Genomic DNA, 114987 nt, shown 5'->3' on the forward strand with positions numbered 1-114987 from the left:
CCGCCTTCGCGACCGGCGCGCAGCTCTGGGTCTCGCTCCCCGAAATCGGCGGCGGCCCGGCAAACGTGATCGAGATCGCGCACAACCGCATCCTCTGCGAGTTCCGTCTGCCGCTGCGTCCGCGCGATCTGACTCTCGTCACCGGCGGCAAGCCCTCGAGCTGAAGCCGCAGGCGAGCAGAGGCGATGCTGCTTTCGACCCAGTAGCGGTCCCAAACCGCAAGATCGGTCGAGCGCTTCACTGTCCGGAGCGACTAGCTGGTGTCGCCACGGAGGACGGGACGATGAAGGCGCTTCGAAACTATCATGCCCGAATGCAGCGGGCGCTGGACTATATAGACCAGCATCTGGACGGTGATCTCGACCTGGAAACGGTGAGCCGCGTTGCGGCCTTCTCCAAATTCCATTTCCACCGGCAGTTCACGGCGACCTTCGAGTTGTCCGTGCATCGCTATGTCCAGCTTGCCCGCATGAAGCGCGCTTCGAACCAGCTGGCTTCCAGGGACGCTGCGAGCGTCACGGAGATCGCGATGGATGCCGGCTATGATTCGCCGGATGCCTTCGCCCGCGCCTTCCGGCGAAGGTTCGGGCAATCGCCTTCGTCGTTCCGGAAATCGCCCGATTGGGCGCCGTGGCTTGCGGCCTTCGGGCCTCTGGAAATTGCGAGGAGCAAGCTCATGCAGACGACCTATACCCAAGAAAACGTGACGATCCGCGAAGTGCTTCCGACGCCGGTGGCGATCCTGGAGCATCGCGGCGACCGGGCGATGCTCGGCGATACCATCGAGCAGTTCATCCGCTGGCGAAAGGCGGCCGGCCTGTCCCCCGAGACGAGCCCGACCTTCAACATCTTCCGCTCCGAGCGGACTCCCCAGAATCCGGCCGATTACAGCATGGACCTGTGCGTCGGGACGGACCGGCCGATCGATGCGAACGACGAGGTGATGAAGGCCGGTGTGATCCCCGGCGGGCGCTGCGCGGTGCTGCGGGTCGACGGCGCTTCCCACAATCTGGAACCCGCAGCGCTCTATTTGTATCGGGACTGGCTTCCGGCCAGCGGCGAGGAAGCGCGTGATTTTCCGATCTATTGCCAGCGATACCTCACCTTCCCGCCCGGGCAGGCGGCGCACGAAGTGGTAGCGGAACTGTTTCTGCCGCTGAAATAGCGCGCTCGGATGGCGGCCTGTCCCTTCTGATCGCAAGAAGTGGCAGGCCGCCATCCACCGGTCCGGCATCGCCTCCGCGCCAGCACCAAAGCTCGGGCTTGCGCGGTGATGGCTTCCCGGCACATGGCTATGTCGATGCCCGCACTTCTTTCCATTGCCGAAGCCCGGACGCGTCTGTTCGCGCTGGCCTCGCCCGTAGCGATCGAGCGCGTGCCCCTCGCGGCGGCCGCCGGCCGCTGGGCGGCAAGCGACGTCCACGCGCTGCGTACCCAGCCAAGCGCCGATCTCTCGGCGATGGACGGTTACGCCATCCGCTTCGCCGATCTCCCGGGCCCCTGGCACGTGATCGGCGAGAGCGCCGCCGGCTGCGCCTTTGCCGGCGCCGTCGAGCCCGGCCAGGCCGTGCGCATCTTCACCGGCGCGTCGCTTCCATCCGGCGCCGACACCGTAATGGTGCAGGAAGAGGCTGCGCGCGACGGCGCGGCACTGATCCTCACCGGCGAAGGCCCCGGCACGCAGGCGCGCAACGTCCGCCGCCGCGGGCTCGATTTCACCGAGGGCGATCTCCTCCTTCGCAGCGGCGACCGTCTCACGCCGGCCCGCCTCGCCCTTACCGGCACCGCGGGGCACGGCGCGCTCGACGTTCGCCGGAAAATCCGTGTCGCGATCGCCGCGACCGGTGACGAGCTCGTGCCCCCCGGCACTCCGGTCGGCGAGGCACAGCTTCCCGAGACCAATCGGCTGATGCTCGCGGCCCAGCTCGCCGATCTCCCCGTCGAGCTGATCGATCTCGGCATCCTCCCCGATCGCCAGCAGGTTCTCGAAGCCGCCTTTCGAAGCCTCGACGCGGATCTGCTGGTCACCAGCGGCGGCGCGTCGGTGGGCGATCACGATCTCGTCCGGCCCGCGCTCGAGGCCGCCGGCGCGACGATCGATTTCTGGAAGATCGCGCTTCGCCCGGGCAAGCCGATGATGGCCGGCAGGCTCGGTGGCGCAATGGTCCTCGGCCTGCCCGGCAATCCGGTTTCGGCCTTCGTCACGGCCATGCTGTTCGTTCGCCCGCTCATCGCTTTCCTGTCGGGAGCCCGCGATCCCCTGCCCGTCACTCGCGCCGCGATCCTCGGCGAACCGCTCGCCGCGAACGGCGAACGCACCGATTATCTCCGCGCCGAGATGAGCGACGGCCGGGCGCGCGCATCGACGATCCAGGACAGCTCGATGCTCGGCACCCTCGCCCGCGCCGGCTGCCTGATCGTCCGCGAACCCCATGCGCCCGCGGCCGAGGCGGGCGACTCGGTGGAAATCCTCGACATCGCTTGACAAGCTTGCGGAACATTGCGTAAACGTTCCCAGTCTGTTCTGGACAGGAGGATTGCATGCTCACGCGCAAGCAGCACGAGCTCATCTGCTTCATTGCCGATCGTTTGGCCGAGACCGGCGTTTCGCCGTCGTTCGAGGAAATGAAGGAGGCGCTCGATCTCAAGTCCAAGTCGGGCGTGCATCGCCTGATCAGCGCGCTCGAGGAGCGCGAGTTCATCCGCAGGCTGCCCAATCGCGCCCGCGCGCTCGAAGTATTGCGCATGCCCGAACGCGGCGGCGACACCAAGAAGCCCGTCGCGGCCAAAGTTGACAAATCGAGCTCGACTCCCGCAACTTTGCCGAGGCCGGCCAACGACGTGGTCGAGATCCCGCTCCACGGCCGCATCGCCGCGGGTACCCCGATCGAGGCGCTCGAAGGCGCGACGATGCTTCCCGTCCCCGCCGCGTTGCTCGGCTCGGGCGAGCATTATGCGCTTGAGGTTGCGGGTGATTCGATGGTCGAGGCCGGCATTCTCGACGGCGATTATGCGCTGATCCGCCGTACCGAAGTCGCGCGCGACGGCGAGATCGTGGTCGCCTTGATCGACGATGCCGAGGCGACGCTCAAATATTTCCGCAAGGAAGGCGCGATGATCCGCCTCGATCCAGCCAATCGCGATTACAGCGCCCAGCGTTACCGCCCGGATCAGGTGCGCGTGCAGGGCCGGCTGGCGGGGCTGCTGCGGCGCTATTGATCCGCGGGCGGCCTTCGGTTTCATCCGCGGGCGATCACAATAGGGCGGGCACGAATTTACTGCTACGGTAACGAACCGGTGAGCCGGAGCGATACTGTCCATGCCGAACCCGAGCGAAGCGGCCATCTTGCCTGTGATCGACGGCATCTATGCCGCCGCGTGCGACTTCGCCGCTTGGCCAGCCTTGCTGGAACGGCTTGCCGACCTGCTCGGCGCGCGTGACGCAGCTTTCGGCACGATGAGCCCGACGGGAATTGCCTGGCTGGAGGCGCCGCGCACCGACCCGGCCTTTCTCGGTCGCTACGCGGACTATCATGCCGAAGATCTGGTCTGGCACGCCATTGCCGCGTCCGGGGTGGGCAGCGTGGTAACCGACGAAATGGTCGGCGATGCAGCGGATCTCCGCATCGGCGCCTATTACAATGAGTGGTCGCTGCCGCAGGGATATCGCACCAAGCTGGGCGGGCTGGTGCTGGACGAGGAGGGCTGGCAGACGATGATCGTGCTGCCCGGGAACGATCGCTATACGGCAGCGCAGGTCCAGCTGCTGAAGCTCCTTTCACCGCATCTTCGCCGTGCGATGCAGATCCATATGCGCCTGACCGAGAGCCGGCTCGATGACGAAGTCTCGACGCGCGTCCTCGACCGGCTGGCAAGCGGAGCCCTGCTGGTGGACGGAAACCGGCGGCTGCTGTTCGCCAATCGCGCGGCCGAGGCACTGTTCCAGCCAGGCGGCGGCCTCGCGTTGTCGGGCGGACAATTGACGGCGACCGGCCGCACCGAGCAGGCGGCGCTTGACGCAGCGATCGCGCGGTGCGCCCGCCAGGCGCCTGCCGATAGCGGCGCCGATCTCGATTTGCGTTGCGAAGGTGCGCCCCGACAGCTCCGCGTGATCCCGCTGCGGCGATCGGTGCCGCTGGTTTCACCGGGTGTACCGGTGGCGTTGCTGATCGAGGCGGCCGACCGATCGGACGAGGCGGTCACGACCCGGCTGCGCCTGCACTACGGCCTTACGCCCGCCGAAGCCGCCTTTGCAGTCGAGATCGCCAAGGGAGACGGCAAACGCGCGGCGGCGGCACGGCGCGGCATCTCTTATACTACGGCACGAACCCATCTTTCGCGCGTCTTCGACAAGACGGGGGTCAGGCGGCAAGGCGAGCTGGTCCGCCTCATTCTCGGCCGCGACCCATCCGATTCCTGACCAGGGCTCGATCCCCCACATCGGACGATCGTCCGATGCGAGACGCCTTGCCTAACGATAAGCCGGATCGGCAAAGCCGCAGGAGCATGACTGGATGAGCGTATCCGTTGTCGAGGGGACAGTGACCGAAGCGGTCAAGACCCGGACCAAGCCCTTCACCCGATATCGCGTGCTCACCATCGCTCGCCGCGACGGAGGCGTGGAACAGATCAAGGGGCCCGTGGCGGCAAGCGCGATCAGTGAACGCCTGGTTCCGGGCGCCGAAGGCCGCTTCTATCTGTTCAAGGCGATCGACCATGGCGGCGTCCACGGTATCCGTCTTGGCGACGGCACCGAAATCTACGCCTATCCGGGCAACAACATCCGGCTCTTCGTCCTGGTGATCGTCATCGCAATCGCCTGGATCGCAGTCAGCGTGCTGAACGACAAGCTGCCATTGCTCGCCGTGGGGATGATCGTGTTGGGTGCCGTCGGCGTCATCCTCACCAGCAAGAGCAAGAGCGAGACCAGGCGGCAGTTCGAATCCGACCGATCCTGAACGGATCGGGTTCCGGGTTCGACGCGGCCCGGCATGTTCAGATCGCACGCTTGCAATGTAGGATTTCGTCTGCTTGCCTCAGCAAGCCGGAACCCCGGCCGCTCTTTGACCTGATCGACCCTGCAGCTTCGAAAACCCACGCAAGAAAGTTGCGAGACTGAGCGAGTTTCCGCCAACTGAGTCAATTTAAGCCCCAGCCGCCTTCGCAGGGCCGGGGCTTAACGAGTCGCTCGCCCGCCGCCTTCCGGACGGGCCGCAAATGGCGGCTGCACCGTCAGCGGGGTTAGCCAGGGATGCGATCCCCCGCCACGAACCGCGCGTATTCTCGCGTCGGCGAAGGTGATCGCCACGCCGCCGGTCTTCGCCAGCGTATCGCGGTCGAGCCTTAGCCAGCGCGGTATGCAACCCGGCGGCAGCCGTCGGTCGCTCACCACGACGTCCGTCGCCTTGCACAAGGCGATCATCTCGGCCCACGGCACCATATAGCCGCTCCGCGTCGCGAGCACGCGCCAGCGCCGCGCCCCCGAACGCACCTCGACGAGGCAGAGATCGGGGCTGCACCGCGCGTCGGGCGCTTCGGAGAGCAAAGCGAGCTCCTCCTCCGCGCCGCTATTCTCGCCGAGCATCGAGCGCGTGTAATCTCCGGCACGATCGCGCAGCAGCGCCATCGCACCGTCCGCCGTCCGGATCGCGAGGTGCCGGCCGTCGCCTGTGACGAGCAGGTCCGGCGCCGGCGTCACCAGCGCCCAGCCCAGCCCGACCGCGAACGGGGCCAGCCCTCCCCAGCGCACCCGCGTCCGCCACAAGGCTACCCACAAGCCGCCCGCGACGATCAGCGCATAGGCTCCGCCCGGCATCGCCGGCAGCGCGGCAACCGCTCCGGGCGCCGAGGCAGTGATATGCGCCAGCCACAGCAACAGATCGAGCGCCCGCGCGGTGAGCCACCAGACGGGCGCGCCGATCCCCACCATGTCGAGCGCCAGCGCCAGCGCCTCGAGCGGCATGATGACGAAGGTGGTCAGCGGGATCGCGACGATATTGGCGAGCGCGCCATAGATGCCGGCTTTGTGGAAATGGAACAGCCCGATCGGCATCAGCGCGAGCTCGACGGCGATACCTGTGAGCAGCAGCGAGCCGAGCCCGCGCAGCAACCGCCGCCCTCTTCCTTCCTCGCGCCGCCGGAACCAGCCGCGCACCCGCGGGCTCTCGTGGAGCGCGACGATCGCAGTCACCGCCGCGAAGCTGAGCTGGAAGCTGGGGCCTGCGAGCGACTCCGGCCATAGCAGCAGCACGATGAAGGCGCCCGCCGCCACCAGCCGCAGCGTGATCGCCTCTCGCCCCAGGCTCAAGGCTAGCAGGACCAGCAACGCCGCCACGCACGACCGGATCGTCGGCACCTCGGCGCCGGTGAGCAGGGTATAGCCGACCGCTGCCAGTGCCCCCGCCCCTGCCGCGGCCAGCGGCAACCGCCAGCGCAGCGCGAGAGTCGGGCTGAGCGCCAGCAGCCGCAGCACCAGCAGCATCGCCGCCGCCGTCACCGCAGTGACGTGCAGCCCGCTCACCGAAAGCAGGTGCGCAAGCCCGGAGCGCCGTATCGCCTCCGAATCCTCTTCGGTGATCGCGCCCTGATCCCCGGTCGCCAGCGCACTCGCGATCCCGCCTCCGCTCCCCGCAATACGCGACTGGATATGGCCCGATAGCCGTGCGCGCAGATCGGCACCCGGCGCGACGCCGGGCATTACCACCTCGACCGGCGCAAACCCCTTCCCTGTAGCGCCCAGCCTGCTGAACCAGGCGACACGTGCGAAATCATAGGCTCCCGGCACCGCCGCGGCCGGCGGCGGCATCAGCCGCGCGCGCAATTTGATGACCGCACCCCGCGTGAGACCTGCCGGTGCGTCGGCCCTGGCGAGATTGACGCGCACCCTGGGCGGCAGGTCGGCATGCCCGATCGGCGACAGCGTCACCCTGACCATATCGCGCGCGGGCAGTTGCTCGACACGCTCGACGCGCCCCGCGAACACCGCCAGCGCAGGCCGCGCCAGCACCGGCGCCGCGACCCGCTCCGCCCGCCACCAGATCAGCGCACAGCCGGCCGCAAGCGCGAGTCCGGCGATCGCGAGCGCCCGAGGCGCCCTGCCCCCGCCCGGCAACACCATTGCCGCGAGGGCCAACGCGAGGCTGCCGAGGACGAAACCGATCCAGCGGGCCGCGTCGGGAAGCACGAACCAGGCAGTGATCCCCGCCCCCAGCATCACCGGCAGCCAGAGCACGAGCTGCTCGCGCTCGATCTCGAGCCAGCGCTCGATGCGGGCAGCGCCATGGCGAAGCGCCGCCCTCGCCCCCATTTGAAGGGCGGGCAACCCCGTGCTAGGGGCCTCGGCGGCTGAGCTGGCCATCGATTTTCATGTCTGGGAGCACGCGCGGTTGAGCGCAACATCTGATACCGGCAGCAAGCCTGTCGTCACCCGTTTCGCGCCGTCGCCCACCGGGTTCCTCCATATCGGCGGCGCCCGTACGGCGCTGTTCAACCTGCTGTTCGCCCGCCATCACGGCGGCAAGTTCCTGCTGCGCATCGAGGATACCGATCGCGCGCGCTCGACCGAGCCAGCGATCGCCGCGATCCTCGACGGAATGCGCTGGCTCGACCTCGATTGGGACGGCGAGGAGGTCTATCAATTCTCGCGGGCAGCCCGCCACGCCGAAGTCGCGCATGAAATGCTCGCGGGTGGCCACGCCTACAAATGCTTCGCCACCGCCGAGGAGCTGGAGGCGATGCGCGCCGTGCAGCGCGCCAACAAGCAGCCTTTGCGCTATGACGGCCGCTGGCGCGATCGCGACGCGAACGAGGCTCCCGAGGGCGCGCCCTTCGTGATCCGCCTCAAGGCGCCGCGCGAAGGCAGCGTCACGATCGACGACCGGGTCCAGGGTTCGGTCACCGTCAACAATAGCGAGCTCGACGACATGGTCCTGCTCCGCTCGGACGGCACGCCGACCTATATGCTCGCGGTGGTGGTCGACGATCACGACATGGGCGTCACCCACATCATCCGCGGCGACGACCATCTCAACAACGCCTTCCGCCAATTGCCGATCTATCGGGCGATGGGCTGGGAAGAACCGACCTACGCGCACATCCCGCTGATCCACGGTGCCGACGGCGCCAAGCTCTCGAAGCGCCACGGTGCGCTGGGCGTCGACGCCTATCGCGACGAGCTCGGCCTGCTTCCCGAGGCGGTGTCCAACTATCTTCTCCGTCTCGGCTGGGGTCATGGCGATGACGAGATCATCAGCCGCGATCAGGCGATCGAGTGGTTCGATCTCGCCGGAGTCGGCAAAAGCCCCTCGCGCTTCGACCTCAAGAAGCTCGAGAACCTCAACGGCCATTATATCCGCGCATCGGACGACGCCCGTCTCGCCGATCTGGTCGCGAAGCGGCTGCCGTTCGAAATCACCGAAGCGCAATCGACGCTCCTCACGGCGGCGATGCCTTCGCTCAAGCCGCGCGCCGCGAATCTAAATGAGATCGCCGAGGGTGCGATGTTCCTTTTCCGGACACGTCCGCTCGATCTCGACGAGGGCGCGGCTGCACTGCTGGAGGGCGAGGCTCCTGCGCTCCTCGCTGCAGTGCACACTTCGCTTGACGCGGCCGGAAGCTGGGATACGGAGGCGCTCGAAGCGGCGGTACGGACCGTCGCCGACGATGCGGGGGTCAAGCTCGGCGCCGTCGCGCAGCCTCTGCGCGCCGCACTCACCGGGCGACGAACCTCTCCGGGCATCTTCGACGTTCTGGCATTGCTGGGGCGGGAGGAAAGCCTGGCCCGCATCGCCGATCAAATGACCAAGCCCGCCTGATCCGGGCCAGACAAGGACGACGTGTATGAGCGATACCGCGAAGCTTCAGGTTCCGGGTAAAGACGTTGAATACCCGATCCTCACGGGCAGCGTCGGCCCGGACGTCGTCGACATCCGCAAGCTCTATGCCCAGACGGGCATGTTCACCTATGATCCCGGGTTCACGTCGACCGCCTCGTGCGAATCGGGCCTGACCTATATCGACGGCGATGAAGGCGTATTGCTCCATCGCGGCTATCCGATCGGCCAGCTCGCCGAGCATTCGAGCTTCATGGAAGTGGCCTATCTGCTGCTGAACGGCGAATTGCCGGGCAAGGACGAGCTCGCCGGCTTCAACAACACGATCACCCGCCACACGATGCTGCACGAGCAGCTCGCGACCTTCTATCGCGGCTTCCGTCGCGATGCGCACCCGATGGCGGTGATGTGCGGCGTCGCCGGCGCGCTGTCGGCTTTCTATCACGACTCGACCGACATCACCGATCCCAAGCAACGCATGATCGCGTCGCACCGGCTGATCGCCAAGATGCCGACGATCGCGGCGATGGCGTACAAGTACAGCGTCGGCCAGCCGTTCCTCTACCCGGACAACTCGTTGTCCTACACGGGCAATTTCCTGCGCATGACCTTCGGCGTCCCCGCCGAGGAATATGTCGTGAACCCGGTGGTCGAGAAGGCGCTCGACCGCATCTTCATCCTGCACGCCGATCACGAGCAGAACGCCTCGACCTCAACCGTGCGTCTCGCCGGTTCGTCGGGCGCCAATCCGTTCGCCTGCATCGCGGCGGGCATCGCCTGCCTGTGGGGCCCGGCGCATGGCGGCGCCAACGAGGCCGCACTCAACATGCTCCATGAGATCGGCCGCCCCGAACGCATTCCCGAGTTCATCGCGCGCGCCAAGGACAAGAACGATCCGTTCCGCCTGATGGGCTTCGGCCACCGCGTCTACAAGAATTACGATCCCCGCGCGACGGTGATGCAGAAGACGGTGCGCGAGGTGTTCAAGGAGCTGAACGTCTCCGATCCCGTGTTCGAGGTCGCGCTCCAGCTCGAGGAAATGGCACTCAAGGATTCGTACTTCATCGAGAAGAAGCTGTTCCCGAACGTCGATTTCTATTCGGGCGTGATCCTGTCGGCGATCGGATTCCCGACGACGATGTTCACGGCTTTGTTCGCGCTTGCCCGCACCGTCGGCTGGGTCGCGCAGTGGAACGAGATGATCTCGGACCCCGAGCAGAAGATCGGCCGTCCGCGCCAGCTCTACACCGGCCCCGTCCAGCGCGACTACGTCCCCGTCGACAAGCGCTGACCTTCAATTCCCCTCCCTCCCGGGGAGGGGAATTTGCTCGCTTATCCAGTCGCGAAACGCCGTCATCGCCAGAGTCGGCGTTCGTGATTTGAGCCAGGTCAGCCAATAGCGCCCCGTCGCCACTTCCAGCGCAAACGGCCGCACGAGCGCGCCGTCGTCGACGAGCCGCCCCAGCATCGAGGCCGGCGCCAGCGCCACCCCGGCACCCTGCATCGCCGCCTCGACCATCGCGAGCGACGAATCGAACACCGGCCCCTTGAGCGTGGGCGCGGCGATCTCCGCCGCCTCGAGCCAGCGCGCCCATTCATCGGCACGATACGAGCGCAACAGCGGCATTCCCAACAGGTCGCGCGGTTCGCCCAGCTCCCGCGCCATCGCCGGGGTGCATAAAGGCGTCAGCGGCGCCTGCATAAGCGGCACCGCCTCGGTTGCGTGCCACGCCCCGTCGCCAAAACGGATCGCGAAATCGAGCCCCTCGCCGGCCAGATCGACTCGGTTGTTGTTGGTGAACAGCCGCAAGTCGATCCGCGGATGCGCTGCGCGGAACGCGGGCAGGCGCGGCAGCAGCCAGCCGGTCGCGAAGGTCCCCACCGCCGCCACCGACAGCAACTGCGTGGCCTCGCCGCTGGCGATCCCCTCGACCAGTTCGGCCATGCGGTCGAAGCTCTCGGCGAGCACCGGCAGCAGCGCTGCGCCCTCATCGGTAAGCGCCAGCCCGCGCGGCAGCCGTCGAAACAATTGCACGCCCAGCCGCGTCTCCAGCGCCTTCACCTGATGGCTCACCGCGGCCTGCGTCACGCACAATTCGATCGCCGCACGCGTGAAGGAGAGGTGCCGCGCCGAGGCCTCGAACGCGCGCAGGGCATTGAGCGGCAAATGCGGGCGGACCATCGCATTCGCATAAGCTTTCCTAATGGCGGAAGCCAGTTCCGGGTGGAGAACCTCGAATCTGTACCGGAGACTACAAAGTGATTCAGCAAAGCGAAGCTTGGCGAATCCTATTCTGCCGTCACTGCGGGAGAATTGACAGGAGAGCATGATGAAGATTGTCAGGATCATCGCCGCCGCCGCGCTTGCGTTCACGGGCGTCGCCGGTGCCACCACAGCCGCCAGTGCGGCACCCGTTACCTTGGTCGCCGCCAGCGCCGCCGTGCAGGATTATGGCTATGGTTACGGCTATCGCGACGACCGACGCTATCGCGATGACCGCCGTTATCGCGGCGATCGTAATCGCTGGGATCGGGGCCGTGGTTATGACCGCGGACGCTATTATCGCGGGCACCGCTCGCATCGCGTCTGCTGGACCGAATGGCGGCGCTATCAGGGGCGTGTGACGGTCTGCCGCCGCCGCTGACCTCGAACGGGGCGTCTGCCGGACCGGCGGGCGCCCCGTTTACGTTCGCAAAGGAAGCCTGAATACGAAACGCGCGCCCATTCCCGGTGCGCTGTCGACGACAATGTCGCCGCCCATCGCTCGGGCGAGTCGCCGGGCGATATAGAGGCCGAGGCCAGATCCGCCCGGCTCGCTGTCGTCGACGCGGCCGAATTTCTCGAAGATCCGCGCGTGATCCTCCGACGCGATGCCCTTGCCCTGATCGGCGACGATCACGCAGCCCATATTGCCTTCACGCTCGAGGCGGATCCACACCATCGCGCCCGGCGGCGAATAGCGTACCGCGTTGCCGATCAGATTGACCATCACCTGCAATGCGCGGCGGAACTCGCCGGTCACCGGCAACGCATCGTCCATCGCCGGCTTGTCGATCCGCACTTCGGATTGCGCTGCGCGCACGGCGAGCAGCCCGGCCGCACGCCGAGCGACATCCGCAAGGTCGATCGGCTCGATCAGGATCGCGAAATCCTCGCGTTCGATCGCTTGTAAATCGACCAGATCCTCGACCAATCCCAACAGATGCCGCCCGGCATTGGCGATGTCACTGGCATATTCGGCATAATCGGGCTTGAGCGGTCCATCCAGCTGCGCACTGATGCTGTCGGCGTTGGCGATGATCTTGCCGAGCGGTCCGCGCAGCGCGCGATCGAGCCGCTGGCTGAACGAATCGGGAAAGCCCCCGAATGCCGCCGCCGGCGCCGGCAAAGGCGTATCGGGTCCCGGCTCGGGCGGGAGAGGCATCTCGAGCATGTGCGCCGCGCCGACGAATCCTGCGAAACGCCCGCCGGGGTCGCTACGCGGAGCGGCCGCGAGTCGCACCATCCGCCCGGTCCCGCGAATCTCCGCCTTCTGTCCGTCGAACTGCGCCTGCGCCGCCACGGCGTCGAGAATCGGCAAATTGCCGCTTTCGTCCTGCTCCAGATGAAACAGACGAGTCAGCGGCTGGCCGAGCATCTCGCTCGATTCGAAGCCATAACGCTCGCCCGCCTCGATCGAGAGGAAGGTGATGCGCAGCGATGCGTCAGTCTCCCACAGCCAGTCGGCAGCCGATCGGAAAAAGTCGCCGTCGCGTTCGAGCTCGCTGCCGATCGCACGCCAGGCCGGCCGCTGGCGCCATCCGCTCACTTCGAGCCGGACGCCGCCGTCCTCGGGCTCGGCGCGGACCCACAAGTCGAGATCGTCCTCGCCGTCCGCGGCGACGACATTGCGCGAGATCGCGATACCGAGCCGCTGCGAAAGCCGCGCGAGCGTGGCGATCTGCGGCACTGCGAGCGGCGCGCCCCGCTCGCCACCGGCACGCAGATTGAGTTCGGCCAGCCGCGCCTCGGCGTCGATCAGCCGTCCCTCGCGGTCGAGCCGTCCGTATGAGACGGGGATCGAGCGATCGATCGCGTTCATGCCGCGCCCCCGGTGCGGGCCAATGCCAGCAGCGCCGTGCGATAGTCCGGATCGAGCCGCAGCGGCGCGATCGCATTGCGCGCATCGTCGCTCGATATGGCAAGGATTGCGTCGAGCCGATCGGCAAAGCGCTCGACGTCGCGGCGCGGATCGGCCTCGCACAAGGCGAAGCCGATATGGGCGATCGCCTCGCGCCCCAGATCGAGCGCGCGGAGCGCCAACCAGAGTCGCTCGGCACCTGATTCGAGCACGATCTCGCGGGCGAGCGAATAGCTCACTCCCAATGCATGGGCGAGCAATGCGATGAACAGCACGATGCGGCGGTCGCCCAGAGCCTCGACCAGCATCCGCGGCAGTTCGTCGGGCTGGGCGTCGATCGCCGCGGCAAAGCGCATCGCCGCGCCCTCCAGCCGATCGCCTTCGTCATAAGCGGCGAGGCTGCGTTGCGCCGCGTCGGACAGTGCTCGGTCGAGCAGCGGCAGCGCGCCGTCGGCGGCTTCCCCCACACGCTCGCGCAACGCCGCTGCCACCCACCAGACCAGCCGACAGTGCAGCTCGGCAGGCAGGTCGGTCTGGGTCAAATGTTCCGCATCGGGGTCGCCGCGCCGCCGGCTTTCGGCGATCAGCACCGCCATCGCACCGCTGGCGAGCGCGCGATCGGGGTGCTGGACGAATCGATTGACCAGGCTGGGACGCTCGGGATTGTCCGGTGCGTTGAGCGGCAGTGCCGCTGCGATCGCGTCCTGGCGCACCCGTGCGATCAGTTCGGTCATCAGCGCTGGATCGCGCAACAGACCGGAATCGAACAGACGATTGCAGACGCTCGCCTCGGTCCGCAGAATCGCCGTGGAGAGCCGCGCCTCGCCGCGCTCGCTAAGCAACCGCGCGCCATTCTCGCGAATCTCGGCCTCCACGGTCTCCACCAACGCGCGCAGCAGCAGCGACAGCGACGCCCGCGTGCGCTCGTCGAGCCGTGCCTCGTCGGGCAGGAAGAAGTCGTCGATCGCCACTGCCAACCCATCATGGGCGCGCGTCTCCGCAGCCGCCGCGCGCGCGAGCAGCTCGGGAGCGCCGCTGGTGGCGCCGTGGGTTATGTCGACGGAGTTATCCGACATCGACCTCTGACTAGCGGAATGTGATTAAAGCGAAGCTAAGCTTTTTCGCGCGTGCCCTCAACCGCCGCCGCCAGCGTCATGAAAGCATAAAGCGCCGCCGCGCCGAGCCCGAACTGGATCAGCCCGGCCAACGCGAACGGCGTCAGCGACAGCAAGTGCGCCGACGGGCTTGCCCACCAGCGCCGGTGCCGCGAAGGTGCGCGCTCGATCAAGAACTGTGTCGCGAGCGCCACTGCCGCCAGCACCAGCGGCGTGGTCGTATCGAGCCGCACGCGCTCCATCCAGCCGCAGCCGAGCGCGACACCGCCGAACAGGGCCAGCAGCGTCCATTCGATCGCCCTCGCCCGCCGTTCTTCCCCGCGCAGCGCCGCCATCGCGCCGCTCGTCGCAAAGGTGGCCGCCGAGAGCAGCGAGACGATCAGTCCCGTGCCTTCCCAATCATACGCGATCGCCGTGAAGCTCAGCAAAGCGAGCACGCCCGCCACGCCGATCAGCGCCCAACCGGGTACGTTGCGCGAGACCAGTTCGGGCAGCACCATCCGCGCGATGCGCGTGAACACCCAGCGATCGGCCCAGTCGGTCCGCCGCTCGGTCAATGCCGCCATGATCCCGGTATTGCGCGCGGCAAGGCCCTCGGCGCTATGCTCGACGGCATGACCGCTGCGCAGCCAGCTCGCGGTCAGCGGCACGTGATCGGCGCCCGATTGCGCCGCGACGCGCAGCAACGCCGACTGGAAGTCGTAATCGTCGGGCATCTGCGCGATCTGCCTGAGCTGTCCGATCGAGATCCGCGCCACTCCCGCCCAGCAATCGCGCATGTCGAGCCGCTCGATCGCGGCGGGCGAATCGGCATCATCGGTGACGAGCAATGCCTCGGGACCCTCATGGCCCATCCGATCCATCACCGGATCGGTAGTGACCAGCCCGTCGGCCATCACCAGCACCCGCGCCTCTTCGCCGATCTTTTCGGCGGCTTCCTCGGCCGACCGGACGATCTCGACGAAGAGATCGCGCCGGCTCGCGCGGCTCACTGCGGAGAGCAAGGCCGGGGTCATCTTGCCGACCGCCACCAGAACATGCTGCGCGCCCGCGCCCGAGAGCAGCCGCACCTGATATTCGAGCAAAGTCATGCCGCCGAAAGGCAGCGTCGCAACGAGCGTCCCCGGCCGGTCGCTCGCCTCCTCGATCGCAAAAATCAGCCCCGCCAGCATGGTGCGGTCGTTAAGCCCTCGTCCTGCCTTACGCAATCAATACAGCAGGAACGGCCGCCGCGCTTCGGCCCAGGCCGCCTCGTCGGGCAGCGTGATCGCGTCGAGATCGCCCGCCGCGGCGCCGGCATCGTCGACCCATTCGCGCAAGGCGGGGCCGCCGTTGATCACGTCGATCGCCAGCTTGTCGAAGACATATTCGTACGGGAAATCGCGCCACAGGTCGTAGTCCGGATAAAGCGCCCGGATCGCCTTGAATCCCAGCGCCTGCACACGCCAGGGCTGGAATCGTGCATGGTCATAGGCCGGCCCCTCGGCATGGATGAACACGCCGGAGCACAATTGGCCTACATGCTTGTGAAAAGTGGGCTGGAACCAGATGTCGCGGAGCGTGCATCCCGCCAGCCAATCCGGCGCAAGTCGACGCATTTCAGCGACAATCGCGCGCGATTCCACGTCGGGAGCGCCGAACAGCTCCAACGGCCGCGTCGTCCCCCGCCCCTCGGACAAATTGGTGCCCTCGAGCATCACCGTGCCGGCATAGGCCCGCGCCATGTTCACGTTGGCGGCATTGGGACTCGGATTGATCCACGGCCTCTCCGGCGGCCAGCCGAACCCCGGCTCCACCTCAGGCTGCCACCCCTCCATCCCGATCACGGTATAGTCCACATCGAGACCGAATTGCCGGATGAACCACGCCCCCATCTCGCCCAGCGTCATCCCGTGCCGCATCGGCATCGGTCCCGCGCCCACAAAGCTTTCCCAGCCGGGCAGCAGGGTCAGCCCCTCGATCGGCCGCCCCGCGGGATTGGGCCTATCGAGCACCCACACTTCCTTGCCGTGCTGCGCCGCGGCCTCGAGCACGTAGAGCAACGTCGTCACGAACGTGTAGATTCGACAGCCGACATCCTGCAGATCGATCAGGATGACGTCGAACGTCCCCATCGACTGGCCCGTCGGCCGCCGCACTTCGCCGTAGAGGCTGAACACGGGCACACCGTAGGTCGGATCGGTATAATCCGGCGATTCCATCATATTGTCCTGGAGATCCCCGCGCACGCCATGCTGCGGCCCGAACACCGCCGAGACGTTGAGTCCCGTCGCCACCAGTGCGTCGAGCGAATGCGTCAGGTCCGCGGTGACCGAAGCCGGATGCGCGAGCAATGCGACGCGCTTGCCTTCAAGGGGTTTGCGGAGTTCAGGGTCGGCGAGCAGCCGATCGATGCCGAATTTCATGCGCGCATCGCTGCCGGGACTTCGAAGGCGAAGCAAGCCTCATGGTGGAAATCGGGCTTTCCCGGCGGATGGGCGAGCGACCAGAAGGAACGCTTGCCGCCCGCTTCCTCGATCACTGCGGTGACGCCGACGCACCAGTCGCCGTCGGGCAGGCCGGACAGGTCCACCGCTGCGCGCATCTCGCCGCCCCACCATTCGATCGCCGGAGTGATCAACGGCATATCGGTCATGAATGCGCGATATGCCTTGAAGCGATACGCTGCCCATTCTCCCGAGGGGGAGAAATTGAACTCGTAATAGCCGTCGCCTTCTTCTGGCCGAATGAACAGCTCGAAGCAGGTGTGCTTCCAGAGTTCCTCGGTGCGGCGCGCCTGGGCCGGCTCGGGTGTGATCAGATCGTCGGTCCCATCCACGCGATATTCGATCAGCCATCGTCCGTCGCCGCCGCACGCGAGCATCACGTCGATGCCGCGCACCGAAACCGGTTCGAAATCGGGATGCGGCACCAGCGTCCCATTGCCCAATCCTCTCCCCAAGGCACTTCCTCCATGCTAGGCGGCGCGGCATCATGACCGAATACCAGTCCGATCTGCTCCGCCTGCTCTCTTCGCGCGGCTATATCCACCAGGTCACCGACCCTCAGGGGCTGGATGCCCTTGCCGCGCGCCAGGTCGTTCCCGGCTATATCGGCTTCGACCCCACCGCGCCGTCGCTCCATGTCGGCAGCCTCGTCCAGATCATGCTGCTCCGCCGGCTCCAGCAGGCGGGCCACAAACCCATCGTCCTCATGGGCGGCGGCACCGGCAAGGTCGGCGATCCCAGCTTCAAGGACGAAGCCCGCAAGCTGATGACGGTCGATACCATCGCCAGCAACATAGCCTCGATCAAGACGGTGTTCGAGAACTTCCTGACGTTCGGCCACGGCCCCACCGACGCAGTGATGGTCGACAATGCCGAATGGCTCGACGCGCTCGAATATTTGCCTTTCCTGCGCGATTACGGCCAGCATTTCTCGGTCAATCGGATGCTGAGCTTCGACTCGGTCAAGCTTCGGCTGGATCGCGAGCAGTCGCTGTCGTTCCTCGAATTCAACTACATGATCCTGCAGGCCTACGACTTCCTCGAGCTGTCGCGCCGTTCCGCCTGCCGCCTGCAGATGGGCGGCTCGGACCAATGGGGGAATATCGTCAACGGCATCGAGCTGTCGCGCCGAGTCGACGGCACCGAAGTGTACGGCGTCACTACGCCGCTGATCACCACGGCGGACGGCGGCAAGATGGGCAAGACCATGTCGGGCGCCGTTTGGCTCAACCCCGATCAACTCTCGCATTACGATTACTGGCAGTTCTGGCGGAACACCGACGATCGCGACGTCGGCCGGTTCCTGCGCCTGTTCACCGATCTGCCGCTCGACGAAATCGTCCGGCTGGAGGCGCTGGAAGGTGCCGAGATCAACGAGGCCAAGAAGATCCTCGCCAACGAAGCGACGGCGATGTGCCGCGGACCCGCTGCGGCGCAGGAAGCTGCCGAAACGGCCCGCCGCACCTTCGAGGAAGGCACCGCCGGCGAAGCGCTGCCGAGCTTCGCTGTGCCCGAGGGCAGCATCAATATCGTCGACGCGCTGATCGGCCTCGGGCTATGCCCCTCCAAGGGCGAAGCCCGCCGGAAAATCGCCGAGGGCGCGATCAAGATCGACGACCAGCAGGTCGGCGATCCGACAGCGATGGTCATGGTGACCGGGCAAGTGAAAGTCAGCTTCGGCAGGAAGCGCCACGGGCTTCTCGTGCCGGCCTGAAATCGGCGCGTAAGCCAATGTTAAGCAGCTTCGTTTGAACGGAATTCACGCGAACGAGATATCAGGGAAGCCGTACCTCAAGGTTTGAGCGAGGCGCCCGTGAGTTTTAGCATCGGCAATCTGGCCATCGCCGACGACCGGCAGACGATGCGCGACGACGTGCATTATCGTGCACGGGCGTTCGGCCCCGATGCGCGCCAGCTCACGTTCCTGATCGTAAACATCTCGCCGCACGGGCTGATGGCGCGTTGCGACACGCCATTCGAGACCGGAGACCGCCTTCGCGTGGTCTTGCCGGGCGCGGGAACCGTCGCCGCCGAAGTCCGCTGGTGGTTGGGCGGACGGCTCGGCTGCCAGTTCGATCCGGCAATCGATCTCGCAAGCTATTACGAGCTCATCGCCACCATGGTGAAGGGCAAATAGCCTAACCCGCGCGCAGCAGCGCCACCGCGGCATCGCGCTCGAACAGATAGAGCGCCGTCCGCGCCGCCTCGCCCCGCACGGTCTTGAGCCCGCGATCCTGATCGACCAGCAGCCGGGCGTCGGCATTGGCCGCGACCATGAGCATTTGCATCATCTCGGGCGTCGCCAGCCGGAATTGCGCCTCGCCGGACTGCCGCGTGCCGAGCAATTCGCCGCCGCCGCGCAACTCGAGATCGCGCTCGGCGATCAGGAAGCCGTCATTGGTGTCGCGCATCAGCGCCAGCCGGGCACGCGAGGTCTCGCTAAGCCCGGCCCCGCGGAGCAACACGCAATGCGATTTGCCTCCGCCGCGCCCCACCCGCCCGCGCAATTGATGGAGCTGCGCCAGTCCGAATCGGTCGGCATGCTCGATCACGATCAGCGTGGCATTGGGAACGTCGACGCCGACCTCGATCACCGTCGTCGCGACCAGCACACCGATCGCGCCGCTGGCGAAGCGCGCCATGACGGCATCCTTCTCAGGCCCCTTCATCCGCCCGTGGACCAGCCCGACCTTGTCGCCGAACCGCATTTGCAGCTCCGCCGCGCGCTGCTCCGCGGCGGCGAGATCGACTTTCTCACTTTCCTCGACCAGCGGGCACACCCAATAGGCCTGCTTGCCCGAGCCGAGATGCCGCCCCAGCGCCTCGACGATCTCGGCCAGTCGATCCTCGGAGATCACGCTGGTCTCGATCGGCTCGCGGCCAGGCGGCATCTCGTCGAGCCGGCTGACGTCCATCTCGCCATGCGTCGCCAGCTGGAGCGTGCGCGGGATCGGCGTCGCAGTCATGACGAGGAGATGCGGCGGCACCTGCGCCTTGGACTGGAGCATCAGCCGCTCGGCGACTCCGAAGCGATGCTGCTCGTCGACCACCACGAGCCCGAGATCCTTGTAGCGAACCCCCTCCTGGAAGATCGCATGCGTGCCGACGAGAATGTCGATCGATCCGTCGGCGAGCCCCATCAAGGTCGCCTCGCGCGCCTTGCCCTTGTCGCGACCGGTGAGGATTGCCACTCTTACATCCAACCCTGAGAGCATGCGCATAAGTGTTTCGAAATGCTGGCGTGCCAGAATTTCGGTCGGCGCCAGCATCGCGCCCTGCGCGCCTGCCTCGGCGGCGATCAGCAGCGCCATCGTGGCGACCAGGGTCTTGCCCGAACCGACATCGCCCTGGAGCAGCCGCAGCATCGGCTGGCTCTGCGCCATGTCGCCTTCGATCTCACGGATCGTCCGCGATTGCGCCCCCGTCGGCGTGTAGGGGAGTTGCAGACGGTCGCGGAGCCGCCCGTCGCCCGCCAACGGACTCCCGCGCTTCGCTCGCGCCTCACCGCGTACCAGCATCAATGCGAGCTGGTTGGCGAAGATCTCGTCATAAGCGAGCCGCTCGCGCGCCTTGGCCTCAGAGGGATCGGCATGGATCGCAGCCAGCGCCTCACGCCAGCCCGGCCAGCCCTTCTGCGCCTTGAGGCTCGGCTCGATCCATTCGGGTAATTCGGGAGCGCGCTCGATCGCCTGCGCCGCCAGCGCCGCTATCCGGCGCGATGTGATGCCCTCGGAGCATGGATAGATCGCCTCGCGCCCGCCCGCCTCATCCTTCTGGTCGAGCGGGAGCACGTAATCCGGGTGCACGATCTGCAGGTCCTGCCCATATTGCTCGAGCCTGCCCGACACCCAACGCGGCTCGTTCAAGGGCAACAGCTTCTTCACCCAGCCCGAATTGCCGCCGAAATAGACGAGACTGACATAATTGCCGTGCACGTCGATCGCGTGCACCCGCGCCGGCGCCCGCGCGCTGCCGCCCATCTTATAGTTCACCGGCGTCAGCTGGATCGCGATCACGCGCCCCGCGTCTGCGGCCATCAGTTCGTCGCGCTCGACGCGATCGATGAACCCGGTCGGCAGATGAAAGGCGACGTCCACCGCGCGCGCCAGCCCGAGCCGCTCCAACGGCTTGGCCAGCCCCGGGCCGATGCCCTTCAGCGCGGTGACTTCCGCGAACAGTGGATTGAGAATGTCGGGCCGCATGTCTATCTCCGCCCTACACCGAAGCCGACGGTCGCTCAAAGCGCCGCCGGCCGATTTGCGTTGGAGATCCTGTGGACCGCGAACACCGCCTCAAGCGCCTGCGCTTCCGTGCCTGGCATCGCGGCGTCAAGGAAGCCGATCTGCTGATCGGCGGCTTCTTCGACGCGCATGCCGAAAGCTGGGACGATGCCGAGATCGAGCTGTTCGAAATCCTGCTGGAAGAACAGGACGTCGATATCATGGCCTGGGCGATGGGAACTGCCATTGTCCCCGCGCGCTACGAGGGAACGATAATGAACGCCCTCAAGACACTGAACTACGTACCGATTTCCCGTTAGCCGTCACCTCGGCGAAAGCCGGGGCCCAGAGTCTCGAGCGACGACCGCCGTGGCTCTGGATCCCGGCTTCCGCCGGGATGACGAAGAAGAAGAACGAATGCCCGACCTCAAGAAGATTCTCTCCGCCACCCGCCCGCTCACGCTTTCGGGCACCCCTACCGGCTTCCTCCCCTGGATGCTGGCTGATCTCGCGCGCGCCGGCGGTACCGCGGTGTTCATCGCCCCTGACGAGGCGGCGATGCGCGCGATTGCCTCGACCGCACCCTGGTTCGCGCCGGAGCTCGACATCCTCAGCTATCCGGCGTGGGACTGCCTCCCCTATGACCGCGCCAGCCCGACCCTGCGCGTCATGTCGGAGCGGCTCGCGACGCTCCACGCGCTGCAGACCAAATCCGAAAAGCCGCGGCTGATCGTCACCACGGTCAACGCCGCCACCCAGCGCACGCTGACCCCCTTCCGCATCCGCCAGCTCGTCGCACGCCTCGCTCCGGGAGAGCGGATCGGGCTCGATAAGCTCGCCGCCCTGCTCCAGGCCAATGGCTATGTCCGTGTCGACACGGTCAACGATTCCGGTGAATTCGCAGTCCGCGGCGGTCTGGTCGACCTGTTCCCCAGTGGCGCCGAACAGGCGCTCCGCCTCGATTTCTTCGGCGACGAGATCGAGTCGGTCCGCACCTTCTCGCCCGAGGACCAGCGCACCACCGGCCGCGTCGATGGCTTCGTCCTGCTCCCCGCCTCCGAAGCCCTGCTCGACGAGGAATCGATCAAGCGCTTCCGTACCCGCTATCGCGAGAAGTTCGGCGCCACGGCCACCGGCGATCCGCTCTATCAAGCGATCAGCGACGGCCGCCGCCTAGCGGGCATGGAACATTGGCTGCCCCTGTTCGAAGAGCGGCTCCAGACGCTGTTCGATCATTTGCCCGACGAGGCCGTGCTCGTGCGCGACTCGGCCACCGGTGGCGCCGGCGAGCAGCGCTTCGAAGCGATCGCCGATTATCAGGAGAACCGCGTTCGCGCCGAAAGCTCCGCCCCCGGCAGCTATCGTCCGCTCGCTGCCGATGCGCTCTATCTCTCGCCCGACGAATGGGCGAAAGCGCTCGATCACGGGCCGGTTCATATCGCCACACCGTTCCACGAGCCCGAATCCACCACCGTGCTGGACTTCGATGTGGATGGTCCCCGTGACTTCGCGCCCGAGCGCGCCGCAGGCGCGAACGTCTATGAAGCAGTAGTCGCCCACCTCGCCAAGGTCCGCAAAGACGGCAGGAAGCCGATTCTCGCCAGCTATTCGAACGGCGCGCGCGAGCGGCTGTCGGGACTGCTGGGCGATCACGGCCTCAAGGGCGCCCGCACCGCCGCCAGCTGGCAGGAGGCCCTCGGCATCGCCGACATGGGCATCGCGCTCATCGTCCTGCCGCTGGATCACGGCTTCACTGCGCCCGACGTCGCCGTGCTCACCGAGCAGGACATGCTCGGCGATCGCCTCGTCCGCCGTTCGAAGCGGCGCAAGAATACGGATGCGTTTCTCCAGGAACTCGCCACACTGTCGCCGGGCGATCTCGTCGTGCATATCGAGCACGGCATCGGCCGCTACGAGGGACTGACCCAGATCCCGGTCCAGAAGGCGCCGCACGACTGCGTCGCGCTCTCTTATGCCGGCGGCGACAAGCTCTACGTCCCCGTCGAGAATCTCGAAGTCCTGACCCGCTATGGCGCAGGCGAGGAAGGCGCGACGCTCGACCGCCTCGGCGGCGAGGCATGGCAGCGCCGCAAGAGCCGCATGAAGGAGCGGATCCGCGAGATCGCGGGCGAGCTCATCGCCACCGCCGCCAAGCGCGCCACACGTCCTGCCGAAGTCGCCGAGCCCGATCATGGCGGCTATCCCGCTTTCGTCGATCGCTTCCCTTATGAGGAAACCGACGACCAGGACCGCGCGATCAACGACGTGCTCGAGGACCTCGCCGCGGGCCGCCCGATGGACCGGCTCATCGTCGGCGATGTCGGCTTCGGCAAGACCGAGGTCGCGCTGCGTGCCGCCTTCGTGGCGGCGATGGCGGGAATGCAGGTGGCGGTGGTCTGCCCCACCACCCTCCTCGCCCGCCAGCACCACCGCAATTTCGTCGAGCGCTTCCAGGGGTTCCCGATCGAGATCGGCCGCCTTTCGCGCCTCGTCCCCGCCGCCGAGGCAAAGGCCGTCAAGGAAGGCATCACCGAGGGCAAGATCGACGTGGTGATCGGCACGCACGCGATTCTCGCCAAGGGAATCGACTTCAAGCGTCTCGGCCTCGTCATCGTCGACGAGGAGCAGCGCTTCGGTGTGACCCACAAGGAGCGGCTCAAGGCGATGAAGGCGGACGTCCATGTCCTCACCCTCACCGCCACCCCGATCCCCCGCACGCTCCAGATGGCGATGTCGGGCCTGCGCGAGCTCTCGGTGATCCAGACCCCGCCGGTCGATCGCCTCGCGGTGCGCACCTATGTCATGCCGTGGGACCCGGTGGTCCTGCGCGAGGCGCTGCTCCGCGAGCATTATCGCGGCGGCCAGGCCTATTTCGTCACGCCGCGCATCTCGGACCTGCCCGATATCGAGAAGTTCCTGCGCGAGGACGTGCCCGAGATCAGCTACGTCATCGCCCATGGCCAGATGGCTCCGACCGAAGTCGAGGAGCGGATGTCGGCTTTCTATGACCGCCGCTACGACCTGCTCGTCTCGACCACGATCATCGAATCCGGGCTCGACATCCCGTCGGCGAACACGCTGATCGTCAACCGGGCCGACAAGTTCGGCCTGGCACAGCTTTATCAGATCCGCGGGCGCGTCGGCCGCGCCAAGACGCGCGCTTACGCCTATCTCACCACTCCGCCCGAGCGGCAGATGACAGAGGCGGCGGACAAGCGCCTGAAAGTCCTCTCCGATCTTGAATCGCTGGGCGCCGGGTTCCAGCTCGCCAGCCACGATCTCGACATCCGCGGCGCGGGCAATCTGCTCGGCGACGAGCAATCGGGGCACATCAAGGAAGTCGGCTACGAACTCTACCAGTCGATGCTGGAGGAGGCGATCATGGATGCCAAGGCTGGCGGGCTGCGCGACGATATCCGTCCCAAGGACCTGTCTCCCTCGATCACCGTCGACGCGCCGATCATGATCCCCGAGGAGTATGTCCCCGATCTCGACCTGCGCATGGGCCTCTATCGCCGCCTCAACGATGTCGAGGACAAACAGGGCATCGAGGAATTCGCCGCCGAGCTGATCGATCGCTTCGGCAAGTTGCCCGAGCCGACCGACAATCTGCTCCGCCTGATCGAGGCCAAGCTCAACGCCAAGAAGGCCTGCATCGCCAAGATCGATGTCGGTCCCAAGGGCGCGCTCGTCACCTTCTTCGACGACAAGTTCCCCAATGTCGCGGGCCTGCTCGCTTATGTCGACAAGCTCGGCGAAACCGCGAGGCTGCGCCCCGACATGAAGCTGGTCATCACTCGCGCCTGGGCGAATCCTTCCGCACGGCTCCACGGCGCGCTGCAATTGTCGCGAGGGCTGGCGAAGGCGGCGAGTTGAAGCTGGTTACGCAAAAATCTCCCTCGCGCAGCGGGGAAGGATTAGAGATTGGCCCTCTCGATCAGTTCAGGCGCCGCGACCAAGCACGATCGCGATGTCTTCCTCGCCCTCCAGCGCCTCGGCGTCGAACTTCTCGCGCGTCATGTCGAACGCGCCGGTCAAGCCTTCGACGACCCAGCCGCCCATCACCAGCGTGCCGTCAGGATCCACATTCCCGGCATAATCGACACTGTGGGTCCAGCCACCGGTCCCGTCATATTGCTTGGTGAAGCTGATGCTTGCGCCGTCGCGCTGGCCGTGCACGGTCGCACGCCGGATGCCGCCGATGCCTTGGTCGGGCTCGCTGATCGTGCCCGTCACCGCGCCGTGCTGTTCCTCCAGCAGCGCGATGAAGCCATTGTCCTGATCATCCTGATCAGCCGAGTAGCGGCCGTACCAGACGCCGGTCAGATCCTGCGGATCGCTCATCCCTGCACCAGATTGGCGAGCGCGGGCACGTCGAGCGGCTCGGCGCAGAGATAGCCCTGGAAATATTGGCATCCCTCCTTCGCCAGCAGATCCAGCTGCGCGTCGGTCTCCACCCCTTCGGCGACCACCGCCAGTCCCAGCGAGCGCGCCATGTCGATCACGCCGCGCACCACCACCCGGTCCCGGTGTGCGCCGGTGATGTCGTGGCTCAGCCGCTTGTCGATCTTGAGATAGTCGAGTGGCAGCGCCTTCAGATAAGCGAGGCTCGAATAACCGGTGCCGAAATCGTCGATCGCGACCCGGCATCCCGCCGCGCGGAGCTGCGAGAGCAGCCGCGCCGCTTCGGTCAGATCCGCCATGATTCCGCTCTCGGTAATCTCCACGGTCAGGCGCGAGCGGGGGAAGCCGCTGGCGTCGATTCGCCCGAGCAGGTTGTCGGCGAATCCGGCGCGCGCGATATCGGCGGCAGTCACGTTGATCGACAATCGCAGGTTACCGAGCTTGCTCGGCCATTGCGACGCACCCGTCAGTGCCCGTCGCTGGACATGGTCGCTGAGCTGCGCCTCCAGCCCGGCGCGCTCGGCCGCGAGAAACAAGGTCTCGGCCCCGATCTCGCCGAGTTGCGGATGGTGCCAGCGCGCCAGCGCCTCGACCCCGATCACCTGCCCCGAAGCGATCGCCACCTGCGGCTGATAGCGTACGCCGATCTCACTGCGCTCGAGCGCGCGATGCAGGTCGTTGGCGAGTTCCTCGATCGGCGGCGCGTTCGGCTCGGCCGGAACCGCGTCGCCCAGCATCGCCTCGCTTGCGCGCCGCAACAGGCTTCCCGCCGAGTCGCCGGCGACACTCGTCACGCTGACCATCCGCGCGCCCAGATGCGCGATTTCGCCGCCCGCCACGAAGGGTCGGCTCAACGCCTCCTCCAGCCGCGCTTCGGCCTCGGCGAGGCGAGTGCCGCCGGCATCATGGCTCACAACCAGAAATTCCGATCCGCCGATCCGCGCGACGATCGCCTCACGCCCGAGCAGCTCTCGCGCCACTTCGGCGACCCTGCGCGAGACGCCGCGCAGCAGGGCATCGCCTGCTTCGCGGCCATAAGCGGTGTTGACGGTCTCGAACCGATTGAGGCCGATCAGGATCGTGCCGACCGACTTGCCTTCCGCCAGTTCGCGATCGATCCAGCGCCGGGCGCTGGTGGCATCGCGCGCGCCGGTGAGCGCATCGCGCACCGCCAGGCTGGCATCCGGTGCGATCCCGAGCGCCTCGACAAGGGCATGGAGCGAGCCGCTTTTCGAATCGAACTGCAGATGCTGCACCACACGCCCAACGCCGCCCAGATCGTGCGCGAAGGCGGTGGAGCCCTGGTGCCTGTCCAGCCGTTTCAGCGCCGATTTGACCAGGCTGCGATCGTCCTTGTCCAGCCGCCGCATCACCGAGAGCAACCCCGGCGCCTCGCTCAGCCCGAGCAGATTGGCCAGCCCGGGGGTGAGCTGCAGCGATCGCATCTCGGGATCGAATCTCCACCCCAGCGGCTCGGCGGCACCAGTCCCCTGCCCGCTCGACCGCGCCAGCCGCTCGACGTGGCGCTGGGCGAAGCGAATCGCGTGCGCCATCGCCGCCGACGACATCGGGCTGCCGAGGAAATGCGTCGCCCCGGCATCGTAGAAATGCCGCATGTGCACCGTGTCGCTCTGCGAAACGAGGATCAGCATCGCCCCGCCATGCGCCTCGATCACCCGGGCCAGCGCCTTGGTGGCGTCGAGCCCTTCGCTCATCGCCCCGCGCGCATCGATCACCGCGACGTTGGCGCCGCTCGCGAGAAAGCGCTGCTCGAGCCCGTCCGGGCGCCGCGCCGCGACCACGCGCCAGCCGCCGCCCGCCGCGGCTGCCGCCACTTCGTCGCGTTGCCGGAAGGAAAGCACGAACACCGGCGTGTCGGTGGCGGTGGCGGCATCGGCGATCGTGAAATTGTCATCCATTCGCCCCTCGATAGCGTGAAGCTTCGCGCGCCGCCATCGCAAGGGTTGTTTGGTCGCGCGCAAGGCCTTACCCCGGCACCATGGCAAGCCCCCTCGCCACCCGTGACCAGCAGTTGGTGGACCGCCACGGCCGCGCGATCACCTATCTGCGCATCTCGGTCACCGATCGCTGCGATCTCCGCTGCCGCTATTGCATGGCCGAGGAAATGACCTTCCTGCCCCGGGCGGAATTGCTCAGCCTCGAGGAAATCGCGCTGATCGCCGAGCGCTTCATCGCGCGTGGTGTCCGAAAGATTCGCCTGTCGGGCGGCGAGCCGCTGGTACGCCGCGACATGATCGAGCTGGCGCGCCGCCTGGGCCGCCAGGTCGGCGGCACGCTCGACGAGCTCACGCTCACTACCAACGGCACGCGCCTGGCCCAGCACGCCGAGGAGCTGTTCGACGCCGGCATGCGCCGGATCAACGTCAGCCTCGACAGCCGCGACGCCGAGCGATTCCGTTACATCACCCGCCACGGCGACGTCGCCAAGGTGCTCGGCGGGATCGCGGCGGCGAAGACGGCGGGCCTGCGCGTCAAGATCAACATGGTCGCCTTGAAGGGCCTCAACGAAGACGAGATCGCACCGATGCTCGCCTGGGCCGGCGAACGGGGCCACGATCTGACCCTGATCGAGACGATGCCGCTCGGCCATATCGACGAGGACCGCGCCGATCGCTTCCTGCCGCTCCCCCGCGTGCTCGCCGATCTGCGCGACCGGTTCGATCTCGAACCCGACGATCACCAGTCCGGCGGCCCGGCGCGCTATTGGCACCTTGCCGGCACCGATACGCGGCTCGGCCTGATCTCGCCGCTCACCGGCAATTTCTGCGCAACCTGCAACCGCGTCCGCCTCTCGACCGACGGCAAGCTCCATATGTGTCTCGGCCATGAGGATTCGGTCGATCTGCGCGAAGCGATCCGCACCGGTGGGCTCGCCGAAGTCGATACGCGCATCAGCGAGGCGCTCGACCTCAAGCCCGCTGCGCATGATTTCCACATCGCACCGGGTTCCGCGCCCGCCGTCGCGCGCCACATGAGCGTCACCGGCGGATGATCGCACGCGCGCTCGTCGCTTCGCCGACGCCTCCTGCCCAGCTCGCGGCAGAGGAACTCCGCACGGCCTATGACTGGGTCCCCCTCAACCAGGCCGAGCAGGTCGTGGCGCTCGGCGGCGACGGCTTCATGCTCCAGACGCTCCACGCGATGCTCGAGCGCCGCCGGATCCTTCCCGTGTTCGGGATGAACCTCGGCACGATCGGCTTCCTGATGAACGATTGGCGGCTCGAAGGCCTCGAAGAGCGCCTGGCCCGCGCAAAACCGTTCCGCGTCTCGCCGCTCAGCATGACCGCGACCACCGTCGACGGCGAACAATGCGTGCTCCCCGCGATCAACGAAGTCTCGTTGCTCCGCGAGACTCGCCAGACCGCCAAGCTCGAAGTCACCATCAACGATCGCGTCGTGCTCGAAGAGCTGATCGCCGACGGCATGCTCGTCGCAACCCCAGCGGGCTCGACTGCGTACAACCTCTCCGCCAACGGCCCAATCCTGCCGCTCGGTTCGGCTTTGCTCGCGCTCACGCCGATCAGCCCGTTCCGGCCGCGGCGCTGGCGTGGGGCGATCCTCCCCGAAAAGACCCGCATCGGCATCAAGGTGCTCGAGGCCGACAAGCGCCCGGTCAGTGCCGTCGCCGATCAGCGCGAAGTCCGGGAAGTCGCCTGCGTCGATGTCGCAATCGACCATATGCGCGACCTCACTTTGCTCTTCGATCCCGAGCATGCGCTGGACGACCGCATAACGATGGAACAATTCATCGCCTGAGCCTCTTGCCATGTCGGAAAACCCGCTGCTATAGGCGCGCCTCCGCAGCGGCCACGGCCGCCAAGAAGACGGTTTTCCCCGGTAGCTCAGCGGTAGAGCGTTCGACTGTTAATCGAATGGTCGCCTGTTCGAATCAGGCCCGGGGAGCCACTTCAAATCCGCAGAAACCCACGGTTTTCTGGCGTCGCCAGCGTTCCGCCTTCGGCGACGTTGTGACACGTATTATTACATTCAGGCTGAAAGGCGCGACGAAATGCTTTCGCCCGTCCACTTCCGCCGCAGTGGCTCTTGTCATGTCGGCTGCCGTCGCACGATTCGGCGGGCCACGACGCCGCGCAATGGCGCCTATTCAGCCTTGATCCTGAACGCGACGATATATTTGGAGAGCACGATACCCGCCAGTCCGGCGCCAATGCCAGCGATGATGTCGACCAGATAATGCGGGCCGCAGATGATGGCCGATACGCCCATCAGAGCATTGAGGACAACGAACACCGGGCCGACATAGCGAACGGGCCCCGCCGCCCAACCGAGGATCAAAGCAGCGGCGACGTGGAAGCTGGGAAAGGTGATCAGGCCGGTCAGGAGCACGGGTTCGATGTGGCGCAATCCCTGATCGCGGACAGCATGGATGATGGGGCCGAACCTCCAGGGCGAATCGGAAAGCAGGCCGGGAAACTGGGCTTCCTGAAAATGAAAATAGACCATCGGCCCTTGCGCCGGAAAGAAGGGATAAAAGGCCGAACATAGCAACAGGGACGCAAACCACGCGGCGGCCAGTCGCCACGCTCTCTGGCCCCTTCCGGCGGCAAAGAGCAGGGCGATGATGGCAGCGGATTGCCAAACCAACGATCGATAGACCGCAGTCAAGATGGATTGCGTGAGATTATAGGGGCGGATCCAGTCGGCGAACGCTCGCCAATCGAAGCCGAGAGCCAGATCAGCGCGATGAAGCGCGGCATCCTGATCCGATGTGGCGATAGCTGTCAGGCAGAGAATGCCGAAAATAAAGGCAAAGGCACCTGCATAGACCAAACCGGCGACCTCGGCCGCCCCACCGATACTGGTGTGTCCGACGCGCTTGACGAGGATACCGCCTAGCCAGAGCCATGCCGGCCAAAGCGCATAGAGAAAGATGTCCGGATCGATCGTGAAGCGAAGTAGCAATAAGCCTGCTGCGGTCGCGAGCGCAACAGCCGCCAGAACGGTATAGACCAGCGGAGGCGAAGCGTCGAACGCCCGGCGGCGTTCGATCTCTGGTACGCCGTGGCGCAGCCTGCTGACTATTTGACCGATCACGCTCGATGGCTGCGCCGATCGGCTGGCAACTGCAACCGATTACCATCCTGCGATTATCGCCGGACTGGTTTGGAAGAGGTTTTCAGCAGGTTCGCGGCCAACGGCAATGCGACGATCCGACCGCACAGCAAAGCTCTTGGAGGCACCGACGCCAGATTGCCCTGCACCTAATCGGCGATTGACGCCCGGGCGCGGTGCTCGGTGAAGGCGAAACGGTCGCGAATTCTGCGGTTGAAATAGCTGCCCTTCGAGAATGCCTCGCGCATCCCCTCCGCCACGCGCGGCGGGACGTCGTGATAGCTATAGCGCTTGCCGCTGACGAAAATGATGTCGAGCCGATGCTCGGCCTCGTCATAGTCCCATCGGCGGATCACGCTGGAAGGCATGTGCGGACAACGCATGCACCGTGCTCCGCGTTGCGCTTGCACCTCTCCCTCGCCCCTGCGATGCTCGCCCGATGAGCGATCTCGACGTCTTCATTACCGGCCTGCCCAAGGCCGAGCTGCATCTCCACATCGAAGGCAGCCTCGAGCCCGAGCAGATGTTCGAATTCGCCCGCCGCAATCGGGTCGTGATTCCCTTCGCCTCGGTCGAGGAAGTGCGCGCCGCCTACGATTTCTCAAACCTGCAGGATTTCCTCGACATCTATTATGCCGGGGCCGAAGTGCTGCGCACGGAGGAGGATTTCCGCGACCTTGCGCTCGCATATTTCGATCGCGCGGCGACCGATGGAGTCGTCCACGCCGAGATCTTCTTCGATCCGCAGACCCACACGCATCGCGGCATCCCGTTCGGCGTGGTCGCCAACGGGCTGCTCGCGGGCATGGCCGAAGCCGAGAAGCGCCATGGCCTCACTTCGAAGCTGATCCTGTGTTTCCTGCGCCATCTCGACGAGGAGGACGCGTTCAAGACGCTCAGCCAGGCCCAGCCGTGGATCGACCGGATCGACGCGGTGGGGCTCGATTCGTCCGAGATCGGCCATCCCCCGTCCAAGTTCGAGCGCGTCTTCGCCGCCGCTGCCGCGATGGGGCTCAAGCGCGTCGCGCATGCCGGCGAGGAAGGCCCGCCCGAATATGTCCATGAAGCGCTCGACCTGCTTCATGTCGACCGGCTCGATCACGGCAATCGCAGCCTCGAGGATCCGGGCCTCGTCGCTCGACTCGCCCGTTCGGGCATGACCCTCACTGTCTGCCCGCTCTCCAACGTCAAGCTCTGCAACGTCGCCTCGATCCATGCCCACCCGATCGACCGGATGCTGCGCCTCGGCCTGCGCGCCACAGTCAATTCGGACGATCCCGCTTATTTCGGCGGCTATGTCGGCGACAATTACCGTGCGGTCGCAAAAGGCCGCCAGCTCGATCGCGACGATCTCGTCACGCTGGCGCGCAACAGCTTCCTCGGCTCCTTCCTGCCCGACGACGCGGTCGCAGCGCACCTCGCCGCGCTCGACGCCTATGTGGAGGCGCATTCATGAGCGAGATCGTCTTCTCTCCCTACAGCCATGACGACATGATCGAGGGTATCGAGGCGCTTGCCGCCGCGATGGAGGCCGAGGGCTGGCGCCCTGCCCTGCTCGTCGGGGTCGGCCGCGGCGGGCTGACGCCGGGCGTGTACCTGTCGCACCGCATGGATATCCAACTCGTCTCGATCGACCATTCAGCCGGCATCGCCTCCTTCGGTGCCGCACTCGTAGCGGTCCTCGCCGAACGCACTCGCGCCGGAGACCAGCTTCTCTTCGTAGAAGACATCAACGACAGCGGGCGCACGATCGGCGCGATCCGCGCCGCGCTCGCCGTGCAGAGCGCGATCGGCGAGAATATCCGCTTCGCCGTGCTGATCGACAACATCGTCTCCGCCCAGCGCGTCGATTATCGCCACCGCATGATCGACCGGAGCGTGACCAAGGACTGGTTCATTTTCCCCTGGGAAGCGATGGCGCCACGCACGAAGATCGCCGAGGAAGCGATGGAAGTCCCGGAGCGGATCGCCTGAGAATCGTTCAGCCTCCGTCAATCGCCCAAGGCGCACGATTCATCGTGTCTTCGCGCGGGAGCCTTTCCTGTCCCGTGCGCGTTCGACTCGCGATCGGCATCCCCGCCCCTCGCCGTAACTACCGGAGGAACCATGCTAAATAGCATAACCAGACGCCCGCGCATTCTGGCGCTGGCAGCAGCGCTTGCGGGCAGCGCCGCACTCGCGGGCTGCATGACCGCAACGCCGTATCAGCCCGCCACCGCCTCGTCGCGGCTGGGCTTCTCCGACGAGCAGATCGAAAGCAATCGTTTCCGCGTCAGCTTCGCGGGCAACAGCCTCACCTCGCGCGAGACGGTCGAGCGCTATCTGCTCTACCGGGCGGCCGAACTCACCGTGCAGCGTGGCTTCGACCATTTCATCCTCGTCACGCGCGACACCGAGACCAAGACAGACACCTATCGCACGCCGGGCGCCTTTTACGGACCCGGCCCGTGGGGCTATTGGAGCCCGTCATGGCGCTTCTATCGCGGCCCGCGTTGGGGCTGGCGCAGCTACGATCCGTTCTGGGACGACCCCTTCTGGCGTGACCGTGACTGGGATTATCGCACCGTCCGCCAATATGAAGCGACGGCCGAGATCGTGACCGGCCGCGGCCCCAAGCCGAGCACCAATGTTCGCGCCTTCGATGCGCGCGAAGTGCTCGACCGCCTCGGCCCCCAGATCAAGATGCCCGAAACGCGCTGATCTAAAAATCCTCCCTCGCGCAAGCGGGGGAGGTGGCATGCGCAGCATGACGGAGGGGGCCTATCCGCGAGCAACTCGCCTGCGGCCAAGCCCCCTCCACCACTTCGTGGTCCCCCTCCCCCGCTAAAGCGAGGGAGGATTTTTTGTGCCTTACGCCGTCAGTGCGCCGTGGCAGTGCTTGTACTTGAGCCCTGATCCGCACGGGCACGGCGCGTTGCGGCTGACCAGTCCTTCCCATTGCGCCGGATCGGTGCCGAGATCCTCGCCCGAAGGCTGGGGGATACCCAGCGGCGGCAGCTGGTTGAACACCAAACCCGCCGCGCCGCCGTCATAATCGCCGGTATTGTCCAGGCCGGTCAGCGGATCGATATGCGTGGTCAGGAAGTCGGGCAGCTCCGGCAGATCCTGCGGCGGCGCCATGCGGAACTGCGCGAAGGCCAGCGTGCGGGTCACGTCCTCGCGGATGTTCGCGAGCATCCGCTCGAACATCGCGAACGCCTCGTGCTTATACTCGTTGATCGGCGTCTTCTGGGCATAGGCACGTAGATGCACGACCTGGCGCAGCGCATCGAGCATCGCGAGATGCTCCTTCCAGTGATGATCAAGATTCTGGAGCAGGATCGATTTCTCGATGCTCGTCCAGGTTTCCGGATCGAGCTCGGCCGCCTTGGAGTTTACGTGCTCGTCGGCCATTTCGCGGATGCGCTCTTCGACCAGTTCGGGCCCGATCGCTTCCTCGGTGCGAATCCACTCGTCGATCGGCGCCTCGATCGCGAGCATCGAGGAGACTTTCTCCTTCAGCCCGGCAACGTCCCACTGCTCGGGATAGCTGTTGGGCGGGCATGCTTCGCCGACGATCGAATTGACCGTCTCGAGCCGCATATCGGTCACCACCTCGCCCACCGTATCGGCATCCATGATGTCGGCGCGCTGCTCGTAGATGACCTTGCGCTGATCGTTCATCACGTCGTCATATTCGACGACCTGCTTGCGGATGTCGTAGTTGCGCGCCTCGACCTTCTTCTGCGCGGTCTCGATCGCCTTGGACAGCCACTTGCTGCCGATCGCCTCGCCGTCTTCGATATTGTTGCGCATCATCTTGGCGAACAAGGTGTTCGAACCGAAGATGCGCAGCAGATCGTCGTCGAGGCTCAGATAGAAGCGGCTGAGGCCGGGATCGCCCTGGCGGCCCGAACGGCCGCGCAGCTGGTTGTCGATGCGGCGGCTTTCGTGGCGCTCGGTGCCGAGCACGAACAGCCCGCCCGCCTCGATCACGCGCGCCTTTTCGGCGGCGATCTCAGCCTTGATCTGCTCGATCGCGGCGTCGCGCTGCGGGCCTTCCTCCATGCCCTCCAGCTCGTCGTGGAGGCGGAATTCGAGGTTGCCGCCCAGCTGAATGTCGGTGCCGCGACCCGCCATGTTGGTCGCGATAGTGACAGCGCCCAGCCGCCCCGCCTGAGCGACGATGCCCGCTTCCAGCTCGTGGTGGCGTGCGTTCAGCACGGCGTGCTCGACGCCTTCCTTCTTGAGGAACTCGGACAGCAATTCGCTCTTCTCGATCGAGACGGTACCGACCAGCACCGGCTGGCCCTTGGCCGAATGTTCGCGGATCTTCTTCGCGATCGCACCGAATTTCTCTTCGGTGGTCTTGTAGAACTCGTCTTCCTCGTCGACCCGGGCGACCGGCAGGTTGGTCGGGATGGTGACGACGTTCATCTTGTAGATGTCGTAGAATTCAGCCGCCTCGGTGGCCGCGGTGCCGGTCATGCCCGCGAGCTTGGGGTACATGCGGAAATAGTTCTGGAAGGTGATCGAGGCGAGCGTCTGGTTCTCGGGCTCGATCTGGACTCCTTCCTTGGCTTCCACTGCCTGGTGCAGGCCGTCGGACCAGCGCCGTCCGTCCATCATGCGGCCGGTAAACTCATCGATGATGATGACCTTGCCTTCCTTCACGATGTAATCGATGTCGCGCTTGAACATTACGTTGGCGCGCAGCGCCTGGTTCAGGTGGTGGACCACCTGGGTGTTCTCGAAATCGTAGAGATTGGCGCCGACGAGCAGCCCGGCATTTTCGAGCATGCGCTCGACCTTCTCGGTGCCGTCCTCGGTCAGCACCACGGTGCGCTGCTTCTCGTCCTTCTCGTAATCGATCGGCACGAGCTGCCGCACGATCGCGTCGACGCCCATATAGAGCTCGCTGCGATCGTCGGTCGGTCCCGAGATGATCAGTGGCGTGCGCGCCTCGTCGATCAGCACCGAATCGACTTCGTCGACGATGGCCATGGAGAAGGGCCGCTGCACCATCGAGGCGCGATCGTACTTCATGTTGTCGCGCAGGTAATCGAAGCCGAACTCGTTGTTCGTGCCGTAGGTGATGTCCGCGGCATAGGCGTCGCGGCGCTCCTGGTCGGTCAGGTTCGGGATGATCACGCCGGTGGTGAGGCCGAGAAAGCCATAGACCTGCGCCATCCACTCGGCGTCGCGCTTGGCGAGATAGTCGTTGACGGTGATGACGTGGACGCCCTCGCCCGGAAGCGCGTTCAGATAGGTCGCCAGCGTGGCGACCAGCGTCTTGCCCTCACCGGTGCGCATCTCGGCGATCTCGCCGCGATGGAGCACGATGCCGCCGATCATCTGGACGTCATAATGCCGCTGGCCGAGCGTGCGCCTGGCCGCCTCGCGCACCGTGGCGAAGGCTTCGGGGAGGATGCTGTCGAGCTTCTCGCCGTTCGCCAGCCGCTCGCGGAAGAGCAAAGTCTGGTTGGCGAGCGCCGCGTCGTCCATCGCCGAAATGGCGGGTTCGAACGCGTTGATCTTCTGGACGATCGCCCCGAGCGATTTGACGTAGCGTTCGTTCGAGGAGCCGAAAAGGGTCTTGGCCAGGCCGCCGAGCATCGTGAATTCCTGTCGTAATATGATGGTGGTCGGGCGAGCGCAGCCGGTCTTCCGGGCGCCCGCGTCATGCGAAAACGAAAAAGGGCGGCCCGCCTCAGCGCGCCGCGCACAGCCTCACTCGAGCCGACGCTCGAAGGGCAGATAGGTTGCGGGAAGCGGTGCGCTTTCACTGTGCGGCCACACCGTCCGCTGCGCCTCGACGCGCCGGGGCGCCGGAACCGCGGGGATCGTCCGCTGCGAGCGGCTCACCGCCGCCTCTGCCGCCTGCGCCGCCTGGACCATTGCCACGCCCTGCACCTGACGCACGACGCGATCGCCCGAACCGTTGCCGGTCAGGCTCGCGAGCAGCGCAGTAAGGAGAAGCAACAGGTTCAATTCGGCTCTCTCAGCAAGAGGCAGCGACATAGTGTGCCGGGTGCCGTTCGTCTAATCAAAATGCTCCGCTTTCCCGACGTTCCGGCTGCGGCAGTTCCGGCCGCGCTGTGGATCAGATACGCAATTCTATAGTGCTTTGCCGTCGCCCACGAAAGTGACGCGGACCATTCGAGTATCGGGCTGCGTGACGAGTCCCTTGCGATACGGCGGCTTCGCAACGTCGCTCCGGGCCTGCTGGCAGGCGATCTCGTCCAACTTGCCGTTTCCGCTGCTCCCCTCGATTGAACACTCCGCAACCTTGTTGTCGTGGTCGAAGCGGACGCGGATCGAGGCGGGCTGCTTATAGTCGGCCGGAAGTCTGTTCAACGAAACCGTCAGGTCCACGACCGACGCCATTTCGTTCGCCAGCCGAACATAATCCTGCTTCGATCCCGGCAGGAGCCAGGAGAAGCGGCTCTGGAATCTAGCCGCGATGGGCTCGCCCGCTGCGCCGCGCGCGGCTTTGAAACGCGCACGCTTCATCAGAACCGCGCAGGCCTGCTGATCGAGCCGCCAGAATCCCGAAGAGACGAGAATCCGGCAGGCCGTCAGATCCCCTCGCGGATCGATCTCGAGGCGGAACTCGACGATGCCGAATTCCTTGTTCTTCAGCGAAGCCGCTGGATAATCGTCGTCGGTGAGCCATGTCGCCGGCGGTGTCCGTGGCGTCAGCGGACGCATCTTTTCGGGAACCTCAGGTACCGACTGTAACGTCACGATGGCGAGCGTCGCCAAAATCATTGATCTTTCCCCCAGCTTGCACGAAGCAGCCGCACCCTATCAGCAGGCTGTTTCATGTCCACCGAACGCTCTCCCCTCGCCCCTGCCGCCTTCCCCGATCTGCCCGCCATCTCCGGCGTCACGCCGCGGATCGCCCGCGCGCGCTACAAAACGTGGGATCGCTGCGACCTGACCTTTATCACGCTCGACGAAGGCACCAGTGTTGCCGGCGTGCTCACCCGGAGCCGCTGCCCCTCGCCCGAGGTTGAATGGTGCCGCAAGACGCTGGTGCTGGGACAGGCACGTGCGCTGGTGGTGAATGCCGGCAACTCGAATGCCTTCACCGGCGATCGCGGCCGCGCTGCGGTCGAGAACCTCGCCGCGCGCACCGCGCAGCATCTCGGTTGCGATCCCTCGGACGTGTTCCTCGCTTCTACCGGGGTGATCGGCGTGCCGCTGCCGATCGACAAGAGCGAGGCCGGCCTCGCCGCCGCCTTCAATGCCGAGCCGTGCAGTTGGGAGGCCGCCGCCGAGACGATCATGACCACCGACACCTTCGCCAAGGCGGCAGTGACCAGCGCGGTGATCGACGGGCGCACGGTCAATCTGGTCGGCATCATCAAGGGCTCGGGGATGATCGCGCCCGACATGGCGACGATGCTCGGCTTCGTCTTCACCGATGCCACCGTCGCGCCCGAGTTTCTGCAGCGCGCGCTAAATGACGCGAATACCCGGACCTTCTCCTGCATCACGGTCGACGGCGACACCTCGACCAGCGACACGATCCTCGCTTTCGCCACCGGCAAGGCCGGCAACGCGCCCCTCGCGGACGACGATTCCCCCGGCGCCGACGCCTTCCGTGCCGCGCTCGCCGATCTCTGCCATCAACTCGCCTTGCTCGTCGTCCGCGACGGCGAAGGTGCGCAGAAATTGATCGAGATCACCGTCGAGGGGGCAGAATCCGACCGCAGCGCCCACCGCATCGCCATGTCGATCGCCAATTCGCCGCTGGTGAAGACGGCGATCGCCGGCGAGGACGCCAATTGGGGCCGCGTCGTCATGGCGGTGGGCAAGGCCGGCGAGCCCGCCGAGCGCGACAGGCTCGCGATCCGCTTCGGCGCCACGCAAGTCGCGCGCGACGGGCTGGCGGTCGCGGGATATGACGAGGCCCCGGTCGCCGCGCACCTCAAGGGGCAAGAGATCGAGATCGGCGTCGATCTCGGCCTCGGCGAGGGCCGCGCCACCGTGTGGACCTGCGATTTGACGCACGGCTATATCTCGATCAACGCCGACTACAGGAGTTGACGCGATGGAAGGCGGATGTCTCTGCGGGGCGGTACGCTACCAGCTCAAATCGGAGCCTTTCGACGGCGGCTGGTGCCATTGCCGCACCTGCCAACTCAATTCCGGCAGCCCAGCCATGGCCTTCGCCACCGTGCCGGTCGGCGATTTCGTCTTCACGCAAGGGTCCGAGCTGGTCGGCAAAGTCGCGTCGAGCGATTTCGGGCATCGCCGCTTCTGCACCCGCTGCGGCACGCCCTTCCTGATGCAGGTCGATCACCAGCCCGAGACCGTCGACTTCAGCATCGCGACGCTCGACGCGCCGGACGCGGTGGTCCCGGGCTTCCACATCTTCTATGCCAGCCGCATCGGCTGGGCGGAGGCAGGCGACGACCTCCCCCGCCATGATCGATTCCGCCCGGACACGCGCGGGCTCTAGAGCTCAAATCTCCCCGGTCAGGGTCAGGGTCAGCACGCGCTTGTTGTTGGTCGTGAAGAGGCCGGCGTTGCTCGCATTCCATACGAACTTGTCGAACAGATTGGTCACCCGCGCGCGCACCGTCAGCGGCGTGCCGTCAATCTCGAAGCGATGGCGCAGCCCGGCCTGGAAGGTCGCATAGCTCGGCAGCACCGCGCTGTTGGCGCGATTGGCATAGCGTTCGCCGCGGAAAGTGACACCGCCGTCGAGCGTCAGTCCCTCGATCCCCGGTACCCGCCAGGTCAGGTTGGCGAGCGCGATCTTGTCAGGTCGGCCGATCGGGTGCGCGCCGATCGCGCCGCTGTCGACCAGCTCGCCGCTGATCTCCGCGTCGAGATAGGTCGCGCCCAGCACTGCGCTCAGCCGATCGGTGATCGGCCCGGCCAGCGAAAGCTCGACGCCGCGGTGCCGCACCTCGCCGACATAGCCGTAGATGCCGTCGGCGGTGAGCCCCGGCAGCGGCTTGGAAATGTCGAACAGCCCTGCGATCAGCGAGGGCCCGCCCGGGACCACATATTTGGCCCCCAGCTCCGCCTGGCGCGAGATCGCCGCGGGGAGCACCTCGCCGCGATTGACGGCATTGCCCGGCGCCACGCCCGCTTCCTCGAGTCCGCGCGCATAGCTCGCGAATGCCGTCAGCTGCGAGGTGATCCCGCCGGTGACCGAGCCGCTGTAGAGCCACGGCCGCGTCGTCACGCGCCGCTCGGTGCCGTCGAGCGCGCGCACCGTCTTGGTATATTCGGCGCGCTGGATGTCGGCGCGCAGCTCGGCGGCGCTGCCGATCGACAGGCGATAGCCGAGTCCGCCTGCCCACTGATCCACCTTGTCGCGTTTGCGCCGCGGATCGATTTCGAAATCGGGGCGCGGTATCGCCACCGGCGCATCGGCATCGGGATGGAGGACGGTCGGCAGCGCGGTCCCCGGCCCGGTCCGCGCGCGGCTGTCGCGAAGCCGCGCCATTGCGATCACGCGGTGGTTCAGCGCGCCGGTAGTGAAGCTCTTCGCCGCAATGACTTCGCCCGAGATCGACTGGAAGCGCTCGTCGCCGAACGCCTGCGAGGTCGCCTCGGCCGGCCCGCCGTCCGCCGGGAAGCGGACCAGATTGAAATAGGTCCGCTGATCGTCGACTCGCGACAGGAAGCCCGATGCGCCGAACCGCCAGCCGCTTCCTGCCTCCACATCGGCGATCAGCCCGGCCTGCGTCGTCTCGGTGCGCTGCTCCATCCAGGGCTGCGAGCGTTCGGGGCCGCGCACCACTTCCGGCGGCGGCATATTGTCCGCCGTCGCGAATACCGTATCGCCCCCGCGTTCGTACCAGGTCCGGCCGTAGATCGCGGTGAGCTTCACGCCCGGCAGCGGCGACCAGCGCGGGACGATTCCCGCCGCGAACAAATCGCCGCCGGTGCCATCGGTATAGTCCTGCAGGAAATTGAGCCTGACATTTCCGACGATCCCGAGGCGCCCGTCCGGCGTCGCGGTGGCGAAGCGCGCGTCGAATACGGGCCCCGCGCCACCCAGCCAGCCAACCTCGATCCGTCCTTGCGTGCCCGGCGAGGCATCGGGCAGGTCATATTGCACCACCCCAGAGGGCGCGGCGAAGTCGGTGCGCAGGCCGTTTGCGCCCACCCGGATCGCGGTCCCGTCGATCAGCGTCAGCGGCAGCCCGGTCGCGCGGACGAAATAATGGTCCTCGATCCGGTAATTGCCGGCGCTCTGCAGATCGAAGCCGCGCACTTCGGCCTCGCTGTAGAGCCCCACGTCCTCGACTCCCACGCGGCGCCCGAACGCATCGTCGGCGGCGCGGACGACGTCGCGGCCCTGCGGCGCCGGAGCCTGCTGGGCAACAGCCTGGGGAGCAGCGAGCAAAGACAGACAGAGAGAAATACGCATCGTCTACGGTCCTTTTCGTTCGCCCCTCGGCCGACCGGATGCCGCCGGTCGCGGGCTCTCCGGGAGCGAATTGGGACGAACGTCACGCAGGCGTGACGAACGGATGTTCGCGCGCGCGCATGCACGCGCTATCGTGCGCGCATGGCGACGAGGCCCCGTGAGTCGATTTCTGACCTTCGTATCTCCGGCAGCGGCGCGGCCGTGCTGGCCGGTCTGGCTTTCCTGCTCGGCTATGGCGTGCGCGGCGGCGATGGCGCGCCCGCACCGCGCCCGAGCGTGCCCAATCCCGAGGGCGATTTCACGGTCACGCTGATCTGGGGCGCGCTGATCACCCTCGGATGGGTATTCCGCGACCGGCTCCGCGAGATGATGCTGGCCCCTCAGCGCTCGCGTCTGTTGCTGGTCGCGCTCGCCTTCGTGCCCGTGGCGATCGTCGATGCGCTTTCGACCCAGATCCTCGTCGCACCGGCCGATCCGGGCTGCGGGACTCCGCCCGGCCCGGACTTCTCCGGGTTCCTGCCGCGCGTGGCGATGCTCGGCACCACGATACTGCTGGTGCTGCTGGCATGGGAGCAGCATCTCGCGCGGCTGGCGCGCGCACCGCGGTTCGAGCCATCGTTCACCTCGCACGCACCGGCCGCACCCGGCGAATGGCTCGATTTCCCCGAATCGCCTTTGCTCCGCGTTCGCGCCGACGATGTCGTGCTGATCCGCTCGGCGGGCAATTACAGCGAGATCGTCGCGCACGGCCGCGCGCATCTCGTCCGCGCGACGCTCAGCGAATTGGCCGATCGCCTCGCCCCGCAAGGCTTTGTCCGCGTCCACCGCCAGACGGTGATCAACGCCCGCAATGTCCGTCAGGTCTCCCGCGACGGCACCGGCCGCGCGCTGATCCACCTCGCCTGCGGCAACACCGTGCCGGTCGGCCGTCGCTACATGGACGCGATCGACGCGCTGACGCGCAAGACCTAGGCGGCCAATGCCGACAAATCGGCGCGCGTGTTGATGTTGACCAGCGCCAGCCCCGCATCGGACACACGGACCGCGCCGCTATGCGCAATCCAGCCGCCGATCGCGCGATGGCCCCGCTCCAGATGCGCATCGAGCGCCGGCCCGAGCCGAGCCGGCCAGAAGCCGATCGCATGCTGCGACGCCAGCACCCGCGCCTCACTTCCCTCGAGCATGGCCCGCAGGTTGCTCGGCAAAGGATGGACATCGACGGGCACGCACAGCACGGCATCGAACCCTGGGTAATGCAGCGCCGCGTTGAGCCCGCCCAGCGGCCCCGCATCGGCGACGGGCCGATCCGGCAGCGACACGAGCCCCGGCCATTCCCGCCCGCAGACGACCAGATCGTCCACCTGGCCTCGCAGCGCCTCGACGCAATGCGCCATCAGGCACTGTCCCTCATACTGCGCCAGCGCCTTGTCGGTGCCGAACCGCCGCGACTTGCCGCCGGCGAGGATCGCGCCGAGCACGCGCATCAGCGGTGCGCCTGCGCCGCGATCCGCGCGATCTCGGCCGCATCGTTCTGGCGGACCGCTTCACCGACCAGGATCAAGGTCGGCTTGTTTTCGGCCACCGTCTGCACCGCCAGCGGCAGCAGATCGAGCCGCGTGCGCAGGCAGCGCTCGGTGGCCAGGCTGACGTCGCAGGCGATCAGCACCGGCGTCTTCGGATCGAGCCCGTGCGCGATCAGGTTGCGGCTGATATCGTTCGCCGCCGATCGCCCCATGTAGAAGGCAGTGGTGCAGGCCGGATCGGCGAGCTGCGCCCAGTCGAGATCGAGCGGCTCGCCGGCGCGGGCGTGCGCCGTGACGAACTGCACGCGCCGCGCCAGTCCGCGCAGCGACAGCGAGATGCCTGCCGAGGCCGCCGCCGCGCTCGCCGCGGTGACCCCGGGGCAAATCCGCGCGCGCACGCCGATTTCGGCCAGCGCCGCCACTTCCTCCATCGAACGTCCGAACATCGACGGATCGCCGCCCTTCAGCCGCACCACGCGCTCGCCCGCCAGCGCCGCCTCGACGAGCAATGCGTCGATCGTGCCCTGATCCTTCGAATGCCGCCCCGATCTTTTGCCCACCGGCACCTTGCGCACATGATCGGGGATCAGCGCCAGCACGCCCTCGCCCACCAGTGCGTCGTAGAACACCACGCTCGCCGCGCGCAGCAGCCGTTCGGCCTTGCGCGTGAGCAGATCGGGATCGCCCGGCCCCGCGCCGACCAGCCAGACCTCACCCAGCCCGATGCCATCCTCATGCATTGGCGACGCTCCTGTTCTGCTCGATCAACCGGCGGATCGCCGGGCGGCACGAGCCGCAATTGGTGCCGGCCGAAAGCGCCGCGCCGACGGCCTCGACGCTGGTAAGCTGCTGGCTGGCGACGGCGCTGACGATCGTCTTGAGCCCAACGTCGAAGCACAGGCAGACGATCGGTCCGCGATCCTCGCGCGCGCCCGGCGGTGCGCCCGCCAGCACGGCGGGGCTCGCCGCCTCGCCGATCTGCGCGATCAGCCACTCGCGCGACGGCAGCAGCCCCTCGCGGGTGACGAACAGCGCCGCGGCAAGCTTGCCATCCTTCAGCACCGCCACGCGTCGCGAGCCGCGCGCACGATCCACTGCTTCCACACGCTCGCCCTTGGGCAGCAGCGCGTCGAGCTGCGCCGGATCGCCCTGACCCGCGAGCTCGTACAGCACGCCGCCGGCGACCTGCACCCGCGTCGCCCACAGGCAATCGGGCTGCTTCACTTCGCCTGTCGCGAGCAGGAAGCCGCGCCATTCGGTCGCCACCGGCGCGATCGCGGCCGGAGTGGACTTGAACCCGGGCTGCCCCGAATGCGGATCGACCAGCGGCCGCGGCAGCAACCCGGTGCGCCCGCCGCTCGAATGCTGATCGGTCCAGTGGATCGGCACGAACAACTCACCACGGCGCTGGCCGGTGCTGAGCGTGACGCGGAACACGCTGTCGCCCTGCGGCGTCGATACGCGGGCGAAGCCGCGCTCGGCGAGGCCCAGCTCCGCGGCATCGTCGGGATGCACTTCGACCAGCGGCTCGTCGCGGTGCCGCGCGAGCTTCGGGCTCAGCCCGGTGCGCGTCATTGTATGCCAATGATCGCGATAGCGCCCGGTGTTGAGCGTCAGCGGCCATTTGGCGAGCGGATCCTGCAGAGCCATCTGCTGCACCGGAACCAGCCGCGCCTTTCCGTCCGGAGTGGGGAAGCGCCCGTCGGCGAAGACATCGCCGCCCCAGCGAAAGGGTTTGAGCGCGTCATAGGCGTGGTTGCCGATCGCCACATGCTCGCGCAACTCGAACAGCCGCGCCCCGTCATTCTGATAGGCCGAAAGCCGGGCATGCTCGCGGAAGATCTCGGCGGGGCGATCATAGGGAAAGGCCGTGCGCCACCCCATCCGCCGCGCGACCTGCGTGACGATCCACCAGTCCGGCTTCGCCTCGCCGGGCAAGTCGAGCACCGTACGCTGGCGGCTGATCCGCCGCTCCGAATTGGTCACCGTCCCGTCCTTCTCGCCCCAGGCGGCGGCAGGCAGGCGGACATGCGCGAATTTGCTCGTATCGGTCTCGGCGATCACATCGGAAACCACGACGAACGGGCACGTCGCCAGTGCCTCGCGCACGCGGCCCGCGTCGGGCATCGATACCGCGGGGTTGGTCGCCATCACCCAAAGCGCCTTGATCCGTCCCTCGCCCACGGCGCGAAACAGATCGACTGCCTTGAGTCCGGGCTTGCACGCCATATTGGGAGCAGCCCAGAAGCGTCCGACGCGCGCGACATCGTCCGGTGCGAAACCCATATGCGCCGCCAGTGTCGAGGCGAGCCCGCCGACCTCGCGCCCACCCATCGCATTGGGCTGGCCGGTGATCGAGAAGGGCGCCGCGCCCGGCTTGCCGATCCGCCCGGTCGCGAGATGCAGGTTGACGATCGCATTGACCTGATCGGTGCCGCGCAGCGACTGGTTCACACCCTGGCTGAACAGAGTGATCGTGCGCGGATGCGCGGCGAACAATTCGAAGAAGCGCCTGAGGTCGGCAGGCGGCAAGTCACAGGCCTTCGCCACCGACCACAGGTCGCTCCCCTCTCCAACCTTGTCCCAGAAATCGTCGGGTACGCTGACGCTGCGGGACAGGTAGGTCTCGTCGATCAATCCGTTGGTGCGGCAATGCGCGAGCAGGCCGTTCATCAGCGCGACGTCGCTGCCCGGCTTGATCGGCAGATGCAGATCGGCCTCGTCGGCGGTCTCGGTCCGCCGCGGATCGATCACCACCAGCTTCGCCCCGGCGTCGCAACGCGCGCGGATGCGCTGATAGACCACCGGATGGCACCAGGCGGTGTTCGACCCGACCAGCACGAACAGATCGGCCGCGTCGAAATCGTCATAGCTCGCCGGCACCACATCCTCGCCGAATGCGCGCGTGTGGCCGGCGACTGCGCTCGACATGCACAGCCGCGAATTGGTGTCGATGTTCGCCGAGCCGATGAAGCCCTTCATCAGCTTGTTGGCGACGTAATAATCCTCGGTGAGCAACTGGCCCGAGACGTAGAATGCGACGCTGTCGGGCCCGTGCTCGGCGATCGTCTGGCGGAAGCGCTTCGCGACCAGATCGAGTGCCTTGTCCCAGCTTGCCCGGCGATTGCCGATCATCGGGTGGAGCAGCCGGCCCTCGAGGCCGACCGTCTCGCCTAGATGCGTGCCCTTGGAACAGAGCCGGCCATGATTGGCGGGATGCTCGGGGTCGCCCTTGATCTCGACCGAACGCGCGCCGGTGCGCGTCGCGAGAATGCCGCAGCCGACGCCGCAATAAGCGCAGGTGGTGCGGATGCTCATAGATCCTCCCCGGCACGGGGAGGGGGACCGCTCGCGCAGCGAGTGGTGGAGGGGGAGCGCCGCGAGCAATTCGCCATGAGGAGAGCCCCCTCCACCAGCCTGCGGCTGGTCCCCCTCCCCGTGCCGGGGAGGATCGGGAGCACTCCCCTCACGCCGCCGCCTTCATCGCACCAGCACGGCAGATCAGCACGCGCCCAGCGTTGATCTTGACCGGGATCACCGGCGTACAGCCCTTGTCGTTGCCCTGCGCCTCGCCGGTCTTTAGCGCGATGTTCCAGTTATGCAACGGGCAGGCCACGCTGTGTCCGTGGACGATGCCCTGGCTCAAAGGTCCGCCCTTGTGCGGGCAGCGATTGACCAGTGCGAAGACCTGATTGTCGCCGGTGCGGAACACGGCAATCTCCTCGCCGCCGTCCACCGGCACGGTGCGGCTGCCGCGCACCGGGATTTCGTTCAGCCAGCCGATGTCGAGCCATTCGCCGATCATGCGATTTCCTCCAGACGGGGTTTGAATGCAGCCATATGCGCATGCTGCTCGCGCGCCTCGCCGGAGGCGCGTTCGGCCCAGGGATCGTCCTGGCTGAAGGTCTGCGAGTACCAGAAGCGCGCGGCGAGCGCGTCGCGGAGTTCCGCGTCCTCGACGATGCGGTCCTTGACGTATTGCAGCCCGACCCGCTCGATCCACGGCGCGGTGCGCTCGAGATAGCGCGCCTCCTCGCGGTAGAGCTGCACGAAGGCGGCGGCATAATGCATCGCCTCCTCCTCGGTCGCGACTTTCACCAGCAGGTCGGTCGCGCGGACATGGATGCCGCCGTTTCCGCCGACATGGAGCTCGTAACCCGAATCGACGCAGACCACGCCGAAGTCCTTGATCGTCGCCTCGGCGCAATTCCGCGGACAGCCCGACACCGCCATCTTGAACTTGTGCGGCATCCAACTGCCCCAGAAGCCGCGTTCGAGCTTGACGCCCAGCCCGGTCGAATCCTGCGTGCCGAAGCGGCACCATTCGGAGCCGACACAGGTCTTCACGGTGCGGAGCGCCTTGCCGTACGCATGGCCCGAGACCATTCCGGCGGCGTTGAGATCGGCCCAGACCGCGGGCAGATCCTCCTTCTTGATCCCGAAGATGTCGAGCCGCTGGCCGCCGGTGACCTTGACCATCGGCGCGTTGTACTTCTCGACCACGTCGGCGATCGCGCGCAGCTCGGTGGGGTTGGTCAGCCCGCCCCACATCCGCGGGACGACGGAATAGGTGCCGTCCTTCTGGATGTTGGCGTGCATGCGCTCGTTCACGAAGCGGCTCTGCTGGTCGTCGACATATTCGCCCGGCAATGCGCAGAGCAGGTAGTAATTGAGCGCGGGGCGGCACGAGGAGCAGCCGTCGGGCGTCGACCAGTGCAGCATCTGCATCACTTCGGGGATCGAGCGCATCCCCTGCGCGACGATCTCGCGGCGGACGTCGTCATGGCCGAAGCTGGTGCATTTGCACATCGTCTTCGGGCCGGCCTGGACTTCGTCCCCCAGCGTGAGCGCGAGGAGGTTCTCGACCAGCCCGGTGCACGAGCCGCAGCTTGCCGAGGCCTTGCAGCCGGTGCGCACCGCATCGAGGCTGCACGCGCCCTTTTCGATGCAGGCGACGACCTGCCCCTTGGAGACGCCGTTGCAGCCGCAGATCTCGGCATCGTCCGAGAGCGCCGCAACGGCCGCCTTAGGGTCCGCGGCGCCCCCTCCCTGGGCGAAGGCCTGGCCGAAGATCAGCACGTCGCGGAGTTGGGAAACGTCTTCCTGCTTCTTGAGCAGATCGAAATACCAGCTGCCATCGCCGGTATCGCCGTAGAGCACCGCGCCGACGATACGATCGTCCTTGACCACCACGCGCTTGTAGACGCCGCGGCTGGCGTCGCGCAGGACGATGTCCTCGGCGCCGTCGCCGCCCGAGAAATCGCCCGCCGAGAAGACGTCGATCCCCGAGACCTTGAGCTTGGTCGAGGTGACCGAGCCCTTGTAGCCGCTATGCTTCTCGACCAGCCCGTCGGCGAGCGCACGGCACATTTCCCAGAGCGGCGCGACGAGGCCGTAGACCTGCCCCGCATGCTCGACGCATTCGCCGACCGCGAGCACGTTGGCGTCGCTGGTCACCATGTGATCGTCGACCTGGATGCCGCGGCCGACCGCGAGGCCGGCGTCGCGGGCCAGCGCCGTGTTGGGGCGGATGCCCACTGCCATCACCACGAGGCTGGCGGGGATCACCCGGCCGTCCTTGAGCTTGACGCCCTCGACTGCATCGGTGCCCAGGATCTCGGCGGTGTCGGCGCCGGTGAGGATCGTCTGGCCGCGCGCCTCGAGCGCGGACTTGAGCAGCCAGCCCGCCGCTTCGTCGAGCTGACGCTCCATCAAGGTCGGCATCAGATGGAGCACGGTGACCTTCATGCCGCGCAGGCTGAGCCCGTGCGCCGCCTCGAGCCCGAGCAGCCCGCCGCCGATCACCACCGCGTCGCCGCCCTTGTCAGCTGCTGCGAGCATCGCGTCGACGTCGCTCATGTCGCGGAAGCTGATCACGCCGGGCAGGTCCTTGCCGGGCACCGGGATGATGAAGGGATCCGACCCGGTCGCGATCAGCAACTTGTCGTAGCCGAGCGTGCGGCCGCTCCGCGAGGTGACCGTCCTGCCCATGCGGTCGATCGCCGTCACGGGATCGCTGGAGATCAGCTCGATGCCGTTGTCGCGGTACCAGTCATGGCCGTTGATCACGATCTCGTCGAAGGTCTTCTCGCCCGCGAGCACCGGCGAGAGCATGATCCGGTTGTAGTTCACGTGCGGCTCGGCGCCGAAGATCGTCACGCGGTAACGGTTCGGATCGCGCGCCAACAATTCCTCGACCGCACGACATCCCGCCATGCCGTTGCCGACCACCACGAGATGCTCGCGGCGCACGGGCACGTCCGGTGCCCCTTCCGCCGCCTCGCCGGTCCATCCTTCGCCAATCAGCTCCATGCTCAAGCTCCAGAACGCAAAAAAGCCGCCATGCGGGCCGTCGGAGAGTTCCGACGCCTGCATGGCGGCCTTGCCAATTCACCCTGACCGGCAGCTGCCGATCGATGCACCACCGGTTCCCGACCTTGGGAGCGGCAGCTATGTCTCGTTCGGGCGTCCTTGCCCGATCGGCACCATGATGCTGATTCGCGCCGACTTGTTCAAGTGCGAATTTTGCATTGCAGCATTAAAGCGCCCAATCGAGCTGCAGCCACAGCTTCCTGGTGTCGGTAGCGAACAGGTCCGCATTGTAATCGGCGTAGCGCACCGACAGCGTCGTCTTGCCCAATTTGCCGCTGGCGAGCAGATCGAGTTCGTCGCCATAATGGCGCACCAGCCGGTCGCTTTCGAAGCGGTGATAGACCGCCTGCAGCGACACGCCCTTGAACGGCCCCGCGGCCTTCCAGCCATAGCCGAGGCTGCCATAGAGATCGCGCACCCCGTCCGGTGGCGTGGTCAGCAATTTGTCCGCCCAGCCCTGAAACTTGAAATTGGTGCCGAGCGGGAACTGGAAGGAAGTCAGCGCCACGCCCTTGTCGGCGCCGAGCACTTCATAGCCGGCGCCCAGCTTGACCCCCGACACCTCGAGCCCGGCATCGAGCAGGTAATAGTCCGCCCGATAGTCGTTGGGATTGCGGCCATATTCGGACTGGGTAGCATAGCTCGCCTGGTACGAGAGCTTCGCCGCCGCCGACAGCTTCTGCGCGCCCGCCAGCCGTACGCCATAGCTCTGGCTCGACAGCCGATAGGCCTGCACCGCGGCCTCGTCCTGATCGATCAGATAGGCGAAGCCGGTGAGCGTCCCGACCGGCGTCGCGTACGACAAATTGGCGAAGACATTGTCGCCCCCGATCCCCGGTTGCCGCGCGCCGGTGCCTTCGACGCCCCAGATCGTCCGCACGTCCCAGGCATAGCTGACATCGGCCTTGAGCCCCTTGAGCGGCGTGAGCTCGACGCGCACCGCATCGAAGGTCTGGGCGTTCTGGCGAAAGGGGCCGTTTCCGACGAAGCGTTCGTCGTCGAGCGCGATCCGCTGCCTTCCCGCCGTGACCGCGAACGCCTTGGTCTTGTACTGAAGCTGGGCCCGGTAGAGCGCGATGTTCTCCGGATCCGCCACCAGCGGCCGCGTCGCGGCGCCGTGGAGCCCGTCATAATAATCGTCGATCACCGCCATCGTGCCCTGCGCCTCGACCAAAGCGGTCCACGGCCCGGTGGAGGCTTGCACGCCCGCGCGCACCCGCACCGTCAGCGCTTCGGAATCCTCGGCCAGCCCGTCCTGCTCGACATGCTCGTAGCGGGCGCGCGCCTCTACGAGCGGCTTGATCTCCTGGGCACAAGCGGGCCCCGCGACGGCCAGTCCGGCCGCCGTCAACACTATCGATCGCATGGTAATTCCCCTTTGGCGGGACGGGCGCACGGCCCGCTCCCGACCAGTTCAGATACGCGCGCCGCTGGTCCAGGTCGAGCGCCAGCGCGCCTTGACCAGGATCAGCCCGGCGAATGCGACGAGCGCCAGCCCCGCGAAGATCAGGAACCCCGCCGAGAAGCTGCCGGTGAGCTGCTTGGCGAAACCCAGCGACGAGGCGAGGTAGAAGCCGCCGATCCCGCCGGCCATGCCGACCAGTCCGGTCATCACGCCGATCTCGGCCTGGAAGCGCTGCGGCACGAGCTGGAACACCGATCCGTTGCCGGTGCCGAGCGCGAGCATGGCAAGGACGAAGAGCGCCAATGCGCTCGCCACTGTCGGTGCCGCGCTCACTCCAGCCAATGCCAGCGCCGCCACCACGAACACGCCCGACAGCGCCTTCACGCCGCCGATCCGGTCGGCCAGCGCGCCGCCCAGCGGCCGCACCAGCGATCCGGCGAAGACGCAGGCCGCAGTGCAATAGCCGGCAGTGATCGTGCTCAGCCCGAACCGATCAGTGAAGTAGATCGGCAGCGACGCCGCCAGCCCGACGAACCCGCCGAAGGTGACTGCGTAGAAGGCCATCAGCCACCATGCGTCGGGCAGCTTGAGCGGCTGGAAATAGGCCGCCAAATTCTTGGGCGCGGGCGCGTTGGGCGCGTCCTTCGCCATGAACATGTACGCGACGAGGACGATCGCCAGCGGAATGCAGGCCAGCCCCAGCACCGAATTCCACCCGAAGAGCTTGGCGAGCGTCGGCGCGAACAAGGCTGCGAGCACGGTGCCCGAATTGCCCATACCGGCTAGGCCCATCGCCTTGCCCTGATGCTCGGGCGGATACCAGCGGCTGGCCAGCGGCAGCGCGACCGCGAAGCTCGCCCCGGCAAAGCCGAGGATCACACCAAGCGCCAACGTGCCGGCGAAGCTGTTCACGCCCATCACCCAGGCCGTGAACAGCCCGACGATGACGATGACCTGGCTGATCGCGCCGGCGCGCTTGGGTCCGATCCGGTCGACCAGCAGCCCGTTGACGACGCGCAGCAGCGCCCCCGCCAGGGTCGGCGTGGCGACCATCAGGCCCTTTTGCGCCGCGGTCAGCTGCAATGTCTTGGCGATCTCGGGCGCGAGCGGCCCGAGCAGCACCCAGACCATGAACGCCAGATCGAAATAAAGGAACGCCGCGATCAATGTCGGCGTGTGTCCCGATTGCCAGAAGCTCGATTTGGCACGCGCCGGCGCCGGATCCACGTCCGCGCCGCCTCCCGCATAATCGAAACCTTCGCGCATCAGTTCTGCAATCTTCATCGCCCGAACTCCCCAAATGCCCTTTCGGGCACGAAAAAAGCCGCCTCCGGCTTCCTGCGCATGCAGGGACCGGACAGCGGCTTTGCTGATAGGATCATTGGAAAGGCCGTCCCGGCGCTGGGTGGCCTTCCGTGGACGCGCTACGTCGCGCGTTGGTTCATAGCTTCATCATTCAGAAACATTTCGCAAGTGCAAAAAAATTATCTGTGATTACCGCGCAAGTGCAGCAAGATATCCACCGATATCATCCGGATCGAACACTGCGCCGTCGAAGAATCGGTCGGGACCCAGGGTCAGCGCACCCCGATGGGCGCCCACCGGCAGCGGCGCCGTGAGCGCGCCTTCCACCTTCATGCTCGCCCCCGGCATGGGCAATCCTGCCCCGCCCAGGGCGCGACGGTAGATATCTGGCCGGAATACGTCCGCGGCCTGGCGCTCGGTCACGGCCTCCGGCTTGACCATCCCCCAGCGCACGAGCTGCGAATAGATCCACAGCGCCTGGCTCCGCCACGGAAAGCCGGCGGCCTCGCGGTGAAACAACAGGAAGTCGGGGATTTCGACCGGCGCATTGCCGCAGCGCAGCACAAACCGACCGCTCAGCGCAGTCATGATCCATTCGGCCGGCTGCCCGACATGCTCCGGCCGCTCGAGCAATTGCGCCAGTTCCTCGCGATTCGCCGGATCGTCGCACCACGCCGCCGCCTGCGACACCGCGACGAGCAAGCGGTCGACCGTCTCGGCATTGGCTTCCATCCAGTCGGTGCGCATCGCGAGCACCTTCTCGACGCCGCGTCGCCAGATATTGACGCCGGTGGCAATGATTTCGCCCAGCCCCTCGGCCACCGCGACGCTGTTCCACGGCTCGCCCGCGATGAAGCCGTCGATCTCGCCCAGCCGCAGCGCCTCGACCATGAACGATGGCGGCAATACGCGCATGTTGACGTCGCGATCGGGATCGACCCCGGCATAAGCGAGCCAATAGCGCAGCATCAGCGCGTGGCTGGAAAAACGATGGACCACGCCGATCACCGGCTTGCGTCGGTAAAGTCCGATCGCGTTGGCGAAGTCGTGCGCCGTTGCCACCGGATCCGCCACGCGGGTGGCGGGATCGGGATCGAGTGCCAGCGCGAATTCGGTGGTCATCACCAGCGCGTTGCCGTTGACGTTGAGCTTGAACGGCGCCGAGATCGCCGCGGGGTGCTGGCTGAGGCCGAGATTCACCGCGATGGCGAGCGGCGCGAGCATGTGCGCCGCCTGCACCTGCCCATAGACCAACCGGTCGCGCAGCGTCGCCCAGGAGGTCGTGCGCACCAGGCTCAGGTCGATCCCCTGCGCCTCGGCGAAACCCTTTGCACAGGCCGCGACCAGCGGAGCGCTGTCGGTGAGCGGGAGGAAGGCAATCGATAGCGGCGTCATGGCTGCCCCCCGAGCAGGCTGTGGGCGGTAATCAGCGCCTCTGCCACGTCGGCGATACGCTTGTTCTGGTTCATCGCGGTCGAGCGCAGCAGCGCATAGGCGTCGGGCTCGGCGAGCCCGCGCGTCTGCATCAATATCGCCTTGGCGCGATCGATCGTCTTGCGATCGGCGAGTGCCGTCCGCGCCTCGTCGAGTTCGCTCTGCATCCGTGCGAAGGCATTGAACCGCCGGATCGCGAGATCGAGGATCGGCTTCACCCGGTCTTTCCGGAGCCCGTCGACGACATAGGCCGAGACCCCGGCATCGATCGCCGCGCCGATCATCGCATCGTCGGACTGGTCGACGAACATCGCGATCGGCCGGGCCAACGCACGGCTGACCGCCAGCATCTCCTCCAGCGTGTCGCGGCTGGGACTTCCGAGATCCATCAGCACCACGTCGGGCGCCATCCGCTCGATCTTGGCGACGAACGCGCCCTGCGGCGGCACGACATGGATATCGTCATAACCCGCGTCCCGCAGCCCCTCTTCGAGCACGGTCGCGCGCAAGCCGCTGTCGTCGACGATCACGATCCGCAAGGATGCACTTTCCCAAGAGCCGCGCGCCTAATGCAGGCGCGCGGCGACGCCGGTCAATCGTCGATCGAGCGCTTGTGAGTCTCGGGGAGCAGGAAGAGGCCCACCAACAGCGTCACGATCGCCGCGATCACAGGATACCAGAGACCGTAGTAAATGTCCCCGGTGGCCGCGACCATCGCGAAGGCCGTCGCCGGCAGGAAGCCGCCGAACCAGCCATTGCCGATATGGTAAGGCAGCGACATCGACGTGTAGCGGATGCGGCTCGGGAAAAGCTCGACCAGCATCGCCGCGATCGGGCCATAGACCATCGTCACCAGCAGGACGAGCGCAGTGAGCACCGCGACGACCATCGGCTTGTTGATCGCGGCGGGATCGGCCTTGGCCGGATAGCCGGCTTCTGCCAGCGCCGCCTTGGCCGCATCCTGGAAATCCGCGATGCCGATCGTCGCCACCGCGCCTTCGGTCAGCACTTCCTTGCGCGGATCATAAGCGGGGATCCGCTGCGCGCCGATCTGGACCACTGCCGTCGTACCCGCCGGGGCCTCGATATTGCGATAGCCGATGCCCTGCTTGGCGAGGAACGTCTTGGCGATGTCGCAGCTCGAGCGATCGAACTTGTTCCTGCCGATCGGATCGAACTGGAACGAGCATTCGGCGGGATCGGCGGTGACGGTGACGGGCGCGTCGCGCTGCGCATGCGCCAGCGCCGGGTTCGCGGCTTCGGTGAGCAGCCCAAACAGCGGGAAATAGCTTGCCGCTGCGATCGCGCAGCCGGCGAGGATGATCGGCTTGCGGCCGATCCGGTCGCTCAGCCAGCCGAAGAACACGAAGAACGGCGTGCCGATCGCCAGCGCGATCGCGATCAGGATGTTCGTCGTCCAGCCATCGACCTTGAGCGTCTTCTCGAGGAAGAACAAAGCGTAGAACTGGCCGGTGTACCAGACCACCGCCTGCCCCACGACGGCGCCGAACAGGGCGATCAGCACGAGGCGCAGGTTGCTCCAGCGCCCGAACGCTTCGGTCAGCGGCGCCTTGGAGGTGGTGCCCTCGTCCTTCATCTTCTTGAACACCGGGCTCTCGTTGAGCTGGAGCCGGATCCACATGGAGACGCCGAGCAGCACGATCGAGATCAGGAACGGCACGCGCCAGCCCCAGTCGGCGAACGCCGCCTCGCCGATGATCCAGCGGGTACCGATCACGATGAGCAAGGCCGCGAACAGGCCCAGCGTGGCGGTGGTCTGGATCCAGCTGGTATAGAGTCCTCGCTTGTCGTTGGGGGCATGCTCGGCGACATAGGTCGCGGCACCGCCATATTCGCCGCCGAGCGCGAGGCCCTGTGCCAGCCGGAGCACGATCAGGATCACCGGCGCGGCGACGCCGATCGACGCGTAGCTCGGCAGCAGGCCGACGGTGAAGGTCGAAAGGCCCATGATCGCCATGGTGACGAGGAAGGTGTTCTTCCGGCCGACGAGGTCGCCGATTCGGCCGAACACGAGCGCGCCGAACGGACGCACCGCGAAGCCCGCGGCGAAGGCGGCAAGCGCGAAGATGAAGCCGGTGGTCTCGTTCACGCCCGAGAAGAACTTGGCCGAGATGATCGTCGCGAGCAGCCCGTAGAGGTAGAAATCATACCATTCGAAGACCGTGCCCAGCGACGATGCCGCGATCACCAGTTTCTCGTTCTGCGTCGCCTGGTGGTGGTCGGGCTGCCCCGCTGCTTCGGCCATGAATCGCTCCCCTTCGTTGTTATCGATACCCAAACCACATGCAGACGCTGCTGCAAACCCCTCGCTTCACAGCGGCGGCGCATCGGCCTAAGCAGCGCTCCATGATCGACCGTTTCTTCCTCTCTCACCCGCGCAGCGTCGGCGAGAGCTATGGCGAGCACGCCGCCACCGCGTCGCGCTTCGGCTTCAGCATGATCGTCGGGGGAGCAGCCTGCGTTGTGCACGCGATCCTGCCCTTCCTGTTCGCCCGCACCGCGAGCGACACGGTGAAGAAACTCTACACCCAGATGAAGGCGCGCCAGCCCGCTTTCTCGAAGGAGCGCCCGGCGTTCCAGCAGCCCGAGTGGCAGATCGAATACGAAATCTAGCCGCGTGATCGACGCACGAAATCAATCCTCCCCCGCTTCGCGAGGGAGGACTTTGGGATGATCGAGCACGTCGCCATCATCGGCGCGGGGTTCTCGGGCACGCTGCAGGCGATCAACCTGCTCCGCCACGAAGGCCCGCGTGCCACGCTGATCGAACGCGCGCCGGTGGCGGGCACCGGCCTCGCTTATGGCGCGGCGCATCCGAGCCACGTCCTCAACGTCCGCGCCGCCAATATGAGCGCCTTTCCGGACGATCCCGCGCATTTCGTCCGCTGGCTGGAGGCGCGCGGGGTGCAGGATGCGCCTGCCGCGTTCATCCCGCGCGTCACTTATGGCGAATATCTGCGCGAGCTGCTCGAGGCGGCGCTCAAGGATCCGAGCGGGCGGCTCACGCTGCTACGCGACGAAGTCCAGGACGTGCGGCTCGACGGCGGCGTAAGGGTCGAATTGCGCGGCCGCATGCTCGATGCCGACGCCGCGGTGCTCGCCGTCGGCAATTTGCCGCCGCACGATCCGCCCGGGCTCGACCCCGACAAGCTCTCGGTCGAGCGCTACAAGGGCGATCCCTGGGCCGCAAGCGTACCCGAGGACCTCTCGGACGCCGATACCGTGCTGATCATCGGCACCGGCCTGACCATGATCGACGTCGTGCTGCTGCTCGATGCGCGCGGCTTTCGCGGCAAGATCGTCGCGCTGTCGCGCCGCGGGCTGCTCCCGCGCCCGCATGGTCCCGGCAGCGACTGGCAGAAGATCGACGAGCGCCCGGCCACCACTGCCTCGCGCCTGCTCCAGACGGTGCGCAGCCGCGGCGAGGCGATCGGCTGGCGCAACGCCGTGGATGAACTCCGCCCCTTCACCCAGGCGATGTGGGGCAATGCCAGTGAGGCCGAGCGCGCCCGCTTCCTGCGTCATCTCCGCCCGTGGTGGGACGTCCATCGCCATCGCCTCGCGCCCGAAGTCTATGCCCGTCTGATGGCAGTGATCGAGCGCGGCCAGCTCGAAGTGATCGCCGGCAAGACCATGGGCTTCGACGAGCGCGCCGACGGCATAGCAATCCAGCTCCGCCGCCGCGGCGCGGATACGGTCGAGACCCTGCTCGCCCAGCGCATCGTCAATTGCACGGGCCCACTGGGTGACCTCGCCCGCACCGAGGAGCCGCTGCTCCAGAAGCTCGCCGCGCGAGGGCTGATCCGCCCCGACGCGGCGCATCTCGGCATCGACGTCGACAATCAGGGCCAGACGATCAACGCCGACGGGACGGCGAACCCCGATCTCTACGCGCTCGGCCCGATGACGCGCGGCGCCTTCTGGGAGATCGTCGCGGTACCCGACATCCGCAACCAGACCTGGAATGTCGCCCGCCGGCTTTCCAACGCGCACTGGGTCGGCGGCGAAGGGCTGTAGCACCGCGTCACCCCGGCGAAAGCCGGGGTCTCGTGCCGTAGGCCGTTCGCTCGCGGCCTGAGATCCCGGCATTCGCCGGGATGACGGTAGATGGTATCAATTGACACTATCTGACCGGAAGCGTATTTCCGCGCCATGACCGATCCTGCAAATCCGCTCGGCCTCAACGGCTTCGAGTTCGTCGAATTCACCTCGCCCGACCCCGAGGCGATGGCGCGTCAGTTCGAACAGCTCGGCTTCGTGCCGTCGCACCGCCACCTCACCAAGAACATCACCCGCTACAAGCAGGGCCGCATCAACCTGATGCTAAACCGCGACGCCGACGGCCGCGTCGCGCAGTTCCGCAACGAGCACGGCGCCTCGGCCAGCGCGATGGCGTTCCGCGTCGCCGATCCCGAAGCCGCGATGAAATGGGCGCTGGAGAACGGCGCGCAGCCGACCGATGAGGACGACACCGTCATCACCGGCATCGGCGGCTCGTACCTCTATTTCATCCAGGACGGCATCGATCTCTATGCCGACTGGGCCGAGATCCCGGGTTGGCAGAAGGCGGAGGCAAAGAACAATGTCGGGCTCGACCTGCTCGACCACCTCACCCACAATGTCCGCCGCGGCCAGATGCGGGTGTGGAGCGAGTTCTACAAGACGCTCTTCAACTTCGAGGAGCAGAAATATTTCGACATCAAGGGCCAGGCCACCGGGCTGTTCAGCCAGGCGATGATCGCCCCCGACAAGGCGATCCGCATCCCGCTGAACGAGAGCCAGGACGACGCCAGCCAGATCGAGGAATTCATCCGTGAATATCACGGCGAGGGCATTCAGCACCTCGCTTTGACCACGCCCGACATCTACGACACCGTCGAGCGCCTCCGCGCCCGCGGCGTGAAGCTCCAGGACACGATCGAGACCTATTTCGAGCTGATCGACAAGCGCGTCCCCGGCCATGGCGAGGACGTCGAGCGCCTCCGCAAGAACCGCATCCTGATCGACGGCAGCGTCGAGAACGGCGAAGGCCTGCTCCTCCAGATCTTCACCGAGAACATGTTCGGCCCGATCTTCTTCGAAATCATCCAGCGCAAGGGCAATGAAGGCTTCGGCAACGGCAATTTCCAGGCGCTGTTCGAGAGCATCGAGCTGGACCAGATCCGCCGCGGAGTGATCAAGGTCGACGCCTGAGGAAGGATAATCCACAACGTCACCCCGGCGAAGGCCGGGGCCCAGAGTTTCTCTGCCGGCTCGCCTGCTGCTCTGGATCCCGGCTTTCGCCGGGATGACGGACCGGGCTAAATCCGAGGACGCAGAATGACCGACTATTTCCCCGGCTTCGGCAACCATGTCTCCACCGAGGCCGTGCCCGGCGCGCTGCCCCTCGGGCGCAACAGCCCGCAGAAACCCGCTTTCGGGCTCTATGCCGAGCAGCTTTCAGGCACCGCCTTCACGGCGCCCCGGCACGAGAACCGGCGTTCCTGGCTCTATCGCCTGCGCCCCACCGCCGAGCATCCGCCCTTCACTCGCTATCAGGGCACCGGGAACTTCGCCCCCGGCACCGTGCAGGAGCCCCTGCCCCCCAATCGCCTGCGCTGGGATCCCCTCCCCGGCCCGACCGAACCGACCGACCTGATCGACGGCATGACCACGATGCTCGCCAATCGCGACCCCGCCGATCTCGAGGGCGTCGCCGTCCACCTCTACGCCGCCAACAAGGACATGACCGACCGGGTCTTCGTCGATGCCGATGGCGAATTGCTGTTCATTCCCCAGGCGGGCCGGCTCCAGCTGCTCACCGAGCTGGGTCGGATCGAAATAGCGCCCGGCCAGATCGCCTTGATCCCCCGCGGCGTGAAGTTCCGTGCTTTGCTCCCCGACGGCGAAGCGCGCGGCTATGTCGCCGAAAACCATGGCGCCCTGTTCCGCTTGCCCGATCTCGGGCCGATCGGCGCCAACGGGCTCGCCAATCCGCGCGACTTCGAGACTCCCGCCGCCTGGTTCGAGGATCGCGACGAACCCACCCAGGTCGTCCAGAAATACCTAGGCAGCCTGTGGACCACGACGCTCGATCATTCGCCGCTCGACGTGGTCGCGTGGCACGGCAATCTGGCGCCGTGGCGCTACGATCTGTCGCGGTTCAACACGATCAACACCGTCAGCTTCGATCACCCCGATCCGTCGATCTTCACGGTGCTGACGTCGCCGAGCGACGTGCCCGGCCGTGCCAATGCCGATTTCGTCATCTTCCCGCCGCGCTGGATGGTCGCCGAGGGCACCTTCCGCCCGCCCTGGTTCCACCGCAACGTGATGAGCGAGGCGATGGGGCTGATCACCGGCGCGTACGACGCCAAGGCGGAAGGCTTCGCGCCGGGCGGGCTCTCGCTGCACAATCTGATGGCGGGACACGGACCCGATCTGGCGAGCTGGGAAGGGGGGAGCAACGCCGACCTCGAGCCGCACAAGATCGAAGGGACGATGGCGTTCATGGTCGAGACGTGCTGGCCCTACCGTCCGACCCGGTTCGCGCTGGAGCGGGCGCAGCCGGATTACGATGCGGCGTGGAAGGGGTTTCCGAAGGCGAAACTCCCTTGATCCTCCCCGGAACGGGGAGGGGAACCGCGCCCGCAGGGCGTGGTGGAGGGGGAGCGCCGCAAGGGACTCGCTCGCGGAGAGCCCCCTCCACCGAGCTGCGCTTGGTCCCCCTCCCCGTCCCGGGGAGTATCTGATGGAACGCCTCACCACCACACCCGCAGGCGTCACGCTCGGCCCCCTCGCCCTCGTGCCCGACGACACCGCCCGCAATTTCGTCCTTGAGCTGCGCGCCGGCCGCTTCCACGGTTTCGTCGTGCGCAAGGGCGACGCCGTCCACGGCTATGTCGATATCTGCGCGCACATGGCGCTGCCGCTCGCGCAGAAGCTCGACGACTATCTCACGCCCGACGCCGGCCACATCCAGTGCAGCTGGCACGGCGCGCTCTATCGGATCGAGGACGGCGCGTGCGTGGGTGGCCCTTGCGTCGGCGCCAAGCTAAGGCCGTGGCCGGTGGCGGTACGCGACGGCATGATCGTGACTGCTTGAGAGGAAGATGATGGAACCCACGCTCGATTTCGGTCTCGGCGACACCGCCGACATGATCCGCGACACCACACAGCGCTTCGCGAAGGAACAGATCGAACCGCTCGCCGCGAGGATCGATGCAGAGGACTGGTTCCCCCGCGAGCTCTGGCCGGCGATGGGCGAGCTCGGGCTGCACGGCATCACCGTCGACGAGGAATATGGCGGGCTCGGGCTCGGCTATCTCGAGCACGTCATCGCCTGCGAGGAAGTCAGCCGCGCCTCGGCCTCGATCGGCCTCTCCTACGGTGCGCATTCGAACCTCTGCGTCAACCAGATCAGCCGCTGGGCGAGCCCCGAGCAGAAGGCGAAATATCTGCCGAAATTGATCTCGGGCGAACATGTCGGCAGCCTCGCAATGTCCGAAGCGGGCGCGGGCTCCGACGTTGTCTCGATGAAGCTGCGCGCCGAGAAGACCGCCAACGGCTATGTCCTCAACGGCACGAAATTCTGGATCACCAACGCAGCTTACGCGGACACCCTCGTAGTCTATGCGAAGACCGGCGAGGGCAGTCGCGGCATCACCACCTTCCTGATCGAGAAGGACATGCCCGGTTTCTCGATCGGCCAGAAGATCGACAAGATGGGAATGCGCGGCTCGCCCACGGCGGAACTGGTATTCAACGACTGCGAGGTGTCCGACGAGCAAGTGATGGGCCCGCTCAACGGCGGCGTCGGCGTGCTGATGTCGGGGCTCGATTACGAGCGTACCGTGCTCGCGGGGATCCAGCTCGGGATCATGCAGGCGTGCCTCGACGTGGTCCTCCCCTATCTGCGCGAACGCAAACAGTTCGGCCAGCCGATCGGGCATTTCCAGCTGATGCAGGCCAAGGTGGCGGACATGTACGTCGCGCTCAATTCGGCGCGGGCGTATGTCTATACCGTCGCGAAGAATTGCGATGCGGGACGGACGACGCGGTTCGACGCGGCGGGGGCGATCCTGCTCGCATCGGAAAATGCCGTGCGGGTGTCGCTCGAGGCGATCCAGGCGCTGGGCGGAGCGGGATATACCAAGGACTGGCCAGTCGAACGCTTCGCCCGCGACGCCAAATTGCTCGATATCGGCGCGGGGACCAACGAGATCCGGCGGATGCTGATCGGGCGGGAACTGGTGGGGGGCTGAACAAAAAGCCCCTCCCCTTCAGGGGAGGGGTTGGGGGTGGGGCCTGTCCGTCTCACCGAGCCCAAAGCCTGCCGCACTGCCCCACCCCAACCCAGTATCGGGTAAATCGCGCCCCGCGCGATTTAGGTCAGGCTGGGAGCCTGACCGACCCGATACTCCTGAAGGAGAGGGGCTTACACTTACCGGAACAGCTTCAGATCGATCGCTTCGGCCATCGCGGTTTCCCCGCGGCCGTCGGGGTGCAAATTATCCCCGCCCTGCAGGTTCGCCGCCAGCCGCTTCGGGTTCGCTGGATCGGCGACGACCTTTTCCATGTCGATCACCGCGTCGAAATCCTTCGAGGTCCGGATCCAGTTGTTGACCTGCACGCGTATCGCCTCGCCCACCGGCGTCGAATAGCCCGCGCCTTCATAAGGCAGGATCGTCATCGCGTAGATCTTGATCCCGCGCTCATGCGCGCGAAGCGCGAGCTGGCGGTAGCCGGCGATCAGCGCTTCGGCAGTGATCGTGGGGCGCGCCACGCCGTTCACGGGGCGGCCCGAATTGCCGATGTCGTTGATCCCTTCGAGCAGCACGACATGGCTGACGCCGGGCACCGACAGCACGTCGCGATCGAAGCGCGCAAGCGCGCTCGGGCCGGTGCCGTTGGCGAGGATGCGGTTGCCCGAGATCGCCTGGGTGATCACGACATGCGGCATCCCCGCCGCGGCGAAGCGCCGGCCGAGCACGTCGCCCCAGCGGCAGCGCGGCATCGCGTCATTGGCGCAGCCGACATTGTCGGTGATCGAATCGCCATAAGCGACGACCACCGGGCGCGGTTTGGCGGTCAGCACGTCGAGGCCGGCGATCAGCGGGCGCAGGCGCCATTGCTCGGCGGCTGCGAAATCCTCGGTAGTGTGATCGCCTGCCGCGGAAACCAGCGTCTTCTGGCCACCGACGTCGTGGACGGTGTTGAACGGCGTCGCCTCGGGGAAGAACAATGAGACCTCGACCACGTCGAATGCCTTGACCGGCAATGCGATCGGATCGCTGACCAAAGGCGCGCTTTCGGGCACACGCACCGATGCCTGGCCTCCGAAGGTCACGCGCACTGCCTGTCCGCCGGGGAGCCGTACCGTCGCCGCGCCGATCGTCAGTGCCGGACCGTAATCATTGGCGAGCCGCAGGCGAAGCTGGCTCCCGCCTGCACCGACGCGGACCGCCGAGCGGATCGTGACGTTCTCGAGCGTCTTCGCCTGCTCGGCGGGCACCTGCCACATGCTCGCGGTCCAGGCGCGCGTCCAGCGCTCGCCATTCGGCGCCGCCGCGACCAGCAACAGTGCCGCAGCCGCGACGAAAACCCGCATCCCCCGCATCGCTCTCTCCCTTTTACGTTTTGTTACCAGACCTTCACGCGCTGTTCGGGCTTGAGGAACAATTTCTGCCCCTCCTGCACGCCGAACGCCGGATACCAGGCGTCGAGGTTGCGCACCGTCTGGGCACGCCAGCGCGCCGGCGCATGGGCATCGGTGGCGATGCGCGCGCGCAGCGTCTGTTCGCGCGACTTCTCACGCCACGCCTGGGCATAAGCGAGGAAGAAGCGCTGGTCGCCGGTCAATCCGCCGATCACCGGCGCTTCCTTGCCGCCGAGCGAAGCGTGATACGCCTCATAGGCGGCGGTGAGCCCGGCGACGTCGGCGATGTTCTCGCTCAGCGTCTGCTGGCCGTTGATGAACACGCCCGGCAACACTTCATAGGCATTGAACTGCTTGACCAGCGCCTGCCCGCTCGCCTTGAAGCGCGCCATATCGGCCGGGGTCCACCAGTTGCGCAGCCGCCCGGTCGCATCGAAATTGGCGCCGAGATCGTCGAAGCCGTGGCTGATCTCATGTCCGATCACGGCGCCGATCGCGCCGTAATTGGCCGCCGCGTCGGCGCCCGGATCGTAGAAAGGCGCCTGGAGGATCGCGGCGGGGAAGTTGAGCGCGTTCTGCAGCGGCAGATTGACGGCGTTGACCGTCTGCGGCGTCATCCACCATTCGCCGCGATCGGGCGTCTTGCCGATCTTGGCGAGCTGGTGGCGATATTCGGCAAGTTCGGCGCGGCGCAGATTGCCGACCGGATCGTCGGCCTTGACCTCGAGGCTGGCGTAGCTGCGCCACGTCTCGGGGTAGCCGATCCCGACCTGCATGCCGGCGATCTTCTTGCGCGCTTCGGCCTTGGTCGTCTCCGCCATCCACGGCAGCGCCGCGACGCGCTTGTCGAACGCCGCGAGGATGCCCTTCACCATCTGCTGGATGTCCGCCTTGGACGAAGCGGGGAAATAGTCCTTCACGTAGAGCTGGCCGACCGCGTCGCCGAGCCAGGCGTTGACGCTGCCGATCGCGCGCTTGTCACGCGGGCGGGCCTTTTGCTGGCCGTTGAGCGTGCGGCTGAAGAAATCGAAATGCGCCTGATCGAATGCCGCGGGCAGCACGGCGCTGACTTCGTCGATGCGGTGGAAGGTCAGCCAGTCCTGCCACGCCTGGAGCGGCTCGCTCTCGACCAGCCTGGCCAGTGCCGCGGTGGTCTGCGGATGCCAGACGACGAAATCCTGCTGGCCGCTCAGGCTCGCGGCATTCCAGAAGGCATCCCAGTCGATCCCCGGCGCCTTCTTCGCGAAGTCCGCCTTCTTCCACGGATTGTTCGCCTTGTGGATGTCCTGGCTGGTGACGATGTCGGTATGCGCGCGTGCGATCTTGGTCTCGAGATCGAACACGCGCTGGGCCCGGGCGTCCGGCTCGGTGATGTTCGCAAGGCTCAGCAGCTTGCCGATATAGGCGCGATACTGGCTGCGGATCGTCGCCATCTCGGGCTTGTCGGAGAGGTAATAATCGCGATCGGGAAGCCCCAGCCCGCCCTGCAGCACATAAGGCACATTGGTATCGGGCCGATCGAGCGCCTGGCTGATGAACAGCCCGAACAGGTTCCCGGTCTCGAAATTGGTCGCGTTGAGCGGATCGACATCGGCACGGATATTGGCGCCGAGCATCGCCGACAGCGCCTTCTTGTCTGCGAGTCCAGCGATCCGGTCCATCTCCGCGCCCAGCGGCGAAAGCCCGCGCTGCTCGATCGCGGCGGTATCGGTGAATGCATTGTACCAGTCGGCGATTCGGCGCTGGTCGGTGCCCGGCGCGGCATTGGCCTTGAGTGCTGCCTGGATGATCGCGGCGTTGTTCGCCTCGGCCTTGTTATAGACTTCGAGGAACGCGCCGACGCTCGAGCGGTCGGCCGGTATCTCGGTCTTCGCCCGCCAGCCGCCATTGGCATGTTCTTCGAAATCGTCGCCGGGGTTCACGCCTTTGTTCAGCCCCGCGACGTCCACGCCGATGCCGGTGCCCAGGGTCGCCGCGGTGCCGTTGTCGGTCGGCGTTCCGGGCGTACAGGCCGCGGTTGCGAGAAGAAGTGCAAACAACGCTGCGCGAGTCGTCACGTTCGGGCTCTCCCTTTCAGGTCCGTTCGTGCAGGGTGCTACTCCTGCGCGAACGCGCGCGCCAGTCTTCCCAAGTCGCCGGGGCGGGTGTAGGCAGGGGAAAACTAGGACAGGAAGGATGCCCTAATGAGCGCCCCGGTGCTCGACAGCAAGGTATCGCCCGAGGGAGAGGAATATCGCGCCCGCGCCGCGCACAACCGCGCGCTGGCCGAGCGGTTGCGCGCCGATGTCGCGAAGGCGGCCCTCGGTGGATCGGAAGCAGCGCGTGAACGTCACACCAGCCGCGGCAAACTCCTCCCCCGCGAACGCGTCGAACGGTTGCTCGATCCGGGTAGCGCGTTCCTCGAAGTGGGCCAGCTCGCCGCCTGCGACATGTACGGAGGCGAGGTTCCCGGCGCGGGGATAATCGCCGGCATCGGCCGAGTCTCCGGGCGGATGTGCATGATCGTGTGCAATGACGCGACGGTGAAGGGCGGCACTTATTATCCGGTGACGGTCAAGAAGCATCTCCGCGCGCAGGAGATCGCCGAGGCCAATCGCCTGCCCTGCATCTATCTCGTCGATTCGGGCGGCGCGAACCTGCCGCACCAGGCCGAGGTCTTCCCCGACCGCGATCATTTCGGGCGGATATTCTTCAACCAGGCCAATATGTCCGCGCTCGGCATCCCGCAGATCGCCTGCGTGATGGGCAGCTGCACCGCGGGCGGCGCTTATGTCCCCGCGATGAGCGACGAGAGCGTGATCGTCCGCAACCAGGGCACGATCTTCCTCGCCGGCCCGCCGCTGGTGAAGGCCGCGACCGGCGAAGTGATCAGCGCCGAGGATCTTGGCGGTGGCGACCTGCACGGGCGCAAGTCCGGCGTGGTCGACCATGTCGCCGAGAATGACGAGCACGCCCTGACGATCGTCCGCGACATCGTCAGCCATTTGCCCGCCCACCGAAAGGCGGACCTGGCGCTGCTCGACCCGCGCCCGCCGAAATACGCGCCCGAGGAGCTGTACGGGATCATCCCCGAAGATGTTCGCGCGCCCTATGACGTGCACGAAGTGATCGCGCGGATCGTCGACGGCAGCGAATTCCACGAGTTCAAGGCGCTCTACGGCACCAGCCTGGTCTGCGGCTTCGCGCATATCTGGGGCATGCCGGTCGGCATCATCGCCAATAACGGCATCCTGTTCTCCGAAAGCGCACAGAAGGGCGCGCATTTCATCGAACTCGCCTGCCAGCGGCGCGTGCCCTTGCTGTTCCTCCAGAACATCTCGGGCTTCATGGTCGGCGGCAAATATGAGGCCGAAGGCATTGCGAAACATGGCGCAAAGCTCGTCACCGCAGTCGCCACCGCAACCGTGCCCAAGATCACCGTGCTGATCGGCGGCAGCTTCGGCGCCGGCAATTACGGCATGTGCGGCCGCGCTTATTCGCCGCGCTTCCTGTTCAGCTGGCCCAACAGCCGCATCTCGGTGATGGGCGGCGAACAGGCGGCGAGCGTGCTGGCGACCGTCCACCGCGACGCCGAGAAATGGTCGCCGGAGGAAGCCGAAGCCTTCAAGGCCCCGATCCGCCAGCGCTACGAGGATGAAGGCAATCCCTGGCACGCCACGGCGCGGCTGTGGGACGACGGCATCATCGACCCTGCGCAGACGCGCGACGTGCTCGGTCTGGCCTTCGCGGCAACCCTCAACGCCCCCATCCCCGAGCGGCCCGCGTTCGGCGTGTTCCGGATGTGATGACCAGACCCCGTTCCGGGGAGAAACTAGGAATGCCCATGCGCTTTCTCGCTGTCACTCTCACCCTGCTGGCCCCCCTTCCTGCGCTGGCGCAAACCACGCCCGTCACGCCGATCGTGAAGGGTACCGCCCTGCCCCCGCCCGCTTCCGAGGAAGCCGCGGTGCTCGCCCCGATCAAGGGGCTGTTCGCCGCGATCGCCGCGCGCGACGGCCAGGCGGTGCTGCCTTTCGTCCGCGCCGAGGGGCGCGCCACCGCCGCCGGCAACAAGCCCGACGGCACGCCCGTAGTGAACAGCCGCAGCTGGGCCGATTTCGCTGCCGCTCTCAAGCCGGGCGCCGAACGCTTCGAGGAGCGGATGCCCAACCCGGCGATCGAGGTCGATGGCGACATCGCAATGGCTTGGGGCGACTATGTCTTCCTGGTCGACGGCAAGGCCGTGCATTGCGGCGTCAATCACTTCGATCTGATCCGCGAGAACGGCACCTGGAAGGTGTTCAACGTCACCTGGTCGCGCCGCACCACGGGCTGCCCGGGCCAGTGAGCCTCGCATTGCTCCTCGGCGCCCTCGTGGCGCTCTCGCCGGCCGACACCGAGCAGGCCAAAGTGCTGGCGACGATCGACGCGGCCTTCGCCGGCATCACCGCGCGCGACAGCGCGGCGATCGCGGCGCAGCTTCGCGTCACCGGCACCGCCACGGTCATCATGGAGAAGCCCGACGGCACGCGGACCGTGCGCAACGTGCCACTGGCCGCCTGGGCCGAGGCGTCGCCGGGGACGGAGCACTACGAAGAGCGCATGATCGCGCCCGAAGTGCGGGTCGAAGGCGAAATGGCGAGCGTCTGGGGGCCTTACACCTTCGCGATCGACGGCACGGTGCGCCATTGCGGCTTCCAGCATTTCGATCTGGTCCGCGAAGCGGGACAATGGAAGATCCAGAACGTCACCTGGTCGGTGCGCACCGCGGGATGCCCGCCAAAATGACGCGCGACACGCTCTTCCTGCTCGAACACGAATTCGCCGATCCCGCGCTGGGCGGCGAGCGCGTCTTCTATTGCAAGGACTGCATGACGATCGAAGGCCTGCTCGCGACCTTCCCCGAGCGCGCCGCCGCTATCGACGTGGTCCGCGTGCCCTGGCCGCGGCCGCGCCCGGCAGTCGCCGCGGCGATCGGCGAGGCCAACCAGAATTTGCCGGCGCTCGTGTGGCCAAAGGAAGACGGAAGCTTTGGTTTCGCCAACGAAATCGAAGCACTGCTCGCCGCTCTCGCGGAGCGCCACGGCTTTCCGGAGCGGCATCCATGATCGAATCGCTCCTCATCGCCAATCGCGGCGAGATCGCCTGCCGGATCATCCGCACCGCGCGGGAGATGGGCATCCGCACGGTCGCGGTCTATTCGGATGCGGACGCGAACGCGCTCCATGTGCGGCAGGCCGATGAAGCCGTGCATATCGGCCCCTCCCCGGCGCGCGAGAGCTACCTTGTCGGCGACAAGATCATCGCCGCGGCCAAGGCTACGGCCGCACAGGCGATCCATCCGGGCTATGGCTTCCTGTCCGAAAATGCCGAATTCGCGCAGGCGGTGATCGATGCTGGGTTGGTCTGGGTCGGCCCCCGGCCCGACAGCATCCGCGCGATGGGTCTGAAGGATGCCGCCAAGGCGCGGATGATCGCCGCCGGCGTGCCGGTGACGCCGGGCTATCTCGGCGAGGACCAGTCGCCCGCACGGCTCGAGGCGGAGGCCGACGCGATCGGCTATCCGGTGCTGATCAAGGCAGTGGCGGGCGGCGGCGGCAAGGGCATGCGCCGCGTCGATGCCGCCACCGATTTCGACGACGCGCTCGCCAGCTGCAAGCGAGAGGCGGCATCGTCGTTCGGCGACGATCGCGTGCTGCTCGAGAAATACATCCTCTCGCCGCGCCACATCGAAGTGCAGGTGTTCGGCGACACTCACGGCAATGTCGTCCACCTCTTCGAACGGGACTGCTCGCTCCAACGCCGCCACCAGAAAGTGATCGAGGAAGCCCCCGCCCCCGGCATGGACGAAGCGACGCGCGAGGCGATCTGCGCCGCCGCAGTACGCGCGGCCAAGGCAGTCGACTATGTCGGCGCGGGCACGATCGAATTCATCGCCGACGCCAGCGAAGGCCTGCGCGCCGACCGCATCTGGTTCATGGAGATGAACACCAGGCTGCAGGTCGAGCATCCGGTGACCGAGGAGATCACCGGGCAGGATCTGGTCGAATGGCAGCTGCGCGTGGCGAGCGGGGAGGAGTTGCCCAAGCGGCAGGAGGAGCTTTCGATAAGGGGTTGGGCGATGGAGGCGCGGCTTTATGCCGAGGATCCGGTCACCTTCCTCCCAAGCATCGGGCAACTCCAAATATATCGCCCGCAACATGCGCTGGTTCGAATTGAAACAGGCTATTCGGAAGGCTCGGAAGTATCGCCTTTTTATGATCCGATGATCGAGAAGCTGGTCTCGCATGCCGATACCAGGGTCGAAGCTGCGACTATCCTGGCGGACGCTTGTGCCGGAGTTGAGGTATGGCCGGTGAAGACCAATGCCCCCTTGCTTTGGCGCGCGCTTGAACACCCCGTTTTTCTCGCGGGCGATGTCACCACAAGCTTCATTGAAGATCATAAGGCGGAACTGGCGCCCCCTTCGGAGACGCCAGACGCAGTGTTCTTTGCTGGTGCGGTGGCAATCGCGGTATCCAGTTGGCATGGTCGGCCTACAGACCTGACCAGTGGACGCGTCGAATTACGTCGAGCGGGAAAAGCCGATGTTTGGCGCGAGGCCTTCGGTTTTCGACTGAATGCCCCTGTTGAACGCGGCATTCAGGTCACCGTCGATGGCCAGACCGAGACCGTTGATCTCTCCGATAAGTGGCGAACTTCCACGCATTATGCTGAATTGGTTGCGGACGGCTGGGCAATACCCTTCGAAGGCCAGTGGTTTCACGCCACCTTGCCGCGCGGTGCTGCTTCAGCTGGAGGAACGAGTGGCGACGGCGCGATCCTCGCCCCGATGCCTGGTCGCGTCACCGCCGTGGAAGTCGCCGCCGGCGACACCGTCACCAAAAGCCAGCGCCTCGTCACACTCGAGGCGATGAAGATGGAGCACAGCCTCACGGCTCCTTTCGACGGCGTGGTCGCCGAACTCAACGCCGTAGCCGGCGCGCAAGTCGGCGAGGGCACGCTGCTGGTGAAAGTCGAACGCGCGCCTCAAAACAATCCGTCACCCTGAACTTGTTTCAGGGTCCATGGTGCAGCAAGCGATGTCATCGCAGATGGAGAGATGGATGCTGAAACAAGTTCAGCATGACGGGAATAAATTGGCGATGCGCGACGCGACGCACGCGGATCTCCCCGCGATCGTCCAATTGCTCTGGGACGACGAGACCGCGCGCCTCCGCGAGGACCCGAGCGAGCCGCTCGACCCGCGCTACATCGCCGCGTTCGAAGCGATCGACCGGGATCCCAACCAGCGCCTGATCGCCGCCGAGCTCGACGGCCGCATCGTCGGCACGATGCAGCTGAGCTTCCTTCCCGGCCTGTCGTTCCGCGGATCGTGGCGCGGGCTGATCGAGGCGGTACGGATCGCCAGCGACTTGCGTGGCCAGCGGCTCGGCGAAGCGATGATCCTCTGGGCGGTCGAGCAATGCCGCGCGCGCGATTGCAAGCTGGTTCAGCTCACTTCCACGGCGACGCGGACCGCCGCGCATCGCTTCTATGCCCGGCTCGGCTTCGTCCAGAGCCATGTCGGCATGAAACTCCATCTGAGGGATTGAGTATGGCCGGACGCTTCTTCGACGAATGGCAGGTCGGCGACCGGGTGGAGCACAGCCTGCGCCGCACTGTGACCGAGACCGACAATCTGCTGTTCTCCACGCTCACCCACAACACCCAGCCGCTCCACATCGACGCCGAGGCGGCCAAGGCGAGCGAGTTCGGCCAGATCCTCGTCAACGGCACCTTCACCTTCAGCCTGATGGTGGGAATCACCGTCGGCGACACTACCGCGGGAACGCTCGTCGCCAATCTCGGCTACGACAAGCTGGTGATGCCGAAGCCGGTGTTCCTCGGCGATACCCTGCACGCGTCGAGCGAAGTGACCGAAGTCCGCGCCAGCAAATCGCGCCCCGGCCAGGGGATCGTCACCTGGCGCCACCAGATGCACAATCAGCGCGACGAGCTGGTCTGCGAGTGCCTGCGTTCCGCGCTGTTGCGGAGCCGGGCAGCCTGAGCGACGTTGGAGGGCGATGAAAGACATCGACATCGCAGTGATCGGCGGCGGCGCGGCGGGGATTGCCGCAGCCCGCACGCTCGCCGACGCCGGCCGCGACGTGCTCATTCTCGAAGCCAGCGATCGGCTCGGCGGGCGCGCGCATACGGTCCATGTCGCCGGCTTGCCGATCGATCTCGGCGCGGGCTGGCTCCATTCGGCACCGAAAAACCCCTGGGTCGCGATCGCCGAGGCGCGCGGGTTCGCTATCTGCCGGGCGCGCCCGCGCTGGGGCGAGCAGTGGCGCGGCCTCGGCTTCTCCAAGGCCGAGCAGGACGGGCTGTGGAGCGCGTTCGCGGCATTTCAGGAAGCGATGGCAACGCCTCCGCCGAGCGACCTGGCTTCCGACCTGCTGCCGCCCGACGGCGAATGGAACGCGAGCCTCGACGCGCTTTCGGGATACATCAACGGCGCGCCGATGCGCGAGATGTCGGTCACCGACTGGCGCGCCTATGACGAGGCCGCGATCAACGTGGATTGGCGCGTGGCCGACGGCTATGGCGCGCTCGTCGCCGCGCATGCGACGGGGCTGCGGGCAGCGCTGGCGACGCCGGTGACGGCAATCGATTCCTCAGGCACGCGGCTGCGGATCGAGACGCCGCGCGGCGCGATCATCGCCGGCACCGCCATCGTAACCGTCTCGACCAACGTCCTCGCCAGCGGTGCGATCCACCTTCCCGGTCACGACGCGATCCTCCACGCCGCCTCCGAACTGCCGCTCGGCCTCGCCGACAAATTGTTCTTTACGCTCGAGGACGGCGAGGAGGTCGATGCCAACGCGCACCTGCTCGGTAATCCGCGCAGCGCGATCACCGGCACCTACACGCTTCGGCCCTTCGGCCGGCCGGTCGTCGAGTGCATGCTGGGCGGCGAAGGCGCGCGTGCGATGGAGCAAGAGGGGCTGGACGGCGCCGCTGCGTTCGCGGTCGGGGAACTTTGCGGCCTTCTCGGCAGCGAATGGCGCAAGAAGCTCCGTTTCGTCGCCGGATCGGCCTGGGGCCGCGAGACCTGGGTGCTCGGCAGCTACAGCCACGCGCTTCCCGGCAAGCACGGCGCGCGCAAGGTGCTGGCGACTCCGGTCGATTCACGCATCCGCTTCGCCGGCGAAGCCTGTTCGGAGGGCGAATTCTCCACTGCGCACGGCGCCTATAACAGCGGTGTCACCGTGGCGAAGGCACTGCTTTAGGCCGCCGCCTCCTTCGCCGGCTCGGGATTGGAGAATTCCATCTCCTGATCGATTCCGCCGAACTTCAGCGCCATCACGTCGCGCGTGTAATTCTGGTGGAGCCGCCATGGCTTCCGCGTCCCCTGTCGCGGCAGCTGCGCCGCGGCGCGCTGCACATAGCCGGAAGTGAAATCGAGGAAGGGCGCGGCCTCGACCGGCGCCTGCACGCGCGGGGTGACTTGCCGCATGCCGCGCTTCCGCATCGCATTGAGCAGCCGGGTCACATAGCCGGCGGTCAGATCCGATTTCAGCGTCCAGCTGGCATTGGTGTAGCCGAACGAGATCGCGAAATTGGGCATGTCGGAAAACATCATACCCTTGTAGGTCATGTGTTTCGCCGGCTCGAACAGCTTGCCGTCGACCGTCACCGGCATGCCGCTGAGCAGCTGAATTTCCAGCCCAGTGGCGGTGATCACCAGGTCCGCTTCCAGTTCCTCGCCCGACGCCAGCCGGATGCCGGTTTCGGTGAAGCGGTCGATCGTGTCGGTGACGACGCTCGCTTTGCCTTCGCGGAGGGAGGCGAACAGATCGGCATCGGGGACGAGGCAGAGCCGCTGGTCCCAGGGATTATAGCGCGGCGTGAAGTGCGTATCGACGTCATGTCCGGGCAATTCCTGCCGCACCATGTCGACGATCGCCTTCTTCGCCTTGTCCGGCCGCTTGCGCATCGCCCGGAAAAAATACTGCTGGAGCAACACGTTCTTCCACCGCGTGATGCCGTAAGCGGCTTTGGCCGGCAGCCTCCGCCGCAACCAGTTGGCGATTTTGTCCTCGGACGGCCGCGCGACGATATACGTGGGCGAACGCTGGAGCATCGTCACATGCGCGGCCTGCTTCGCCAGCTCCGGCACCAAAGTCACCGCGGTCGCGCCGCTGCCGATCACGACGACGCGCTTGCCGGCATAGTCGATATCGTCGGTCCAGAATTGCGGGTGGACGATCCGGCCCTTGAAATCCTCGATCCCGGGGAAATCGGGCGTGTGGCCCCGGGCGTAATTGTAATAGCCGGTAGCCATGAACAGGAAGGTGCAGGTGAAGGTGACTTCGGCGCCGTCGCGATCCGCCGCCACCGTCCACAGCGCGTCGTCGCTCGACCAGTCGGCCCGCTTGACGCGGTGGCCGTAACGGATGTGCCGGTCCACGCCATATTCGCGCGCCGTCTCGTCGAGATAGCGCAGGATCGCAGGGCCGTCGGCGATCGCCTTGGCATCGGTCCACGGCTTGAACGAGAAACCCAGCGTGTACATGTCCGAATCCGAGCGGATGCCGGGATAGCGGAACAGGTCCCAGGTGCCGCCGAGCCGTTCGCGCCCCTCGAGGATCACATAGCTGCGATCCGGACTGTTCGCCTGAAGGTGATAGCCCGCGCCGATGCCGGAGATCCCGGCCCCCACTACTACGACGTCGAAATGCTCGGTCATTCGCCTCTCCCGGGCTGCTTACAGCACTGTAAGTAACCCGGGAGTAGCGTCAATAGTCACGCGAATAGCGCAGGCTGACGCTCGATCCGCCGAACGAGGCGGTCTGCGAGAGCAGGCTCAGCGAACGGGTGAGCGCGATCTCGAGCTGGGTGGCGGTGAAGCCGCGGGCGTCGGTGATGATCTCGATATAGATGTCTCTGGTGATGTACTTGCCCGCCGCGAGCGAAGTGCCGCGTCCGCTGGTATCGTCGGCGCCGAGGACGCGCAGCCGATCGATCCCCGTCGCCGAGCGAAGCTTGCCGAGCGGATTGAGCCCTCCGCCCGTGCTGCTCAGCGAATTGACCGCCGCGGCGAGCTGGATCGCCTCAGTCGCGGAAAGATTGGTAACATTGGTGCCGAAGAACAGCCGTGACAGCACTTCCTCCTGCGGCAGGCTGGGGGAGGAATTGAACGCGATCCGCGGCTGCTGCGCGGTGCCCGATATGTCGATGATCGCCGTGATGCCTTCGGCCGTGGTGCTCGCCTCGACATCGATGCTGGGGTTGTAGAGCTGCGCGCCCTGGAAGCGGATATTGCCGCGGGTAACCTCAAATCGGCGACTTGCGAAGCTGTAGGTTCCGCGGACGATCTCCATCGTACCGCGAACCTCGGGTGCCGCAGTTGTGCCGCGCACGAACACGCGCGCGCTCCATTCGGATTCGAGGCCCATGCCCGACACGAACAACCGGTTTTCGGCGACGAGACGGAGGTCGAGATCGAAAACATTGACGGACCGTACAGGAGCCGTCGGCCCGGCAGGACCATTCGCAACCATATCGCTGCGCCGCCGGATACCGGTCAGTTCGGGAATCTCGGCCGCCCCCTGGCGGATGATCTCGTAGCGCGCTTCGGGAATCGCCAGTCGCCCTTCGATCTTCGCGACCTGAGCGTTCCTGGTAACCGTGATCTGCCCGGTCGCGGTCGCCCCAAGAGCGTCGCTGCGCGCGAGCTGGGCATTCTTGAGGTCCGCGGTCAGGCTCATCGGATAGCCGTTCGCCGCGGAAAAGCCGATGCGGCCTTTCGCAGTGATCGTCCCATCGCCCGCTTTGCCACTGGCTTCATCGAGGATCAGTTCGTCGTCGGAGAAGCGGCCGGCGATCCGCAGATTGGTGATCTGGGTACCATAGGTCTCGTTGCCATAAGCGAGGTTCTCACCGCGCAGCACGCCGGTGAGCTGCGGCTCGCGCACCCGCCCCGAAAAGTCCGCGGCGATTCCGATCGAGCCCGTCAGATGCTGGTTGCTGAGCCCCGCAAGCGAGAAAGGCACCGCCGCCGGCCCATTATAGCGGATGCCACCCGAGAGCGGCGCGCCGATCAGTCGCTCGGTCCACGGGCCTGCGCCCGGCCCCAGCGGCCGCAACGTGGCGATGACCCGACCGATCGTGGTAGTCCCGCGCTTGATCAGCGCGCGCGCATCGCCGCCGTCGGGGAGCAGCTTGGCGACGAGGCTGACATCGACAGGCGTCGATACGGTGGCGAGGCTGGAGCGGGTGAAATCGTCGATCTCGAGCCGCGCATCGGCGCTCGGGAAGGCATCCGAATTCGCCTGCGCGAAGTCGAGGCTTCCGGTAGCCGTACCGCCCAGGCCTACGCCGGGCATGAACCCGTTGACGAAAGCCAGATCCAATTTGTCGAGCCGCGCCTGGAGCGCGAGGCCCTCACCATAAGTGCCGGCCAGCCGCATGCTGCCCCGATCGAATTCCACCTGCGTCGGCAGCAGCCGATAGGTGTCGCCGACGATATGAATGCGCGCCGGATTGACCGTGTGGAACTTGATCCCGCTACCCTGCCCCTGCAGCGCCACCAGCCATTGCTCCGGCGAGAGCCGGGCATTGGCGGCGATCTGGAAGGGCACGCCGGTGGATCCCGTCGCCACCGCCTGCGCCGTGCCGCTGCCGCCTTGATAGTTGACCTTGGCGCGCGCGGTCTTGAGCACGAACTGACCGCTGCGCAGATTGGCGACCTGAACATCGGCGACGATCTGCGGCGTTTCGGTCAGAACGACATTTGCGGAGATAAGCGCTCTGCCGATGGTCAATTCGGCATTGCCGGGAATCACGGCGTTGAGTGCGCGCGCCTCGATCTGTGCCGCCTGGTATTTGCCCTGCGCGGCGAGCTGGGCATTGCCGGTCACGCCCGAACCCTGGAAGCGCAATTGGCCGGCGAACGGCCCCGCCGCCGTCTGCTCGACATTGCCGGTGATATCCATCCCCGCGAAACGCGCGCTTTCGATGTCGACGGCGAGCGTCCGCCCGTTGCGTACTAGGACATTGGCGTTGAACGGACCGTAATTCGTGCCGCCGCTCGCGGTGACTGCATAGGCATTGCCGCGACCGCGTATCCGCGCCTCGAGATCGACCAGCCCGACGCCCAGCCCCGGCCGCGCCGCGCGCAACAGGACCTGTGGGGCATTGAGGGTACCGGACACGCGCGCGCTGACCGGCCCATAGGCATTGGACACCCCATCGGCGTTGATCAGGATCGGCCCGGCCGGATCATAGCGTCCCGATCCACGCAGGATCCGGAACTGCGGCGCACGCATGCGGATATCCTCGACTGCGACCACGCCGGTGGGCCCCAGCGTGACGCGCGCCGAAGCGACGGCATTGCCGCCGAGGAAGTCGCGCACGGCGGAATTGGAGAGCCGCCGCGTCTCGGCGGCGACATGCCCACGAATGCCCCAGCCGCCATTCCGCGCGGCGAAGAGTTCGGCGTCGGTCCTGAGATCGACGATTCCGACGCCGTTGATCGCGTAATCGTTGATCCGGCCCTTGATCGCGCCGGTGTAGCGGCCCTTGCCCATGTCCGCGGCGATGATCGCCGTCGCGTCGACGCGGATCGAGCGCAGGCGCAGATTGTCCGACAGGATCTGGTTGCCCGAAATGGCGAGATCGCCGGCGACGGACAGGTTTGTCACCAAACCACCGACCGCCGCGTTGAGTCCGGAGACCCGCGCGACGCGGGCACGAACAGGGATGAGGATGCGATCTGCATCGACGCGCGCTCTGCCCTCGGCCTGGAGCCCCTCGACCATCGTCTCGCCGAAGCCGAGCGCCGCGGCGGTGATCTTGTAATCGACCACCGGCCGGTTGAACGGCCCGTCGAGCGCCAGCGCTGCGCGTACCGATCGGCCGCGTAGATTGGGCGCGATCGCGCCGGGCGTGAGCAGCATCGCATCGATATTCAGGTTACCGAAGCGATTGTGGCCGAGATCGACCAGCCCCTTCGCCTCGACCGACAAGGCGCTCGACCGTAGCTTGAGCACTCCGTTCGCAGTGCGGTTTGCCCAGACCGCGTCGACCGCGACATCGAGCCGGGGGGAGGCGAGCCGCTCGACCGGGCCCTGCATGTACACGCCGGGCCAGGTCGGTCCGCGAAGCTGGAAACGCCCATTCTGTGCGGCGACCGTCAAGTCCGCGATCTTCCGCCCGCCGAGCGTCCCCGCGGCCTGCCCGCGCCAGTTTCGCCAGCTGCCGCGCCCGCCCAGGTTGAACGTCAATGGCCGGTCCAGCCCGGCAAGGCCGGTGATGAAGCCCTTCACGGGGGCGTTCACGCGCATGTCGATGTCGAGCTTGTTCTGCTCGGGCACCGCATCGAGCTTCAGCGCGAGCGTGTCGCCTCCGGCCACGCCCGGAACAGCGATGGTCGCAGCGTCCGCGACGATCTGGGCGCGACCGCCGCTGATATGCGCGCTGCCGCGCAATCGCCCGATATGGCGCTGACCGCTGACCGCGGGATCGATGTCGATCCGCGCGATCTCTAGCCTCGCCACGTCGATATCGAGATCAGGAAGCAAAGGCGCCTTGGGATCGGTCGAGGGCTTGAGCGCGGGCATCCGCAGCAGCCGCACTTCGGGGCTGGTCAGGCTGCGGATGTCGACATGGTCGCGCAGATAGGCGAACGGCCGCCAATCGACCGAGATCTCGGGCGAAGTGGCGAACACGCCCCGGGTGTCGCGAATCTGGACGTCGCGCAGCACCATCGCGCCGAACAGCGATCCCTCGATCCGTCCGATACGGAAGTTGAGCCCGGAGGCGAGTTCGAGCCGGTTGATCTGCCTGGCGACGAAATCGCGCCCCGGCTGGGTGTTGATCCCGATGACCAGCGCGCCGAGCAGCAGCACCAGCGATCCGAGTGCGACCGCGCCCCATTTGAGAATCCCCCGCCAGGTCGGGCGCTTCTCGACGATCTCCTGGACCAGCGCGTCGCCGGCGTCCTCCGGCACAGGACCTGGGGGCGGATCAGTCGCCATCAGAAGGCCTGCCCGATCGAGATGTAGAGCGCGACCCGCGATTCACCCGGCTTGCGGTTAATCGGCGTCGCCACGTCCACCCGCAACGGTCCGAAATTGGTGTAGATTCGCCCGCCGATGCCGGCGCCGAAGCGCATGTCCTGCAGCGTCGGATAAAGCCCCTCATAGACCTGTCCGGCATCGATGAAGGGCACGATCCCGAAATTGCCGAAGCGATAGCGCGCCTCTAGCGCGAACTCGTTGAGGCTGCGCCCGCCCACCGGACGGCCGTCGGGCGAGCGCGGGCCGAGCTCCTGATAGCCGAAGCCGCGCACCGATCCGCCGCCGCCGGCATAATAGCGTCGCGAGGGCGGCAGATCGTTGCGCGCGATCCCCGGGATCGAACCCACGCGCGCGCGCGCCGCGACGACGATGCTCGACGAAACCGGCCGATAGACCGTGCCCTCCAGCATTAGCCGCGCATAAGGGCGGATCGCGCCGCGCACCGACGTCTCGGGGCTGACATTGCCCTTGATCCGGAAGCCGCGGGTCGGATTGAGCAGATTGTCCGACGCGTCATAGCCGACAAAGGTCGGCAAAGCGGCGATCAGCCAGGTGCCACGATCGCGCGCGCCCTTGTTGTAATTATACTGGTCTTCGTTCGAGCCGACCAACTCGCCGCCATAGAAATAGGTCCAGCGTTTCTGCCAGATCGGCGTCGAATCGCGCGACCAGCGGACCGCGAGCGATCCGGTGTAGGATTCGAACGCGGCGTAATCGAGATGGCTGACCCCCGCCTGAACCTGGAAAGTGCGGTCGCGCAAGCCCGCGTTCGAACGGCGGAAGGTGCCCGAAACCCCCTGTTCCTGCGTGCCGATCACCGCAGTGGCGATCAGCGCGCCTTCGGGCGGGAACAGATTGCGGTGAGTCCAGGTCCCCTCGGCGCGGAAGCCCTGGCCAGTGCTATAGCCGATCTCGGCGGCGAGCGTGCGCGGACGCCCGGCATTCTGACGGACCAACAGGTTCACGATTTCGGTGCCGTCGGGGCCCGGCTTGCCGGTCTTCACCGGCTCGACCGACACCACCGAGAACAGGCTGGTCGCGATCAGCGCGTCGCGCAGATCGTCCACCTGCCGGCTGTCGTAGATCTTGCCGGGTTTGTAGCGCCGCAGGACGTTGATGTGATCGACGTCGAACACCGGGCGGCGCCCCGTGGTGACGATCTCGCCGAACACCGCGCGGGGGCCCAGGTCGACGGGCAGCGTATAATCGCCGCGATGCGTCTCCTCATCGAGCAGGATGTCGCGATCGCCGAGCTTGACGAAGGGATAGCCCTGCTGCGGCAGCCTCAGGCTCACATTGGCCTCGGCGCCCTGCACGCGCTCGGCCTGGATCGGATCGCCGGGATTGAGGTTGAGCTCGCGGTCGAGCAACCCGGCGGGGACGGTGGGGCCGCTGACGATCTTGACGTCGTTGAGGCGATAGAGCGCGCCCGGAGTGGCGGTGATCGTCGCACGGACGTTGCCCGAATTCTTCGGGTTCTGCTCGATCGTCGAGATCGCGGTTCCGTCATAATAGCCGAGCGAGCGCATCAGCCGTACCGCGAGCAGTTCGTCCTCACGCGCGCGCGCCGCGACCATCGCGGCGTTGGCGGCCTTGCCGTCGCCGTCCTCGAGCGCGGAAAGATCACGGAAGCGATCCTTGAGCCCGATCGCATCCAGGCCCTCGACCGCCGTCGTGTAGCGGATCGCGGTGACCTTCTCGTCGTCCAGCCCTTCGATCTTGACCGGCTCCACCTTGAACTCGGCGAGCGGCGTCAGCGGCTGGGCGAATTCCGGCGCCTCGGCGGCCGGCGGCGGGAAACTCTCGATCTGATCGGTGACTGCCCCGGGCGTCGGTTGCTGGACCGGCGCGGGCTTGTCGAAATCCTTCATCGGCTCGAGCGGGGCGTTGATATCGTCGCTCAGCTTCGGCAGCGCGGCCTCGAATTCGGCATCGGGGACGATCGTCTCATCCTGCGGCGTCGTTCCGGTAGTATCGCGCGGCGGTGCCGAAACCGGCACGCCCTGCCCCGGCGTGGGATTCGAGATTTGCGCGCACGCAACGCCTGGCAGGAACGCAGTCCCCGCCAGTGCGGCAATCCAGACCGCTTTCACCCCTTTACGCACGCGCCTCCTCGGGGAGCCGTCAACCCCGGCCCTCTCGCCAGCGTAACGACCCATTTGCGCTTTGGCTCCCCCCAAGCGTGATTCGCCAACGAATTCAGCGGTTAGCCGTGCTTTGCACGGGTGCGGAAGAGATGGAGCAGCGGTTCGGTATAGCCATTGGGCTGCACCGCGCCGTCGAAGATCAGCGCGCGAGCGGCCTGGAAGGCGAGGCTCTCGTCCTCCCGCCCCCCCATCGGCCGGTAGAGCGGATCGCCCGCATTCTGGGCATCGACCTTCGCCGCCATCCGCCGCAGCGCCGCATCGACGTCGTCGGCACTTGCCACATTGTGGAGCAGCCAGTTGGCGATGTGCTGCGACGAGATTCGCAAGGTCGCGCGATCCTCCATCAGCCCGACATCGTCGATATCGGGAACCTTGGAACAGCCGACGCCCTGATCGATCCAGCGGACAACATAGCCGAGAATGCCCTGGGCATTGTTGTCGAGCTCACGCGCGACCTCCTCGGGCGACCAGTTGCGGCCCTGTGCAACCGGGATCGTCAGTAGCGGCGCGAGGCCGGGCACTGGTTCGGCCGCGATTTCACGCTGGCGGGCGAACACGTCGGTGCGATGATAATGGAGCGCGTGCAGCGTCGCGGCGGTAGGCGACGGCACCCAGGCAGTGTTCGCCCCGGCCTGCGGATGGGCGCCCTTTTGCGCGAGCATGTCGGCCATCCGGTCCGGCGCCGCCCACATTCCCTTCCCGATCTGCGCCTTGCCGGAGAGCCCGCAGGCGAGGCCGATACGGGCATTGCGATCCTCATAGGCCTTGATCCACGCCGATGCCTTCATCTCCGCCTTGGGCACCATCGGCCCGGCGCGCATGCTGGTGTGGATCTCGTCGCCGGTGCGATCGAGGAAGCCGGTATTGATGAAGGCGATCCGGTCCTTCACTGCGTGGATGCACGCCGCGAGATTGGCCGAGGTCCGGCGCTCCTCGTCCATCACGCCGACCTTGATCGTGTGACGCGCAAGACCGAGCAGGTCCTCCACCGCATCGAACAGCCGATTGGTGAAGCCGCACTCTTCCGGTCCGTGCATCTTGGGTTTGACGATGTAGATCGAACCTGCCCGGCTGTTGCGGAAGCGTCCCAGCCCACGCAGGTCGTACAGCCCGATCAGGCTCGTGATGATCGCGTCGAGAATGCCTTCGGGCGCCTCCTGACCATCGGCAAGCAACACCGCGGGGGTCGTCATCAAATGCCCGACATTGCGGACGAACAGCAGCGAGCGCCCCGGCAGATCGCCATGATCGGGGTTCAAGCGGCGCGCAATGTTTCGGCCACCCTTGTCGAACCGCTCCTCCAGATCGCCCTGCATCAGCCCCAGCCAATTCGCATAGGCCGCAACCTTGTCCTCGGCATCGACCGCCGCGATCGAATCCTCGAGGTCGACGATCGTGGTCAGCGCCGATTCGAGTCGCACATCGGCAATGCCCGCCGGATCGTCGCGGCCGATCGGATGCGTGCGATCCACGACCACTTCGATGTGGAGCCCATTGTGCCGGTAGTGCAGCGGCGCGACTTGCTGGCCTGGATCGCGAAGCACTGGTTCGCCCGCCAGATCCGTCCAGCTTCCCTCGTCCAGCGGCACCGTTTCGTCGAGAAAGGCCTTGGCGAACGCAATCACCTGCGCGCCGCGTTCGGGATCGTATCCCCCCGGCTTCGCGGCGCCCGGCAGCGCGTCGGTGCCGTACAGCGCGTCGTACAGGCTGCCCCAGCGCGCATTGGCGGCGTTGAGCACGAAGCGGGCGTTGAGCGCCGGGACCACCAGCTGTGGCCCCGCCATCCGCGCGATCTCGTCATCGACGTTCCGCGTGCCGATCGCGAACGGCGCCGGCTCCGGAACGAGATAGCCTATCTCGCGCAGGAAGGCCTCCTGCGCGGCCGGATCGGCAGCGCGGTGCGGATCGGCCTCGCACCACGCATCGATTTGCGCCTGCAGTGAATCGCGCTTCGCCAGCAACGCGCGATTCTCCGGCGCAAAGCGCGCGAAGATGTCCGCAACGCCGGCCCAGAACGCATCTCCCTCGATCGCCAGCCCCGGCAGCACGCGCGTCTCGACGAAGCGCGCGAGCACTTCGGCAACCTTCAGACCGGTGCGATCGACATGAGCGGACATGAAAGCGCCTCCTGCAGTGTCATTGTGCCTGGGGAGGGCAAAGGCGAAGTATCCGGCGCGCGGCCGCTAATCAACCCCGCGATCGAGCGCGATCGCCGCGGCCTCGATCCGTTCGAGCATCGCGCGGAGCTGCTCGCGCTCTTCGTCGGATAGCGTCGCGAAGATCCGCCGCTCGAACTCCAGCGCCTTGGGCGCCACCTGCTCGTAGAGCGACCAGCCCTGCGGCGACAGCGTCAACAGATGCGAGCGCTGGTCTTCGGGATTGGCGCCGCGCTGGATCAGGCCGCGCTCGGCCAGCGCGATCGCGGCACGGCTCACCGTCACCTTATCCATCCGCGTTCGGCCGCACAGCGCCTGCTGGCTCATCGCGCCTCCCTCGGCGAGCACCGCGACCAGCCGCCATTCAGGGATGCGCAGCCCGAACAGCGTGCGATACGCCGTCGCCACCGCGTCCGACACCGTGTTGGACGCGATCGAAAGCCGGTAAGGCAGAAATTCATCAAGCTTGAGCGTCTTCGCCATGGCCTTACCGTGCTGCCATCTGCCGTCTGCTGCAAGTGACAACGTTGGCCGATTGCATTTTCTGCAATGATACCGGTATCACTTCGCACTTGCAACATAACCCGCTGCGCTGCAGAAAGATCGGGCCTTTCAGGCATCCTCTCCTAAGACTTTAAACGGCCGTCCCTCGGGGCGGCCTTTTTTTTGCGCAGGTGGCACTGCAAAAGGTGTCTCGCTCCCTCCCTGCAAGGGAGGGGAATGCTCACCCCTTCATCTGCCGCTTGATCGTGGCCCAAGTCGCCTTGCCGTACGGCGGTTTCATCCCCGCGAGCTTGGCCACGTCGAGCCGCGCCTGTTTGTAGATGCTCCGCGCATGGCTGAAGGTCCGGAAACCCGCTTCGCCGTGATAGGCGCCGGTCCCCGACGGTCCGATCCCGCCGAACGGCAGTTCCTCCTGGCCGACATGGAAGATCACGTCGTCGAGCGTCACGCCGCCCGAGATCGTGCGATCCAGCACCCTGCGCCGCTCCTCCCCATCGCTGCCGAAATAATAGAGCGCCAGTGGCCGGTCCCGCCGGTTCACTTCGGCGATCGCATCGTCGATATGCTTGTAGCTGCGCACTGGCAGCACGGGCCCGAAGATCTCCTCCTGCATCACCGTCATGTCGTCTGTCGCGCCGCGGATGATGTGGAGCGGCATTTTCCGGCTGTTCGAGCCGGCGAAATCCTCGTTTGCGGGATTGACAGCGATCACCTCCGCCCCCTTGGCGCGGGCGTCTTCGATCCAGTCCGTCAGCCGGGCATGGTGGCGATCGTTGATCACCGCGGTGTAGTCGGGATTGCCCAGCAGGCTCGGATACATCGCTGAAGCCGCGCGGGTCAGCCCGGCGACCACTTCGTCCTCCTTCTCCTCGGGAACCAGCATGTAATCGGGCGCGAGGCAGATCTGGCCGGCGTTGAGCATCTTGCCCATCGCCACCCGCTCGGTGGTCCGGCCGAGATCCGCCGAGCGACCCACCACCACCGGCGATTTGCCGCCCAGCTCGAGCGTGACGGGCGTCAGATTGTCCGCCGCGGCATGAAGGATGTGCTTCGCGATCCCCGTCGCACCAGTGAACAACAGATGGTCGAAGGGAAGTTCGGCGAACGCCTTGCCCACCTCCGGCCCACCGCTCACGAACGCCAATTCCTCCACCGGGAAATAGCGCGGCGCCAACTCCTCGAACAACGCGGCCACGACCGGCGTGAACTCGCTGGTCTTGACCATCGCCCGGTTGCCCGCGGCGAGCACGCCGGCGAGTGGGCTCATCACGAGGTTCACCGGGAAATTCCACGGCGCGATGATCCCCACCACGCCCGTGGGCTGATATTCGATCCAGGCCCGCCCGCCGAGCAGCCCCAGCGGGAACATCGCCGGCTTGCGCTCGCTCCGCGACCAGCGCCCGACATGCTTGAGCGCGTGTTTGAGCGGGGCCACCGAAGCGGCGATATCGGTGATCATCGATTGCTCGCGGCTGCGATGCCCGAAATCCTCCGACAGCGCGTCGCAGAAGCGACCGGCATTGTCGGCGATCATCGCGACAGCGCGCTTGAGTCGATCCTTGCGAATATCGAGCGACACCGGCAGTTCGGCCAAGAACGCGGCGCGCTGGCGGTCGAGCAGGTCGCGCATCATCGGGTCTCCGGCGGGATTTGCGTGATGACGACAATGTCGGCTGGCGTGGGCGCCGGCGTCAATGCCTGGCCGATCCACACCGTGAACGCCGCCGCCGCGAGCATCACGCCGAACGGCAGGCGATCGGCAGCGGCGACCTTGCGTCCACCCATATAGAGCCCCAGCACCGCCGCCAGCCCGATCAGCGCCGCGGCAAGCAGCACCAGCGGCAGCGCCTGCCAGCCGAGCCAGCAGCCGATCGCGCCGAACAATTTGGGGTCGCCGCCGCCCAGCCCCTGCCGCCCCCGAATCAGCCGATACCCCGACGCGACCGCGGCTAGCGCCGCGAATCCCCCGATCCCGCCGATCAGCCGCGCGTCGATTGGGGGCCAAATGCCGAAGAACCCTGCCGCCAGCCCTGCCGCCGCCAGTGCGCCGGTCAGCAAATTGGGCAGCCAGAATGCAGCGAGGTCGAGAGCCGCCAGCGCCAGAAGCATCCAGCCGAATATTGCCCCGACGACTCCGCCGATCCCGGGGACGAGAATGCCGGCGACGATGCCGATCATCATGCCGGCGAGTTCGGTAACCACATGGCTCGGATGGACAGGCGCGCCGCACCCCCGGCACCGTCCGCGCTGGAGCACGAAACTCGCCACCGGCACCAGCTCGATTCCGCCCAGCGCCCTGCCACATCCGTCACATTCCGATCGCCCGTGCAGCGCGGACCGGCCTTTCGGCCAGCGGATTGCTACCGTCGCGATGAAGCTGCCGAAGACGAGCCCCAGCACGCCGAGCAACACCGGCCACAGCCAGAGGTCAGTCGGCATCGCGCGGCGGCCGCTTGCGGATCAGATAGCGATAGACGCCGAACACGTTGATGCAGAACAATACGAGGTTCTGCGTCCACAGCGGCTCGTCGTCGGAGAGAAAGGCGCCGCTGATCCAGCAGATGCTGGAAACGACGAACAGCGCAAAGCCCCAGCCGGTCACACGCCGGCCGAGATCGAGCGACACCATGAAACAGGCGATGATGCCGCTGATCGAGGCTGCCCATTTGAGGATGTCGACGAGCGTCATGTGGGAACTCCCTTGGCGCGCGGGCACGGCTTTTGCAAACCGCCCCGGGGATGACTAGATCGCCCCCAACAAACGAGAGGAAAACAATGTCCGCCGACGATATCGTCATCGCCTCCTATGCCCGCACGCCCATGGGCAGCTTCCAGGGCTGCCTGACCGACGCCAGCGCGACCGATCTCGGCGCCACCGCGGTGGGCGCGGCAGTCGAACGCGCGGGGCTGAAGGGGGACGCGATCGAGCGGATCTACATGGGCTGCGTGCTCCCCGCCGGTCTTGGCCAGGCCCCGGCGCGTCAGGCCGCGCTGAATGCCGGCCTTCCGCATCACATCGAGGCGACCACGATCAACAAGATGTGCGGATCCGGGATGCAGGCGGCGATCATGGCGGCCGATGCGCTCGCCGCGGGATCGGTCGACCTGCTCGTCGCCGGCGGCATGGAGAGCATGACCAATTCGCCCTATCTCTCGCTGCGCCACCGCGCCGGCGCGCGGATCGGGCACGACGTGCTCAAGGACCATATGTATCTCGATGGACTCGAGGACGCCTATGAGCCCGGCCGCCTGATGGGCAGCTTCGCCGAGGAGACTGCGCAGGAATATCAATTCACCCGCCAGGCGCAGGACGAATTCGCGATAGCCTCGCTCCAGCGCGCGCAGAAGGCGCAGCAATCGGGGGCGTTCGACCGTGAGATAGTCCCCGTCGAGGTAAAGGGCCGCAAGGGCGTCACTACGATCACGTTCGACGAGCAGCCGGCGAAGGGCGACCTCGCCAAGATCCCGACGCTCAAGCCCGCTTTCTCGAAGGACGGCACGATCACCGCCGCCAATGCTTCATCGATCTCGGACGGCGCGGCGGCGCTGGTGATGACGCGGCTGAGCATCGCCGACCGGCTCGGGCTGAACCCCGTAGCGCGTGTCATCGCCCACGCCGCGCACGCGCATGCCCCTGCCCGCTTCACCACTGCGCCCGTGTTCGCGATGCGCAAGGCGCTGGAGAAAGCGGGATGGCAGATCGGCGATGTCGACCTGTTCGAAGTCAACGAGGCGTTTGCCTGCGTCGCGATGATTGCGATGCACGATCTCGGCATCGGCCACGACGTGCTCAACGTCCATGGCGGCGCCTGCGCGCTGGGCCATCCGATCGGCGCCAGCGGCGCACGCGTCCTGACCACTTTGCTCTCCGCGCTCGAAACCAACGGCCAGAAGCGCGGCCTCGCCTCTCTCTGCATAGGCGGCGGTGAGGCAACTGCGATGGCCGTGGAGCTGCTCAACTAATCGTCATCCGGCGTCCGCCGGGGCGCAGGATACTAGCGCAGCACTTCCCCGGGCTCGACACCCCAGATGTGCGACTGTTCGATATAGCCCGTGCGCCCGCCGACATCGAAGCGGCACCAATTGTCGGTGCATTTGCTGATCGCCCCGACCACGCCCGGTTCGGCTCGCCAGTTGATATGCGCATCGAGCTGGGGCGCGGAGCGCAGTTCGGTCACGCCGCCCACCACGATCGCAGTGCGCTTCTCGTCGAGGAAGTTGCGCAGCATCCAGCCCTGGGTGCCGCCCGGATCCTCGACCTTGCGCCACTCGCCATAGACGTCGAGCACCTTCAGCGGGAGATCGCGGCGTTTGTAGAGCCAGATTGCCGGGTAGTTGCGGCCCGGGCCGCTGCGCAGGTGCGCCTTGTCGACTTCGATCGACACCCAATAAGGCGGCTTGCGCTGCGCCGCGACGGGCACCGCCAGCCCCAGCGCCACGATGCTCAGCACCAGCCAGGTTGCAAGCCGCATTCGATCCCCCTTCATACTGTTCCCTGATAGTGCGAGCGCATGCCGCGCTTCAACCCGTTGACTGGCGCCTCGGCACCGGCCAATCCGCCCTGAATGGCACAGCCCGCGCGCCCCTCCCGTCCCCGGGTGACCGTCACCCGCGCATTGCCGCGGGCGATCGAGACGCGCATGGCGGAGCTGTTCGACGCCGTGCTCAACGCCGATGACCGTCCGATGGACCGCGCCACGCTGGCCGCGGCAATGGCCGATGGCGATGTCTTCGTGCCCACCGTGACCGACCGGATCGACGCGGGACTGATCGCCGCCGCCCCCGATCGTCTCCGCCTGATCGCCAATTACGGCGCCGGATTCGGCCATATCGACCTGAAGGCGGCGCGCGAGCGTGGCATCACCGTCACCAATACCCCCGGCGTGCTGACCGAAGACACCGCCGACATGGCGATGGCACTGATCCTCGCCGCGCCGCGCCGTCTGATCGAGGGCGACAAGCTCGTCCGCTCGGGCGAATGGACCGGCTGGCGCCCCACCGGCATGCGCGGCCACCGCATCGGGGGCAAGAAGCTCGGCATCCTCGGCATGGGCCGGATCGGCCAGGCAGTGGCGCAGCGCGCCCGCGCCTTTGGGCTGCAGATCCATTATCACAACCGCCACCGCATCCCCGAAGTCGCCGAAGCTCAGCTCGGCGCGACCTGGCACGCCGATCTCGACGCGATGCTCGCCGCGGTCGACATCCTGACCATCCACACGCCGCACACCGAGAATACCGGCGGGCTGATCGATGCGCGCCGGCTCGACCTGCTCGGACCCCAGGGCTGGCTGATCAATACCGCGCGCGGCGAGATCGTCGATCCCGAGGCGCTGGTGACGGCGCTGATCGAGGGCCGCATCGCCGGCGCCGGGCTCGACGTCTATGTGAACGAACCCGCGGTCGATCCACGGCTGATCGCGCTCGACAATGTCGTGCTGCTCCCCCATCTCGGCTCCGCGACCTTCGAGGGCCGCGAGGCGATGGGACTCAAGGTCATCGCCAACATCCGCTCCTGGGTCGACGGCCATCGCCCGCCCGATCAGATCCTCGACGGCTGGCTCTAGCCGCCGGAACTCCTTGCTTCTGAAGCGGTTCTCCGCCGCAAAGGAGGCCTACAATGAAGAAATACAGCTATGCGTGGATCACGCTCGGCTTCTTCCTCGTGTCGTTTGCGCTCCATTGGCTCTTCGGCTGGAAGGCTTTCGTCGAAGAAGCCCGCGAGCATGGCCAGATCGCCGAGACGTCGAGCTATCTGAACGAGATGCTGCGCGACACCTTCGAGAACTGGCAGTCCGAATTCCTCCAGTTGCTCTGGCAAGTCGTGGGCCTCGCTTATTTCCTCTATATCGGCTCGCCTTCGTCCAAGGAGAATGACGACCGGATGGAGGCGAAGATCGATTCACTGCTCCGCCTCCACGCCGGAGTCGACCGCGGCCAGGAAATCATCGACGAGCTCGACGATCGCTATCTGCGCACCCACGGCCACGCCAAGCCGCACGCACACGCCGCGGATCCGGTGGTTGGCGGGGGCGATGAGGACGCGGCTTGAGCGTGGTCAGAGGCCGCGAAGCCACTCCGTGATCATCGCCTTGCCGGCGGCCACCGCCGCGCTGCCGTGCGTCTCGTGTTCGCCGCGCAGGCGCTCGGGCGAAGTGCCCGCCTCGGCGATGAAGTCCGGGCCGTTTTCGATCCACGCCTCGAAGCGTGGGTCTTCGCCCATCTCGGCATGGAACTGGAGCGCCAGCAATTCGGGGCCGCGGCGGAAGGCCTGATGGGCATATGACGGCGTCGAGGCAAGAAGCTCGACGTCGTCCGGCAAATCGAAGGTGTCGCCGTGCCAATGCAGCATCGGCACCTCGGCGACGTGACGGAGCGGCGAATCCGCCCCCGGATCGTTGAGCGTCACCGGTGCGAAGCCGATCTCCTTCACCGGACCCGGCCGCACTTCCGCGCCCATCGCCGCCGCGATCATCTGCGCGCCGAGACACACGCCGAGCGTCGGCAGCCCGCTCGCGATTCGCTCGGCAAGCCGCTCGAGTTCGTGCGCGATCCACGGATGCGCCTCGCGCTCATAGACCCCCATCGGCCCGCCCATCATCAGCAGCAGGTCGGGCGCGTCGAAATCGAGGCTGGAAAAGCCCGGATCGGTGACATCGACGCGATCGAGGACATAGCCCGCAGCCTCGATCGGCTCGCGGAACCCGGCGATGCCCTCATATGGGGTGTGGCGGACGATGAGACCGGTCTTCATGCCGCCAGCCTAGCCGGGCGGGCGCTGACCGCGACCTCAGCTTTTCTTGGCAGTGCGCAAGCCGACCCATTCCGGCAGACGAGCGGCACCGCGGCTACGATCTCTTCGCCGCACACAGCACCCGCAACTTGTCGGGCGCGGCGGCAAGAAGAGCGCGATTATAGCTAGTCCCATAGGCGTCCTGTCGGTCGCTGCATGCGTCACGCGGCAACCTATCACAGCATACGGCGCGAAGGGGCGGGATCGGAGGAAATTGCTTCGCGACCATTGTCGTGTTGTAGGCGCACCCGATTCCGAGCGCCTCCAGCTTTGGCGAAAACCCGTCAACGGTGTGGAAATAGAGCGAGTAGTCACCGCGTGCCGCAGCGGCCTTCGCAGCCCACTCCGGTGGCTGCGCCAAGCCGTTCATACATTGTGCACGCCGTAACGCGGCGATCTGCTCGGGGGTCAGCGTGGGCTGTCCCGACCCGCATCCGCAAGCCGCGAGGCTGAGGATCGTTGCGACTATCGTCCGCATTCGCCCCCTTGCATCAATCTCCGGTCAGAATCCGGTCGACGAGCTGCTTCACGGTCGGCACGAAGCCGTTCGAATAGAAGGGATCGCGCTTGAAATTGTAAGCGCCGTGGCCCGCGAACATCAGATTCTCGTGCACGGGTCCGCCATGGGCGATGTCCTGCAACGTCTTCTGGATGCAGAAGCTGCGCGGATCGGCGAGGCGTCCGGTCGAATTGGTCTCGGTATCCGCCCAGGACGAGAACTGGCACTGGCTGAGGCAGCCCATGCAATCGGCTTGGTCCTTGCGGATTATCGCTTTCTCTTCCTCGCTGACGAACACCAGGGTGTTGTCCGGGGTCTTGAGCGCGGAGGTGAACCCCTCCCCGAACCACTGGCGCGCGCGCAGCAGATCGTTGCGCGTCACCCAGAAATTCTTGCCCTTCACGCCCACGTCGAGCTGGAAGATGTGATCGCCGGCATGCTCGGTCGAATAGGCGATCTGCCGTTCGCTGCGCGCCTCGAGGCTGCGCAGGAACGGATTGCGCACTGCCGAGGAATAGAAGCCCGTCGGCGAGAAGCGGTGGAGCAGGATGTCGCCCTCTTCCAGCTTCATCAGCTCGTTCTTCCATTCCTCGGGGATCGGGCTCTCCTTGGTCAGGAGCGGCCGCGTGCCGAACTGGAAGGCGATCTTGCCGAGCTCGGGATTGTCGATCCAGTCGCTCCAGTCGCGCAGATACCAGACACCGCCGGCCATCACGATCGGCACGTCGTCCGAGATTCCGCCCTCGCGCATCGTCGCGCGCAGATCGCGGACGCGAGGATAGGGATCCTGCGGCACCAGGGGATCCTCGGCGTTGGACAGGCCGTTATGCCCACCGGCGAGCCAAGGATCCTCATAGACCACCGCGGCGAGCCATTCCGACGCCTTCGAATAGGCGCGCTTCCACAGCGCGCGGAAGGCGCGGCCCGAGCTGACGATCGGCAGATAGCTGACGCCGTAGGAGGCAGTGATCTCACTGAGCTTGTACGGCATGCCCGCGCCGCAGGTCACGCCCGCGACCATCCCGCGCGTGCGCTCGAGCACGCCGTGCAGGATCCGCTGCGCGCCGCCCATTTCCCACAGCACGTTGATATTGACCGCGCCCTTGCCGCCGGCGATCTCGAAGGCCTTCTTGACCTGGGTGACCGCGCCTTCGATCGCGTATTGGACCAGTTCCTCGTGGCGCTCGCGCCGGGTCAGCGCGCGATAGACCTGGGGGATGATCTTCCCCTCGGCGTCATAGCTGTCGGCGTTGACCGCGCTGACCGTGCCGATGCCGCCGGCTGCCGCCCAGGCGCCTGCGCTCGCATGGTTCGTGGCCGCGACGCCCTTGCCCCCTTCGACCAACGGCCAGACTTCCCGGCCGTTATAGTTGATAGGCGTCAGACCCTTGAACAAATGTGCCTCCGGTAAAAACTCCGGCGCTTGCTAGCGCCAACCTCCCCAACAAGCGAGCCGCAATCGTTATTGCAACGCGTCAGGGCGTCCCATTGCCGCACCATAGAGCCGCGCATAAGACGCGATCATGGCAGCTTCATCGAATAACGCACGGGCGCGGGCGCGGTTCTGCTCGCCGATATAATGCATCGATTCCGGGTTTCTGGCCAGTGTGTCGATGCGATCGCGCAGATCGACCTCATGGTGCCGTGGCGCGAGGAACGGCTCGTTCTCGGGCGATACCATCACCGGAATGTCGCCCACCCGGGTCGAGACCACCGGTAGCCCCGCCGCCATCGCCTCGATCACCGAGATCGGCGCCTGCTCGCTCCTCGACGAGAGGGCGAAGATGTCGAATAGCCCCATGTAGCGATGCGGCTCAGGCAGGAATCCGGGCAGGATCACCTGATCCTCGATCGCCATCGCCTCGGCGGCGTCGAGGATGTTCTGCCGCTCGGGCCCCTCGCCCAGGATCACCAGCTTGAAGCGCGCGTTCACGCCGGCGACGGCGCGGATGAGCATCGGCAGATCCTTGACCGGCCTGAGGCCCGCGACGCAGCCGATGAACACTTCGCCTTCGCGGCGCTTCTGCAGCTGCGGGATCAGCTTCGGGTCGGGCTTGCCGGCATAGAGCATTGTCGGAACGCCATTGGCGATCCGGTGGACGCGATCGGGCGGCTGGCGCCAATGCTTGAGCGCGACCTTCTCCAGCACATTGCTCGGCACCACCAGCGCGTTCGCCGCGGGCAGCGCGATCCGGCGATACATGTTGCGTACCGGATTGAGGCGTTCGGCCTCGTCTTGGTTGAACCCGTCCTCGTGATGCACGATGGGCGGCAGTCCCTTGCCGAACACCCGCGCCGCCATCACGCCGTCGATCGCGCCCCAATTATAGGTGAGCACCAGATCGAAGCGCCGCATGAACCCCGCGATCGCCTCATAGCGCTTGACCGAGGGGCGCCCGGAGAGCGGCGGCGGGTTCTGCGCGATCTCGTATTTGATCCCCTTGGCGATCGCGTCGCGCGCGCCGAGCTGATCGGGCATCGCCGAGACGATCGTGTGTCGTGCTCTGTCGCCGAACGCGTTCATCAGCCGCACGGCACGCGCTTCCTTGCCGCCGTAATTGAAGGTCGAGTGGAGATGGAGGATGTGGATGGGCATGTTGGGGGCCGTGCTTAGCGACCAGACGAGCGTCCGTCACCTCAAACTCCCTCTCCCCTGAAGGGGAGAGAGGGAGATTGGGCCACCGCCTGCGCCTTCCGCTACGCCGCCACCTTCGCCAACAATCGCCCGATTGCGGTCACGACCTCGGGCTCGTCGAGCGTCGGCGCATGGCCCACCCCGGCAACCGTCACCAGCTTCGCGCCCGGCACCCTTGCGACCATCTTCGCCGCGGTTTCCGCGCTCAGGATGTCGGAGCGCTCGCCGCGCACGATCAGCACCGGCTTGCCCTTCAGCGCGTCGATCGTCGGCCACATGTCCGGCCCCGCCTCGTTGCCCGGCACGCGGAACGGCTCGGCGATCTTCATGTCGTAATCGAGCACGATCCGCCCGGAGCTGTTCACCCGGTACAGGCGCTTGGCCATGCGCAGCCAGTCCTCGACGCCGTAATCGGGGTACACGTCGGCATTGCCCTCGGCGACCGCGCGCGCGGCATGCATCCAGGTCGGGTGCCACACCGCCTTGCCGACATAGGTGCGGATCCGCGCCAGCCCGCCGGGTTCGAGCTCGGGCCCGACATCGTTGAGCACCACGCCGGCCAGCTTGCCCCCGTCGGTCGCCGCCAGCAGCATGGTGACGATGCCGCCCAGCGACGTCCCCACCGCGACGAAGCGCGTAATGCCGAGCTCGTCCAGCAGCGCCTCGACATCCTGCAGATAGGTCAGCGGGACATAGGACATCGGATCCTTGGCATAAGCGCTCTCGCCGCGCCCGCGGAACTCGACGAGGATCACCCGGCGCTCGCCCGCGATGCGTTCCGCCAGCGGCGCATAGTCGCGCGCATTGCGGGTCAGCCCGGGAAAGCAGAGCACCGGCGGCTTGTCGTCGGCACCGGCATAATCGCGGTAATGCAGCCTCAGGCCGTCTTTCGACCACCAATAGCCATCGCTGTAGTTGCGCCGCTCGCCCATTGATCCCCATATCGCCGCATGGCCTTCACTCCGCAACAGGCGATCCTCGAACTCGGCGACGCCTTCTACGATCCCGTACATGCCGCCCGCTTCCCCCAGGCGATCCTGCGCTTCCGCAACGATCGCGCAGCGGCGGAGGTCGGGCTCGACGGGCTGAGCGACGAACAATGGATCGCGCATTTCGGCCGCTTCGAGCCGTTGCCGGGTACGCTGCAACAGCCGCTGGCCCTGCGCTATCACGGCCACCAGTTCCGCGTGTACAATCCCGAGATCGGCGACGGCCGCGGCTTCCTGTTCGCCCAGATGACCGACGACCAAGGCCGCCTGATGGACCTTGGCACCAAGGGATCGGGCCAGACCCCCTGGAGCCGCTTCGGCGACGGGCGGCTGACGCTGAAGGGCGGCGTCCGCGAGATTCTCGCCACCGAAATGCTCGAGGCGCTGGGCGTCGAGACCTCGCGCAGCTTCTCGCTGATCGAGACCGGCGAGGAGCTGCATCGCGGCGACGAGCCCTCCCCCACCCGCTCGGCGGCGCTCGTTCGGCTCAGCCACGGCCATATCCGCATCGGCACCTTCCAGCGCCTCGCTTATTCGCAGGACACCGAGAACCTGCAGCGGCTGACCGGCTATGTGCTCCGCCATTATTATGGCGAGGAGGCCGGCGACGACGCCCCGCAGCGCCTCCTCGCGCATGTCGCCGCACGCACTGCGCGGATGGCGGGCCGGTTCATGGCCGCGGGCTTCGTCCACGGTGTGCTCAACAGCGACAATATCAACGTCACCGGCGAGAGCTTCGATTACGGCCCGTGGCGTTTCGCCCCAAGCTGGGCGCCGGGCTTCACTGCGGCCTATTTCGATCAAAGCGGACTCTACGCCTTCAGCCGCCAGCCCGAGGCGATCTATTGGGACGTGATGCAGCTCGCCAGCTCGCTCCGCCTAATCGCCGAAGAGGCGCCGCTGATCGAGGCGATGGAGGTGTTCCCCGAGACCTTCCAGCGCGAAGTCGCCAGCGCGATGCTTTGGCGGCTGGGCCTGAAACCCCGCGGCCCCGAGCATGACCGTCCGCTGGTCGGCGCCATCGAAGCGGCGCTGGTCGAGACGGACACGCCGATCGATCGCTTCTTCTTCGACGGTTTCGGCGGGAAGCTCCCGGAGAGCTATGGCGAGCCCTTCGCCGCCCTCCGCGCCCGGCTCGCCGGGTACGAACCGCGCAAGCCCCGCGACCACGAATATTGGTCCGATCCAGCGCCCTGCGCGATGCTCATCGACGAAGTCGAGGCGATTTGGGCGCGGATCGCGCAAGGCGACGACTGGGCCCCGCTGACCGCCAAGGTCGCCGCGATCAGGCGAATGGGCGAAGCGCTGGCCTGAATACCACCGTCACCCCCGCGAAAGCGGGGGCCCATCTCCCGGACGCGCCGCGAATACGCACGGTGGTCGCTCGTGGCATCTTCAGGAGATGGGCCCCCGCTTTCGCGGGGGTGACGGAAAGAGGGTCTTGGGGGTTGGCAAGCCTCCGCGATTTCGGGCAATAGCATTGCCATTCTTCCGGGGACACACGCAGAACATAATGCCGGGAACGGAAATCATCTCAACCGAGCCAGCAACCGGTGCTGTGCTCTGGCGCCAGAAGATCGGCGATGTCGACACCGAGGTCGCGCACGCCCGCCGAAGCTGGGCCGAATGGGCAGCACGCCCGCTCGCTTACCGAATCGAGGCGCTGCGCCGTTTCGCCAATGTCGTGCGGCAAAAGGCCGATGCCTTCACCGATTTGCTCGCGCGCGAGACCGGAAAGCCGCTATGGGAGGCGCGCACCGAAGTCGAGACGGTGATCGGCAAGGTCGACATCTCGGTCTCCGCTTATTCGGAGCGCACCGGCCAGCGCCGGATCGAGGCGCCGATGAACACCCGGCTGGCGCTGCGGCACAAGCCGCACGGCGTGCTCGCGGTGCTCGGCCCCTATAATTTCCCCGCGCACCTCCCCAACGGCCACATCGTCCCTGCCCTGCTCGCGGGCAATGCCGTGGTATTCAAGCCCTCCGAGAAGACTCCCGCGAGCGGCGCGTTTCTCGTCGATTGCTTCCATGCGGCCGGCATTCCCGAAGGTTGCATCCGCCTGCTGATCGGCGGCCCGGAAGAAGGCAAGGCGCTCGCCGCGCATCCCGATATCGACGGTCTGCTGTTCACCGGCTCGGCCAATACCGGCATTGCGCTCAACCGCCAGTTCGCCACCCGGCCCGAGAAGATCCTCGCGCTGGAGATGGGCGGCAACAACCCGATCGTCGTCTGGGATACCCCCGACCTCTATTCCGCTGCGGTGCTCGTCATCCAGTCGGCCTTCACCACCGCGGGCCAGCGCTGCACGGCCGCGCGCCGGCTGATCGTCGATCAGAATCTCTACGATCCGCTGATGGAGGAAGTGAACAAGCTGATCGGCCGGCTGATCATCGGCGAGCCGCACGCCGATCCCGCTCCGTTCATGGGCCCGGTAATCGACAATGATTCCGCCGACCTGCTCACCGAAAGCTTCCTCGCACTCTCGACCATGGGCGGGCGCCCGCTCAGGCACATGGAGCGCCCGATCGAGGGCCGGCCGTTCATCACGCCGGGCCTGATCGACATGACCCAGGCCAACGACAAGCCCGATGTCGAACTGTTCGGCCCGGTCCTCCAGATCTACCGCAAGGCGACGTTCGAGGAAGCGATCGCCGAGGCCAACAACACGCGCTACGGCCTGTCGGCGTCGCTGGTCAGCCAGAATCCCCGACTTTACGACCAGTTCTGGGCCAATATCCGCGCCGGCATCGTCAACTGGAACCGCCCGACCAACGGCGCCTCCTCCTCGGCCCCGTTCGGCGGGGTCGGCTGGTCGGGCAATCATCGTCCCAGCGCCTATTATGCCGCGGATTACTGCGCCTACCCGGTGGTCTCGTCGGAATCCGAACAGGCGCGCGCCGCGATCGGACTGGGTCTGCGGGACGCCTGAGCAAATGCGAACCGAATCGGTTGCATTGTAGGATTTCAGATGTTCCTGCTTCGTTCGCATGCCGGACATGCGAACGAAGCAGGAGCAACACATGGTTTCGATTACGGATCTGGGCGCAATCGGCGACGGCGACGCAAGTCACGCCGCCGCCAACCGACAGGCAATTCAAACAGCGCTCGATAACGCGTCGATTGTCGAGGTGCCGGCCGGCACCTATGTGATCGACGCGACGCTCAACGTACCCGCGAATGTCACCATCGCGGGCGAGGGATATACCGCGTCGTGCATCAAGCTTTCGAACGCGGCACCCGACGGGACCGACATTCTCCACCTGGACCAGTGGGTAACTCTTCGCGACCTCTGGATCTCGGGCAATTGGGATGGGTCGATGACGGGGCAATCGGGCGTGGGTATCCACGCGCGCAATCCCAGTGGCTCGATGCACGGCCTCACTTTCACCAACCTGCAGGTCGATCGCTGCAAGAGCAACGGTTTCTACGTCTACGAAGCAGCCTATATGCGCTGGAACAACGTGCTCGCGAACACTTTCGGGCTGAACGGGTGCGTGCTCGAAGGCGCATCGCCGGGGAGCTTCACGAGCAGCGAGATCGGCGGGCGGTCGCGCTTCTCCGATTGCCCCAACGGCTATGCGTTGCGGCTGAAGAACTGCCACAGCAGCCGCTTCTCGATCATCTCCGAGCATAGCAAGGGCATCGCTTTCGAAGGCGAGAATCGCGCCCTGACTTTCGACAGCTGCTATTTCGAGAGCGACAGCGAGGCGGTCATCCCGCACGTCTTCAACGTGCTCAGCGGCGGCATGATCGGACTCACGATCAGCAACAGCTTCTTCGGCATGATCGTGAGCGAGACGGTCGTCCAGGACGATCCGAACTTTCTCGCATGCGTGCTGCTGAACAACTTCAACGCGTCGACCAAGCGCTATCTCGGATCGCTTGGTGGCAACCGCTGGACAGTGATCGAAGGTGGCCTGGTGCGTCGCGGCACGCAGGCCGTACTGGCTACCCATCAGCAGACCGTTTCCAACACCGGCTCGGGCGAATCGCAGCTCTGGTCCTTTGCGATCCCGGCCGATACGCTCACCACCGACGGACAGCAGTTGCGGCTCCGGATCTGGGGCAAGACCAACGACAATGCGAACGGCAAGAACCTTCGGCTCTACCTCGGCAACACCGTCGTGTTCGAGAGCGGCCCGGTTGCCGCCGACAATCGCGACTGGGCGATCGATCTCACTCTCTTGCGCGATTCCGCCACCACGGCACGGACAGTGGCCGAGGGCGTGTACAACGCCGCACCCGTGGTGAATTGCGCGACAATCTCGGCCGGTTTCGGAGCGAGCCTGGAACTCAAGGCGACCGGACAGGGCGGCGCCACGGGCGACCTCCTTCTCCAGGGAGCCTCGCTCAAGCTGGTCGGACGCGAACTTCAAGCGTTCTGATCCTTCAAGGGCGGGGCCGGAATCATCCGGCCCCGCTTCGGAATGCTGGACAGCGCGACGCCGGCCTGGCTATCGGCACCGCATGCCTGTCACCGCCACGATCATGAATTCCACCACCGGCCAGCCGATCCAGAAGCTGACCTTCGGCCGCATGCCCAAGCCCTGGGCCTCGTTCACGCTGGAGAGCGGCGAACTCGTCACCGCCGATCGCGTCGATATCGGCAAGCCCGCACCGGGCAAGGTCGTGGTGCCGGTGTCGGTGTGGGTGACGCCGAAGAAGTAACGGACACGCCCCCTCCACGTCATCCCCGCGAAAGCGGGGACCCATCTCGTGTCCGCGCCGCCCATGCAACAGCCGTTGTGCGCGTTGCGCGCGCCGGAGATGGGTCCCCGCTTTCGCGGGGATGACGAAGGCAGTTTTCGTCGTCACCCGATTGTAACGAAACATTGCTGACACCCGCAGCGCATTGAATCCCGCATCCCGCCTCCCTAGATTCAAACCTGCGGGACCGGGCCCCTCTGGCGGCGGCTTCACCTGAAGCCCCGTGATGTCGGACCGCATCGAGCTAGCTCGGTGCAGGTTTTGGCGGCTATCCGTCACCACCCCTCACCGGGAAACCGGCTCGATCGATGTAACTGTCGATTGGAGTGGCACGCGTGAGTAACCTTATCGAGCGGCTGATCGCCGCACACCGCATCCTCAACCGCGAGATCCGCCGCGAGCTCGCTCGCCGGCTTCCCGATCCCTTGCGCCTAAGCCGGCTCAAGAAGGAGCGGCTCGCGATCAAGGACCGGCTGTTCCGTCATTTCCCCGATGCGGCCGAGATGCGCCGCGTCGCGCGCGGCGCCATCGCCCGCGCCCGCCACGCCTAGGAGAAACCACCAGTGGACAATCTTTCCGCCTTCAACCGCAGCGCCGCCAGTGCCGCGCAGGTCCGCTACGATGAGGGCCTGCGCCGGCACATGCTCGGCATCTATCGCAACATGGGGATCGGCCTCGCCATCACCGGCGTGATCGCGCTGCTCGTGGCGAGCTCGCCGCCGCTCGTGGCCTTGATCTTCGGCACGCCACTGAAGTGGGTGGCGATGCTGGCCCCGCTCGCCTTCATCTTCTTCTTCACCTTCCGGGTGGAGCGGATGACCACCGCCGGCGCGCGCACGGCCTTCTTCGCCTTCGCCGGCGTGATGGGCGTGTCGATGGCGAGCATCTTCCTCGTCTTCACCGGCACCAGCATCGCGATGGCGTTCTTCACCGCTTCGGCGATGTTCGCCGGCCTCAGCCTGTGGGGTTACACCACCAACCGCGACCTCACCGGCATGGGGACCTTCCTCTTCGTCGGGCTGATCGCCGTGATCGGCGCGAGCCTCGTCAATCTGTTCCTCGGCTCGAGCCTGTTGCAGATGGCGCTCTCGGTGGTCGGCGTCGTCGTCTTCGCGGGCCTCACCGCCTGGGACACGCAGCGCCTGAAGAGCGAGTACATCGTCTACGGCAACAGCCAGGCCGCCGAGAAGCTCGCAGTGATGGGCGCGCTGTCGCTCTATCTGAACCTCATCAACATGTTCCAGCTGCTGCTGGGGCTGATGGGCGAGCGGGAGTAACGCATGACCGGCACTTTCGCCTGCCCCGTCGACGGCACCAAATTGGTGCCGATGGAGCGCTCGGGCATCGAGATCGATCATTGCCCAAGCTGCCGCGGCGTCTGGCTCGATCGCGGCGAGCTCGACAAGATCATCGAGCGCAGCGCCGCGTCGGCGCCGGTGCTGCCCCAGCAGTCGCAGCCCGCACCGCAGTCCGTCCCCTGGTCGGACGAGCGTCCGCGCTACGACGATCGCCAGCGCCACCATGGCGGCCATTATCCGCACAAGAAGCGCAAATCCTTTCTCGAAGAGCTGTTCGACTAAGTCCCCCTTCCCCCGAACAGCCTTCAACCTTCGCCCGTCGCCGATCCGTCGGCGGCGGGCGTTTCTTTGCCCGGCCGCCGCCGCTATCGTCATTCTCCAACGATCGGGAGAGTGAGCAATGGTCACGCGCAGAACAATGCTCGGCGCCGCCGCGGCACTTACGACGACCATTATTCTCCCGGTCCGCGCCGCCCCCGCCCCGGCTTTCGTCCGGCGGGAAGGCACGCGGCTGATGCTCGGGGGCAAGCCGTATCGCTTCGCCGGCGCAAACCTCTGGTACGCCGCCTGGCTCGGCGCCGACGCTCCCTATGGCAACCGCGAGCGGCTGAAGCGCGAGCTCGACACGCTCGCCGCCACCGGCGTCACCAACCTGCGCATCGCCGCCTCGGCCGAGGATTCGCCGCTCAGGAACTCGGTCAAGCCGGCCTTTCACGGCGCGGCACCCGATTCCGCCGATCCGGCGCTGCTCGGCGGGCTCGATTTCTGCCTTGCCGAGATGGGCAAGCGCGGCATGAAGGCAGTGCTCTATCTGACCAATTTCTGGGAATGGTCGGGCGGGATGATGACCTATCTCTATTACGTCACCGGCAAGTATATGGACGTCAACGATCCGGCGCATCCCTGGCCGGCCTTTCCCAACGCCGTCGCCCGATTCTACGCGAACCCGAGGGCCGTTGCGCACAACCACGCCTGGGTCCGCCGTATCGTCGGCCGCACCAACACTGTCACCGGCACCGCCTATCGCGACGATCCGACGATCATGGCGTGGCAGCTCGCCAACGAACCGCGCCCCGGCGGCGACCTCGCCACCGCGACGCCTTTGCTCGCTGCCTACAATGCGTGGATCCAGGGCAGCGCCAGGCTGATCAAGTCGATCGATCGCAATCACCTCGTCTCGACCGGCAGCGAAGGCCTGAAGGGCAGCGTCGAGAGCGCCGACATCTTCCGCAAGGCGCATGATGTCCCCGAGATCGACTATCTCACCACGCATATCTGGCCGCTCAACTGGAGCTGGGTCGACGCGAAGGACATATCCGGCACGCATGCCGCCGCCACGGCCAAGGTCGCCGAATATCTCCGGCAACATCAGGCGCTGGCGAAGGAACTGGGCAAGCCGCTGGTGATCGAGGAATTCGGCTATCCGCGCGACGGCGGCGGCTATGATCCGGAAGCAAGCACGCACTTCAAGGACCTGTATTACCAGCAAATCTACGACGCTGTACTCAACAGCGCGCGCACCGGCGGCCCGATCGCCGGCTCGAACTTCTGGGCATGGAACGGCGCCGGCCGCGCGCTCCATGGCGACCACCGTTTCCGCTCGGGCGACACTGCCTGGCTCGGCGACCCCCCGCACGAACCGCAGGGCTGGTATGGCGTGTTCGATTCCGATGCGACCACCCTCGCGGTGATCGCGGCGCACGCAAGGGCGCTGGCGAGCGCGGGAGAGCCGATCGCCGCCTGATCGCGACAACCGTCACCCCGGCCTTGTGCCGGGGTCCACCAGGAGGCAAGCGAACCGGTTGAGACGAGAACGGCTCGGGTGCGGAGCAGTGGACCCCGCCGGGGTGACGAGAACAAAGTTCACCTTCCGCCCCCCCAAACCATCCTCCGTTGCCCCCCGCCCCGCAGAAGCCCATCTCCCGCCTCATGGCATCTCTGCTCGATCCTTCCGCGCGTGGGCGCGTCATTCTCGTCGGCGCCGGTCCGGGCGATCCCGGGCTGCTCACCGTGCGCGCCGTCGAGGCGCTGCGCGAGGCCGACGTGCTCGTCCATGACGGCCTCGTCGATCCGCGGGTCCTCGATCTCGCCCCGCGCGCGCACCGCATCTCGGTCGCCAAGCAGCGGGCGCGCCACACGCTGTCGCAGGAAGCGATCAACGCCCTTATCATCGCGCATGTGAAGACCGGCGCGATCGTCGTGCGGCTGAAGGGCGGCGACCCCTTCATCTTCGGCCGCGGCGGCGAGGAAGTCGAAGCCGTGCGCGCGGCCGGGCTCCCCGTCGAAGTCATTCCCGGCATCTCCGCCGCTCTGGGCGCCGCTGCCGAGGCGATGCTTCCGCTCACCCATCGCGACTGGTCGAGCGCGGTCAGCTTCGTCGCCGGCCAGTGCAAGGGCCTCAGCGAACAGGATTGGTCGGGCCTCGCCGGCAAGGGACGCACGCTCGTCATCTACATGGGTGTCGCGACCTGCCCCGATATCGCCGATAAATTGATGGCGGACGGCGTCGCTCCCGACATGCCCGTCGCAGTGCTCGAGCGCGGCACGCTCGAAGGCAGCCGTGCGCTGCGCACCCTGCTCGCCGATCTCGGTCCTATGGTCGCGCGCGAAAAGGTCCGCAGCCCGGCGATCATCGTCGTCGGCGAAGTCGTGATGCTCGCCGATGCGGAGGACAAGCTCGCCGCATGGGCCCAGGCTGCGGAGGCACTCGCATGAAGATCCTGACCGGCAACGATCTGCGCACCGGCGCGGTCATCTGGTGGACCGGCGAGGGCTGGTCGCTCCACATCGAGGATGCTTCCGACGTCGGCGATCGCGGCGAGGCAATCCTGACCGAGGAAACCGGCGCGCGCCGCGTGAACGGCGGGCTCGTCATCGACGGCACCATGACGCCCGAGGGGCCCCGCCCCGCGCACATCAAGGACCGCATCCGCGCGCTCGGCCCCACTGTCCGCCCCGACCTCACGCTCAAACCCGCCGACCCGAACGCCGGCAGCTGGGTGATATGACTCCCGCCCCCTCCCCGTTCGCGCTGAGCTTGTCGAAGCGCCGTCCTTCTTCTCGCACCGAAGCCGAAGTGGAAAACAGCCCTTCGACAAGCTCAGGGCGAACGGTTGTGGAAATTCGCTGATGTACCGCTACGACAAATACGACCAGGCCATCGTCGACGCCCGCGTCGAGGAATTTCGCGATCAGGTCGCCCGCCGCATCGCCGGCGCGATGAACGACGATCAGTTCAAGCCGCTCCGGCTCAAGAACGGCCTCTATCTCCAGCTCCACGCGTACATGCTGCGCGTCGCCATTCCCTATGGCACGCTCGACGGCCGCCAGATGCGCATGCTCGGCCATATCGCGCGCAAATACGATCGCGGCTATGGCCACATCACCACGCGCCAGAACATCCAGTATAACTGGATCAAGCTCGAGGAAGCGCCCGACATCCTCGCCGATCTCGCCACGGTCGAGATGCACGCGATCCAGACCAGCGGCGAGAGCATCCGCAACCTCTCGGCCGATCAATATGCCGGTGCCGCCGCCGACGAGATCTGCGATCCCCGCCCCTGGGCCGAATTGCTCCGCCAGGCGACGACCTTCCATCCCGAGTTCAGCTATTTGCCGCGCAAGTTCAAGATCGCGGTGATCGCCTCGGAAGAGGATCGCGCGGCCTTGCGCTGGCACGATTTCGCGCTGCGCATCGTGCTTGACGAAGCTGGCGAGCAGGGCTTCGAAGTCTATGCCGGCGGCGGCATGGGCCGCACGCCGATCATCGCCTACAAGATCCGCGAGTTCCTGCCCGCGACGCAGATCTTCTCCTATCTCCAAGCGGTGCTGCGCGTCTGGAACACGCATGCGCGGCGCGACAACATCCACAAGCAGCGGATGAAGATCCTCGTCCACGAGCTCGGCGAGGAGGAATTCCGCCGTCAGGTCGAGGAGGAATTCCAGCATTTCCTCACGCTCGGCACCGATTTCCCGCAGGCCGAGTATGACCGGATCGCCGCCTATTTCGCGCCGCCGCCGTTCGAGACCGGGCTCAGCGAAGAGATCGACCGCAGCGATCCCGAATTCGCGCTCTGGGTCGATCGCCAGACCGTCCGCCACAAGGCGCCGGGCTATGCGATCGTCAACATCAGCCTCAAGCCGATCGCCGGCATTCCCGGCGACATCTCGGCGGACCAGATGGACGTCGTCGCCGATCTCGCCGAGCGCTACAGCTTCGACGAACTGCGCGCCACGCATGCGCAGAATCTCGTGCTGCCTTATGTCCGCAAGCAGGACCTCCATGCCGTGTGGCAGGCGCTCGACGCCGCGGGGCTGGCCGACGTCAATCTCGATCTCGTCACCGATCTGATCGCCTGCCCGGGGCTCGATTATTGCAGCCTGGCCAATGCCCGCTCGATCCCGGTCGCGCAGAAGATCGCCGCACGCTTCGCCGATCTCGACCGCCAGCGCGATCTCGGCGAGCTCAAGATCAAGATCAGCGGCTGCATCAACGCCTGCGGCCACCACCATGCCGGCCATATCGGCATCCTCGGCGTCGACCGTAAGGGTACCGAAAATTACCAGCTGCTGCTCGGCGGCTCGGGCGCGGAAGACACTTCGCAGGCCAAGATCACCGGCCCCGGCTTCGACGAGGACGGCGTGGTCGACGCCGTGGAGAAGGCCACCAACGTCTATCTGCGCGAGCGCCAGCCCGGCGAGCGCTTCCTCGACACCTATCGCCGGATCGGCATGGATCCGTTCAAGGAGGCGATCTATGGGTAATCAGACCGTCATCCCGGCGGAAGCCGGGACCTCGTGCGGCTCTTGCCCCGCGCCTTCGCCTGAGATCCCGGCCTTCGCCGGGATGACGGAGCATTTTGCATGACCGACACCCTCCTCCGCTTCCGCGACGACGAGCCGCATGAGGAACCCGCGGTCTCGATCGACGCGTTCCTCGGCCAGTCCAACGCCACTGCGGTCCGCATCGAGGCCGGTGAGGACGCGCGCGCGCTGATCCCCTATCTCGATCGCCTCGCATTGGTCGAAATCGACTTCCCGCGCTTCCGCGACGGCCGCGGCTATTCCTCCGCGCGCATCCTCCGCGAGGCCGGCTACAAGGGCGAGATCCGCGCCTCGGGCGACGTGCTCGTCGACCAGATGCTGTTCATGCGCCGCTGCGGCTTCGACAGCTTCGCGCCTTATGCGCCGATCGACGAGGCGGTGCTCGCCGGCGCGCTCAACCGCTTCGACTATGTCTATCAGCACGCGGCCGACAATGCGGTGCCGGTGTGGAAACTCCGCCATGGCTAATGTCGCGGCCCGCAAGATCGACCGCCTGGACCTCGCCCCGCGCTTCACCGAGCAGGACGCGATCCGCCTGAACAACATGTTCCGCGGCAGCTCGACCGACGAGATGCTGCGCGCGGTGATCGGCGACCATATGGTTGGCGATCTTGCGGTGGTCTCGTCCTTCGGTGCCGAATCCGCCGCGTTGCTGCATCTCGTCGCCGCGATCGATCCGTCGATCCCCGTTCTCTTCCTCGATACCGGCCGGCATTTCCCCGAGACGCTCGCCTATCGTGACGAACTCGTCGCCCGGCTCGGCCTGAAGGACTTCCGCAACCTCCAGCCCGACCCGCAAGTCCTCGCCGCGCGCGACGCCAACGAGCTGCGCTGGTCGTACGACCCCGATGGCTGCTGCGAGATCCGCAAGGTCGTGCCGCTGGCCAAGGGGCTGGCGGCGTTCGATGCCACCATCACTGGGCGGAAAGCGTTCCAGGCGAGCACCCGCAACGCGCTGCCCCGCTTCGAGCTCGACACTTCGGACGCCTCCGGCCGGCTCAAGGTCAACCCGCTCGCCGACTGGACCCGCGCCGATCTGGACGCCTATTTCGCTGCGCATGATCTGCCGGTCCATCCGCTCGTCGCGAAAGGCTATCTCTCGATCGGCTGCGCTCCGTGCACCAGCGTGGTCAAGCCCGGCGAAGACCCCCGCGCCGGCCGCTGGCGCGGTTGGGACAAGACCGAATGCGGCATCCACACGCCGGTGAACGACGGCGACGTAGACCAGCCTTCGTTCTGAACTCCCTTCCCTCTCCCAACCGGAGAGGAATATGTCCTCAGAACAGGATCGGCAGGCGCGGCAGGATCTGGTTGCGCCCGCTGTCGCCGCGCGCCTCCGCGCCCAGGCTGCCGAACAGCATCGCGCCGCCAAGGAACGCGCCGAGCAGGAAGCTCAAGCTGGCCAACGTCTCGCCGTCCGATGATCCCGGACCGAAGATCTGCCCCGGCTTCGTCAGGTTGAGATCGGCCTGGGTCGCGACTTCGCCGGTATAGGCCGAGCGCCAGCCCGCGCCGCTGTCATTCTCGTGCAGCACGAAGCCGTCGGCATTGGCGCGGTCCAGCGCGCGGCCGTCGCCGCCCATCGTGATCGAGAGATCGCCGAGCTTCTGCTGGCTCAGCCCCGTCACTTCGATCGCCTGATCGCCCTTGGTGATCGCCACCGAGCTGGCGAAATAGACGTTCGGATTGCCCTGGCCCTGCTCGGTGTTGATCGTGATCTTGGTGCCGTTGTCGAGCGTGAAGGTCGTCGTCCCCCAAAAGTCGTAGACGTGCTGGCCGTTCACATCGACATGCGGATCGCCCCAGATCCGCGTCGTCTCGCCGGTATTGGCGTTGGTGATCGTCATCTCGCTGTTGTTCTCGTTGAGCTGCAGGCTGTATCCGTCGCCCAGATCGATCGAGGCCTTGCCCTCGGTACCCGTCTTCACCGTCCAGCTCGCCTGCGTCTCGCCGCCGCAGCGCGCATCGACGTTCCAGCCGCGCGGGAAGCAGGACGAGGCGAACGGCCCCGCGCCGAGCGGATTGAGCATCTTGCCCATGATCCCCGCCGCGAGCACGAAATTGGCCGAGGCCGATCCGGCGGCGAGCGCCTGGAATGCGCCCGAGAAAGCAGTGTTCGCAGCGATAGCGGTCATGTCGCGTCCCCTGTGGGTGGTGAACAGGAGAGACGTTACGCCTCCGCCCCGATCCGCGCGCTCCGCATTCCGACTAGACCCGCTAGTCGCTTCGATTAGTCGCACGTCCGCCCCGGTCCGCCGCTCAGCTCACCCAGGCGGCGATGTCCTCCTCCTGCGCCACCATCGCCAGCCCGTGCGCGATCGACGTCAATTCGCCGCCGCTGCCGATCCGCGCCTCGCCGAAGCGCCGCGCGAAGATCGCGCGGACCGCCGGGATCAGCGACGACCCGCCGGTCAGGAACACCCTGTCGATCGCCGCCTCGCTTGTGCCGGACGCTGCCAGCGCCCGGTCCACCGTCGCTTCGATCCGCGCGAGATCGGGCGCGATCCACGCTTCGAACTGGTCGCGCCGCACCTCGGTGGTGATCTTCACGCCACCGCCCTCGAACCTGAATTCGGCCTGCGCCACGCTCGACAGCGCGCGCTTGAGCTTGCCCACCGCGTCGTACAGCCGGTAGCCGAGCTCGTTCTCGATGATCGCGATCATCCGCCCGATCGCCGCCGGCTCCTCGGCCGCGCGCTGGAGCTTGTGCAGCGCCTCCAGCGTCCGCCGGTTGCGCATCAGGGCCAGCCGCGACCAGTCGCCGAAATCGGCGAAATAGCCGCCCGGTATTTCCAGCACCTTGTCGAACGAGCGATAATGGCTGCCTTTGCCGAGCAACGGCAGCACGAGCTGATCGACGATCCGGTAGTCGAAGCGGTCGCCCGCGATGCCGATCCCGGCATGCCCCAGCGCCGTGCAGCGTCGCGCCGACCCCGGTGCATCGACGCGCACCACCGAAAAGTCGCTGGTGCCTCCGCCGAAATCGGCGACGAGCAACGTCGCCGGATCGCTCAGCCGCTTCGCGTAGCTGAACGCCGCGCCGATCGGCTCGTAGACATAATGGATCTCCGCGCCGAACCCCGCGAACATCGCGTCGTAACGCTCCCTCGCCAGCTTCGGATCGGGCCGGCTCCCGGCATATTCGATCGGCCTGCCCACCACGATGCGATCGGGCCGCTGGCCGAGCTTGCCGCCCGAATGCTCCGCCAGCTTGCGGAGGAAGGTTCTTCCCAGTTCCTCGAACCGCATCCTCTTGTCGAACACCGACGCGTGCTCGAACGCGGTGCTCGCCGCGACCGACTTGAACGACTGGAGAAAGCGGCTGCCTTCGGGATATTCGAGATACTCCGCGATCGCCCAGGGCCCAGCCTCGACCTGCACTCCATTGTCTTCCCAGAAGCACAGGGCCGAGCGAAAAACCGCGCTGACCGCATCGGGCCCCGCAAACTCGACCATCTCCGGCCCCTCGCCGGGCCCGGCAAGCGCGACCACGCTGTTGGTCGTACCGAAATCGAGCCCGAGGGCATTGGCGGTCACGCAAGGTCCAATCTGAAGGCGGAGGACGGAGCGCGCCTATGGCCACCGGAGCCGCTGGTCCGCAAGGGCGCGCGGCGGAAAATGTCGGCCCCCGCAATACCGTCACAACTCAGCACGAATTCGTCACGTAACCGCAACGAGCCCGTCACCGCGTCAGCGCAAATCCCTCCTAACGCCGCCCCAGCTGCATTTCGCATCTGCAGCAATTTGGGGAATGAAAAAGATGACTCGCACGTCGGTTTCGCTGTTGGCCTTGACGATTTCGCTGCTCCTGCCCGCCGCCGCAATGGCCCAGGATACCGACACAGCCGGCCCCACCCCGCCGGCAGAAGCCGCGCCCCCGGAAACCACGGATCCGTCCGCCATCGTCGTCACCGGCCGCGAGACCCGCACCTCGGTGGTGCTGCCCGGCACCGAGATGCAGAAGATCCTCCCTGGCGTCAGCCCGTTGAAGGCGATCCAGACGTTGCCGGGCGTGCTCTACATCACCGCCGATCCCTGGGGCTATAACGAGCAGAACGCCCAGATCTTCATCCACGGCTTCGCCGGCAACCAGCTCGGCTACACGATGGACGGCATTCCGCTCGGCGATCAGAGCTACGGCAATTACAACGGCCTCTCGCCGCAACGCGCAGTGATCTCGGAGAATGTCGGCCGGGTCGTCGTGTCGACCGGCGCAGGCGATCTCGCCACCGCATCGAACAGCAATCTCGGCGGCACCGTCGAGACCTATTCCTCCGACCCGCGGCCCACGTTCGGCATCGACCTGGCCCAGACCATCGGCAGCTACGACACCTCGCGCACCTTCGCCCGGGTCGATACCGGCACCTTCGGCGGCAACAATTCGGCCTATATCTCGGCCGCCCGCCAGCGCGCCCGCGCCTGGGATTTCCGGGGCTATCAGGGTGGCTGGCAGGCCAATGCCAAGTTCGTCCATGACGATTCGATCGGCAAGCTGACGCTCTATTTCGACTATAACGACATGACCCAGCCGAACGAGGACTCCACGGTCTTCTTCAAGCCCTCCGCAGGGAATACGGCCACCCCGGTCCAGCTCTACACGCCCTATACCAAGCCGTTCTTCTATCCCGAGTTCGACACCTACCGGAATTCGTACCTCAGCCCGCTCGGCAATTCGCCCGCGACGGAAGGCAGCAATTACCGCAATTACTATTCGGACGCGCAGCGCACCGACTATCTCGCTTATGGCCGCTACGACGCGCATTTCTCGGACAAGGTCACCTTGTCGACCACCGCCTATTTCCACCACAATGACGGCGCCGGCGTCGTCGCCGGCCCGCTCGGCCAGTCGATCACCACCGCGCAGCCCTATCTCGACCCTGCCTATGCGAGCCTTCCGGCCAATTGCCGCTTCACTGCCAACGCCAACGGCGTACGCTCCGCCGCCTGCACCGCGCTGACTCCGGCCCAGGCGGCCGCGGCCGGCGCGGCCCTGGTCGCGGCAACCGGCGGCTCGGGCCTGATCACCCGCACCACCGAATACCGGATCGATCGCTACGGCGTGATCTCCGCGCTCGCCATCGACCTCGGCGCGCACAATATCGAGATCGGCGGCTGGTTCGAGCATAACAGCACCACCCAGTGGCGCCGCTGGTACGGCGTCGATGCCGCCGATCCCGCCTCGAGCACGCCCTATATCCGCCCGCTCGAGGCCGCGCAGCCGCTGTTCACCCAATATCAGGGCGAGGCACGCATCAATCAGCTACAGCTCCATGTGCAGGACAGCTGGCACGTATTCGATCCGCTCCGCGTCCAGTTCGGCTTCAAGACCAGCGCGCAATGGGCCAATGGCTGGTTCCCGGTGCAGCCGAAGGTCGGTTCGCTCTCCGGCCTCACCGGAGGCCTGCCGCAGGGCAAGATCGACACCAAGAACTGGTTCCTGCCCGCGGTCGGCGCGACCTGGGATTTCAACGGCCACGAGCAGGTCTATTTCAACGTCCAGAAGAACCTGCGCCAGTATCCGGCCTATCTCGCCGGCGGCGGCGGCCCATGGTTCACCGGCAGCCAGGCGGCGTTCGATGCCTTTGCCGACGAGGGCAAGCCCGAGAGCAGCTGGACCTATGAGGGAGGCCTGCGCACCAGCCGCAGCCTGGCAAGCGACGTCAGCATCAACGCGCAGATCAATTACTACCACGTCGTCTTCAACAACCGCCTGCTCGCCATCTCGACCAATCCGGGCGGCATCGCCGGCGGCGGCATCACCGGCGGCACGTCGATCCTCGTCAATGTCGGCGACGTCCATACCGATGGCGTCGATGCCGCCTTCACCCTGCGCGTCGGCGCCTTCTCGCTCTACAACGCCACGTCGTACAATCTGTCCAAATATCAGAGCGACTATACGTCCACCGCGTCGGGCATCGGCGCCGCCACCGGAACCTGCATCGGCGGCTATCTCGTCACCGCCGGCGTGGTGCCGACCTGCGGCAAGCAGCTGCCCGGCACGCCGAAATGGATGAACAAGAGCGTCGCGACGCTGGCGATCGGCCCCATCGAGGCGCAGGTGATCGGCGACTATGTCGGCCGCCGCTACGCCACCTTCTCCAACGACGCGAGCGTGCCGTCCTATTTCCTGACTTCGTTCCGCTTGGCCGCCCGCATGCCCGACGGCATCCTGCCGCTCCGCAAGGCGGAAGTCGCACTCAACATCACCAATCTGATGGACAAGAAGGGCGTATCGACCCTGTCGGTTGGCTCGGCCACCAACGGCTATTCCGCCTATCCGATCGCACCTCGCCAGTGGTTCCTGACCTTGTCGGCGGCGTATTGAGGACGAAGGAAGCGGTCGGCTGGGAACCGACCGCTCCCGCGCCGCAGCCATTTAGTGCTCCTGCGAAGGAGGAGCCCAGGCTCATGCAGTTCTTCGCCATCCTGGGCTCCTGTCTTCGCAGGAACGCGAGTTGGGAAGGTTAGCTAACGCCCCACTAGCGGACATTGGTGTGGCCCGGGCATTGTGCGACTGATGATCTCGCGAACTCAACTCATGTTGGCCCTTGCGGGCGGGGTATTTATAGCGGCGTGCGTCTATGTCGGTTACGCGAATGAGCTGCTGAAAGGCCTCATTTCGCCTCGGGATCGCGTCGTCTTGCTTTGTGGCTTTCTCTTAGGCGCCGGAGCTGTTTCGCGGTGGATCGTGGCTCTCGATCTTCGACGAAATATGAAGCGGATCAGGCGAGCAAGGGCCGCGCGCGGGAACGTCCGCTAACCACCAATTCCAGCCATTCGCGTGCCGGCAGCCGACGCTGGAATTCTGGCCGGTTTGACAAGCTAGGCACAACGGCACATCTCTCGGGCATGACGTATCGCCAACCTCTTCTGCGATACCGCGTTCATGCGGGGCAACTCCTGGCGGGCGACTAGCCCCGGGCTTCTCCAGGCAGGTTCCCGGAAGCCCGGGGATCGAAAGCGAGCCAATCGGTTCGTCGGCGAAAAGGCCGCATTGCCTGAGAGTCCACCACATGAACAACCTGCACACGGCTGTCAGTCGGCCCCCCATCCTGATGATCGACGCGGAAGCGGAGACGCTCACCGACCTCGCCCTCAGCGTCGAACGCCGCATGCCTGCGGTCAGCGCGCTGCTCCTCCGCGAAGCGGAACGCGCCCGGCTGTACAGCGCCGCCAAAATTCCCGCCGACGTGATCACGATGGGATCGCAAGTCGAGTTTCTCGACGATAGCAGCGATGACCGGCGAACGGTCACGCTGGTTTATCCCCGTGACGCCGACATCGCCGAAGGGCGTATCTCGATCCTCACGCCGGTCGGCGCGGCGTTGATCGGCTTGCGCACGGGACAATCCATTCTCTGGCCCGATCGCTGCCTAACCGTCCTCGACGTCCGTCAATGCCCAACGGCGCATTAGCAGCCGGCGACGGCTGGCGAATGGGACGCCAACGAGTCTCTAAGCGACGGCTAATCATCAATTCCCGCCGTTCGTTGGCGGTCTCTCATTGAATTAGCATTCCTGAGACTCGCGATCCCGCAATCATCGCCATTGCATCAGTTGCCCGCGGGCGGGCGCATTGCCTCAATACTCGCCAGCCACGCCGACGACGAGACGAGCCGCGCAGCCGCGATCCCGCGGACTGCGTTCTCCAGCAGGCCGCGATTGCGGTAGCTGCCGATCACGAGCACGCGCTTGCCCGGCCGCGAGCGGACCGTGCGAGTCACGACCTGCGCCATTTCGTCATCCCAGGCGGACTGCACGGTCGCGAAAGCCGGGCCGACGATCGCGGCCCTTAGTGCAACATGGCTGTCGACCATGCGTGCGGTGGTCTCGTCCTGAGTCTGGCTCGGGCGCCGCCAATAAGCGAGCAACGCCGTTTCCAGCGCCTCGTCGAACGCGGTCAGCGCGGCCGCGCCTTGCGGGTCGCTCCGGCCGAGCGCGGCGAAGGCGGCGCCCGCCGCGCCGGCGAGCGCCTCGAAGCGCTTGCCGCCCGGCTCCATCGCCACGGCCTCCGCTCCGCTGGCGCCGAGCCAGGGCCAGACCATCCTGGGATATTCCGGGCGGCCGGGCGTGTCGGTAGGGCCGGCCAGTTCGTCGGGGCGCACCTCCAGCACGACGACATCGGGCCGGAATGTCTCGAGGATCTGCCGCAGCCGATCATAGCCGAAGCTTTCCTCACGTGCGTGCAGATCATGCAAGGCGCCGAGCACCAGCACCGCGTCGGGGCGCGGCGCGGTTTGGGCATGCGCGGGAAGCGCGGAGAGAAGGACGGCGGCGAACGCCAGCGGACGAAGACGATGGAAGATCATGCGCCGGACCTGCGGCACCCGCCCCACTCAGGCACGGCCAAATCGCCGAGCGGGATCGCCTTTCCGCCGGCCGGGACGATCAGCCCAGCGCCGCCCAGCCGGAGAGCGCCCGCCGATAGCGGCGGCTGAGGCGAACGGTTGCTCCGCCGGCGAGTTCGAGAAGCGCATCGCCCCGCCCGAGGCGCTGGACCGCGCGCACCTTGTCCAGCCGGACGATAGCGGTGCGGTGTACGCGCGCGAACTCCGACGGGGGCAAGGCGGTGCCGAACGCCGACAGCGAACTGTCGACCAGCATGGTTCCGGCGCCGGTATGGACCTCGACATAGTCACCGGCCGTCGCGACCCACTCGATTGCTTCGAGCGGAACATGCTGCCGCCGGCCGCCAGTGCGCACCCACAGCCCTCCGATTGCCGCTGCAGGCGGCGCCTCGACCGACTCCCGCACCGCCGCCGCCGCCGCGCGCCGGCGATGCAGCACGGCGATCGCCACGATGGTCGCATAAGCCAGCGCGCCCGTATCCATATTGGCGGCGAGGACCCAGGGTATCATCTCGCCTGGTGAGGAAAAGGTCCGGCCGTAGACCGGCCAGTAGACGACGCTGAACAGTCCCACATGGATCAGCAGCGCCAGCGGCAGCCCCAGCACCAGCGCCGCGCCCCGAATGTGCCGCGAACCGCCGGCCGCCAGTATTCGGCGCGCACTCTCGAGGAAGACGGGCCCGAGCAGCGCCCAGGCAGAATAGATCGCCGCCGTGTAACCAAGTGCCGGCCAGAACGGCTGCGGACGCTCCTGCAGCACGCCGAGCGCCTGGGTTTTCAGCGTGACCAGCACAGTGAGCGCGAACCATGGGAGGACGCCGACCAGAAACAGGTTCCGTACCCGCAGGCGGCGGGAGGTCGTCAACAAGGCCTGCGCAGTGCGGGTCATGCGAGCTTCCCTACGCCCCCCGCCCCCCGATTGTCAGCCCGACTGGGCACGATATCCCGAAGTCCGGGCCGGCTCCGTTCCCTTGCGATGTAGGATTTCGTCTGCTTGCCTGATCGCCGGCCGCCGCCCGCTCTTTGACTCCGTCGATCCCCTTCCGTTGCGCGCGCAACTAAATTTCCTACTCGCGTAACTTCATTGCCGATTCGCCGTGCAAACCGTGAAATTGCGCGCGCCAAATCCAACAACACGCGCCCGCGACTCAGCCCTCAATACGCCTCGTGCGCGAGGTCGCTGAACTTGGTGAACTGCCGGTCGAAGCGCATGTGCACCGATCCTGTCGCGCCGTGGCGCTGCTTGGCGATGATCACGGTCGCCTTGTTCGCCACTTCGAGCTGCTTGGCCTGCCATGCCTCATACGCCATCCGCTCCTCGGCGGTCTCGGTGCCGTCCGGGACCTTCGTCGGCGCCTTGAAGTCGTGATAATATTCGTCGCGGTAGACGAACAGCACGATGTCCGCGTCCTGCTCGATCGATCCCGATTCACGCAGATCCGAAAGCTGCGGCCTCTTGTCCTCGCGGCTCTCCACCGCGCGGCTCAACTGGGAGAGCGCCAGCACCGGCACGTTGAGTTCCTTGGCCAGCGTCTTGAGCCCGCGGCTGATCTCCGAGATTTCCTGCACGCGGCCGTCGCCCGATGCCTTGGCGCTGCCGGTCAGCAGCTGCAGGTAATCGACGATCACCATCCCGATCTTGTGCTGGCGCTTCATCCGCCGGGCGCGGGTGCGCAAGGCCGCGATGGTCAGGCCCGGCGTGTCGTCGATGAACAAGGGCAGCCGCTCCAGATCGCCCGCCGCCCGCGCGAATTTCTGGAATTCGGCATGGCTGATCTGCCCGGTGCGCAGTTTCTCCGAGACGACCTCGGCCTGCTCGGAAAGGATACGCATCGCCAGCTGGTCGGCCGACATTTCGAGGCTGAAGAACGCGACCGGCGCCCCGATCGACTTCTCCTCGGGGATGCCTGCTTCGAGATCGTCGGCCCAGCGCTTGGCGGCGTTGAACGCTATGTTGGTCGCGAGCGAGGTCTTGCCCATGCCCGGGCGGCCGGCGAGGATCAGCAGGTCCGACCGGTTGAACCCGCCGGTCGAGGCGTTGAGGTCGCTGAGCCCGGTTGTGACCCCCGAGATGCCGCCGCCCGAGTTCATCGCCTTCTCGGCCTGGCGCACCGCCAGCGTCGCCGCCCGGGTGAAGCTCTTGAGGCCCGCGTCCGAATCGCCCTTCTCGGCGACTTCGTAGAGCTTCATCTCCGCCTGCTCGATCTGCTTGGCCGGATTGATGTCCTGGCTCGTGTCGAGCGCGCCGTCGACGAGATCGCGCCCCACCGTCACCAGCGCGCGCAGCATCGCGAGGTCGTAGATCTGGTCGGCGAACGAGCGCGCGCCGATCAGGCTCGCCGGGTTGCCGGTGAGCTGCGCCAGATAGGCCGGGCCGCCGACTTCCTTCATCGCCGGATCGGCGGCGAACAGTGGCCGCAGCGTCACCGGCGTGGCGAGCCGGTTGTCGCCCACCATCGCGGCGATCGCTTCGTAGATCCGCCCGTGCAACGGCTCGAAGAAATGCTCCGGGCGCAGTTTTTGGAGCACGTCCTCCGCCACGCGATTGTCGATCATCATCGCGCCGAGAAGCGCCGCCTCGGCCTCGATATTCTGGGGCAGGCTGACGCCTTCGGGGGTCTCGGGTGCGGGAAAGGGAATCGGTTGTGCCATCTGACCTCTAGTCGCGCAGGCGGTGCCCCGCTTCAACCGTCGCGCT

The 114987-nt window shown here is 66.4% G+C and carries 100 protein-coding genes and 1 tRNA gene (1 of these 101 running past the window's edge); 54 read left to right on the forward strand and 47 right to left on the reverse strand.

Annotated features, from left to right (window positions below):
- Positions 1-164 carry the 3' portion of a PilZ domain-containing protein gene (locus ASE13_RS08510; RefSeq protein ID WP_056613483.1) on the forward strand. It extends 790 nt beyond the left edge of the window, so only the last 164 of its 954 coding nucleotides appear in the window; its start codon lies off the left edge, out of view; it ends in the stop codon at positions 162-164.
- An 89-nt stretch (positions 165-253) separates the two neighbouring features.
- On the opposite strand, the gene ASE13_RS20245 is transcribed toward ASE13_RS08510, so the two are convergent.
- Positions 254-448, reverse strand: coding sequence for a hypothetical protein (locus ASE13_RS20245; protein WP_235536942.1), 195 nt, complete (start codon positions 446-448; stop codon positions 254-256).
- Here ASE13_RS20245 and ASE13_RS08515 point away from each other — a divergent pair.
- From ASE13_RS08515 to ASE13_RS08535, 5 genes are all read left to right on the forward strand, one after another.
- Positions 374-1165 carry an AraC family transcriptional regulator gene (locus ASE13_RS08515; RefSeq protein WP_235536940.1) on the forward strand — a complete coding sequence of 264 codons (792 nt, stop codon included), beginning with the start codon at positions 374-376 and terminating at the stop codon, positions 1163-1165. The two genes, ASE13_RS20245 and ASE13_RS08515, sit on opposite strands and share 75 nt — an antisense overlap.
- A gap of 135 nt (positions 1166-1300) precedes the next feature.
- Positions 1301-2485, forward strand: a complete 1185-nt coding sequence (glp, locus tag ASE13_RS08520; RefSeq protein WP_235536893.1) for a gephyrin-like molybdotransferase Glp — start codon at positions 1301-1303, stop codon at positions 2483-2485.
- Positions 2486-2541: 56 nt separating this feature from the next.
- On the forward strand, positions 2542-3219 hold the full coding sequence (lexA, locus tag ASE13_RS08525) for a transcriptional repressor LexA (protein WP_056613488.1): 678 nt from the start codon (positions 2542-2544) through the stop codon (positions 3217-3219).
- A 133-nt stretch (positions 3220-3352) separates the two neighbouring features.
- Positions 3353-4420 carry a helix-turn-helix transcriptional regulator gene (locus ASE13_RS08530; RefSeq protein WP_156404790.1) on the forward strand — a complete coding sequence of 356 codons (1068 nt, stop codon included), beginning with the start codon at positions 3353-3355 and terminating at the stop codon, positions 4418-4420.
- Positions 4421-4514: 94 nt separating this feature from the next.
- On the forward strand, positions 4515-4958 hold the full coding sequence (locus ASE13_RS08535) for a hypothetical protein (RefSeq protein ID WP_056613492.1): 444 nt from the start codon (positions 4515-4517) through the stop codon (positions 4956-4958).
- A 218-nt stretch (positions 4959-5176) separates the two neighbouring features.
- Here ASE13_RS08535 and ASE13_RS08540 read toward each other — a convergent pair whose 3' ends face one another.
- Entirely contained in the window at positions 5177-7306 is a 2130-nt protein-coding gene (locus tag ASE13_RS08540; protein ID WP_056613493.1) for a ComEC/Rec2 family competence protein, read from the reverse strand.
- A 79-nt stretch (positions 7307-7385) separates the two neighbouring features.
- Between ASE13_RS08540 and gltX the strand changes: the two genes are divergently transcribed.
- The gene (gltX, locus tag ASE13_RS08545) at positions 7386-8813 is read left to right on the forward strand and encodes a glutamate--tRNA ligase (RefSeq protein WP_056613495.1); all 1428 of its coding nucleotides are present in this window, start codon (positions 7386-7388) and stop codon (positions 8811-8813) included.
- 25 nt (positions 8814-8838) lie between these two features.
- Positions 8839-10122 carry a citrate synthase gene (locus tag ASE13_RS08550; protein WP_056613498.1) on the forward strand — a complete coding sequence of 428 codons (1284 nt, stop codon included), beginning with the start codon at positions 8839-8841 and terminating at the stop codon, positions 10120-10122.
- A gap of 3 nt (positions 10123-10125) precedes the next feature.
- Here ASE13_RS08550 and ASE13_RS08555 read toward each other — a convergent pair whose 3' ends face one another.
- Entirely contained in the window at positions 10126-11013 is an 888-nt protein-coding gene (locus ASE13_RS08555; RefSeq protein WP_056613500.1) for a LysR family transcriptional regulator, read from the reverse strand.
- Positions 11014-11161: 148 nt separating this feature from the next.
- On the opposite strand from ASE13_RS08555, the gene ASE13_RS08560 reads away from it, so the two are divergent.
- A complete protein-coding gene (locus tag ASE13_RS08560) occupies positions 11162-11476 on the forward strand; it encodes a hypothetical protein (RefSeq protein ID WP_082596646.1) in 315 nt (104 codons plus the stop codon).
- Positions 11477-11515: 39 nt separating this feature from the next.
- Here ASE13_RS08560 and ASE13_RS08565 read toward each other — a convergent pair whose 3' ends face one another.
- Genes ASE13_RS08565 through ASE13_RS08585 form a run of 5 tightly spaced genes read right to left on the reverse strand, consistent with a single transcriptional unit; the run spans position 11516 to position 17008 of the window.
- Positions 11516-12913 carry an ATP-binding protein gene (locus ASE13_RS08565; RefSeq protein ID WP_056613502.1) on the reverse strand — a complete coding sequence of 466 codons (1398 nt, stop codon included), beginning with the start codon at positions 12911-12913 and terminating at the stop codon, positions 11516-11518.
- A complete protein-coding gene (locus ASE13_RS08570; protein ID WP_056613504.1) occupies positions 12910-14028 on the reverse strand; it encodes a DUF2336 domain-containing protein in 1119 nt (372 codons plus the stop codon). The genes ASE13_RS08565 and ASE13_RS08570 overlap by 4 nt, the downstream gene beginning before the upstream one ends.
- A 35-nt stretch (positions 14029-14063) precedes the next feature.
- Positions 14064-15239, reverse strand: coding sequence for a hypothetical protein (locus ASE13_RS08575; protein ID WP_056613506.1), 1176 nt, complete (start codon positions 15237-15239; stop codon positions 14064-14066).
- Between the two features lie 36 nt (positions 15240-15275).
- Positions 15276-16472 (reverse strand): exo-beta-N-acetylmuramidase NamZ domain-containing protein, encoded by a 1197-nt coding sequence (locus ASE13_RS08580; RefSeq protein ID WP_056613508.1) that lies wholly within the window; start codon positions 16470-16472, stop codon positions 15276-15278.
- Entirely contained in the window at positions 16469-17008 is a 540-nt protein-coding gene (locus tag ASE13_RS08585) for a DOMON-like domain-containing protein (protein WP_156404791.1), read from the reverse strand. The genes ASE13_RS08580 and ASE13_RS08585 overlap by 4 nt, the downstream gene beginning before the upstream one ends.
- A gap of 32 nt (positions 17009-17040) precedes the next feature.
- On the opposite strand from ASE13_RS08585, the gene tyrS reads away from it, so the two are divergent.
- Both tyrS and ASE13_RS08595 read left to right on the forward strand, forming a co-directional pair.
- Complete coding sequence (tyrS, locus tag ASE13_RS08590; RefSeq protein ID WP_056613512.1) at positions 17041-18267, forward strand: tyrosine--tRNA ligase; 1227 nt, start codon at positions 17041-17043, stop codon at positions 18265-18267.
- Between the two features lie 99 nt (positions 18268-18366).
- Positions 18367-18690, forward strand: a complete 324-nt coding sequence (locus ASE13_RS08595) for a PilZ domain-containing protein (protein WP_056613513.1) — start codon at positions 18367-18369, stop codon at positions 18688-18690.
- 1 nt (position 18691) lies between these two features.
- On the opposite strand, the gene recG is transcribed toward ASE13_RS08595, so the two are convergent.
- The gene (gene recG, locus ASE13_RS08600; protein WP_056613515.1) at positions 18692-20755 is read right to left on the reverse strand and encodes an ATP-dependent DNA helicase RecG; all 2064 of its coding nucleotides are present in this window, start codon (positions 20753-20755) and stop codon (positions 18692-18694) included.
- A gap of 71 nt (positions 20756-20826) precedes the next feature.
- On the opposite strand from recG, the gene ASE13_RS08605 reads away from it, so the two are divergent.
- Positions 20827-21093: a succinate dehydrogenase assembly factor 2 gene (locus tag ASE13_RS08605; RefSeq protein WP_056613517.1), complete on the forward strand. Its 267-nt coding sequence runs from the start codon at positions 20827-20829 to the stop codon at positions 21091-21093.
- Between the two features lie 97 nt (positions 21094-21190).
- On the forward strand, positions 21191-24649 hold the full coding sequence (gene mfd, locus ASE13_RS08610; RefSeq protein WP_056613520.1) for a transcription-repair coupling factor: 3459 nt from the start codon (positions 21191-21193) through the stop codon (positions 24647-24649).
- A gap of 66 nt (positions 24650-24715) precedes the next feature.
- Here mfd and ASE13_RS08615 read toward each other — a convergent pair whose 3' ends face one another.
- Both ASE13_RS08615 and ASE13_RS08620 read right to left on the reverse strand, forming a co-directional pair.
- Positions 24716-25117, reverse strand: coding sequence for a hypothetical protein (locus ASE13_RS08615; protein ID WP_056613523.1), 402 nt, complete (start codon positions 25115-25117; stop codon positions 24716-24718).
- Positions 25114-27096, reverse strand: coding sequence for a putative bifunctional diguanylate cyclase/phosphodiesterase (locus ASE13_RS08620; protein WP_056613526.1), 1983 nt, complete (start codon positions 27094-27096; stop codon positions 25114-25116). Before ASE13_RS08620 ends, ASE13_RS08615 begins: the two co-directional genes overlap by 4 nt.
- An 80-nt stretch (positions 27097-27176) precedes the next feature.
- Here ASE13_RS08620 and moaA point away from each other — a divergent pair, with 80 nt between their 5' ends.
- The 3 genes from moaA to ASE13_RS08635 all read left to right on the forward strand — a co-directional run bounded on the left by moaA (position 27177) and on the right by ASE13_RS08635 (position 29104).
- Positions 27177-28190: a GTP 3',8-cyclase MoaA gene (gene moaA / locus ASE13_RS08625; RefSeq protein ID WP_056613527.1), complete on the forward strand. Its 1014-nt coding sequence runs from the start codon at positions 27177-27179 to the stop codon at positions 28188-28190.
- On the forward strand, positions 28187-28954 hold the full coding sequence (locus tag ASE13_RS08630) for an NAD kinase (RefSeq protein WP_056613528.1): 768 nt from the start codon (positions 28187-28189) through the stop codon (positions 28952-28954). The genes moaA and ASE13_RS08630 overlap by 4 nt, the downstream gene beginning before the upstream one ends.
- A 75-nt stretch (positions 28955-29029) precedes the next feature.
- Positions 29030-29104: transfer RNA gene (locus ASE13_RS08635), tRNA-Asn, on the forward strand.
- 195 nt (positions 29105-29299) lie between these two features.
- Here ASE13_RS08635 and ASE13_RS08640 read toward each other — a convergent pair.
- On the reverse strand, positions 29300-30253 hold the full coding sequence (locus tag ASE13_RS08640; protein WP_056613529.1) for a phosphatase PAP2 family protein: 954 nt from the start codon (positions 30251-30253) through the stop codon (positions 29300-29302).
- Between the two features lie 167 nt (positions 30254-30420).
- On the reverse strand, positions 30421-30654 hold the full coding sequence (locus ASE13_RS08645) for a KTSC domain-containing protein (RefSeq protein WP_235536894.1): 234 nt from the start codon (positions 30652-30654) through the stop codon (positions 30421-30423).
- A 56-nt stretch (positions 30655-30710) separates the two neighbouring features.
- On the opposite strand from ASE13_RS08645, the gene ASE13_RS08650 reads away from it, so the two are divergent.
- The 3 genes from ASE13_RS08650 to ASE13_RS08660 all read left to right on the forward strand — a co-directional run bounded on the left by ASE13_RS08650 (position 30711) and on the right by ASE13_RS08660 (position 32971).
- The gene (locus tag ASE13_RS08650; protein ID WP_056613533.1) at positions 30711-31727 is read left to right on the forward strand and encodes an adenosine deaminase; all 1017 of its coding nucleotides are present in this window, start codon (positions 30711-30713) and stop codon (positions 31725-31727) included.
- Positions 31724-32245, forward strand: a complete 522-nt coding sequence (locus ASE13_RS08655) for a phosphoribosyltransferase (protein ID WP_056613534.1) — start codon at positions 31724-31726, stop codon at positions 32243-32245. The genes ASE13_RS08650 and ASE13_RS08655 overlap by 4 nt, the downstream gene beginning before the upstream one ends.
- Before the next feature lie 132 nt (positions 32246-32377).
- Positions 32378-32971: a CC0125/CC1285 family lipoprotein gene (locus ASE13_RS08660; RefSeq protein ID WP_056613536.1), complete on the forward strand. Its 594-nt coding sequence runs from the start codon at positions 32378-32380 to the stop codon at positions 32969-32971.
- A 150-nt stretch (positions 32972-33121) separates the two neighbouring features.
- Here ASE13_RS08660 and secA read toward each other — a convergent pair whose 3' ends face one another.
- The 3 genes from secA to ASE13_RS08675 all read right to left on the reverse strand — a co-directional run bounded on the left by secA (position 33122) and on the right by ASE13_RS08675 (position 37021).
- The gene (secA, locus tag ASE13_RS08665) at positions 33122-35866 is read right to left on the reverse strand and encodes a preprotein translocase subunit SecA (protein ID WP_056613538.1); all 2745 of its coding nucleotides are present in this window, start codon (positions 35864-35866) and stop codon (positions 33122-33124) included.
- Between the two features lie 114 nt (positions 35867-35980).
- On the reverse strand, positions 35981-36241 hold the full coding sequence (locus tag ASE13_RS08670; protein ID WP_056613540.1) for a hypothetical protein: 261 nt from the start codon (positions 36239-36241) through the stop codon (positions 35981-35983).
- Between the two features lie 126 nt (positions 36242-36367).
- Positions 36368-37021 (reverse strand): energy transducer TonB, encoded by a 654-nt coding sequence (locus tag ASE13_RS08675; protein WP_082596459.1) that lies wholly within the window; start codon positions 37019-37021, stop codon positions 36368-36370.
- Between the two features lie 54 nt (positions 37022-37075).
- Between ASE13_RS08675 and argJ the strand changes: the two genes are divergently transcribed.
- Together argJ and ASE13_RS08685 are read left to right on the forward strand one after the other, a co-directional pair.
- A complete protein-coding gene (gene argJ / locus ASE13_RS08680; protein ID WP_056613543.1) occupies positions 37076-38305 on the forward strand; it encodes a bifunctional glutamate N-acetyltransferase/amino-acid acetyltransferase ArgJ in 1230 nt (409 codons plus the stop codon).
- A 4-nt stretch (positions 38306-38309) separates the two neighbouring features.
- Positions 38310-38720 (forward strand): GFA family protein, encoded by a 411-nt coding sequence (locus ASE13_RS08685; protein ID WP_056613545.1) that lies wholly within the window; start codon positions 38310-38312, stop codon positions 38718-38720.
- A gap of 3 nt (positions 38721-38723) precedes the next feature.
- Here ASE13_RS08685 and ASE13_RS08690 read toward each other — a convergent pair whose 3' ends face one another.
- Positions 38724-40649: a TonB-dependent receptor gene (locus ASE13_RS08690; RefSeq protein WP_082596460.1), complete on the reverse strand. Its 1926-nt coding sequence runs from the start codon at positions 40647-40649 to the stop codon at positions 38724-38726.
- A 141-nt stretch (positions 40650-40790) separates the two neighbouring features.
- Here ASE13_RS08690 and ASE13_RS08695 point away from each other — a divergent pair, with 141 nt between their 5' ends.
- Positions 40791-41621 carry a LytTR family DNA-binding domain-containing protein gene (locus tag ASE13_RS08695; RefSeq protein WP_082596462.1) on the forward strand — a complete coding sequence of 277 codons (831 nt, stop codon included), beginning with the start codon at positions 40791-40793 and terminating at the stop codon, positions 41619-41621.
- Here ASE13_RS08695 and ASE13_RS08700 read toward each other — a convergent pair.
- The 10 genes from ASE13_RS08700 to ASE13_RS08745 form a co-directional block, all read right to left on the reverse strand.
- A complete protein-coding gene (locus ASE13_RS08700) occupies positions 41618-42133 on the reverse strand; it encodes a molybdenum cofactor guanylyltransferase (protein WP_056613550.1) in 516 nt (171 codons plus the stop codon). The genes ASE13_RS08695 and ASE13_RS08700 overlap by 4 nt on opposite strands.
- A complete protein-coding gene (gene cobA, locus ASE13_RS08705; protein ID WP_056613553.1) occupies positions 42133-42912 on the reverse strand; it encodes a uroporphyrinogen-III C-methyltransferase in 780 nt (259 codons plus the stop codon). Before cobA (ASE13_RS08705) ends, ASE13_RS08700 begins: the two co-directional genes overlap by 1 nt.
- Positions 42905-45490, reverse strand: coding sequence for a nitrate reductase (locus ASE13_RS08710; RefSeq protein ID WP_056613556.1), 2586 nt, complete (start codon positions 45488-45490; stop codon positions 42905-42907). Before ASE13_RS08710 ends, cobA (ASE13_RS08705) begins: the two co-directional genes overlap by 8 nt.
- 148 nt (positions 45491-45638) lie before the next feature.
- Complete coding sequence (nirD, locus tag ASE13_RS08715) at positions 45639-45977, reverse strand: nitrite reductase small subunit NirD (RefSeq protein WP_200955598.1); 339 nt, start codon at positions 45975-45977, stop codon at positions 45639-45641.
- Complete coding sequence (gene nirB / locus ASE13_RS08720; RefSeq protein WP_056614983.1) at positions 45974-48484, reverse strand: nitrite reductase large subunit NirB; 2511 nt, start codon at positions 48482-48484, stop codon at positions 45974-45976. Before nirB ends, nirD begins: the two co-directional genes overlap by 4 nt.
- A 226-nt stretch (positions 48485-48710) precedes the next feature.
- Positions 48711-49910: an alginate export family protein gene (locus tag ASE13_RS08725; protein ID WP_056613558.1), complete on the reverse strand. Its 1200-nt coding sequence runs from the start codon at positions 49908-49910 to the stop codon at positions 48711-48713.
- Positions 49911-49958: 48 nt separating this feature from the next.
- A complete protein-coding gene (locus ASE13_RS08730; protein WP_082596650.1) occupies positions 49959-51215 on the reverse strand; it encodes an MFS transporter in 1257 nt (418 codons plus the stop codon).
- 228 nt (positions 51216-51443) lie between these two features.
- Positions 51444-52649, reverse strand: a complete 1206-nt coding sequence (locus ASE13_RS08735; protein ID WP_056613560.1) for a CmpA/NrtA family ABC transporter substrate-binding protein — start codon at positions 52647-52649, stop codon at positions 51444-51446.
- Positions 52646-53227: an ANTAR domain-containing response regulator gene (locus tag ASE13_RS08740; RefSeq protein WP_056613562.1), complete on the reverse strand. Its 582-nt coding sequence runs from the start codon at positions 53225-53227 to the stop codon at positions 52646-52648. Before ASE13_RS08740 ends, ASE13_RS08735 begins: the two co-directional genes overlap by 4 nt.
- Positions 53228-53280: 53 nt before the next feature.
- On the reverse strand, positions 53281-54954 hold the full coding sequence (locus ASE13_RS08745; RefSeq protein WP_056614988.1) for an MFS transporter: 1674 nt from the start codon (positions 54952-54954) through the stop codon (positions 53281-53283).
- Positions 54955-54992: 38 nt separating this feature from the next.
- Here ASE13_RS08745 and ASE13_RS08750 point away from each other — a divergent pair, with 38 nt between their 5' ends.
- The 6 genes from ASE13_RS08750 to ASE13_RS08775 all read left to right on the forward strand — a co-directional run bounded on the left by ASE13_RS08750 (position 54993) and on the right by ASE13_RS08775 (position 60952).
- On the forward strand, positions 54993-55322 hold the full coding sequence (locus ASE13_RS08750; RefSeq protein WP_321164335.1) for a DUF6356 family protein: 330 nt from the start codon (positions 54993-54995) through the stop codon (positions 55320-55322).
- Between the two features lie 57 nt (positions 55323-55379).
- Entirely contained in the window at positions 55380-56726 is a 1347-nt protein-coding gene (locus ASE13_RS08755; protein ID WP_056613565.1) for an FAD/NAD(P)-binding protein, read from the forward strand.
- Between the two features lie 135 nt (positions 56727-56861).
- The gene (gene hppD / locus ASE13_RS08760) at positions 56862-57902 is read left to right on the forward strand and encodes a 4-hydroxyphenylpyruvate dioxygenase (protein ID WP_056613567.1); all 1041 of its coding nucleotides are present in this window, start codon (positions 56862-56864) and stop codon (positions 57900-57902) included.
- Between the two features lie 126 nt (positions 57903-58028).
- On the forward strand, positions 58029-59306 hold the full coding sequence (gene hmgA / locus ASE13_RS08765) for a homogentisate 1,2-dioxygenase (protein WP_056613568.1): 1278 nt from the start codon (positions 58029-58031) through the stop codon (positions 59304-59306).
- Between the two features lie 133 nt (positions 59307-59439).
- Complete coding sequence (locus tag ASE13_RS08770) at positions 59440-59793, forward strand: Rieske (2Fe-2S) protein (protein WP_056613570.1); 354 nt, start codon at positions 59440-59442, stop codon at positions 59791-59793.
- A gap of 10 nt (positions 59794-59803) precedes the next feature.
- Positions 59804-60952 carry an isovaleryl-CoA dehydrogenase gene (locus tag ASE13_RS08775; RefSeq protein ID WP_056614993.1) on the forward strand — a complete coding sequence of 383 codons (1149 nt, stop codon included), beginning with the start codon at positions 59804-59806 and terminating at the stop codon, positions 60950-60952.
- A 179-nt stretch (positions 60953-61131) separates the two neighbouring features.
- On the opposite strand, the gene ASE13_RS08780 is transcribed toward ASE13_RS08775, so the two are convergent.
- On the reverse strand, positions 61132-62307 hold the full coding sequence (locus ASE13_RS08780) for an SGNH/GDSL hydrolase family protein (RefSeq protein WP_082596473.1): 1176 nt from the start codon (positions 62305-62307) through the stop codon (positions 61132-61134).
- A gap of 23 nt (positions 62308-62330) precedes the next feature.
- Positions 62331-64403 (reverse strand): M13 family metallopeptidase, encoded by a 2073-nt coding sequence (locus tag ASE13_RS08785; protein ID WP_082596475.1) that lies wholly within the window; start codon positions 64401-64403, stop codon positions 62331-62333.
- 126 nt (positions 64404-64529) lie between these two features.
- On the opposite strand from ASE13_RS08785, the gene ASE13_RS08790 reads away from it, so the two are divergent.
- The 8 genes from ASE13_RS08790 to ASE13_RS08825 are packed head-to-tail and all read left to right on the forward strand — an operon-like array spanning position 64530 to position 71600.
- Positions 64530-66131 carry a carboxyl transferase domain-containing protein gene (locus ASE13_RS08790; RefSeq protein WP_056613577.1) on the forward strand — a complete coding sequence of 534 codons (1602 nt, stop codon included), beginning with the start codon at positions 64530-64532 and terminating at the stop codon, positions 66129-66131.
- A 38-nt stretch (positions 66132-66169) separates the two neighbouring features.
- Positions 66170-66673: a hypothetical protein gene (locus tag ASE13_RS08795; protein ID WP_156404792.1), complete on the forward strand. Its 504-nt coding sequence runs from the start codon at positions 66170-66172 to the stop codon at positions 66671-66673.
- 8 nt (positions 66674-66681) lie between these two features.
- Positions 66682-67113, forward strand: a complete 432-nt coding sequence (locus ASE13_RS08800) for a DUF4440 domain-containing protein (RefSeq protein ID WP_156404793.1) — start codon at positions 66682-66684, stop codon at positions 67111-67113.
- Positions 67110-67433 carry a DUF3088 family protein gene (locus ASE13_RS08805; protein ID WP_056614995.1) on the forward strand — a complete coding sequence of 108 codons (324 nt, stop codon included), beginning with the start codon at positions 67110-67112 and terminating at the stop codon, positions 67431-67433. The genes ASE13_RS08800 and ASE13_RS08805 overlap by 4 nt, the downstream gene beginning before the upstream one ends.
- Positions 67430-69376, forward strand: a complete 1947-nt coding sequence (locus ASE13_RS08810) for an acetyl/propionyl/methylcrotonyl-CoA carboxylase subunit alpha (protein ID WP_056613583.1) — start codon at positions 67430-67432, stop codon at positions 69374-69376. The genes ASE13_RS08805 and ASE13_RS08810 overlap by 4 nt, the downstream gene beginning before the upstream one ends.
- Positions 69377-69431: 55 nt before the next feature.
- Positions 69432-69920 (forward strand): GNAT family N-acetyltransferase, encoded by a 489-nt coding sequence (locus tag ASE13_RS08815; protein ID WP_082596652.1) that lies wholly within the window; start codon positions 69432-69434, stop codon positions 69918-69920.
- Between the two features lie 2 nt (positions 69921-69922).
- Positions 69923-70375, forward strand: coding sequence for a MaoC family dehydratase (locus ASE13_RS08820; protein ID WP_056613586.1), 453 nt, complete (start codon positions 69923-69925; stop codon positions 70373-70375).
- Between the two features lie 16 nt (positions 70376-70391).
- Positions 70392-71600, forward strand: a complete 1209-nt coding sequence (locus tag ASE13_RS08825; RefSeq protein ID WP_056613588.1) for a flavin monoamine oxidase family protein — start codon at positions 70392-70394, stop codon at positions 71598-71600.
- Here ASE13_RS08825 and ASE13_RS08830 read toward each other — a convergent pair.
- From ASE13_RS08830 to ASE13_RS08865, 8 genes are all read right to left on the reverse strand, one after another.
- Complete coding sequence (locus ASE13_RS08830; RefSeq protein WP_056613591.1) at positions 71597-73060, reverse strand: flavin-containing monooxygenase; 1464 nt, start codon at positions 73058-73060, stop codon at positions 71597-71599. The genes ASE13_RS08825 and ASE13_RS08830 overlap by 4 nt on opposite strands.
- 49 nt (positions 73061-73109) lie before the next feature.
- Complete coding sequence (locus ASE13_RS08835; protein WP_082596477.1) at positions 73110-77351, reverse strand: translocation/assembly module TamB domain-containing protein; 4242 nt, start codon at positions 77349-77351, stop codon at positions 73110-73112.
- Positions 77351-79486 (reverse strand): autotransporter assembly complex protein TamA, encoded by a 2136-nt coding sequence (locus ASE13_RS08840; protein ID WP_321164336.1) that lies wholly within the window; start codon positions 79484-79486, stop codon positions 77351-77353. The genes ASE13_RS08835 and ASE13_RS08840 overlap by 1 nt, the downstream gene beginning before the upstream one ends.
- A 113-nt stretch (positions 79487-79599) precedes the next feature.
- Positions 79600-81657: a malate synthase G gene (locus tag ASE13_RS08845; RefSeq protein WP_056613595.1), complete on the reverse strand. Its 2058-nt coding sequence runs from the start codon at positions 81655-81657 to the stop codon at positions 79600-79602.
- Positions 81658-81723: 66 nt separating this feature from the next.
- Positions 81724-82179 (reverse strand): MarR family winged helix-turn-helix transcriptional regulator, encoded by a 456-nt coding sequence (locus ASE13_RS08850; RefSeq protein WP_056613597.1) that lies wholly within the window; start codon positions 82177-82179, stop codon positions 81724-81726.
- Between the two features lie 241 nt (positions 82180-82420).
- The gene (locus ASE13_RS08855) at positions 82421-83830 is read right to left on the reverse strand and encodes a coniferyl aldehyde dehydrogenase (RefSeq protein WP_156404840.1); all 1410 of its coding nucleotides are present in this window, start codon (positions 83828-83830) and stop codon (positions 82421-82423) included.
- Entirely contained in the window at positions 83830-84639 is an 810-nt protein-coding gene (locus ASE13_RS08860) for a prepilin peptidase (protein ID WP_056613602.1), read from the reverse strand. The genes ASE13_RS08855 and ASE13_RS08860 overlap by 1 nt, the downstream gene beginning before the upstream one ends.
- Entirely contained in the window at positions 84629-84889 is a 261-nt protein-coding gene (locus ASE13_RS08865; RefSeq protein ID WP_200955604.1) for a hypothetical protein, read from the reverse strand. Before ASE13_RS08865 ends, ASE13_RS08860 begins: the two co-directional genes overlap by 11 nt.
- Before the next feature lie 86 nt (positions 84890-84975).
- Here ASE13_RS08865 and ASE13_RS08870 point away from each other — a divergent pair, with 86 nt between their 5' ends.
- On the forward strand, positions 84976-86163 hold the full coding sequence (locus tag ASE13_RS08870) for an acetyl-CoA C-acyltransferase (protein ID WP_056613603.1): 1188 nt from the start codon (positions 84976-84978) through the stop codon (positions 86161-86163).
- A 32-nt stretch (positions 86164-86195) separates the two neighbouring features.
- Here the strand turns inward: ASE13_RS08870 and ASE13_RS08875 are convergent, their stop codons facing one another.
- Complete coding sequence (locus ASE13_RS08875; protein ID WP_235536897.1) at positions 86196-86672, reverse strand: SH3 domain-containing protein; 477 nt, start codon at positions 86670-86672, stop codon at positions 86196-86198.
- 93 nt (positions 86673-86765) lie between these two features.
- On the opposite strand from ASE13_RS08875, the gene ASE13_RS08880 reads away from it, so the two are divergent.
- Together ASE13_RS08880 and ASE13_RS08885 are read left to right on the forward strand one after the other, a co-directional pair.
- On the forward strand, positions 86766-87764 hold the full coding sequence (locus ASE13_RS08880; protein WP_056613607.1) for a 2-hydroxyacid dehydrogenase: 999 nt from the start codon (positions 86766-86768) through the stop codon (positions 87762-87764).
- Positions 87765-87817: 53 nt separating this feature from the next.
- Positions 87818-88249, forward strand: coding sequence for a DUF6766 family protein (locus tag ASE13_RS08885; RefSeq protein WP_056613609.1), 432 nt, complete (start codon positions 87818-87820; stop codon positions 88247-88249).
- Between the two features lie 6 nt (positions 88250-88255).
- Here ASE13_RS08885 and ASE13_RS08890 read toward each other — a convergent pair whose 3' ends face one another.
- The 4 genes from ASE13_RS08890 to ASE13_RS08910 form a co-directional block, all read right to left on the reverse strand.
- Positions 88256-88951 carry a glutamine amidotransferase gene (locus tag ASE13_RS08890; protein WP_056613611.1) on the reverse strand — a complete coding sequence of 232 codons (696 nt, stop codon included), beginning with the start codon at positions 88949-88951 and terminating at the stop codon, positions 88256-88258.
- Between the two features lie 530 nt (positions 88952-89481).
- Positions 89482-90885 (reverse strand): NAD(P)H-dependent flavin oxidoreductase, encoded by a 1404-nt coding sequence (locus ASE13_RS08900; RefSeq protein ID WP_056613615.1) that lies wholly within the window; start codon positions 90883-90885, stop codon positions 89482-89484.
- Positions 90886-90951: 66 nt separating this feature from the next.
- On the reverse strand, positions 90952-92085 hold the full coding sequence (locus ASE13_RS08905; RefSeq protein ID WP_056613618.1) for a glycosyltransferase family 4 protein: 1134 nt from the start codon (positions 92083-92085) through the stop codon (positions 90952-90954).
- Positions 92086-92186: 101 nt separating this feature from the next.
- Positions 92187-93056, reverse strand: a complete 870-nt coding sequence (locus ASE13_RS08910) for an alpha/beta fold hydrolase (protein ID WP_056613620.1) — start codon at positions 93054-93056, stop codon at positions 92187-92189.
- An 18-nt stretch (positions 93057-93074) separates the two neighbouring features.
- Between ASE13_RS08910 and ASE13_RS08915 the strand changes: the two genes are divergently transcribed.
- The 13 genes from ASE13_RS08915 to ASE13_RS08975 all read left to right on the forward strand — a co-directional run bounded on the left by ASE13_RS08915 (position 93075) and on the right by ASE13_RS08975 (position 105182).
- The gene (locus ASE13_RS08915; protein WP_056613622.1) at positions 93075-94427 is read left to right on the forward strand and encodes a protein adenylyltransferase SelO family protein; all 1353 of its coding nucleotides are present in this window, start codon (positions 93075-93077) and stop codon (positions 94425-94427) included.
- A gap of 199 nt (positions 94428-94626) precedes the next feature.
- The gene (astD, locus tag ASE13_RS08920) at positions 94627-96042 is read left to right on the forward strand and encodes a succinylglutamate-semialdehyde dehydrogenase (protein ID WP_056613624.1); all 1416 of its coding nucleotides are present in this window, start codon (positions 94627-94629) and stop codon (positions 96040-96042) included.
- A gap of 91 nt (positions 96043-96133) precedes the next feature.
- Positions 96134-97498 carry a glycosyl hydrolase family 28-related protein gene (locus ASE13_RS08925; protein ID WP_162254679.1) on the forward strand — a complete coding sequence of 455 codons (1365 nt, stop codon included), beginning with the start codon at positions 96134-96136 and terminating at the stop codon, positions 97496-97498.
- An 82-nt stretch (positions 97499-97580) separates the two neighbouring features.
- Positions 97581-97781 (forward strand): hypothetical protein, encoded by a 201-nt coding sequence (locus ASE13_RS08930; RefSeq protein ID WP_029935104.1) that lies wholly within the window; start codon positions 97581-97583, stop codon positions 97779-97781.
- Between the two features lie 374 nt (positions 97782-98155).
- Positions 98156-98371, forward strand: coding sequence for a YdcH family protein (locus tag ASE13_RS08935; protein WP_056615003.1), 216 nt, complete (start codon positions 98156-98158; stop codon positions 98369-98371).
- Positions 98372-98461: 90 nt separating this feature from the next.
- Complete coding sequence (locus ASE13_RS08940) at positions 98462-99097, forward strand: Bax inhibitor-1/YccA family protein (RefSeq protein WP_082596654.1); 636 nt, start codon at positions 98462-98464, stop codon at positions 99095-99097.
- A 3-nt stretch (positions 99098-99100) separates the two neighbouring features.
- Entirely contained in the window at positions 99101-99400 is a 300-nt protein-coding gene (locus tag ASE13_RS08945; RefSeq protein ID WP_056613632.1) for a zf-TFIIB domain-containing protein, read from the forward strand.
- Between the two features lie 118 nt (positions 99401-99518).
- Positions 99519-100862 (forward strand): glycoside hydrolase 5 family protein, encoded by a 1344-nt coding sequence (locus tag ASE13_RS08950; protein ID WP_056613634.1) that lies wholly within the window; start codon positions 99519-99521, stop codon positions 100860-100862.
- A gap of 185 nt (positions 100863-101047) precedes the next feature.
- Positions 101048-101833: a uroporphyrinogen-III C-methyltransferase gene (cobA, locus tag ASE13_RS08955; RefSeq protein ID WP_056613636.1), complete on the forward strand. Its 786-nt coding sequence runs from the start codon at positions 101048-101050 to the stop codon at positions 101831-101833.
- Positions 101830-102126 (forward strand): DUF2849 domain-containing protein, encoded by a 297-nt coding sequence (locus tag ASE13_RS08960; protein WP_056613638.1) that lies wholly within the window; start codon positions 101830-101832, stop codon positions 102124-102126. Before cobA (ASE13_RS08955) ends, ASE13_RS08960 begins: the two co-directional genes overlap by 4 nt.
- Positions 102127-102247: 121 nt before the next feature.
- Positions 102248-103882: a nitrite/sulfite reductase gene (locus tag ASE13_RS08965; RefSeq protein WP_056613641.1), complete on the forward strand. Its 1635-nt coding sequence runs from the start codon at positions 102248-102250 to the stop codon at positions 103880-103882.
- A 99-nt stretch (positions 103883-103981) separates the two neighbouring features.
- Positions 103982-104410 (forward strand): DUF934 domain-containing protein, encoded by a 429-nt coding sequence (locus tag ASE13_RS08970; RefSeq protein WP_056613643.1) that lies wholly within the window; start codon positions 103982-103984, stop codon positions 104408-104410.
- Complete coding sequence (locus tag ASE13_RS08975) at positions 104403-105182, forward strand: phosphoadenylyl-sulfate reductase (protein ID WP_056613645.1); 780 nt, start codon at positions 104403-104405, stop codon at positions 105180-105182. The genes ASE13_RS08970 and ASE13_RS08975 overlap by 8 nt, the downstream gene beginning before the upstream one ends.
- A gap of 37 nt (positions 105183-105219) precedes the next feature.
- Here the strand turns inward: ASE13_RS08975 and ASE13_RS08980 are convergent, their stop codons facing one another.
- Both ASE13_RS08980 and ASE13_RS08985 read right to left on the reverse strand, forming a co-directional pair.
- The gene (locus ASE13_RS08980; RefSeq protein WP_056613648.1) at positions 105220-106077 is read right to left on the reverse strand and encodes a DUF1521 domain-containing protein; all 858 of its coding nucleotides are present in this window, start codon (positions 106075-106077) and stop codon (positions 105220-105222) included.
- 124 nt (positions 106078-106201) lie between these two features.
- Complete coding sequence (locus ASE13_RS08985; protein ID WP_056613649.1) at positions 106202-107479, reverse strand: Hsp70 family protein; 1278 nt, start codon at positions 107477-107479, stop codon at positions 106202-106204.
- Positions 107480-107702: 223 nt separating this feature from the next.
- Between ASE13_RS08985 and ASE13_RS08990 the strand changes: the two genes are divergently transcribed.
- Positions 107703-110267: a TonB-dependent receptor gene (locus ASE13_RS08990; protein WP_056615005.1), complete on the forward strand. Its 2565-nt coding sequence runs from the start codon at positions 107703-107705 to the stop codon at positions 110265-110267.
- Positions 110268-110955: 688 nt separating this feature from the next.
- Positions 110956-111357, forward strand: a complete 402-nt coding sequence (rnk, locus tag ASE13_RS08995) for a nucleoside diphosphate kinase regulator (protein WP_082596482.1) — start codon at positions 110956-110958, stop codon at positions 111355-111357.
- A gap of 137 nt (positions 111358-111494) precedes the next feature.
- Here rnk and ASE13_RS09000 read toward each other — a convergent pair whose 3' ends face one another.
- The 3 genes from ASE13_RS09000 to ASE13_RS09010 form a co-directional block, all read right to left on the reverse strand.
- Complete coding sequence (locus ASE13_RS09000; protein ID WP_156404794.1) at positions 111495-112250, reverse strand: hypothetical protein; 756 nt, start codon at positions 112248-112250, stop codon at positions 111495-111497.
- A 79-nt stretch (positions 112251-112329) separates the two neighbouring features.
- On the reverse strand, positions 112330-113178 hold the full coding sequence (locus tag ASE13_RS09005; RefSeq protein WP_056613653.1) for a LytTR family DNA-binding domain-containing protein: 849 nt from the start codon (positions 113176-113178) through the stop codon (positions 112330-112332).
- Positions 113179-113444: 266 nt separating this feature from the next.
- Positions 113445-114941: a replicative DNA helicase gene (locus ASE13_RS09010; protein WP_056613655.1), complete on the reverse strand. Its 1497-nt coding sequence runs from the start codon at positions 114939-114941 to the stop codon at positions 113445-113447.
- Between the last annotated feature and the right edge of the window lie 46 nt (positions 114942-114987).

The organism is Sphingomonas sp. Root241, assembly GCF_001428865.1.
Lineage (GTDB): Bacteria > Pseudomonadota > Alphaproteobacteria > Sphingomonadales > Sphingomonadaceae > Sphingomonas.

What these genes read in the sequence shown, in the direction of transcription:
- ASE13_RS08975 (WP_056613645.1), top strand. Translation starts at nt 104,403, where the DNA reads ATGGCTAATGTCGCGGCCCGCAAGATCGACCGCCTGGACCTCGCCCCG.
- argJ (WP_056613543.1), top strand. Translation starts at nt 37,076, where the DNA reads ATGTCCACCGAACGCTCTCCCCTCGCCCCTGCCGCCTTCCCCGATCTG.
- ASE13_RS08970 (WP_056613643.1), top strand. Translation starts at nt 103,982, where the DNA reads ATGACCGACACCCTCCTCCGCTTCCGCGACGACGAGCCGCATGAGGAA.
- ASE13_RS08650 (WP_056613533.1), top strand. Translation starts at nt 30,711, where the DNA reads ATGAGCGATCTCGACGTCTTCATTACCGGCCTGCCCAAGGCCGAGCTG.
- hppD (WP_056613567.1), top strand. Translation starts at nt 56,862, where the DNA reads ATGACCGATCCTGCAAATCCGCTCGGCCTCAACGGCTTCGAGTTCGTC.
- ASE13_RS09005 (WP_056613653.1), bottom strand. Translation starts at nt 113,178, where the DNA reads ATGACCCGCACTGCGCAGGCCTTGTTGACGACCTCCCGCCGCCTGCGG.
- ASE13_RS08810 (WP_056613583.1), top strand. Translation starts at nt 67,430, where the DNA reads ATGATCGAATCGCTCCTCATCGCCAATCGCGGCGAGATCGCCTGCCGG.
- ASE13_RS08690 (WP_082596460.1), bottom strand. Translation starts at nt 40,649, where the DNA reads ATGCGTATTTCTCTCTGTCTGTCTTTGCTCGCTGCTCCCCAGGCTGTT.
- ASE13_RS08860 (WP_056613602.1), bottom strand. Translation starts at nt 84,639, where the DNA reads ATGCCGACTGACCTCTGGCTGTGGCCGGTGTTGCTCGGCGTGCTGGGG.
- ASE13_RS08580 (WP_056613508.1), bottom strand. Translation starts at nt 16,472, where the DNA reads ATGAAATTCGGCATCGATCGGCTGCTCGCCGACCCTGAACTCCGCAAA.
- ASE13_RS08965 (WP_056613641.1), top strand. Translation starts at nt 102,248, where the DNA reads ATGTACCGCTACGACAAATACGACCAGGCCATCGTCGACGCCCGCGTC.
- ASE13_RS08535 (WP_056613492.1), top strand. Translation starts at nt 4,515, where the DNA reads ATGAGCGTATCCGTTGTCGAGGGGACAGTGACCGAAGCGGTCAAGACC.
- ASE13_RS08990 (WP_056615005.1), top strand. Translation starts at nt 107,703, where the DNA reads ATGACTCGCACGTCGGTTTCGCTGTTGGCCTTGACGATTTCGCTGCTC.
- ASE13_RS08940 (WP_082596654.1), top strand. Translation starts at nt 98,462, where the DNA reads ATGCTCGGCATCTATCGCAACATGGGGATCGGCCTCGCCATCACCGGC.
- ASE13_RS08875 (WP_235536897.1), bottom strand. Translation starts at nt 86,672, where the DNA reads ATGCGGCTTGCAACCTGGCTGGTGCTGAGCATCGTGGCGCTGGGGCTG.
- moaA (WP_056613527.1), top strand. Translation starts at nt 27,177, where the DNA reads ATGGCAAGCCCCCTCGCCACCCGTGACCAGCAGTTGGTGGACCGCCAC.
- ASE13_RS08910 (WP_056613620.1), bottom strand. Translation starts at nt 93,056, where the DNA reads ATGGGCGAGCGGCGCAACTACAGCGATGGCTATTGGTGGTCGAAAGAC.
- ASE13_RS08645 (WP_235536894.1), bottom strand. Translation starts at nt 30,654, where the DNA reads ATGCGTTGTCCGCACATGCCTTCCAGCGTGATCCGCCGATGGGACTAT.
- ASE13_RS08820 (WP_056613586.1), top strand. Translation starts at nt 69,923, where the DNA reads ATGGCCGGACGCTTCTTCGACGAATGGCAGGTCGGCGACCGGGTGGAG.
- ASE13_RS08905 (WP_056613618.1), bottom strand. Translation starts at nt 92,085, where the DNA reads ATGCCCATCCACATCCTCCATCTCCACTCGACCTTCAATTACGGCGGC.
- ASE13_RS08550 (WP_056613498.1), top strand. Translation starts at nt 8,839, where the DNA reads ATGAGCGATACCGCGAAGCTTCAGGTTCCGGGTAAAGACGTTGAATAC.
- ASE13_RS08790 (WP_056613577.1), top strand. Translation starts at nt 64,530, where the DNA reads ATGAGCGCCCCGGTGCTCGACAGCAAGGTATCGCCCGAGGGAGAGGAA.
- ASE13_RS08925 (WP_162254679.1), top strand. Translation starts at nt 96,134, where the DNA reads ATGGTTTCGATTACGGATCTGGGCGCAATCGGCGACGGCGACGCAAGT.
- ASE13_RS08655 (WP_056613534.1), top strand. Translation starts at nt 31,724, where the DNA reads ATGAGCGAGATCGTCTTCTCTCCCTACAGCCATGACGACATGATCGAG.
- ASE13_RS08855 (WP_156404840.1), bottom strand. Translation starts at nt 83,830, where the DNA reads ATGCGCGACCTGCTCGACCGCCAGCGCGCCGCGTTCTTGGCCGAACTG.
- ASE13_RS08885 (WP_056613609.1), top strand. Translation starts at nt 87,818, where the DNA reads ATGAAGAAATACAGCTATGCGTGGATCACGCTCGGCTTCTTCCTCGTG.
- astD (WP_056613624.1), top strand. Translation starts at nt 94,627, where the DNA reads ATGCCGGGAACGGAAATCATCTCAACCGAGCCAGCAACCGGTGCTGTG.
- ASE13_RS08755 (WP_056613565.1), top strand. Translation starts at nt 55,380, where the DNA reads ATGATCGAGCACGTCGCCATCATCGGCGCGGGGTTCTCGGGCACGCTG.
- ASE13_RS08575 (WP_056613506.1), bottom strand. Translation starts at nt 15,239, where the DNA reads ATGCTGGCGGGGCTGATTTTTGCGATCGAGGAGGCGAGCGACCGGCCG.
- ASE13_RS08850 (WP_056613597.1), bottom strand. Translation starts at nt 82,179, where the DNA reads ATGGCGAAGACGCTCAAGCTTGATGAATTTCTGCCTTACCGGCTTTCG.
- ASE13_RS08745 (WP_056614988.1), bottom strand. Translation starts at nt 54,954, where the DNA reads ATGGCCGAAGCAGCGGGGCAGCCCGACCACCACCAGGCGACGCAGAAC.
- ASE13_RS08630 (WP_056613528.1), top strand. Translation starts at nt 28,187, where the DNA reads ATGATCGCACGCGCGCTCGTCGCTTCGCCGACGCCTCCTGCCCAGCTC.
- mfd (WP_056613520.1), top strand. Translation starts at nt 21,191, where the DNA reads ATGCCCGACCTCAAGAAGATTCTCTCCGCCACCCGCCCGCTCACGCTT.
- glp (WP_235536893.1), top strand. Translation starts at nt 1,301, where the DNA reads ATGCCCGCACTTCTTTCCATTGCCGAAGCCCGGACGCGTCTGTTCGCG.
- recG (WP_056613515.1), bottom strand. Translation starts at nt 20,755, where the DNA reads ATGCGGCCCGACATTCTCAATCCACTGTTCGCGGAAGTCACCGCGCTG.
- ASE13_RS08685 (WP_056613545.1), top strand. Translation starts at nt 38,310, where the DNA reads ATGGAAGGCGGATGTCTCTGCGGGGCGGTACGCTACCAGCTCAAATCG.
- ASE13_RS08880 (WP_056613607.1), top strand. Translation starts at nt 86,766, where the DNA reads ATGGCACAGCCCGCGCGCCCCTCCCGTCCCCGGGTGACCGTCACCCGC.
- ASE13_RS08675 (WP_082596459.1), bottom strand. Translation starts at nt 37,021, where the DNA reads ATGATTTTGGCGACGCTCGCCATCGTGACGTTACAGTCGGTACCTGAG.
- ASE13_RS08950 (WP_056613634.1), top strand. Translation starts at nt 99,519, where the DNA reads ATGGTCACGCGCAGAACAATGCTCGGCGCCGCCGCGGCACTTACGACG.
- ASE13_RS09010 (WP_056613655.1), bottom strand. Translation starts at nt 114,941, where the DNA reads ATGGCACAACCGATTCCCTTTCCCGCACCCGAGACCCCCGAAGGCGTC.
- ASE13_RS08735 (WP_056613560.1), bottom strand. Translation starts at nt 52,649, where the DNA reads ATGACGCCGCTATCGATTGCCTTCCTCCCGCTCACCGACAGCGCTCCG.
- ASE13_RS08560 (WP_082596646.1), top strand. Translation starts at nt 11,162, where the DNA reads ATGAAGATTGTCAGGATCATCGCCGCCGCCGCGCTTGCGTTCACGGGC.
- ASE13_RS08945 (WP_056613632.1), top strand. Translation starts at nt 99,101, where the DNA reads ATGACCGGCACTTTCGCCTGCCCCGTCGACGGCACCAAATTGGTGCCG.
- nirB (WP_056614983.1), bottom strand. Translation starts at nt 48,484, where the DNA reads ATGGAGCTGATTGGCGAAGGATGGACCGGCGAGGCGGCGGAAGGGGCA.
- ASE13_RS08845 (WP_056613595.1), bottom strand. Translation starts at nt 81,657, where the DNA reads ATGTCCGCTCATGTCGATCGCACCGGTCTGAAGGTTGCCGAAGTGCTC.
- ASE13_RS08555 (WP_056613500.1), bottom strand. Translation starts at nt 11,013, where the DNA reads ATGGTCCGCCCGCATTTGCCGCTCAATGCCCTGCGCGCGTTCGAGGCC.
- ASE13_RS08780 (WP_082596473.1), bottom strand. Translation starts at nt 62,307, where the DNA reads ATGCGGGGGATGCGGGTTTTCGTCGCGGCTGCGGCACTGTTGCTGGTC.
- ASE13_RS08770 (WP_056613570.1), top strand. Translation starts at nt 59,440, where the DNA reads ATGGAACGCCTCACCACCACACCCGCAGGCGTCACGCTCGGCCCCCTC.
- ASE13_RS08980 (WP_056613648.1), bottom strand. Translation starts at nt 106,077, where the DNA reads ATGACCGCTATCGCTGCGAACACTGCTTTCTCGGGCGCATTCCAGGCG.
- ASE13_RS08815 (WP_082596652.1), top strand. Translation starts at nt 69,432, where the DNA reads ATGCTGAAACAAGTTCAGCATGACGGGAATAAATTGGCGATGCGCGAC.
- cobA (WP_056613553.1), bottom strand. Translation starts at nt 42,912, where the DNA reads ATGCATGAGGATGGCATCGGGCTGGGTGAGGTCTGGCTGGTCGGCGCG.
- ASE13_RS08915 (WP_056613622.1), top strand. Translation starts at nt 93,075, where the DNA reads ATGGCCTTCACTCCGCAACAGGCGATCCTCGAACTCGGCGACGCCTTC.
- rnk (WP_082596482.1), top strand. Translation starts at nt 110,956, where the DNA reads ATGAACAACCTGCACACGGCTGTCAGTCGGCCCCCCATCCTGATGATC.
- ASE13_RS08615 (WP_056613523.1), bottom strand. Translation starts at nt 25,117, where the DNA reads ATGAGCGATCCGCAGGATCTGACCGGCGTCTGGTACGGCCGCTACTCG.
- ASE13_RS09000 (WP_156404794.1), bottom strand. Translation starts at nt 112,250, where the DNA reads ATGATCTTCCATCGTCTTCGTCCGCTGGCGTTCGCCGCCGTCCTTCTC.
- ASE13_RS20245 (WP_235536942.1), bottom strand. Translation starts at nt 448, where the DNA reads ATGCACGGACAACTCGAAGGTCGCCGTGAACTGCCGGTGGAAATGGAA.
- ASE13_RS08930 (WP_029935104.1), top strand. Translation starts at nt 97,581, where the DNA reads ATGCCTGTCACCGCCACGATCATGAATTCCACCACCGGCCAGCCGATC.
- hmgA (WP_056613568.1), top strand. Translation starts at nt 58,029, where the DNA reads ATGACCGACTATTTCCCCGGCTTCGGCAACCATGTCTCCACCGAGGCC.
- ASE13_RS08960 (WP_056613638.1), top strand. Translation starts at nt 101,830, where the DNA reads ATGAAGATCCTGACCGGCAACGATCTGCGCACCGGCGCGGTCATCTGG.
- tyrS (WP_056613512.1), top strand. Translation starts at nt 17,041, where the DNA reads ATGACCGAATACCAGTCCGATCTGCTCCGCCTGCTCTCTTCGCGCGGC.
- lexA (WP_056613488.1), top strand. Translation starts at nt 2,542, where the DNA reads ATGCTCACGCGCAAGCAGCACGAGCTCATCTGCTTCATTGCCGATCGT.
- ASE13_RS08775 (WP_056614993.1), top strand. Translation starts at nt 59,804, where the DNA reads ATGGAACCCACGCTCGATTTCGGTCTCGGCGACACCGCCGACATGATC.
- ASE13_RS08660 (WP_056613536.1), top strand. Translation starts at nt 32,378, where the DNA reads ATGCTAAATAGCATAACCAGACGCCCGCGCATTCTGGCGCTGGCAGCA.
- ASE13_RS08865 (WP_200955604.1), bottom strand. Translation starts at nt 84,889, where the DNA reads ATGACGCTCGTCGACATCCTCAAATGGGCAGCCTCGATCAGCGGCATC.
- ASE13_RS08830 (WP_056613591.1), bottom strand. Translation starts at nt 73,060, where the DNA reads ATGACCGAGCATTTCGACGTCGTAGTAGTGGGGGCCGGGATCTCCGGC.
- ASE13_RS08540 (WP_056613493.1), bottom strand. Translation starts at nt 7,306, where the DNA reads ATGGGGGCGAGGGCGGCGCTTCGCCATGGCGCTGCCCGCATCGAGCGC.
- secA (WP_056613538.1), bottom strand. Translation starts at nt 35,866, where the DNA reads ATGCTCGGCGGCCTGGCCAAGACCCTTTTCGGCTCCTCGAACGAACGC.
- ASE13_RS08750 (WP_321164335.1), top strand. Translation starts at nt 54,993, where the DNA reads ATGCAGACGCTGCTGCAAACCCCTCGCTTCACAGCGGCGGCGCATCGG.
- nirD (WP_200955598.1), bottom strand. Translation starts at nt 45,977, where the DNA reads ATGATCGGCGAATGGCTCGACATCGGCTGGCTGAACGAAATCCCGGTG.
- ASE13_RS08870 (WP_056613603.1), top strand. Translation starts at nt 84,976, where the DNA reads ATGTCCGCCGACGATATCGTCATCGCCTCCTATGCCCGCACGCCCATG.
- ASE13_RS08825 (WP_056613588.1), top strand. Translation starts at nt 70,392, where the DNA reads ATGAAAGACATCGACATCGCAGTGATCGGCGGCGGCGCGGCGGGGATT.
- ASE13_RS08710 (WP_056613556.1), bottom strand. Translation starts at nt 45,490, where the DNA reads ATGAGCATCCGCACCACCTGCGCTTATTGCGGCGTCGGCTGCGGCATT.
- ASE13_RS08725 (WP_056613558.1), bottom strand. Translation starts at nt 49,910, where the DNA reads ATGCGATCGATAGTGTTGACGGCGGCCGGACTGGCCGTCGCGGGGCCC.
- ASE13_RS08700 (WP_056613550.1), bottom strand. Translation starts at nt 42,133, where the DNA reads ATGCGCGTGCTCGGCGCGATCCTCGCCGGCGGCAAGTCGCGGCGGTTC.
- ASE13_RS08835 (WP_082596477.1), bottom strand. Translation starts at nt 77,351, where the DNA reads ATGGCGACTGATCCGCCCCCAGGTCCTGTGCCGGAGGACGCCGGCGAC.
- ASE13_RS08570 (WP_056613504.1), bottom strand. Translation starts at nt 14,028, where the DNA reads ATGTCGGATAACTCCGTCGACATAACCCACGGCGCCACCAGCGGCGCT.
- ASE13_RS08565 (WP_056613502.1), bottom strand. Translation starts at nt 12,913, where the DNA reads ATGAACGCGATCGATCGCTCGATCCCCGTCTCATACGGACGGCTCGAC.
- cobA (WP_056613636.1), top strand. Translation starts at nt 101,048, where the DNA reads ATGGCATCTCTGCTCGATCCTTCCGCGCGTGGGCGCGTCATTCTCGTC.
- ASE13_RS08890 (WP_056613611.1), bottom strand. Translation starts at nt 88,951, where the DNA reads ATGAAGACCGGTCTCATCGTCCGCCACACCCCATATGAGGGCATCGCC.
- ASE13_RS08795 (WP_156404792.1), top strand. Translation starts at nt 66,170, where the DNA reads ATGCGCTTTCTCGCTGTCACTCTCACCCTGCTGGCCCCCCTTCCTGCG.
- ASE13_RS08695 (WP_082596462.1), top strand. Translation starts at nt 40,791, where the DNA reads ATGGCGACGAGGCCCCGTGAGTCGATTTCTGACCTTCGTATCTCCGGC.
- ASE13_RS08620 (WP_056613526.1), bottom strand. Translation starts at nt 27,096, where the DNA reads ATGGATGACAATTTCACGATCGCCGATGCCGCCACCGCCACCGACACG.
- ASE13_RS08805 (WP_056614995.1), top strand. Translation starts at nt 67,110, where the DNA reads ATGACGCGCGACACGCTCTTCCTGCTCGAACACGAATTCGCCGATCCC.
- ASE13_RS08730 (WP_082596650.1), bottom strand. Translation starts at nt 51,215, where the DNA reads ATGCGCGAAGGTTTCGATTATGCGGGAGGCGGCGCGGACGTGGATCCG.